The organism is Vibrio anguillarum, assembly GCF_003390515.1.
GTDB classification, from domain to species: Bacteria; Pseudomonadota; Gammaproteobacteria; order Enterobacterales; family Vibrionaceae; genus Vibrio; species Vibrio anguillarum.
This window is the reverse complement of sequence record NZ_CP031478.1, coordinates 793,262-908,604: the sequence shown is the minus strand read 5'-3', so window position 1 is coordinate 908,604 and position 115,343 is coordinate 793,262. Positions and strand designations below refer to the sequence as shown.

General features: G+C 44.6%; 101 protein-coding genes (1 of these 101 cut by a window edge). 41 read left to right on the top strand and 60 right to left on the bottom strand.

All coding sequences use genetic code 11. The annotated features are described in order from the left end of the window. Positions 1-2,054, top strand: partial view of a type I secretion system permease/ATPase gene (locus tag DD616_RS03800; RefSeq protein ID WP_013868207.1) — the 3' portion only. The gene continues 61 nt to the left of window position 1, outside the view; 2,054 of the gene's 2,115 nt are visible here — the last part of the coding sequence; its start codon lies off the left edge, out of view; its stop codon occupies positions 2,052-2,054. 81 nt (positions 2,055-2,135) lie between these two features. On the opposite strand, the gene DD616_RS03795 is transcribed toward DD616_RS03800, so the two are convergent. The 14 genes from DD616_RS03795 to DD616_RS03730 all read right to left on the bottom strand — a co-directional run bounded on the left by DD616_RS03795 (position 2,136) and on the right by DD616_RS03730 (position 18,064). Further along, positions 2,136-3,812: a flagellar assembly protein A gene (locus DD616_RS03795; protein ID WP_013868208.1), complete on the bottom strand. Its 1,677-nt coding sequence runs from the start codon at positions 3,810-3,812 to the stop codon at positions 2,136-2,138. 188 nt (positions 3,813-4,000) lie between these two features. Further along, positions 4,001-5,695 (bottom strand): ATP-binding SpoIIE family protein phosphatase, encoded by a 1,695-nt coding sequence (locus tag DD616_RS03790; protein ID WP_208871482.1) that lies wholly within the window; start codon positions 5,693-5,695, stop codon positions 4,001-4,003. A gap of 18 nt (positions 5,696-5,713) precedes the next feature. Then, a complete protein-coding gene (locus DD616_RS03785) occupies positions 5,714-6,013 on the bottom strand; it encodes an STAS domain-containing protein (RefSeq protein WP_094163515.1) in 300 nt (99 codons plus the stop codon). 11 nt (positions 6,014-6,024) lie between these two features. Next, positions 6,025-7,203, bottom strand: a complete 1,179-nt coding sequence (locus DD616_RS03780) for a methyl-accepting chemotaxis protein (protein WP_017044935.1) — start codon at positions 7,201-7,203, stop codon at positions 6,025-6,027. Between the two features lie 44 nt (positions 7,204-7,247). After that, complete coding sequence (locus tag DD616_RS03775; protein WP_094163513.1) at positions 7,248-8,291, bottom strand: protein-glutamate methylesterase/protein-glutamine glutaminase; 1,044 nt, start codon at positions 8,289-8,291, stop codon at positions 7,248-7,250. Beyond that, positions 8,288-8,929, bottom strand: a complete 642-nt coding sequence (locus tag DD616_RS03770) for a chemotaxis protein CheD (protein WP_013868213.1) — start codon at positions 8,927-8,929, stop codon at positions 8,288-8,290. The genes DD616_RS03775 and DD616_RS03770 overlap by 4 nt, the downstream gene beginning before the upstream one ends. Positions 8,930-8,939: 10 nt before the next feature. After that, entirely contained in the window at positions 8,940-9,800 is an 861-nt protein-coding gene (locus DD616_RS03765; protein ID WP_017044936.1) for a CheR family methyltransferase, read from the bottom strand. Next, entirely contained in the window at positions 9,785-11,803 is a 2,019-nt protein-coding gene (locus tag DD616_RS03760; protein ID WP_208871481.1) for a methyl-accepting chemotaxis protein, read from the bottom strand. Before DD616_RS03760 ends, DD616_RS03765 begins: the two co-directional genes overlap by 16 nt. A 10-nt stretch (positions 11,804-11,813) precedes the next feature. Beyond that, the gene (locus tag DD616_RS03755) at positions 11,814-12,278 is read right to left on the bottom strand and encodes a chemotaxis protein CheW (RefSeq protein ID WP_017042330.1); all 465 of its coding nucleotides are present in this window, start codon (positions 12,276-12,278) and stop codon (positions 11,814-11,816) included. Continuing rightward, positions 12,278-12,808 carry a chemotaxis protein CheW gene (locus DD616_RS03750; protein WP_017044938.1) on the bottom strand — a complete coding sequence of 177 codons (531 nt, stop codon included), beginning with the start codon at positions 12,806-12,808 and terminating at the stop codon, positions 12,278-12,280. Before DD616_RS03750 ends, DD616_RS03755 begins: the two co-directional genes overlap by 1 nt. Before the next feature lie 21 nt (positions 12,809-12,829). Next, on the bottom strand, positions 12,830-14,986 hold the full coding sequence (locus DD616_RS03745; protein WP_208871480.1) for a chemotaxis protein CheA: 2,157 nt from the start codon (positions 14,984-14,986) through the stop codon (positions 12,830-12,832). A gap of 59 nt (positions 14,987-15,045) precedes the next feature. Then, entirely contained in the window at positions 15,046-15,405 is a 360-nt protein-coding gene (locus tag DD616_RS03740) for a response regulator (RefSeq protein WP_010317272.1), read from the bottom strand. A gap of 23 nt (positions 15,406-15,428) precedes the next feature. Beyond that, the gene (locus DD616_RS03735; RefSeq protein ID WP_013868220.1) at positions 15,429-15,692 is read right to left on the bottom strand and encodes an STAS domain-containing protein; all 264 of its coding nucleotides are present in this window, start codon (positions 15,690-15,692) and stop codon (positions 15,429-15,431) included. A gap of 308 nt (positions 15,693-16,000) precedes the next feature. Next, positions 16,001-18,064 (bottom strand): tRNA(Met) cytidine acetyltransferase TmcA, encoded by a 2,064-nt coding sequence (locus DD616_RS03730; protein WP_208871479.1) that lies wholly within the window; start codon positions 18,062-18,064, stop codon positions 16,001-16,003. Between the two features lie 173 nt (positions 18,065-18,237). Between DD616_RS03730 and DD616_RS03725 the strand changes: the two genes are divergently transcribed. After that, positions 18,238-19,272 (top strand): ABC transporter substrate-binding protein, encoded by a 1,035-nt coding sequence (locus tag DD616_RS03725; RefSeq protein WP_017044942.1) that lies wholly within the window; start codon positions 18,238-18,240, stop codon positions 19,270-19,272. Positions 19,273-19,344: 72 nt separating this feature from the next. Here DD616_RS03725 and DD616_RS03720 read toward each other — a convergent pair whose 3' ends face one another. After that, positions 19,345-20,316, bottom strand: a complete 972-nt coding sequence (locus DD616_RS03720; RefSeq protein ID WP_208871478.1) for a ParB/RepB/Spo0J family partition protein — start codon at positions 20,314-20,316, stop codon at positions 19,345-19,347. A gap of 7 nt (positions 20,317-20,323) precedes the next feature. Continuing rightward, the gene (locus DD616_RS03715) at positions 20,324-21,541 is read right to left on the bottom strand and encodes a ParA family protein (protein ID WP_026027506.1); all 1,218 of its coding nucleotides are present in this window, start codon (positions 21,539-21,541) and stop codon (positions 20,324-20,326) included. Between the two features lie 1,229 nt (positions 21,542-22,770). On the opposite strand from DD616_RS03715, the gene DD616_RS03710 reads away from it, so the two are divergent. Beyond that, a complete protein-coding gene (locus DD616_RS03710; RefSeq protein WP_017043500.1) occupies positions 22,771-24,747 on the top strand; it encodes a replication initiator protein RctB domain-containing protein in 1,977 nt (658 codons plus the stop codon). A gap of 198 nt (positions 24,748-24,945) precedes the next feature. Here the strand turns inward: DD616_RS03710 and DD616_RS03705 are convergent, their stop codons facing one another. Then, positions 24,946-25,401 carry a transcriptional regulator gene (locus DD616_RS03705; RefSeq protein ID WP_094128629.1) on the bottom strand — a complete coding sequence of 152 codons (456 nt, stop codon included), beginning with the start codon at positions 25,399-25,401 and terminating at the stop codon, positions 24,946-24,948. A gap of 353 nt (positions 25,402-25,754) precedes the next feature. Here DD616_RS03705 and DD616_RS03700 point away from each other — a divergent pair, with 353 nt between their 5' ends. The 5 genes from DD616_RS03700 (at position 25,755) to DD616_RS03680 (ending at position 29,856) form a co-directional block, all read left to right on the top strand. Further along, entirely contained in the window at positions 25,755-25,952 is a 198-nt protein-coding gene (locus DD616_RS03700; RefSeq protein WP_017043498.1) for a PA3496 family putative envelope integrity protein, read from the top strand. Between the two features lie 159 nt (positions 25,953-26,111). After that, positions 26,112-26,321 carry a DUF3283 family protein gene (locus DD616_RS03695; RefSeq protein WP_017046863.1) on the top strand — a complete coding sequence of 70 codons (210 nt, stop codon included), beginning with the start codon at positions 26,112-26,114 and terminating at the stop codon, positions 26,319-26,321. Between the two features lie 89 nt (positions 26,322-26,410). Continuing rightward, entirely contained in the window at positions 26,411-27,127 is a 717-nt protein-coding gene (locus tag DD616_RS03690; protein ID WP_017044945.1) for a YebC/PmpR family DNA-binding transcriptional regulator, read from the top strand. Positions 27,128-27,294: 167 nt separating this feature from the next. Next, positions 27,295-28,158: an NAD(P)-dependent oxidoreductase gene (locus DD616_RS03685; protein ID WP_208871477.1), complete on the top strand. Its 864-nt coding sequence runs from the start codon at positions 27,295-27,297 to the stop codon at positions 28,156-28,158. A gap of 462 nt (positions 28,159-28,620) precedes the next feature. Further along, complete coding sequence (locus DD616_RS03680) at positions 28,621-29,856, top strand: aromatic amino acid transport family protein (RefSeq protein WP_237293019.1); 1,236 nt, start codon at positions 28,621-28,623, stop codon at positions 29,854-29,856. 35 nt (positions 29,857-29,891) lie between these two features. On the opposite strand, the gene makE is transcribed toward DD616_RS03680, so the two are convergent. The 6 genes from makE to DD616_RS03650 form a co-directional block, all read right to left on the bottom strand. Next, entirely contained in the window at positions 29,892-30,953 is a 1,062-nt protein-coding gene (gene makE / locus DD616_RS03675; RefSeq protein ID WP_001076381.1) for an alpha-pore-forming cytotoxin subunit MakE, read from the bottom strand. A gap of 50 nt (positions 30,954-31,003) precedes the next feature. Then, the gene (makA, locus tag DD616_RS03670; protein ID WP_017049338.1) at positions 31,004-32,113 is read right to left on the bottom strand and encodes a cytotoxin MakA; all 1,110 of its coding nucleotides are present in this window, start codon (positions 32,111-32,113) and stop codon (positions 31,004-31,006) included. 12 nt (positions 32,114-32,125) lie between these two features. Continuing rightward, complete coding sequence (gene makB / locus DD616_RS03665; RefSeq protein ID WP_017049337.1) at positions 32,126-33,190, bottom strand: alpha-pore-forming cytotoxin subunit MakB; 1,065 nt, start codon at positions 33,188-33,190, stop codon at positions 32,126-32,128. A gap of 11 nt (positions 33,191-33,201) precedes the next feature. Beyond that, positions 33,202-33,597, bottom strand: coding sequence for an alpha-pore-forming tripartite toxin MakABE regulator MakC (gene makC / locus DD616_RS03660; RefSeq protein ID WP_013868236.1), 396 nt, complete (start codon positions 33,595-33,597; stop codon positions 33,202-33,204). 24 nt (positions 33,598-33,621) lie between these two features. Next, positions 33,622-34,002 (bottom strand): alpha-pore-forming tripartite toxin MakABE regulator MakD, encoded by a 381-nt coding sequence (gene makD, locus DD616_RS03655; protein ID WP_208871475.1) that lies wholly within the window; start codon positions 34,000-34,002, stop codon positions 33,622-33,624. 624 nt (positions 34,003-34,626) lie between these two features. Further along, on the bottom strand, positions 34,627-35,514 hold the full coding sequence (locus tag DD616_RS03650) for a LysR family transcriptional regulator (protein ID WP_105976924.1): 888 nt from the start codon (positions 35,512-35,514) through the stop codon (positions 34,627-34,629). 125 nt (positions 35,515-35,639) lie between these two features. On the opposite strand from DD616_RS03650, the gene DD616_RS03645 reads away from it, so the two are divergent. The 3 genes from DD616_RS03645 to DD616_RS03635 all read left to right on the top strand — a co-directional run bounded on the left by DD616_RS03645 (position 35,640) and on the right by DD616_RS03635 (position 37,621). Next, positions 35,640-36,278 carry an NAD(P)-dependent oxidoreductase gene (locus DD616_RS03645; RefSeq protein WP_208871474.1) on the top strand — a complete coding sequence of 213 codons (639 nt, stop codon included), beginning with the start codon at positions 35,640-35,642 and terminating at the stop codon, positions 36,276-36,278. Positions 36,279-36,393: 115 nt separating this feature from the next. After that, positions 36,394-37,116 (top strand): sulfite exporter TauE/SafE family protein, encoded by a 723-nt coding sequence (locus DD616_RS03640; RefSeq protein ID WP_013868241.1) that lies wholly within the window; start codon positions 36,394-36,396, stop codon positions 37,114-37,116. A gap of 73 nt (positions 37,117-37,189) precedes the next feature. Beyond that, positions 37,190-37,621, top strand: coding sequence for a YccF domain-containing protein (locus DD616_RS03635; RefSeq protein WP_208871679.1), 432 nt, complete (start codon positions 37,190-37,192; stop codon positions 37,619-37,621). A gap of 79 nt (positions 37,622-37,700) precedes the next feature. Here the strand turns inward: DD616_RS03635 and DD616_RS03630 are convergent, their stop codons facing one another. The 5 genes from DD616_RS03630 to DD616_RS03610 form a co-directional block, all read right to left on the bottom strand. Next, complete coding sequence (locus DD616_RS03630) at positions 37,701-38,567, bottom strand: glycerol kinase (RefSeq protein WP_208871678.1); 867 nt, start codon at positions 38,565-38,567, stop codon at positions 37,701-37,703. Between the two features lie 184 nt (positions 38,568-38,751). Beyond that, positions 38,752-39,159, bottom strand: a complete 408-nt coding sequence (locus DD616_RS03625; protein ID WP_208871473.1) for a hypothetical protein — start codon at positions 39,157-39,159, stop codon at positions 38,752-38,754. After that, on the bottom strand, positions 39,156-39,647 hold the full coding sequence (locus tag DD616_RS03620; RefSeq protein ID WP_208871472.1) for a methylated-DNA--[protein]-cysteine S-methyltransferase: 492 nt from the start codon (positions 39,645-39,647) through the stop codon (positions 39,156-39,158). Before DD616_RS03620 ends, DD616_RS03625 begins: the two co-directional genes overlap by 4 nt. 1 nt (position 39,648) lies before the next feature. Further along, positions 39,649-41,013, bottom strand: a complete 1,365-nt coding sequence (locus DD616_RS03615) for a DNA-3-methyladenine glycosylase 2 family protein (RefSeq protein ID WP_370685847.1) — start codon at positions 41,011-41,013, stop codon at positions 39,649-39,651. Between the two features lie 166 nt (positions 41,014-41,179). Further along, positions 41,180-42,070, bottom strand: coding sequence for a LysR family transcriptional regulator (locus DD616_RS03610; protein WP_013868248.1), 891 nt, complete (start codon positions 42,068-42,070; stop codon positions 41,180-41,182). A gap of 148 nt (positions 42,071-42,218) precedes the next feature. On the opposite strand from DD616_RS03610, the gene DD616_RS03605 reads away from it, so the two are divergent. Beyond that, complete coding sequence (locus tag DD616_RS03605) at positions 42,219-42,578, top strand: MaoP family protein (protein WP_013868249.1); 360 nt, start codon at positions 42,219-42,221, stop codon at positions 42,576-42,578. A 266-nt stretch (positions 42,579-42,844) separates the two neighbouring features. On the opposite strand, the gene DD616_RS03600 is transcribed toward DD616_RS03605, so the two are convergent. Continuing rightward, positions 42,845-43,096 carry a DUF3081 domain-containing protein gene (locus DD616_RS03600; RefSeq protein ID WP_017044957.1) on the bottom strand — a complete coding sequence of 84 codons (252 nt, stop codon included), beginning with the start codon at positions 43,094-43,096 and terminating at the stop codon, positions 42,845-42,847. A gap of 311 nt (positions 43,097-43,407) precedes the next feature. Between DD616_RS03600 and nagB the strand changes: the two genes are divergently transcribed. Beyond that, a complete protein-coding gene (gene nagB, locus DD616_RS03595; protein ID WP_064626540.1) occupies positions 43,408-44,208 on the top strand; it encodes a glucosamine-6-phosphate deaminase in 801 nt (266 codons plus the stop codon). 127 nt (positions 44,209-44,335) lie between these two features. On the opposite strand, the gene DD616_RS03590 is transcribed toward nagB, so the two are convergent. Both DD616_RS03590 and DD616_RS03585 read right to left on the bottom strand, forming a co-directional pair. After that, positions 44,336-44,632, bottom strand: coding sequence for a bactofilin family protein (locus DD616_RS03590; protein WP_305951630.1), 297 nt, complete (start codon positions 44,630-44,632; stop codon positions 44,336-44,338). Positions 44,633-44,640: 8 nt separating this feature from the next. Further along, positions 44,641-45,588: a M23 family metallopeptidase gene (locus DD616_RS03585; RefSeq protein ID WP_017044959.1), complete on the bottom strand. Its 948-nt coding sequence runs from the start codon at positions 45,586-45,588 to the stop codon at positions 44,641-44,643. Between the two features lie 639 nt (positions 45,589-46,227). Between DD616_RS03585 and DD616_RS03580 the strand changes: the two genes are divergently transcribed. The 4 genes from DD616_RS03580 (at position 46,228) to DD616_RS03565 (ending at position 51,069) form a co-directional block, all read left to right on the top strand. After that, entirely contained in the window at positions 46,228-48,177 is a 1,950-nt protein-coding gene (locus DD616_RS03580) for a PTS mannitol transporter subunit IICBA (RefSeq protein WP_208871471.1), read from the top strand. A 116-nt stretch (positions 48,178-48,293) separates the two neighbouring features. Next, positions 48,294-49,442, top strand: coding sequence for a mannitol-1-phosphate 5-dehydrogenase (locus DD616_RS03575; protein WP_208871470.1), 1,149 nt, complete (start codon positions 48,294-48,296; stop codon positions 49,440-49,442). A 61-nt stretch (positions 49,443-49,503) separates the two neighbouring features. Further along, the gene (locus DD616_RS03570) at positions 49,504-50,034 is read left to right on the top strand and encodes an MltR family transcriptional regulator (protein ID WP_010319258.1); all 531 of its coding nucleotides are present in this window, start codon (positions 49,504-49,506) and stop codon (positions 50,032-50,034) included. Positions 50,035-50,139: 105 nt separating this feature from the next. Beyond that, the gene (locus DD616_RS03565; RefSeq protein WP_208871676.1) at positions 50,140-51,069 is read left to right on the top strand and encodes a Gfo/Idh/MocA family protein; all 930 of its coding nucleotides are present in this window, start codon (positions 50,140-50,142) and stop codon (positions 51,067-51,069) included. Here the strand turns inward: DD616_RS03565 and nhaD are convergent. The 3 genes from nhaD to DD616_RS03550 all read right to left on the bottom strand — a co-directional run bounded on the left by nhaD (position 51,066) and on the right by DD616_RS03550 (position 54,914). Then, a complete protein-coding gene (nhaD, locus tag DD616_RS03560; protein WP_208871469.1) occupies positions 51,066-52,514 on the bottom strand; it encodes a sodium:proton antiporter NhaD in 1,449 nt (482 codons plus the stop codon). The genes DD616_RS03565 and nhaD overlap by 4 nt on opposite strands. 169 nt (positions 52,515-52,683) lie before the next feature. Then, on the bottom strand, positions 52,684-53,988 hold the full coding sequence (locus DD616_RS03555; protein WP_029189696.1) for a dicarboxylate/amino acid:cation symporter: 1,305 nt from the start codon (positions 53,986-53,988) through the stop codon (positions 52,684-52,686). Positions 53,989-54,470: 482 nt separating this feature from the next. After that, positions 54,471-54,914, bottom strand: a complete 444-nt coding sequence (locus tag DD616_RS03550; RefSeq protein ID WP_013868258.1) for a DoxX family protein — start codon at positions 54,912-54,914, stop codon at positions 54,471-54,473. 1,177 nt (positions 54,915-56,091) lie between these two features. Here DD616_RS03550 and DD616_RS03545 point away from each other — a divergent pair. After that, complete coding sequence (locus DD616_RS03545) at positions 56,092-56,748, top strand: protease inhibitor BamI-like protein (protein ID WP_208871468.1); 657 nt, start codon at positions 56,092-56,094, stop codon at positions 56,746-56,748. A 55-nt stretch (positions 56,749-56,803) separates the two neighbouring features. Then, positions 56,804-58,039, top strand: a complete 1,236-nt coding sequence (locus DD616_RS03540) for a zinc-dependent metalloprotease family protein (protein WP_013868260.1) — start codon at positions 56,804-56,806, stop codon at positions 58,037-58,039. Between the two features lie 46 nt (positions 58,040-58,085). On the opposite strand, the gene DD616_RS03535 is transcribed toward DD616_RS03540, so the two are convergent. Genes DD616_RS03535 through slyA form a run of 3 tightly spaced genes read right to left on the bottom strand, consistent with a single transcriptional unit; the run spans position 58,086 to position 60,677 of the window. Beyond that, on the bottom strand, positions 58,086-59,120 hold the full coding sequence (locus DD616_RS03535) for a DUF2955 domain-containing protein (RefSeq protein ID WP_208871467.1): 1,035 nt from the start codon (positions 59,118-59,120) through the stop codon (positions 58,086-58,088). A 12-nt stretch (positions 59,121-59,132) separates the two neighbouring features. Beyond that, a complete protein-coding gene (locus tag DD616_RS03530) occupies positions 59,133-60,188 on the bottom strand; it encodes an HlyD family secretion protein (protein ID WP_208871466.1) in 1,056 nt (351 codons plus the stop codon). A gap of 6 nt (positions 60,189-60,194) precedes the next feature. After that, positions 60,195-60,677 (bottom strand): transcriptional regulator SlyA, encoded by a 483-nt coding sequence (gene slyA / locus DD616_RS03525; RefSeq protein ID WP_019283056.1) that lies wholly within the window; start codon positions 60,675-60,677, stop codon positions 60,195-60,197. A 113-nt stretch (positions 60,678-60,790) separates the two neighbouring features. Between slyA and DD616_RS03520 the strand changes: the two genes are divergently transcribed. Beyond that, positions 60,791-61,819, top strand: a complete 1,029-nt coding sequence (locus DD616_RS03520) for a VirK/YbjX family protein (protein WP_115339980.1) — start codon at positions 60,791-60,793, stop codon at positions 61,817-61,819. Positions 61,820-61,852: 33 nt separating this feature from the next. Here DD616_RS03520 and DD616_RS03515 read toward each other — a convergent pair whose 3' ends face one another. The 12 genes from DD616_RS03515 to DD616_RS03460 form a co-directional block, all read right to left on the bottom strand. After that, the gene (locus DD616_RS03515; protein WP_208871465.1) at positions 61,853-62,611 is read right to left on the bottom strand and encodes an EAL domain-containing protein; all 759 of its coding nucleotides are present in this window, start codon (positions 62,609-62,611) and stop codon (positions 61,853-61,855) included. A 98-nt stretch (positions 62,612-62,709) separates the two neighbouring features. Further along, entirely contained in the window at positions 62,710-64,263 is a 1,554-nt protein-coding gene (locus DD616_RS03510; protein ID WP_208871464.1) for a cryptochrome/photolyase family protein, read from the bottom strand. Between the two features lie 154 nt (positions 64,264-64,417). After that, a complete protein-coding gene (locus DD616_RS03505) occupies positions 64,418-64,792 on the bottom strand; it encodes a rhodanese-like domain-containing protein (RefSeq protein WP_094128578.1) in 375 nt (124 codons plus the stop codon). A gap of 50 nt (positions 64,793-64,842) precedes the next feature. Continuing rightward, the gene (locus DD616_RS03500) at positions 64,843-65,940 is read right to left on the bottom strand and encodes an ABC transporter permease (protein ID WP_013868268.1); all 1,098 of its coding nucleotides are present in this window, start codon (positions 65,938-65,940) and stop codon (positions 64,843-64,845) included. Beyond that, positions 65,937-66,863, bottom strand: coding sequence for an ABC transporter ATP-binding protein (locus DD616_RS03495; RefSeq protein WP_017044975.1), 927 nt, complete (start codon positions 66,861-66,863; stop codon positions 65,937-65,939). Before DD616_RS03495 ends, DD616_RS03500 begins: the two co-directional genes overlap by 4 nt. Next, positions 66,863-67,825, bottom strand: coding sequence for an HlyD family secretion protein (locus DD616_RS03490; RefSeq protein ID WP_019283062.1), 963 nt, complete (start codon positions 67,823-67,825; stop codon positions 66,863-66,865). The genes DD616_RS03495 and DD616_RS03490 overlap by 1 nt, the downstream gene beginning before the upstream one ends. A gap of 91 nt (positions 67,826-67,916) precedes the next feature. Beyond that, positions 67,917-68,576 (bottom strand): HAD family hydrolase, encoded by a 660-nt coding sequence (locus DD616_RS03485; protein ID WP_096036820.1) that lies wholly within the window; start codon positions 68,574-68,576, stop codon positions 67,917-67,919. 4 nt (positions 68,577-68,580) lie between these two features. Next, complete coding sequence (locus DD616_RS03480; RefSeq protein WP_017046834.1) at positions 68,581-69,630, bottom strand: ABC transporter ATP-binding protein; 1,050 nt, start codon at positions 69,628-69,630, stop codon at positions 68,581-68,583. Next, positions 69,627-70,430 carry an ABC transporter permease gene (locus DD616_RS03475; protein ID WP_017049312.1) on the bottom strand — a complete coding sequence of 268 codons (804 nt, stop codon included), beginning with the start codon at positions 70,428-70,430 and terminating at the stop codon, positions 69,627-69,629. The genes DD616_RS03480 and DD616_RS03475 overlap by 4 nt, the downstream gene beginning before the upstream one ends. Beyond that, complete coding sequence (locus DD616_RS03470) at positions 70,417-71,316, bottom strand: ABC transporter permease (RefSeq protein ID WP_026027756.1); 900 nt, start codon at positions 71,314-71,316, stop codon at positions 70,417-70,419. The genes DD616_RS03475 and DD616_RS03470 overlap by 14 nt, the downstream gene beginning before the upstream one ends. Further along, positions 71,316-72,119: an alkaline phosphatase family protein gene (locus tag DD616_RS03465; protein WP_017044979.1), complete on the bottom strand. Its 804-nt coding sequence runs from the start codon at positions 72,117-72,119 to the stop codon at positions 71,316-71,318. The genes DD616_RS03470 and DD616_RS03465 overlap by 1 nt, the downstream gene beginning before the upstream one ends. Before the next feature lie 9 nt (positions 72,120-72,128). Further along, positions 72,129-73,190 carry an ABC transporter substrate-binding protein gene (locus DD616_RS03460; RefSeq protein ID WP_208871463.1) on the bottom strand — a complete coding sequence of 354 codons (1,062 nt, stop codon included), beginning with the start codon at positions 73,188-73,190 and terminating at the stop codon, positions 72,129-72,131. A 212-nt stretch (positions 73,191-73,402) separates the two neighbouring features. On the opposite strand from DD616_RS03460, the gene DD616_RS03455 reads away from it, so the two are divergent. From DD616_RS03455 to DD616_RS03445, 3 genes are all read left to right on the top strand, one after another. Continuing rightward, positions 73,403-74,155 (top strand): UTRA domain-containing protein, encoded by a 753-nt coding sequence (locus tag DD616_RS03455; RefSeq protein WP_017046832.1) that lies wholly within the window; start codon positions 73,403-73,405, stop codon positions 74,153-74,155. 45 nt (positions 74,156-74,200) lie between these two features. Next, complete coding sequence (locus DD616_RS03450) at positions 74,201-75,427, top strand: DEAD/DEAH box helicase (protein ID WP_208871462.1); 1,227 nt, start codon at positions 74,201-74,203, stop codon at positions 75,425-75,427. Between the two features lie 446 nt (positions 75,428-75,873). Further along, positions 75,874-77,109 (top strand): RidA family protein, encoded by a 1,236-nt coding sequence (locus DD616_RS03445; protein WP_208871461.1) that lies wholly within the window; start codon positions 75,874-75,876, stop codon positions 77,107-77,109. 129 nt (positions 77,110-77,238) lie between these two features. Here the strand turns inward: DD616_RS03445 and DD616_RS03440 are convergent, their stop codons facing one another. Further along, a complete protein-coding gene (locus DD616_RS03440) occupies positions 77,239-77,895 on the bottom strand; it encodes an HAD family hydrolase (RefSeq protein WP_208871460.1) in 657 nt (218 codons plus the stop codon). Between the two features lie 217 nt (positions 77,896-78,112). On the opposite strand from DD616_RS03440, the gene DD616_RS03435 reads away from it, so the two are divergent. Continuing rightward, positions 78,113-79,849, top strand: coding sequence for a SulP family inorganic anion transporter (locus DD616_RS03435; protein WP_050934249.1), 1,737 nt, complete (start codon positions 78,113-78,115; stop codon positions 79,847-79,849). A gap of 253 nt (positions 79,850-80,102) precedes the next feature. On the opposite strand, the gene DD616_RS03430 is transcribed toward DD616_RS03435, so the two are convergent. From DD616_RS03430 to DD616_RS03385, 10 genes are all read right to left on the bottom strand, one after another. After that, positions 80,103-80,984 carry a YjjW family glycine radical enzyme activase gene (locus DD616_RS03430; protein ID WP_208871459.1) on the bottom strand — a complete coding sequence of 294 codons (882 nt, stop codon included), beginning with the start codon at positions 80,982-80,984 and terminating at the stop codon, positions 80,103-80,105. 4 nt (positions 80,985-80,988) lie between these two features. Continuing rightward, positions 80,989-82,542, bottom strand: coding sequence for a YjjI family glycine radical enzyme (locus DD616_RS03425; protein ID WP_208871458.1), 1,554 nt, complete (start codon positions 82,540-82,542; stop codon positions 80,989-80,991). 145 nt (positions 82,543-82,687) lie between these two features. Further along, complete coding sequence (locus DD616_RS03420) at positions 82,688-83,302, bottom strand: glutathione S-transferase family protein (RefSeq protein ID WP_017043593.1); 615 nt, start codon at positions 83,300-83,302, stop codon at positions 82,688-82,690. A 13-nt stretch (positions 83,303-83,315) separates the two neighbouring features. Beyond that, entirely contained in the window at positions 83,316-84,347 is a 1,032-nt protein-coding gene (gene curA, locus DD616_RS03415; protein WP_208871457.1) for an NADPH-dependent curcumin/dihydrocurcumin reductase, read from the bottom strand. 83 nt (positions 84,348-84,430) lie between these two features. Continuing rightward, a complete protein-coding gene (locus DD616_RS03410) occupies positions 84,431-85,027 on the bottom strand; it encodes a TetR/AcrR family transcriptional regulator (protein WP_038148298.1) in 597 nt (198 codons plus the stop codon). A 173-nt stretch (positions 85,028-85,200) separates the two neighbouring features. After that, positions 85,201-87,498, bottom strand: coding sequence for a glycoside hydrolase (locus tag DD616_RS03405; RefSeq protein WP_208871456.1), 2,298 nt, complete (start codon positions 87,496-87,498; stop codon positions 85,201-85,203). 75 nt (positions 87,499-87,573) lie between these two features. Next, the gene (locus tag DD616_RS03400) at positions 87,574-88,401 is read right to left on the bottom strand and encodes a DUF2861 family protein (RefSeq protein WP_208871455.1); all 828 of its coding nucleotides are present in this window, start codon (positions 88,399-88,401) and stop codon (positions 87,574-87,576) included. Then, positions 88,394-89,047, bottom strand: a complete 654-nt coding sequence (locus DD616_RS03395) for a response regulator transcription factor (protein WP_013868288.1) — start codon at positions 89,045-89,047, stop codon at positions 88,394-88,396. The genes DD616_RS03400 and DD616_RS03395 overlap by 8 nt, the downstream gene beginning before the upstream one ends. Then, entirely contained in the window at positions 89,044-90,489 is a 1,446-nt protein-coding gene (locus tag DD616_RS03390) for an ATP-binding protein (protein WP_208871454.1), read from the bottom strand. The genes DD616_RS03395 and DD616_RS03390 overlap by 4 nt, the downstream gene beginning before the upstream one ends. A gap of 93 nt (positions 90,490-90,582) precedes the next feature. Beyond that, on the bottom strand, positions 90,583-92,283 hold the full coding sequence (locus tag DD616_RS03385; RefSeq protein ID WP_208871453.1) for an RluA family pseudouridine synthase: 1,701 nt from the start codon (positions 92,281-92,283) through the stop codon (positions 90,583-90,585). Positions 92,284-92,857: 574 nt separating this feature from the next. Here DD616_RS03385 and DD616_RS03380 point away from each other — a divergent pair. The 17 genes from DD616_RS03380 to DD616_RS17300 all read left to right on the top strand — a co-directional run. Then, positions 92,858-93,946 carry an SEL1-like repeat protein gene (locus tag DD616_RS03380; RefSeq protein ID WP_208871452.1) on the top strand — a complete coding sequence of 363 codons (1,089 nt, stop codon included), beginning with the start codon at positions 92,858-92,860 and terminating at the stop codon, positions 93,944-93,946. Between the two features lie 387 nt (positions 93,947-94,333). After that, a complete protein-coding gene (gene tssB, locus DD616_RS03375; protein WP_017043584.1) occupies positions 94,334-94,843 on the top strand; it encodes a type VI secretion system contractile sheath small subunit in 510 nt (169 codons plus the stop codon). Positions 94,844-94,892: 49 nt separating this feature from the next. Further along, positions 94,893-96,368 carry a type VI secretion system contractile sheath large subunit gene (gene tssC, locus DD616_RS03370; protein ID WP_026027753.1) on the top strand — a complete coding sequence of 492 codons (1,476 nt, stop codon included), beginning with the start codon at positions 94,893-94,895 and terminating at the stop codon, positions 96,366-96,368. A gap of 2 nt (positions 96,369-96,370) precedes the next feature. After that, positions 96,371-96,808, top strand: coding sequence for a type VI secretion system baseplate subunit TssE (gene tssE, locus DD616_RS03365; protein WP_013868295.1), 438 nt, complete (start codon positions 96,371-96,373; stop codon positions 96,806-96,808). 6 nt (positions 96,809-96,814) lie between these two features. Next, positions 96,815-98,584: a type VI secretion system baseplate subunit TssF gene (gene tssF, locus DD616_RS03360; RefSeq protein ID WP_208871451.1), complete on the top strand. Its 1,770-nt coding sequence runs from the start codon at positions 96,815-96,817 to the stop codon at positions 98,582-98,584. Beyond that, complete coding sequence (gene tssG, locus DD616_RS03355; protein ID WP_026028436.1) at positions 98,548-99,570, top strand: type VI secretion system baseplate subunit TssG; 1,023 nt, start codon at positions 98,548-98,550, stop codon at positions 99,568-99,570. The genes tssF and tssG overlap by 37 nt, the downstream gene beginning before the upstream one ends. A gap of 4 nt (positions 99,571-99,574) precedes the next feature. Then, positions 99,575-101,047, top strand: coding sequence for a type VI secretion system-associated FHA domain protein TagH (tagH, locus tag DD616_RS03350; protein ID WP_094125344.1), 1,473 nt, complete (start codon positions 99,575-99,577; stop codon positions 101,045-101,047). 2 nt (positions 101,048-101,049) lie between these two features. Then, positions 101,050-101,529: a type VI secretion system lipoprotein TssJ gene (tssJ, locus tag DD616_RS03345; protein WP_013868298.1), complete on the top strand. Its 480-nt coding sequence runs from the start codon at positions 101,050-101,052 to the stop codon at positions 101,527-101,529. 4 nt (positions 101,530-101,533) lie between these two features. Then, positions 101,534-102,868 carry a type VI secretion system baseplate subunit TssK gene (gene tssK, locus DD616_RS03340; protein WP_017044997.1) on the top strand — a complete coding sequence of 445 codons (1,335 nt, stop codon included), beginning with the start codon at positions 101,534-101,536 and terminating at the stop codon, positions 102,866-102,868. Between the two features lie 2 nt (positions 102,869-102,870). Beyond that, positions 102,871-103,644, top strand: a complete 774-nt coding sequence (icmH, locus tag DD616_RS03335) for a type IVB secretion system protein IcmH/DotU (protein ID WP_026028435.1) — start codon at positions 102,871-102,873, stop codon at positions 103,642-103,644. Positions 103,645-103,667: 23 nt separating this feature from the next. Next, the gene (gene tssH / locus DD616_RS03330) at positions 103,668-106,286 is read left to right on the top strand and encodes a type VI secretion system ATPase TssH (RefSeq protein ID WP_029189701.1); all 2,619 of its coding nucleotides are present in this window, start codon (positions 103,668-103,670) and stop codon (positions 106,284-106,286) included. Between the two features lie 2 nt (positions 106,287-106,288). Next, complete coding sequence (locus DD616_RS03325; protein ID WP_029189702.1) at positions 106,289-107,851, top strand: sigma-54 interaction domain-containing protein; 1,563 nt, start codon at positions 106,289-106,291, stop codon at positions 107,849-107,851. After that, positions 107,848-108,507 carry a type VI secretion system-associated protein VasI gene (vasI, locus tag DD616_RS03320; protein WP_013868303.1) on the top strand — a complete coding sequence of 220 codons (660 nt, stop codon included), beginning with the start codon at positions 107,848-107,850 and terminating at the stop codon, positions 108,505-108,507. The genes DD616_RS03325 and vasI overlap by 4 nt, the downstream gene beginning before the upstream one ends. 9 nt (positions 108,508-108,516) lie before the next feature. Next, positions 108,517-109,914, top strand: a complete 1,398-nt coding sequence (gene tssA / locus DD616_RS03315; RefSeq protein WP_017046812.1) for a type VI secretion system protein TssA — start codon at positions 108,517-108,519, stop codon at positions 109,912-109,914. Positions 109,915-109,931: 17 nt separating this feature from the next. Beyond that, entirely contained in the window at positions 109,932-113,477 is a 3,546-nt protein-coding gene (tssM, locus tag DD616_RS03310; RefSeq protein ID WP_231140437.1) for a type VI secretion system membrane subunit TssM, read from the top strand. A 57-nt stretch (positions 113,478-113,534) separates the two neighbouring features. Continuing rightward, positions 113,535-114,830 (top strand): type VI secretion system ImpA family N-terminal domain-containing protein, encoded by a 1,296-nt coding sequence (locus DD616_RS03305; RefSeq protein ID WP_017049290.1) that lies wholly within the window; start codon positions 113,535-113,537, stop codon positions 114,828-114,830. Between the two features lie 167 nt (positions 114,831-114,997). Beyond that, positions 114,998-115,343, top strand: a 346-nt coding sequence (locus DD616_RS17300) for a contractile injection system protein, VgrG/Pvc8 family (RefSeq protein ID WP_269148127.1), incomplete at its 3' end; no start/stop codon positions are given.

Sequence of the window (115,343 nt, the reverse complement as noted above, 5' to 3'; positions counted from 1 at the left end):
CCCCAGAAGCACTGATCAACGGCCTACCTTTATCAGATGGGAAACTGACGCCGTTTCTCTTTCCTCGAGCAGCCGAAAGAGCGGGGTTAATCGCCAAGGAAAATCGCTCAGCATTGGATCAAATCCCAAAATTGGTTTTCCCCGTTATCTTAATTTTAAAAGGCGGTGAAGCCTGTGTGCTCAGCAGCATCAACGAAGCGAATCAAGAAGCTGAGGTCGTCACTGCGGAGTCTGGTCTAATCCCCGTAGCTATTCCCTTAGAAGAACTGACTGAACGCTATATTGGCCGCTACTTCATGGTGAAAAAACAGTTTCGCTATGACGAGCGCTCACCAGAAATATTAAAGACCCGTGATGGCCACTGGTTTTGGGGTACGTTATGGCAGTCAAAGCACATTTATCGTGATGTGTTGATCGCTTCCATTTTAATCAATTTATTTGCCATTGCGGCACCAATGTTCAGCCGTTTAGTGTATGACAAAGTCGTGCCTAACCTTGCGTTTGAAACCTTGTGGGTATTAGCGAGCGGGATTTTTGTGATCTTCTTATTCGATCTGCTCCTCAAACTACTTCGCAGTTATTTTATTGATGTAGCGGGCAAAAAATCTGACATTCTGATCTCTTCCAAGCTCTTTAGTAAAGTGATGGGGATCAGAATGGAGTCTCGTCCTCCCTCTGTCGGTGCGTTTGCACGACATTTACAAGAGTTCGAATCCATACGCGAATTCTTTACCTCAGCAACCATCTCATCATTGATTGACCTGCCATTTGCACTGCTCTTTTTAGTGCTGATCTGGCTAATGGCGGGCAGCTTAGTGCTGGTACCTATCGCCGGTGTACTGATCATTGCTATCTATTCTCTGCTCATCCAAGCACCTCTACGACGGGCGATTGAAGAGGGCTCTCGACTGGCATCACAAAAATACGCCAACCTGATTGAAAGTTTAGCTGGACTTGAAACAGTGAAACTCTTTGGCGCTCAAAGTCAGTTTCAGTATCGCTGGGAAGAAGCGGTCGCGCACATGGCGAACTGGAACATTAAAAGCCGTCGAATTACTGATGGTATTCAAAATACTGCCGGTTTTGTTCAGCAAGCCGCGAACGTTGGCATGATCATCTTAGGCGTCTATCTGATATCCAACGGCGATTTAACCATGGGTGGGCTCATCGCGGCAACCATGCTCAGCGGCCGTGCGATTGGCCCAATGGTGCAACTATCATTACTTTCAACACGCTACAACCAAGCCAAATCGTCCTTAAAAATCATTGAGCAAGTGATGCAAATGCCCGATGAGCAAGAAGAAGGTAAACGCTATATTCATCGTCCGATTGTGCAAGGTAAAATTGAGCTAGACAAAATCACTTTTCACTACCCTAATGCGCCTGTTGCATCAATACGTGACTTAAGTATAACGATTCATCCGGGTGAAAAAGTAGCGATCATAGGCCGCATCGGCTCAGGGAAGACCACCTTAGAGCGCCTTATTATGGGGTTATATCAACCGACCGAGGGGAATGTTCGTATTGATGACACCGATATCGCGCAACTGCATCACATTGATGTGAGACGTAATATTGGTTGTGTACCTCAAGACAGCAACCTATTTTACGGTTCAATTCGCGATAACATTACGCTCGGGCGTCCCTTAGTTGATGATAGAGATGTGATGGATGCCGCCAACCGAGCGGGAGTTACCGCGTTCACACAGCAAGACCCCGCGGGGTTAGAACGACAAGTGGGTGAAGGCGGCTTGTTGTTGTCTGGTGGTCAGAGGCAAGCGGTAGCCATTGCTCGTGCATTGCTCGGACGCCCACCCGTTTTGCTACTTGATGAGCCCACCAGCGCCATGGACAATCGCTCTGAAATGCACATCAAACATCAACTGTCTCAATTGACACCAAGTGAGACGTTAATATTAATTACTCATAAAACGTCAATGCTCGATGTGGTTGATCGCGTCATTGTGATGGAGAAAGGCTGTGTCATTGCCGATGGTCCTAAATCGATGGTGTTAAACGATCTCAAACAGGGCAAAGTGAGATCAGTGCAATAGCCACCTTACTAGAAATAGCATAATCAGCAAAAAACGAGGCAAAATGCCTCGTTTTTTGCTTAGCACTCTGAGATAAGAATGTTAGATCCCTCCGACATCTTCATCTTCAAGCATCGAAGCACATTTAATCTCATACTGGTTAAATGAGAAGATACTAGCGCCATGAGCCCGCTTGGTGATGATCCGCTCATCATCAAATTGCACCGAAACATGGGTATAAACTTTATTTTTGACTTCGATCGTATTCATTTCGAGCAATTGCTCAAACTCCTCTCCCAGCATATCCAACGCCAATTTTGCTTTTTCTAAACGATCATTAGTCTGTTTCTTAAATTCATCAATTTTTAGCAGTTCCTCTTCCAAGCGTTCCGCTTTAGGCTTTTTCTTAAATTCAATCTCACGGCGGATCACTTCCATCGTCGCTTCTTGCGCTTGTTTATAATGTTCTTTGTGTTTCGCGACCCGTTCTTTATACACAGCATAACGAGCAAAAGCCTGCACAGCCGTGGCAGTATCGCCTTCAACGCCTAGATTGAAGCAAACGATCTTACCACCAACTTTCGCGTGACCACCACTGAGTGTGCCTTGCTTCTCTTTACTATCTAATACTTTTAGATCATTGCCACAGCGTAATTCATTGCTCATGCTGTGAACCGCTAAATTGATGTCATCTGCCGCTTGCAGTTCGCTAAATTGAGCATAGTTAGCCGTGATAGAGCCTCCTGATTTGATAATGCATGTTCTTGCTTCATCATCAAACACCGTATGGCCAATAATGCCTTTACCAACATCAATATTACCTTGGGCTTGAACATCAGCAGACTCAACAAACCCACCGATGGTGATTGAGCCCGTCGCTCTCACGATCATCCCAGGCTCGACATCGCCCGTGATGACAACACATCCTTTAAATTTCACGTGGCCAGTGGCTACACTGACGTTGTTTAAACATAAAGCGTTATCGACATCAACCGTTTTACTTTTCAGGATAGGCATGCCCGCTTGACTGGCCAGTAGCACATTCGGGTCATTGGGTGAGATGTAAGACCCCTTTCCTGCAACTAAGGCCGAGTCTTTACCTGGTTTAGGATCCAGCACTTTCCCCTGCACGGTATAGCCTGGCGTTCCTTTTGTTGCAGGAATTCGACGCATCACTTCATCATCTTGACCAACAGTGATGGTTTCACCTAAGTTGCGCATATCAATTTTGTTCTGTCCTTGCTTTTTGGTCGGTGCTAACACGCGCTTACTGACATCCTCAACCAAAGGAACAAATTGTGCGTCTTTACCTTGAATGGGTTCGCGCCCCTGCGCAACAGGTTGAGTGTATACTTCCCCTGGCTTCAAGGTATTACTTACCATTAACACTTTCTTTAAAGCCAGTTTGTTGATGCCTTTTGTCACGTGGGAATGAGCCAATGCATACACTAACTCACTACCGCGCAATGCTCTGCCACCATATGCACCCGTCACGACCATGCTGGCCAACATATCTCGATCACTAAATTCAATCTCAACCGAAGCGTTCTTTTTCTCTGCAATGGTGATTCCAGAGAATGCTTCACCCTTACCCTCTTTTGCACAGTTGATAAAGCGGGTAACTTCAGTTTCATTTAAGAAAAATGTCGATGCAGATAACTCAAACAATGCTTCTTTCAAGCCTGCTTGGTCAAAATTTTTGTCGATGGACTCCGTCCCAGGCAACTGGGCAATGACTTGTTTTTTGTCCTCTGAAAGCGAAATTAAGCGTTTCCACATACTACTTAACCCATATGGTTAGATTCCGTTCGTATGGCAGTGTATACAATTTACAGTATGGACTAAATCTTTAGGCAACCAAATTAAGGGCTACATCACTTAGTCACGACGAAACGAACTATATAACCTAAAAATAAACGAAAGAATGAGTTACGCAGAATTTTACAGTGTAAATAATCTGTTCAGTATTAAGACAATATCGGAAAATCATGTTTACTGTTAAAGGCGTAAGTCACCTTAACAGTGCAACCATCTTTTGAATATTCCAATGACTCACACAATTTAGAGACCAAAATAATCCCTCGACCGTGTGTACAGTTGCCGTCTGCAACCGTATGTTGGTAGTCAAAGCCTTCGCCATTATGCTCAAGTGAAAAGCTCAATTGTCCCACCGTTGGGTCATAATCAATGTCTAGTTTAATCCATAACGATTCATCTAACTCATCCATACACTCTTCACGTCGTTGGTAAAAAGTGAGAAATCCATCTGGGTCATCTTTTAGTGAAGAATTAAGTTTTAGTAACCCATGCTCAATGGCATTAGCAAACAGTTCTGACAATACAGAGCAAACGAGGTCAAGATGCTCGCCACCACTGATAAAACCGCGAACAATGTTACGCATCTCGACCATAATTGAAATTTTTTTAAGAATTGAAGCAGGAAAAAAGAGATGGCTTTGCATTGGTATATGGCTAAGAAACTGTTTTTTTTGCGACGCTAATATTTCATTATTATTGGTAATTGGAAATGTCATTGAAAGAATTGAGAGGTCATCACCATGACCACGATTGGAAAACTGGCATACTTCATCGTACAAATCTGAAATCTGAGTCTTACCGTTCCGTTGCAAAACTTGTTCGAGTCGCAACTGGCCAAATTGTTCCCCGTTTTCATTCATCGCTTCGGTAATACCGTCGGTATAACAGAGGATAGTTTGGTTAGGTTTTAATTTGAGATGAACTAAATTTACTTCAAATTCATCAGCATCCAGAACTCCCAGTGGCATATGTGTGGAAACGAGACGACGAACGATGTTGCTCTCTTCATCCAGTAAATAACCATCAGGCAAACCACCTCCCCACCACGAAACCTCGAAGCCGTTGGCTCGTATCTCAAATACACTGGCCGCAAGCATCATGCCAACAGGCAAAAACTTTACTAGCGCACTATTAAGTTCAGCGACCATTTCGCCAAGCGACATCCCTTTTTCAGCCATTGAAAAAAAAGTACGCGTAGCAGGGATCGTTGAAATCGCGGCAGGTAATCCATGCCCAGTAGCATCGGCGATCATGATGTAGACGCCACCATAGGGCCGGTTCGCCACAATGATGAGATCACCATTAAAAATGGTCGAAGGTGTGGAGATATAACTGATGCCATAGATATTGCTGACTTTTGCACTCATCTCCTCCATTAAGTTGGTGAAAATGGATTCGGCGATGGCATAGTCATATTGTACTTGTTCGTTGAAATAATTGAGTTTATCTCGCTGTTGAGTAACTTCATTATGCATTTTCACAATACGGTAATGAGCCTGCACTTTAGCGAGCAGTACGCTTCGCTCTACTGGTTTAAGAATAAAATCATCGCCCAGCGATAAGCAACGTTCAAACGAATCATGATCATCAAGCACGGTCAAAAATATAATGGGGATATGGTGATTTGGAAAAGAGTCGCGGATCTCTTTTGCGGTGGTGAAACCATCTTTAACTGGCATCATCACATCCAACAAAATAACGTCGGGTAAGACGTCCATGATGAGCATCGCCTCAACAGCATCAGCGCCATTTTCGAAGGTATCTATGTGCTCAACAATAGGCGATAAAATAAACCGACAGAGCTCTCTATTTGATTTATGGTCATCAACAATCGTTACGCGCATCGGCTCACTCCTTAAGCATTATTCGATACTAAATTTTTTATCAAATCGAGAAATCAGTAAGATTTTCCTTATTTGGGGTAAGGTATTGGTAATTCGGATCATGCCATCACTTTGCTCAAGATATTTCTGCATATTGAGCAGCATGCCAAGACCAGCACTGTCAATATAGTCCACCTTGCGTAAATCAATGGTGAATCTAAAACCTCGATAGGGTGAATAACTATTACGAAATTCTTTAACTAGGTTAAAGCCAAAAGCACCCTCAATCGCGATAGTAATGTGTTTAGCATTACTATCAATTTCAGTTTCTATACTCATCGTACTCCCTCCTAGAAAAGCTCGACTTCGCCTTCGTCCATATTAGTTTGGATTGCGGCGGGACCACTTCGATTGTGCAGGCGCTCTGTCAATTGGTGAAGTTGTTCTGCCCATGCTGCTTTAGTCATGCTTTGTGTTAGTAAAGCGTTCAATAGCTCATTTGCTTCTTGCAAATAATCAATAGACGCATGCGCATAATCACTTTGTTGAACCACAATGTCAGCAAATTGAAGGGCACGGACGCCATTACTCACTTGCTGGGTTAATTCTTGTCCTAATTCTTGAATTTTTTGCACTTCTTGCTCTATTTCTATATTCACTTGTTGGACACCACGCAGCATGTGGTCCACTTTCTCTTTCGACTCAATCACGTGAGTCATATCTATCGATGCCATTTCGCCAACGGTTTTGTTTGCTCTTTGTACTGTTTGTTGAGCAACATTAATTTCTGATTCAATTTGAGTATTCAGCGTTCTTGCTTTAACCGACAAGTCGCGCACCTCTTGAGCCACGACCGCGAAGCCTCGCCCTGCCTCGCCCGCTCGCGCCGCTTCAATCGCCGCATTCAGCGCCAATAAGTTGGTCTGTTCCGATAGGCTTCTCACTTGATTTAACAGTTTAAAAACCATATCCAATTTTTCTGACATGTCGTGAATGCTGTGTACCGCTGAAATACTTTTCTCCGAAATATCAATCAGAATTTGTACAAAGCCATCAATAATCGCCTCAGTCTTTGGTAGTACGGTGGTGAGATCATATTCGCTGCCTTGGTTTGCCAATAAGTTATTGACCAAGGTACTTGAGACGTGACTCTGTTTTTGGCTGATATCTTGTAAGCCAAAAAATGCGTTATTTAATGTCTCTACTGAACCTTCAATCACGGTGTGCTGCATGGTTAAAGGGCTACTCACTTTAGGTAGCGTCTCTTTGAACAGTTTTTCAATACTCTGTAGATGTTGCTGCGTTTCAAGAGTGGACTCTTCTTCAACCTTATTTTGGTTGGCTTTAGCTTTGTTTTGTTCACTAAAATTCATAGACAATACTAGCCAAGGTATTGCTGCCGCAAAAATCATTAGCCCCATGCTCCATAAATTAGGGGAGTGAAGCATGACGGCAAAAAGGGCCATTAGCTGCAAAACTAAAGCTAAAATATATTTTGCTTTTGGTGTCACTGTTTTATTTATCATCACCCATTCCTTGCTTATCTATGTTGAGCTTATTTAATGAGACAACACTAGCGATAGAGTTCATCACAAATCCATTGTGGTATGGCATTTAACGCTTTGATATTCTGTGTTGCGCCAATCTCTACTGCCGCTTTGGGCATTCCCCACACCACTGATGTTTTTTCGTCTTGAGCTAAAGTCAATGCGCCACACAACTTCATTTTGAGCATGCCTTGCGCTCCATCTTTACCCATCCCGGTTAAGAGGATACCGATGGCTTTGTCTCCCACATTTTCAGCAACCGTATCAAACATCACATCTACTGAGGGTTTATGACGATTGACCGCAGGTCTATCGTCAACTTGACAGTAAAGGTGAGTGCCTTTTTTTATCACCATCAGATGCTTATCTCCGGGAGCAACATAAGCGCATCCATTCACTAAAGGCGCTTGATTAGCGGACAACTCTCTCACCTCTACGGCGCTACAAAGATTCAAACGCTCTGCAAAGGGGCGAGTAAACATCGCACTGATATGTTGAGTGATCACGATCGGTGGCAACCCTGCTGGTAAAACAGAGAATATGCTTTTTAATGCTTCTGTTCCGCCCGTTGAGGCTCCAATCGCGATCAACTGATAACGCGCCTCTTGGTGGCTAGTCGCTATCAGTTCGACCTGATTAACCGCCGCAGAATGATGCGATTGAACGACATTTGCCCCTGCCGCCATTTTTATTTTGTCGTTCACCAGCTCCCTATAACTTGCCATTTCAGCCGTGTTTTCGACCGACGGTTTAGGGAAGTAATCCACTGCACCAAGCTCTAATGCTTCTAACGTGGCTTGAGCGCCATGCTGGGTCAAGGTTGAAATCATCACTACCGGCATAGGGCGTAACCGCATAATATTTTTTAAAAATTGCACGCCATTCATTTTTGGCATTTCAATATCTAGCGTTAGCACATCAGGATTGTGCTGCTTGATAAGCTCTCGGGCTTGGTAAGGATCTTGTGCCATTGCGACGACGTCTAACATAGGGTCAGCATTAATCAGCTCGCAGAGCAGTGCTCTAAAAACGGGAGAATCATCGACAATCAGCACTTTGATTTTTTTCATTTAAATAGCTCCACATCATCACTCTCTTTATGCGCTTTACGATCCAACTGTGTGGCATAAACCTTTTCTTGAAAACTTAACCGGCTCACTTCGGTCAATGGAATTCTTTTTAGCCACACTTTACCTGTCATGGGTTCGAAAATGACTTTTCTCGGTTCGTCCCCCCCCAAGTCACTGGCTTCGACAATAAGCCTTTCTTGCTCAACATAGTTTTTGATGAAATCTATGTTTTTCTGGCCAATCATGGCTTTAAAACCCAGCATTTGTGCTCCACCAAAGAGTTTTACTCGTAAGCGCTGACGCTCAGCCCCCATTTTGATCAACTGATTAATCAGTAGCTCCATCGCATAGCAACCATAACGAGAGGCGGTTGAGGCAATATCATCAGGATGCCAGTGATCAATTTGTGAATGCTGATCAAAAGGCAATAAAAAATGGTTCATCCCCCCAACTTTGGCCGCTTGGTCCCACATACAGGCGGTAACGCAAGAACCTAAACCGGTACAAATGACCTCTTGTCGCATCGTACAGTACAACCCACCGGGCAAAACCTTTACCCAATCCACTTTTTGTTGGGGATGATAAAATCGGCTGAAATTCCGATTGTCGGTTGCCAAATGCATCGCCAACGAGGTCATTAATTGTTCCTCATTTTTTCACGTAAATGGTGTGGCCGAGATGATGAAAAACATCAGCACAGCGCCCCACACTTTCTGAATGACCCAAAAATAAAATCCCATTCGGTTTCAACCATTCATAGAACCTTTCGATCAAAGCCTCCTGCGTGGGTTTATCAAAGTAGATCATCACGTTTCGGCACGAAATGAGGTCTAAATTCTTAGGTAGCGTCCAAGGAGATAATAAATTCAGTTGCTGAAAATGGACAAAACGTTGCAATTGACTGGCGATTTTAATTTTTCCCTGTTTGATTCCGCGCCCTTTTACAAAGCACTTTTTAAGATAGTGCTGTGGAATAGTAACCACAGCCTCATCGGTATAAATGCCCGCTTGCGCATGTGCCAAAACCTGTGTGTCTAAATCTGTTGCGTAGATATCAACATTGTCTGCGAAATCAAATAAACCGCTGCTGTATAACGACGCAATAAAGCTGTATGGCTCTTCACCACTAGAGCAGCCAGCAGACCAAATTTTAGGATGACGCACTCCCTGTGATCGCCACTCATCAAGCAGTACTTTTTCCAAAAACTCAAAGTGGTGATACTCGCGAAAAAACTGTGTTTTGTTAGTCGTTAACGCATTGATGAAGTGGATCCGCTCTTGCTCATTATGCTCAATAAGCTCCTTGTAATCACAGAAACGCTGAATCCCCCGTCGACGCATCTGACGGCTCAAACGGCCGTAAACCATCGCTCGCTTCGCATCCGACAAGTAAATACCAGCCGTTTTGTGCATAAACCACTGGATGAATTTGAAATCCTTTGCGGTGAGTTCAAATTCTTGGTCATTGTTCATCATGATTGGATGGCTATCTGTTAGAACTCTTCCCATTCATCTCCATCCTCATTGAGGTTGAGCCCAGAATTGACAACGTTATTGGTGGCTTTAATGTCTGCCACTTTCTTGACCTTGGGTTTGGGTTGATGGGCGGAGATGGGTGTTCTTTTGGGCTCGAACGTTTTGATGTTGTCATCGGTGGTGAAATAGCTCATCAAGCTAATCAGCTCTTTCCCTTCATCTTTCAACGATTGGCTGGCCGCAGAGGTTTGTTCAACAAGAGAGGCATTTTGCTGCGTCATCTCATCCATGGCTGTAATTGCACGATTGATTTCGTCAATGCCCGTCGATTGTTCAATACTGGATGATGCAATTTGGGCGATGAGATCAGATACTTTTGCTACAGCGTCCACAATCTCATTCAATGTTGCTCCTGACTCATCAACTAAACGCGATCCCTCTTCTACTTTCTCAACACTATCTTTAATCAGCCCTTTAATCTCTTTCGCCGCTGCTGCGCTGCGCTGCGCAAGGTTTCGAACCTCTCCAGCAACAACAGCAAATCCACGCCCTTGTTCTCCGGCTCTTGCCGCTTCTACCGCTGCGTTCAAAGCCAATAAATTGGTTTGAAAGGCTATCTCGTCTATCACTCCAATAATATCGGCAATCTTCTTACTCGAACGATTAATTTCCGACATGGCCGAGATCGCTTGCCCCACCACTTCACCACCTTTACTGGCTTTTTTGGCAGCATCACTCGCTAGATCGTTCGCACCTTTGGCGTTATCTGCATTTTGGCGCACGGTCGCTGTCATCTCTTCCATACTGGCGGCCGTTTCTTCTAAATTGGATGCTTGAGCTTCCACCCGTTGGCTCAAATCATTATTGCCTTGCGCGATTTCTGTTGACGCCGTAGCCACTCTGGCAGAAGAAATGGTGATCTTTTCAACCATATCGCGCAGGTTAGCAATCGAGGTATTGACCGCATTTTGCAGTTGACCAAACTCACCTTGGCTGCCCTCTTCCATCTTGGTATTCAAATCGCCATCCGCCACTTTGCTCATGACGTCAATACACTGAGCCAGCGGTGAAACTAAGGTATCAAGCAAGTTATTAATCCCCTCGCCCAACTCCCGCATAAATCCGCTGTACACGGTGGTATCAATTCGTTCATTCAACTGCCCTGCGATCGCTTTTTGAATGAGGCTCTCTACTTGGTATTGACCATCTTGTTGTTCGGTAATATCGATCCATTGCAATGCAGGGCCAATGTATTCCCCTTTGTGATTGTGCATCGCAATACAAGTTAAATTAAATTGCAGCGCCCCCACTTTGATGTTGGATGAAAATGGCAAACGATCAGGGTTGGCAATTATGCTACGTTGATGGCCCGGGTTTTTATGAAAGATATCGATATTTTGTCCGACCAGATTATTGACGTCAAAGCTTGTTAATACTGTCCTCAACTCACTTTCTCTTGTACGCATCAACTTGGTCAATGAAGGGTTTAAGTATTGAATAATACCCTCTTTATCGGCCATCATTAGGTTGGTTGTCATCCCCTCGACTGCCGAAGCTAAGCGGCCAATTTCTTGCTCTTTTGCAATCTCTTGAGTGACATCACGCCACTCTAATGTGTTCCCGATATAAATACCGTCTTCATCAATAATGGCGCCAACATTAAGCTCGATCTTCACTCCTTTAATAGTAATCATGGTAGTGAAAGGCAAGTTGGCTGGATTCGACAACATTTGGCGTTGATGCTGTGGATTGACGTGAAAACCATCGATGCAGTAGCCAATCAATGACGACTCTTCAGCTTTAAAATCAGGCCAGACACTTTGAAAAAGCACTTCATGCTGCTTGAGTAGAATCAATGACTGCTTATTGAGATAGGTGATTTGAAAATCTCGGTTAATCATCATCAATGCGGTTTTTGCTGCATTAAGAGCAGAAAGAAGCTGCTGATTGGAGAGCCCTTCATTCTCATCGACCAATGGATCTTCTATCTGCTCAACAAATTTTTTTGGTTCTGGTTTGCGGTTCCAAAATGCCATGAGTATTCCCTCACAAAATAGCGTCTTCTACGAATGTCTGATTTAACCCAGGTACATCAAAAAGGGTCTCGATATTAATTAGGATCAAATGACCGTTAGCCACACTAGCAATTCCCTTCATAAATTGTGGTTCAACCGTGGTGGATAAGGCTGGTACAGGTTTTATCTCTTCAGCGGCTAAGTCATACACTTCTGAAACACCATCGACAATAATGCCAAGCGGATTGCGTTGCGCGTCATTCAAAACGATAACAACTGTCGTGGCCCCAATCTGTGCAGGTGGCAGATGAAAACGAATTCGAAGATCAACAATCGGTACGTACTCACCACGGATATTGAGTAAGCCAACTAAGTAATCCGGTGCATTGGGTACAGAGCGCACATCACTCCAGCCGCGAACTTCTCGGACCTCAAGGATTGGCACAGCGTACTCATCATTATCTAGCACGAAACTAAGAAACTCTTGTTTAGACATCAGGGTTCCTCACTCAGTATTCGGTGCATATCAAGGAGCCCTTGGGTATCGAGCAGTGACATGACCTCTTCGCCAACATTGAGCAAACCGAGCGAATACGCAGCGGCAGGTGTTTCCCCCACGGCAGGAAACAGCACATTATCTCCCTGGCCAATCACATCACTCACTGCATCAACGACTAAGCCCATAATACGAGGCCGCTCTTGTTGCAGGCTACGAAGTACCAACACCACAGTCGTGGGAAAGTAGCCACAAGCCTCCATACCAAATCGAAGGCGCAGATCGATAATAGGCACAATCATGCCGCGTAAATTAATCACACCTTTCACAAAGCTAGGCGCTCGAGGAATAGGCGTAGGTGGCTCCCATACTCGAATCTCTTCAACATCTTGAATTGCTACCCCGTACAACTCATTCGCTAACCGGAAACTCAGAAAATCAGCCTCACAGCTTCTTTCTTCATAAACAGCATTCAAAACACTCTGTGTTTGATTCTCTTGTTGATGATTTGGTGAATAATCATATTCCATGGCTCTTCTCTGTCACCTTCACTAAGCGGCAATAATCTTGGGAGATAAACTTGAACGTCGATTCGAGTACGTGGAGATTAACCCTTGAATATCTAAAATGAGCGAAACGGAACCATCTCCCAAAATCGTAGCTCCTGATATGCCTGCCACTTTGCAGTAATTTGACTCCAAGCTCTTTATAACCACTTGCTGTTGGTCTAGTAGCTCATCAATCAATAAGCCAACGCGGCACCCAGCGGCTTCAACAAAGCAGAGTATTCTATCGGGCAAAGCACCACTTGATCCCATTTCCAGTTCATCTTGCAGACGTAAGATAGGAATGTTTTCGTCACGAAGCCGGTACAGCTCAACCCCACCGGCGGCATACTTCACATTAGCTAAGTTGATTTGGATAGATTCGATAATGGTGAGCAGTGGGATGATGTAAACTTCCCCGCCTACTTTGATCAATTGCCCATCGAGGATGGCTAAAGTGAGTGGTAAACAGATAGTGAAATGGCTGCCTTTACCTAACGTGGATTCGACATCAATATGCCCACCCAACTCTTCGATATTACGTTTTACAACATCCATACCGACGCCACGACCTGAAATATCAGACACTTGTTCTGCTGTTGAAAACCCTGCGGCAAAAATAAGGTTAAGGATCTGTTTGTCGGTGATCTCTTCACGCCGTGTATCTTTAGGTAATACACCTTTTTCTAGCGCCTTTTGAAATATTCTTTCGCAGTTTATCCCCGCGCCATCATCTTTCACTTCGATCACTATCGAGCCACCTTGATGATAAGCATGTAGTTCAATGGTGCCGATTTCTGGTTTGCCTTGTTCAAGGCGAATGTGTGGCTGCTCAATTCCGTGGTCAATACCATTTCTGACTAAATGAACCAATGGATCAACAATACGTTCAAGGACGGTTTTATCGAGCTCGGTGTGCTCGCCAATGATGTTCAGTTCTACTTTTTTTTCAAGTCGGCCGCACAAGTCTCGCACAAGGCGAGGAAAGCGGCTAAAAGCAAAGCTCATCGGCAGCATGCGAATATTGAGCACATTTTCTTGTAAATCTTTACTGTTTTGTAAAAGCTGAACTAGGCCTGCTTGCAACTTTTCTAATTTATCCATGGTGAAATCGTTGCCGATTTCGGTCAGCATTGATTGGGTGATAACAAGTTCCCCAACCAAATTAATCAGGCTGTCGACTTTCTCAATATCGACGCGAATAGAGCTTACGCTGGATTCTGCTTTCGCCACTTTGGGCGCAGCAGCGGGCGTAGACTCTATTGATTTTATGAGATCGATGGGTTTTATGAGATCTACTTGCTCTGCTGATTCGGTAGGGGGAACAGCGTTCGCATGAAACGTAGGTGGCGCCTCGGCCAAAGATTCCTTGCTCTCGATGATCATATCTTGGGTCGTCGATTCTGGTACTAAAGGTTCAACAATTAAGTCACATTCATCTTCAACCCATTCAAAGATTTCGCGAATATCACTCTCTTGCACTTGGCTACTGAGAAAAATCGTCCAGCTTAAATAACAAAGCTCAGCCTCTATTTCCGCCAATTCGGGAAGGTGTTCAAGCTGAGCTTCCGCCCTGCACTGATCATCCAGTTCATAAAGCTCTCGTAGCAACCGAAGTGGATCATTACCACTGAAATAAAGTTCTCTATGCGGAGTAAAAACAACTTTCCAACCTAAGCGGTTCTCGTTGTCATAAGCCTTTAAGAGCGATGACGTCTGTTCATCTTCGGCGTCAAGCGAGTGATGGTCTGCTAGTTCATGATCAATCGTTGAATTGTCGGCAAGTAAAGCATGCAGTGACTGGCTGACTCTCTGCTGAAGCTCACTATCAACCTCATCATGGCTCTCATGCCCCGCGAGCATATTGCGAATGCAATCACCGCTTTTCAGTAAAATGTCCACACTTTGAGCGGTGAGAGTTGATTTTTCGTTACGGACGAGGTCAAGATACGCTTCGACAGAGTGGGTAAATTCACTGATATCCAGTAAACTAAAGGTCGCCGCGCCACCTTTAATCGAATGGGCAGCCCGAAAAATGGTATTAATAGTCTCTTTCTCAACCTGATTAGGGTCAAGATTAAGCAGTACATTTTCAAGCACTTCAAGATTTTCACGACACTCTTCGTAAAACATCTTGCGCAACAGTTCCATGTCTAAAGCCATAGCTCTTCCTGCCAGTTAACGTCGTTTAACGAATGAAGCTTTTAATAAAATACGGTGTTCTATATGACCCGTTTTAGTGTTTTCAATAGCGTCTCAGGGTTGAACGGTTTAACCAACCATCCTGTAGCTCCAGCGAGTTTTCCTTCTTGTTTCTTTTCCATACTCGTTTCGGTGGTTAGCATCAAAATAGGAATAAACTTATATTGAGCATTACCACGTATCGCTTTAACTAACTCAAAACCACCCATCACTGGCATGTTGACGTCCGAAATAACAACATCAAATTTGGTTTGTTGTGCCTTACGTAATGCATCACTTCCATCAATAGCAGTTTCAACTTCATAGCCTGCATCTTTCAATGTATGGCTTAGCATTTGACGAATTGAAACCGAATCATCAACCGCGAGGATCTTTGTCATAGCCCCTTCCTTGCAAAATCTCATTACTCTGCGAACAAGCTTTCTAAAGCCAGTAGCGCAATACCTTCATTGAGCGTGTTTGTTGCGTTAACTAAAGTGATCTCAATTCCAGCTCGCTCTGCTGTCATAAACAAAGAAGCAAGTAGTTGTAGACCGGCAGCATCCACGCTATTGACTCGTGATGCATCTATTGTTAAAGGAGGAGTTAGGCTTAGCCATTGAAGATAATTTGCTTTGGAATCTAGTACCGTTGAAATTTCCAAAGACTCCGCCAACAAAAGATCCATATCTCATCCTTATGTACTATTTATATTCTATTTTTTAGGAGAACACCTGACTTTGAGTGTAGGAGGGAATACTCATTAAGCAAATGATTGAACACGTTAGGAACAAAAATAAAAACCTCACAATAAGGGGGACCGTATGGTTAACTCATTAATATAATTTGGATTTTTTATTCTGTGACTAGAACAAAAAAATCCTACTCTTAAGACGTAAGTAGTAGGACTTTTTTGTCATATGACAAGCACAGTACACCTGGAGAAAGTGTCTGCTCTTACATTATTCACGCTTTACAGTGTAAATTGGCTGCAGTTCATTGCGTTGAATGATCAACTTTACAGTGTAAATCATCTAATAGTCGATTAAGGTCATGACGGAGGGTAGCCTCAATCATTTTCCGTCCAGTGAAGTTTAATTGACTGGCACACTCTTGCCAGCTTTTCCTTTGCAATACTTTGACAATAAGTACATCAGATAACAGTGATAGAGCAGCTTTATCCAATGAAGTAATTAGCCGATGAATCCATACACTCACACTCTCATAATCCGCACCGCCTTGTGCGTAACAACGTAGCAATGAATAAGGTAGGAAATTAACTTCATTTGAATCCGCGCATGCGACACGATCTCGGACTAATGACAAGATGGTCCGAACCAAAGCCGGCTCTAAATTTTGCAAAGAATCAGATAGCGAGAAAATGAAATGCTGCTCGAAAATTTGTTCAGCCCGAGTTAACCAATCCAATTTTTTCGCTTGGACCATGATTAAGGAAAAACAGCCACTCGCGCTGTCTCTGTGGCTCCCTAGTTTTATCGGAACAAATTGGTTCTTAGCCCAAAAAGCCATTAAATCGCTCGTTACGCCAAAACTCGTCGCTAAATAGTCGGCATCATTTTCCAGCATGCACGCTTCAATCAAGCGGCTACCCAACCCTTGATTTTGTAATTCGGGATGAACTGCAATACGCATGATGCGCTGACAAACACTCTGCGCTGCCTGCGTAATACCGACTTGATTAGCTAAGCAAACCGGAACTAGATGACCTTTAGGACGCCGCTTTCCTCGTTGGATCTCTTCCACTAAAGCGCTACAAAGCCCACCTTCACGAACTGTCAGCAAACAACCGACACAAACCTCGTCTACCATTACAGCAACTAGCTGAACTTTATCGTCCGCTAAAAAATGAAATAGATCGTTCGGTGATGTCTGGTAATGAGCATTCACTAATAACGAAAAAATAGCGGCTAAGCGTGTCGGGTTGGCAATGAGTTGAGCCTTATCCAGATGCTCAATGTTAAGTGTCGCTAACTGTCCTGATGTCATCGTCGGCAATGTAGCTAAATCATAGCGAAGGAGGAAAGTATCGTAATGCCACGCTTCTAACGGATCACCCTGACGCCAACGGATCGGTTGATCTAAATGGAGAGTTCGAGTCCCAGCTCGATGGTGTGCTAACCAAGTTTGAAACTTAAGCGTGAACCCTCTCCCACACCCTTCGTAGCCATGAATGGTGGTAGAGAAGACCGCACGATGATAGTGTTCAACCCAGTTTTTTAACATTGATAAAGGCAGCGCGGCCGCTTCATCTACCAATAGGAGATCACACTGTGGCCGATGCAAAATCAGCTCATCCGGTGCCACAAACGTCAATGACGAGTTTTGCCAAGTAAGGGATTGTCTGGTGACGTGAGCGCCTGCTAAACCTTTAGCCGCATGTTCAAATATCGGCGCTACGGCATGGATTGAGGGTGCCGTGACCACAATATCTAATGAACGAAACGCCATCAATTTAGCCGCAGCAATACCAAGCGCACTGCTTTTCCCTCGTCCCCGATCGGCAGTGAGAACCAATGGTCGCTTGCGATGCCCATCCATCACACGAAGAATTGCTGAAACCGCATCAGCTTGCTGTTCATAAATCGGTGATTGAGAACTGACTCGTGGATAAACGGGTAAAGGAGGGCAAGGTTGATTCTGTTCTATAACAACAAGCTGTTCGAACGCTCGCGTTAACCAGCGCTCAGCAAAAGAGTCGTTACGCTGAGGGGCTTCAATGATCAACAGTAACCCACCACCGACCAGTGAACCCAGCGCAGCACTGAAACTGTTCGCATCAAAACCATGGTGATTGTCACAAATAAGTAAATGGCATTCTTGACCAAGAAACTGCTGCCCTTTATTAAAGGGGGCATAACGAACGCATGGTAACGGTTCTCCACCTAACTGAAATATGGCTTGCCCCTCATTTTTTGCGAGAAAATGCATAAGCACGTGTTGTTGCCATTGAGGCTCACCACGGATTAAGAGCCCCATACGCCATAGGCTATTCTCAGCCTGCACCATCAAATCATCTAAATAAGCCGCTATCATGTTCATATTTACGCCACCTCGCTGAAACGCAATGGTAGCACAGCCGCTATAATCACTGTGCGTCGTTAAAAATATTTTTCTTTACGACAAATTATATTTGCTTTAATCGTGACCATTTTTAACTAATTATTCACCTACACCCCAGTACACTTCTGGGCTATTTAAGGAATTCAAATGCAATGAAAACTTTCATCAAAGGATTGGTTTTGGCAGCAGCTCTAACTTCTTCACACGTAAGCGCAGACAACAAAACACTCAACGTTTATGCATGGGGAGGATATCTTCCAGAAAAATCCCTCAAGCAGTTTGAGCAGCAGGAAGGGGTAACGATTAACTATTCGACCTTTGAAAATAACGAGTCAATGTATACCAAGCTCAAGTTGCTCAAAGGTGGCGGTTATGATGTGGTTTTTGCCTCAGCGTATTTCATTGAAAAAATGGGACGTGAAGGGTTACTAACCGAGCTGGATCATGCACAAATCCCGAACATGAAAGATGCCATGCCTTCACTACTCGGCCAAGCACACGATCCCAAAAATAGTTATTCCCTGCCCTATATTTGGGGGATCACTGGCCTCAGCTATAACGAAGCATTAGTACCAGAAGGTGTCTCTCGCTGGGCTGATTTGTGGGATAAGAAATATAGCCAACAAGTGATGTTGATTGACGATATTCGCGATGTCTTTGGTATGGCGCTGATCTTAAATGGCTTCAGTATTAATACAAAAAATGAAAAAGAGATTGAAAAAGCCTACCAATCATTGGTCGCATTAAAAGATAATGTACTGTTGTATAACTCTGATGCGCCACATGTGCCTTATGTCTCAGGTGAAGCAGCGTTAGGGATGCAATGGAACGGGAATGCCTACCAAGGCCAAGTTGAGATGCCAGAGCTAAAATTTGTAATGCCGGAAGAAGGCGCAGTCTTGTGGATGGATAACTTTACTATTCCATCAGGCAGCAACAACAAAGCGTTGGCGCATAAATTCATCAACTTCATGTATCAAGCAGAGAACCAAGCTGAGATTGTGAATAGCTTAGGTTATGCATCGGCAACAAAAAGTGGCCGAGCGTTGCTTCCAGCAGAACTTCGCGACAATCCAACGATTTTTCCAGCCGATGAAGATATGGCTAAAGGGGAATTCATTAATGATGTTGGGCCTGAAGCGCTCGCTATCTACGAAAAATACTGGCAGCGTTTAAGAAATCAATAGATTCGAACTGAATAGACTTAGTTACTAAAAAACCCGCCGTGGCGGGTTTTTTATTCTTTACATGATGGATGCTTAATCAAGCTTAGATTGGATAAAATCTAATATTTCTTGCACCGTAGCATCATCCACCTTTTTCAAATTAAGCGCTAAATTACTGCCTTTACGACTGTAACTTGCGCGACCTTTGATCAGATCAATTTTTACATGCTCAGTGCGTTTAGGTGGCAACAACTCTTGTATCCAAGACTCAATTGTCTCTGTGACTTCTTTCGTCAATCGGGCAACACCTTGTACGCTACTACGCTGCCAAACAAATCCATCTTCAGATTGACACTTTTCCAACAAATTTGCTTGTTGCTTTGCATCGAGTTCATTAAATTGTTTATGCAATTTAACTATGGTTGGACGACCTAATTCAACCACATTTGGATAAGCTTGCAACAGCTCAAGTGGCAAAGCCGCTGCTTTTAGAGCACCACTTACTAGGGCCTCACTGCACTGAAATATCTTGGCTAAAGCTTTTTGGTCTTCCGCTTCACCGTTATCCAGCTTCGCTTGCATCTCTTTACCCTTCTCATAAAGAGAAAGCGGCTTGTGCGCGTTTGCCACATCCGAAAGAAACTTCGCATGTTCCGAGTTTATGTCTTCAGCGACATAAACCAAAAATTCTTTACCCGCCAAGATACAAGACATTCGACGACGGCTGCCATCAAGGACTTCAATTTTTCCCCCAGCGGTTTTACGACCAACCGCAGGATATTGCTGACCACGCTCGCGTAATGTACTCAATACATCAGATAGAGCATGCTCATTCAGAAAAGCTTGTTCACGCGCATTCTGCGTAAAAACAATCGTCTTTTCCGCTACTTGATCTGCGGGAATCCTGACCAGTTCGAAAGTGACTAACTCTTCTCCCGCAACCGCCAATTCGATGATTTGCGCTTGTTCTTTCGCTGCCGTTTGGGCTTCTTGCGGGGTGGTTGCACGTCGCTTATTCGCTTTACCAAACAGTTTCGCATTTAGTTCAGACGTTTTAATTGCCATGTTTTACTTACCCCTGATTTAGTGATGACCAATGACTGTGAAGCACTCTCTCAAGCTCCAGTGCACTTTTTTGCACAGCGTCTTGCGCAGTCGCTAGCGTCTTTTTACCACCTTCAAAATCGCTGGTGGTGAGATCAAAAACAGTGCTGTAGGTGTCAGCACAGGTTTCAAATGCTCGGCTACGCGGAATCGTCGCCATCATGACTTGATCACCCAACAGGTAATTCATTTCCGTTAATACCGAGACTTGCTTTTTATTATCATCTTCAAACATCGTCGGCATCAAACGTACAAATTCTAACCCTTTCCAATCTTCTGGAAACATTTCATAAACCGTAGGAAGGTGTTGAAAGAAATTGACGGTTGACGCCCAATCTAATCGCTTAGCTGCGCACGGGATCAGTAATGCATTGGAAGCGTACATTGCATTCCATACCAATGGATCAACGTGTGGGCCAGTATCAATCATAATGATGTCAAAATCATCGCCAATCTTATCGATAAGTTTCTCTTTCAGCAGTCGAACAATATCAAGCGATTGGTTTTGCGAAAGATACTGCCACGCTTCTGCGTTAAACATTGCATCTTCAGGAAATGCAGAGATGGTTTTTAAATTGGGATATTGGGTTGGCAACATCACGTTCTTATGTAAGAACGCCTTGTCCACTTCAGTGTCTTCAGGCACGTTGTCTAACATAATATCAACGGCAGAATAGATATTACTGTGCTCTGATAAACTTATTTGCGGGTTGAGAAATAACCGTAATGAACCTTGCGGATCTAAGTCAATCAAGCAGATACGGTAACGCTGATCCAAATTCAGGGCGAGGCACGCGGCTAGATGGACAGCCGTCATTGATTTACCTGTCCCCCCCTTTTGGTTCTGAACATTGATGACCCAAGGCTTATGATCACCATGCTTTTTCCTTTGGTGGAACTTAGGCACACCAGCGGCATCCATGAGCATGTGGGCTTCCGCTAAAGAAATTGAATAGTGATTTGCATTGTTTTTAGTAAATTGATGGCCAGCTTGTTCCATTTTGGAAATGGCATCATCTAGCTTACGGCGTGTTAAGCCTGAACGAGTTTCCATTAGCGCTTTTGACATCGCTGGGAAATGGTCATCACTACGTTCTTCTAAAACAATTTCAATTCGGTCAGCTTGCACCTGTTGAGTTTGCTCGGCGAGCTGGTAGAGATTCGCTATGGTTTGTTCTCTTTTCATTGCCAAATTCCATAATAAGTACCTAACGCAGATTGTACAGCAAACAATTTAATACTCAACAAAAAGGTGAACATTCACTTTTAGATTAATATCACAATAAATAGAAAAATATATCGGAATTTAATGAATTGACCTCATTATGGTCATCATTTTTCCTTAAATAATGGGCAACTTAGTCCATTATTTATTTGAACATTAAAAATATTACAACGTAACTTATTTACATTGTAAATGAGCTTAAAATACCCGGAACGATTAGAGAAGCAGCATAATTTACGGTATGTGTCATTTGGAATGATGTTCCCCCTGCAGATCAATTAAATAATCGCAGAACATGAATAATAATAACTAGAGCGACAGGGCAGGGGAAACTTATCCTTTTCGTCAGGGTACCAGGACGCATGATCAAGGCTAACATGATGATCATGCGTCCGAAGAGATCCCTCGCCACAGGAACAATGATCAAGAGGAATTAGCGCCTTCCTTATCAGCAAATAATCAGAAAACAAATGGATCTTCATCGGATCAATGATCAAGTGTGATTTAAGCTCGGAAGCATGTAAAAATAGCGCATAATTACGGGTGATTGCAGATGGAGTAGGGGCTGAGCAAGATACCTAGTACATAACAAGTAAAATTTAAAACACACCAAATAACAAAACCTTCTTCAATACGCTCTTGATCATGCTTTCGACACACTCTCACTCCTTATAATAGAAGCCGTTAGAAGAGTTATTTGTCATTTCAATTCGTGTTTATGCCAAAATCGACTTTGAAAGAACATTTAATGCACTTCCTTGATCATCTTTCCAAAGAAAAACCAAGCCCATATTCTTCATCTAGCTCAAATAAAATAATCACTTCAACTCATCATGTGGATAAGTTGTGCATGAGCCATGATCATGCTTTAAGAAAGTGTTTGATCATTGATTCAGTCGTCTGATGATCATCGTTCGGAATGTGATTGATCATGCTTTCTTCTCTACAATGATCATGTTTTCAGTTTTCTATGATCATGCTTCTGAAGGGGATTTTTTTTTATCCCTATAAAACAATCAATTAGGCTGCTCATTAAGGCCTGATCATTAGATCATATAAGCAATATAGATCAGAATAATCAAAAAGATCAGTTATTTAAAAGCAATAAGTTTTTCTTTATTTATGATCTCTTTTTCTTTATTCTATTGGAACTATAGCGATATTACGGCTAGTGTGATACGGATCTAATAATGAACGCAGACGAAAAAATATTGATCAAAGCACCAAGGAGCCACAAAGATGGGCATCTTTTTGAAGTTTCAGAAACTGCTGTTGATTGGGTTGATCAATACCAACATTTTAAAGGTGTTACCAAAAGTATCGTTGAACTTCTTAACCTGATCTCATTAAGAGGTTTCCGCAGCCAAGATGGGTTAGTCTCAACAACAGAGTTAATTGAAGCAACCGATGGCCAATTGACCAGAGCGGCTATTCAGCAACGGCTGCGTGCTGCAGTAAGTATTGGTTTATTTAAACAGATCCCGGTGAGATTTGAAGAAGGTTTAGCTGGCAAGACAATGCTGCATAAATTTGTTAACCCAAATAAGCTCATCTCTGTGCTTGGTTCAACCAGTCTGGTAACTGAATCAGTAAAACAGACAGAAAAACGCAAGCGTTCAAAAGCGCTGGCTCAAACTCAGGTCAATAAGCGTTTGTTGACAGAACATGGGCTAAATATTCCACCAGCGATGAAAGACGAAGCGGATCAGTTTGTGGTTTCACCCACCAATTGGGCTGGGATCATTGATCAAGCATTAGCTCCACCGAGAACTCGTAAAAGCTACCAGAAATCAATGGTATCGATTTCTGGTACCCGTGCGATCATTGAAACTCGTTCTTCCAAAAATATCATGACAGTGGATGATCTAATGACCCTGTTTGCACTGTTCACCTTAACGGTGCAATACCACGATCATCACCAAGAAGATTACCAACTTAATACCAAACACACACCGAATAAAACCCCATTGTACATTACTGACATTTTGTCGCTTCGCGGTAAAAAAGATAGTGGCCCAGCAAGAGATTCTATTCGCGATAGTATTGATCGGATTGAATTTACAGACTTCCAACTGCATGAGTTAACCGGCCGTTGGCTGAGTGAAAATATGCCAGAAGGATTTAAGAGTGATCGTTTTCGGTTCCTAGCAAGAACGATCACCGCTTCTGAAGAAGCGCCAACGGAAGGGGCTGATGGTGAAATTAGGATCAAACCTAATTTGTACATTTTGGTGTGGGAGCCTTCATTCTACGAAGAGTTACTCACTCGCGATTACTTTTTCTTGTTTCCACCAGAGATCCTAAAGCAGCATACGTTGGTCTTCCAACTCTACTCCTATTTTCGCAGTCGCATGTCGCGTCGCCATACCGACAGCATGCTACTGAGTGAATTGAACCAAAAGTTGGCCCGTAATATCGAATGGCGTCGTTTTTCGATGGATCTTGTCCGTGAGCTAAAACGATTATCGGAAGGAAAGGGCAGCGATTCGTTATTTGTCGTGAATCTTTGGGGCTATCATTTGACGGTCACCACACTGGTGGATAAAGAAAAAGTGATGGATTACCAAGTCGACATTAAGTGCGATGTGGAAGAAGTCCTGCGCTACTCGCGCGCTCGTACCACCAATGCAGGTAAACGCAACATGGCTCCAACGTTGCCTAACCCACTGCGCAATGAGATGGTTTCTAAGCAAAAATTAGAAGAACTTTCTGAGATCATTGATGGTGAATTTGAACCGATTCAACGTAAAGCACCGTCTCCAAAGGGTAAGCTAGGACGAAGAGTCAAGCAGCGCAAACACCTAGTAGAGATCAATGCCGATGAAATTACGATTACCTTATCTAAATATACCTCTCCAGAGGCCCTAGAACGCAGTATAACGGCGTTATCAGCAATGACTGGACATCCACCATCCTCTATCAAGGAAGAGTGTACAGAGCTGATTGATAAGCTGGATTGGCTGAGGGTTGGAAATGAGGCGATCTCTTATGAGACGTTAAGTAAATTGATCGAGCTCTATAACACGAAAAACGAGAATAAACATTTATCGATCGAACGTTTGATCTCGGGTCTCGCGGTACGCCGCAAAGTGTGCAAGCAAGTGTACGAGGGGCATTTAGATGAATCCGTATTCCGGGCACTTGATGAAGTCGCTATTGGTATTTAAAAGGTATTTAAAACCAATTTACAACACAACCTTGACATGTAGCTGACATTTTGTTTTAGAAGGTTCGTTAGTATAGAAAACGAATAGACAACCTTTTGTCCTATCTGATGAATTAATAGATTGGCTCATATATGTTTTTAGCGAGTTATATAACTCGCTATTTTTTTATCTGTTGATCCCTGTGATCCCTGCAATCAATTAATACCCTCGCTTTATACCTTGATCATCGTTCCACGCGTAGTATGCAAGAAATCGAACATGAGCATCAATTAAACTTCGGGATAAGGCCTCATCAACGTGCTGTTGATTGAGATGCTCCAAACTCAGTACCATCAACTGCTGCATCCGTTTTATACACCAAGATTTTAACTCAATTTCACTACTCGGCTCCGAGACGCAACGCTGAAAACGAGCGTAAGCAAGCTGCAGATATTGGAAGGCAAGCTCACCGTCAATGAGCTTGTAGTACTCATATTGGCGCAGGCAAGCATCAAGCCAACAAGCAATTGCTTTACTTTGATCATCACTTAGATCCGGCCCCCAGATCTCTTGTGGAGCATTAAGGATCAGAGGTTGTAATTGAGCCACCTGATCATAGCGCTTGTTCAGATGCCATTGATGGATCTCGGTTAACCAGTCGTGAAGCTTACACATCCCGTCTTACCTACAACTTTAAATGCATTAACTACAGTCTGGTGCATTTAAAGCTTATTTGCCAAACAGAAATGGGGAACCATGTGCTAAAAATCAGCACATTGAAAGAGCGTGGGATAGGGGATTTCGATAGTATGCAACAGAATAAAATGAGCGCTAAAACGCTTGAATTCATGCATGCAATATTTAAATTTAGCCTCGTCTAGCAAGGTTGGCAAAGTAATATTAATAGTTTTAAAAATAAGGTTTCTAAACCATCGCCAAAATCACAATATGGACGAAATATGCTTAACAAATCAAATGTCGTTTGCTACAGATTACATGTCCCTTACGTGGTTTGTTCGGAGGTAACAATGTCCATAAATTCTATTGACCATGACGAAATGACTGATATTGCAAATAAGTGGGACTTCACGGAAGAAGTAGAAACTCAAAAACCAGTTAAAAACCTTAAATCAGCCGAAGCTCGCCGTCGTATTGAAGCATTAAGAGAGATTCGAGAAAGTGGTTTAACCATTGAAGAAGCGAAGGAGCTAGGCATACTTCACTGACGAGTTCTCACCATTAATCCCCTAAGGGTGGCGCATAGCCACCCTTTATATTTTCCAATTTTCTTGATTTCATACCGATAAATTGCACATTTATGCTCTTAATTTTCCTATGTCCTATGCTATATTTCGTGCCACGTATTTACCGATCTAGGCTAACTCATGTCCTTCAACCTATCTTTACTTGCCGCTGAAGAGAAAAACAAAGTAGAGCTCGATAAACAAGCTTCCTTTCTTGTTTGGAAACTCAAGCAAGGAAAAGCAGGGCCTGAAGCGATCACTCAGCAGCAGTCTAAAATTGCCAGTGAGGCCGAAAAAGAGTGGTTTTTACAATCGGTGAACAAATACAAAAGAGTGATGGGTGTTGCGTAGCATTCATGTCTTTGCTAAGTGGAAAATTGAAATGATCCCACTTTTTGCTAAAATCCCTCGCGTTAAATTGAATTAGAGAGATCATCCCTATGGGAAGAAGTTTTGAAGTGCGCAAAGCCTCAATGGCGAAAACTCAAGGCGCAAAAATTAAAGTCTATTCCAAATACGGTAAAGAAATTTACATGTGTGCGAAAAATGGTGGTTCGGACCCAGACATGAACTTGTCTTTGCGCCACCTGATCACAAAAGCGAAGAAAGACCAAGTTCCAGGCCACGTTATTGATAAAGCGCTAGATAAAGCCAGTGGTGGTGGTGGTGAAGACTACCAACCTGCTCGTTACGAAGGTTTTGGCCCTGGCGGCGCAAGTGTTATCGTTGACTGCTTAACAGATAACGGCAACCGTACGTTCCAAGATGTGCGTCAATGCTTTGTTAAAACGGGTGCGAAAATTGGTACTCCAGGTACCGTATCACACATGTTTGATCACCAAGCGGTATTTCAGTTCAAAGGGGATGATGAAGATTCTATCCTTGAAGCACTGATGATGGATGATGTCGATGTGACGGATGTTGAACTGGAAGATGGTGTGATCACTGTATTTGCACCTAACACTGAATTCTTCAAAGTGAAAACATCGCTAAATAATCAGTTCCCTGATTTGACTATCGATGTGGAAGAAATCACATTCGTTCCACAAACACACACACCGGTTACGGGCGAAGAGGCGGAGAAATTCCAGAAATTCCTCGACATGCTAGATGACTGTGATGATGTTCAGCAGGTTTACCATAACGCTGAGCTGTAATAGAGCGAATTAATGAGAAGCCGAGTGATTGACTCGGCTTTTTTTTATCTGTGCATTGCTAACCGTGGTCTTATTCATAGAGAATGACGCAAGGATACATACAGCCCACACTCAGTTACGTGTGTTCGTCCGTTTGGGCTGCTGGGTAATAATAAAAGGAGAAGTTAATGAAAGTCAGTTTTATTGGATTAGGGGTTATGGGATACCCTATGGCTGGACATCTAAAAAACGCAGGATTTGATGTTAGCGTCTACAACCGCACTCAAGCTAAAGCGCAGCAGTGGGCACAGCAGCATCATGGGCATGCAGCGCAAACAGTCGCAGAGTGCGTGCAAGATGCCGATGTGGTTTTAACCTGCGTTGGCAATGATGATGATGTCCGTAGCATGACGACCAGTGACGGCGGCGCGATAAGGGCGATGAAACGCGGCGCAATTTTGGTTGATCACACCACCACATCGGCACTGTTAGCCGAAGAGCTGGCGTCTGCGGCTCATAAAGCGGGCATTCGCTTTATGGATGCTCCTGTTTCTGGTGGCCAAGCAGGGGCTGAAAATGGTGTGCTAACCATTATGTGTGGTGGAGATGCCGAACTGTTTGAGCAGCTGCAACCCGTATTTCGTGCTTATGGCAAGTCATCGGTGCTGATGGGGAAAGCAGGGCAAGGACAACGCGCAAAAATGGTCAATCAAATTTGCATTGCTGGCGTATTAAATGGCCTGTCGGAAGGATTGATCTTAGCGGAAAAGTCAGGGTTAGATATTGGCGTTTTGGTTGATTGTTTGAAAAATGGAGCCGCAGGTTCATGGCAGATGGAAAACCGCGCTGTGAATATGTCAATAGGTAAGTTTGATTACGGCTTTGCCATTGATTGGATGATCAAAGACTTGGGCTTTTGTTTGGATGAAGCGCAACGAAACGATCTAAAATTGCCGATGACAGAAAAAACTTATCATGCTTACCAAGCCTTGTCTGAGCAAGGTGAGGGAAGAATGGATACTTCTATCCTTATCAAAGCCGTTAATTCATAAATATCACAGCTCAGAGATAGACTCAATTGGCCCTATTTAGGGCCATTTACACTGTAAACCTATAAATCGATTCCTATTTATCTTCTGGCCCCGCATACCTACAGTGTCTATCTGTGTGCCTCTTTTTGAAAAATAATTGTATAAAACCATGATCGCCTACCGATTAGGGAGGACAAATGTCCTTCATTTTTGTTTGCTGTGCGTGACAGTGCTGGATAAATCGTCAGCTAATTACATTTACTGAAAAATCTTAAAATTTGGTTTTTAGTTTCAATAAAATAACATAAAACCAGTTTAATATGCTGTTAATTTGGTGTTTCCATGGTTTTCAATCCAAGCCAAGCCCCTTGATTATAGTGATTATGACCAAGGTCTCAAAATGATCATAATGATTAATAGGAGTAGGATTCGCGACATTATTATTTTTATATAAGTGAAAAAGCAGTGAAAGACACTAAGGAAATGGCTCATTTTAGTCATGTTCAGATTTCCAATTGGACTAAACACGACACCTATTGGCTACTCAGTTTATTTGGTACGGCCGTTGGGGCTGGCATTCTATTTTTGCCAATCAACATTGGGTTAGGTGGTTTCTGGCCATTAGTGTTAATGGTCTTACTCGCTTTTCCGATGACTTATCTCTCTCATCGTGGTCTTGCTCGTTTTGTTCTCTCATCGCGCCGTCCTAATGCCGATTTTACCGACGTTGTTGAAGAACACTTTGGCCAAAGGGCTGGTCGCTTGATCTCTTTGCTGTATTTCCTCTCTATTTTCCCAATCTTACTGATTTACGGTGTCGGTCTAACTAACACGGTTGATAGCTTTTTGGTTAATCAAGCGCAGATGGTCGCTCCCCCTCGGGTGCTACTTTCTGGTGGCTTAGTCTTTGCGTTAATTGCCATTATGCTGGGTGGTGAGAAGATCATGTTGCGCGCTTTTGCTGTTATGGTTTATCCATTGGCGGCTATTTTATTATTTCTCTCGCTCTATTTGATCCCGTATTGGTCAGTGCCGTCATTAGTCTTGCCGCAAACGAGTGATTTCTTACACACAGTGTGGTTAGCCATTCCTGTCGTGGTGTTTTCTTTTAGCCACGCAGCGGCGATCTCAAGTTTTGCCAATGTTCAACGTCGTCATTATGGCGCGCTAGCGGATAAAAAATCAGAGCAGATTCTGCGTTACACCAGTCTTGTATTGATTCTGTTTGTCTTGTTGTTCGTGTTCTCTTGCGTATTGGCTTTATCACCAGAGGCATTGCAAGAAGCAAAAGTGCAAAATATTTCAGTGCTGACTTACCTTGCCAATGTCACAGATAATCCCTTCATCGCCACTCTAGGCCCTTTAGTGGCGTTTATTGCCATTACCTCTTCCTTTTTAGGGCATTTCCTTGGTGCGCGAGAAAGCCTGACAGGGCTGTTGTGTAAAAACTTTGGCCTGTCACTGCGTCTTGCTGGGCGACTCACCATTGCGATTTTGTTTGTCACTATTTGGATTGTCGCGATACTCAACCCCAGCATTCTGGGAATGATGGAAGCGTTTTCAGGCCCCGTGATCGCTATGATTCTGTTTATTATGCCGATGATTGCTGTATTCAAAGTGCCATCGCTGGCGAAGTATCAACAGCAGGTGAGTACACCCTTTGTCATGGCAATAGGGTTATTGGCGGTATCGGCATTGCTTTATAACTTGCTCAATTAAATCAGCCATTGGCTCCGTCACTGGAGCCAAATCAATTACTTGATTTGAGCTTTTGTTATTTGAGGTTGTGCATTATTGAGCGTTGATGCTACCTCCAGAATATCTTGCCACTCATTGTAAGCTGATTGGTACCAAACTTGCTCCAGAATGACCGCTTGTGAATCTTGTGCTTTGGTAAGGTTAGAAACGACGTTGTTGGTTTCATTGTATAAACTGAGCACTGTGGTTTGTAGTGTATCTAAGGATCGGCTGATCGCCGCACAATCGTTGTTAACTTGATCGACACTTAGCAATAGGGCATTGAGAGACGCGATTTGTTGTTGATCTTGAGAGAGCGTTTGTTGATCGTGGTTGATGGTATTTAAAGATGATTGGATATCGCTTTGCAGGCTAGATATTTCACTTTGTGCTTCTACAATAGAGCTAACACCAAACCCTGCCAATATCAAAGAACCTCCCAGTGTAAACGGAGCAAGCACCACGCCAAAAATCGTTTCAAATATCCCTTTCTTACGCTGCGATTGAGCATTCGCAATGGCGGTTTTAAATGCTGCTATCTGCTGTTTCATTAGATCAATTTGGGCGTTAGTGGCGATAATTTCTGCTTGGATGGAAACTTCTTCTTGCTGGATCTGTGCAATAGTTTGTTGCAATGTGTTATGAGCATCTTCCACTTGGCGAGCCCAAGCATTCAATCCCTCATCATAACGTTTTATATTTGATGTAAGACTTTGAATCGGATTTTGTAATGTTAAGATTAATGAAGTGAGCTGCTGTAGTTGGGCGGTATCAAAACGGGTTTCTAGTGCTTTGAATAACGTTAAAATTTGAACATTAGAATCTTTGAATGTATTCGCAATGGAAAGAACACTGTCCATAATGTCATTTGAAAAATATAAATTACCACTCAAACGCCATTGTCGTACCAGTTTTTGCACCGCATTTAAATTTTGTTCTACCTGAGCATACCAATGTTCTGCATTGCCTTGATCAATATAAGTTTCAACAACGCCTTGGCATGCAGAATTTAGTAACACCATAGCGCTAATAGATGCAGGAATGTCGGTTTGAAGTTGCTCGCTGGCTGATTGATTCATGATGGTCCTCGAAAAAGAATAAAAGGGGGCGTAACCCCCTTTAGTAATGTTTAAGCTGCTTGTTTTACTGCAGGTGCTAACTCTTTCGTTTCGATAGCTATTTTTGCGCTAGCTAGCTGTTTAGCAAGTTCAACCGCATCATCCCATTCGTTTTTCGCTGCGTCAGACATCACTTTTTCCATAATAATGCTCTGCATGGATGCACCATTATTAAGCTTGGTTACTACATCATCTAACTCGTTACCAAAGACAGTCCACGTCGTTTCAAAATCAGATAATACTGATGTCGATGTTTCAATCGCTGAAACGACGGCGCTACTGGCATTGGAAAGCCCCTGTAAAGCGATAATCTGTTGTTGATCTTCAGCTTTTTGCTTTTGTTCTTGCGCGATGCTGTCGTAGTCATCATCAATTTGATTTTGTAATACGCCCCACGTAACACCACCAGCAATAATCGATGCCGCGCCAACGGCTGCGATACCGCCGGAGACTACAGCTGCGGTACCAGCGGTTGCGATGGTAAGCGCAACGCCTGCGACGAGCATAAAGATGCCAACACCAACCGCAACTTGTGCATAGACTAGATCTTTATTCAGTTTCTCAATGGCTGCACGATTGTTGTCTATTGCGTTATTCATACTTTCAATATCTGTTTGTAAATCGATAATTGTTTTTTGAATATTGGTCGCACCATTGACTAAGTCATCATGTGCTGCTTGCATTTTCACCCCCCAATCAGAGAGTTCCTTATTCATCCCTTTGACTGTGGCTTCGATACCGCTGACTTGAGAAGATAGGGCGGTCATAATCTGTGAAGCTTGCTGAACCGTCGTATTGTCTTTGCCACTTGCTGTTGGATCCGCTTTATATAACTCATGAATGGCATCGATTGATGCTTGGAAAGTGGCGTCAAAATTAATTACGCTGGAGGGAATCGATGCTGATACTTGTGGTCCCAAATCGTCAATCCATTGCTTAGCAACCAATTTGGCTGAGTCTAATTTTTTACTCAGGTCATCAAACCAATCTGGTTTTACCGTAGGTGGCGTAAATTGTGTGTTTAAAATGGCATGGCACTGCGCTGTGATGACTGTGGTTGCCAAAAATGCAGATTGAGTGGTTTGCTGTGTTGGGTTCAACTGAGTAACTTGTTGTGACATTGCGTATCTCCTTTACTGTTCTTGAATGGTGTTATTTAGTGTGTTGACTAAAACGGGTTTTCCAACGTTTGGCGGTAAACTAATGAGTTGCACAAATTCTGAAATGGTTTTCCATGAGGCTGAAGCAATCTTGATGGTTTGCAAATCAGTCAATAGGGCTGGGTCTGAACCGCTTTGTAAGGCGTTGATCAGTTCGTTTACCTTGTCTAATTCGTCTTGCCATAACAATGAAAGTGCTGGCAAGTTATCATCAATCTTTAGGAATTCTTCGCTCATGTTGCTGAGGGTTTGAATAATGGCTTTAGTAATGGCAGCCGCTTGTGCTTCTTCACTGGCTAGTGTTTGTAATTGAGTGAGTTTGTCTAAATCTTGTTGTACCTCTTTCGCGCTCGATATTGTGCTGTATGCACTGTAACCAACCGTGAATAGCGCACCAGCAAAGGAAAGGAATGGTACAGACGTCGTTGCTCCCATTACGACACCGTAGGAAATAGTGACCATACTTTGTATGTAAGCTTTTCCTGCTCTTAATTGGGCCGCCGTGACATTGGCTCCTAAACTGGCAATGGATTGCGATAGAGAGCCTATCTCTGTTGCAATGCGTACCATTGCTTGTTCTTCGCTCGCAAGTTCATTCCAGCCATCTTGAATGCTGGATGCGAGCAGCTCCTCTGCATTTTTCGCTTGGCTGTAAGATTTCGTGAAAACTTGCTGAGCTTCATTTGTTAACGTGATATTTTGCTTTAACGTTTTTTGCAATAATTGTAAGCATTCAATCCATTGCTTCGTACTTGTTATCGCCTTACTGTTTTGTGCGCAGGCATCGAACGTGGTCTGATAATTAATAAACGATGTAATAATTTGCGCAAAAATTTTAGGCTTTTGTTGCATAAACTCATTCATTACCGCTCTTAAGATCTCAGTCCTGCTTCGAACTTCTACGAGCCAGTTTGGATCTTTTGCTACATGGCCAATAAAGAGAGAGTTGCACGTTGCATCGTAGTTACTAATACCTAAAAAATCAGTATATACGTCGGTCAGCATATTTAATGCGGTATCAACATTTGGGCTTAACATGAGTTCGCCCTCTACAGTGAAATAACGAGGAAAGGATCAAACGTTAATCTTGCACCATCAATAGACAAGGTCGCATTGTATTGTTGTGTGCTAGCTTGTCCTTGCGCTTCAACTCGGCCTTCCCAGAATTCATCACCGCTTAGTCCTTGTTTAGTGGGTATACAAACTCTGTCATTTATCATTTGCCCATTAAACTCGACAATATCAACTTCATTGTCTGGTGAAATAGCGACAACTCGCCAGCATAATAATTGACCGTCTTTACAGGCTGTTTTTAACTCAGCTTGGCCTTCATTACCCGAGCCCATATATTTATTTGTATCAATGAGATAAATGTTACTTTGCAGATCTCGACTTGCAAGCGCTGCTGCTGCATCTACGACCATGAGTATTTCTACTTTTTTCATACAATGTTCCTTATTTAGATGGAGTTATTGAACTTCGAGATAAGGTGAAAAATTCATTGTTATTCCGTTTATTGAAAGAGAAATGGTATATAGGTAACGCCCAGTATCCCCGCGAGTCTGAACTCTGCCTTCCCACGCGTCATTAACAGGGCTTGGTAAGCAAGCTTTTTGATCAATCATGTCACCAGAGAATCCCGTTATATTGACTTCGTCATCTGGCGAAATGGCGCAGCTACGCCAGCAAATAAACTGACCATCTTGAGATACCGTGTGGAGTTGGCACGTTCCTTCATCCCAAGAGCCAAGCCATTGGTTACTATCAATTAAGTAAACGTTATCCATTAAGCTCGTGGTTGCTAATGATCCGGCACAATCAACCACGATAAGTATTTCTATTTTTTTCATTCAATACCTACTGACGTTTATTTATGGATCCACAGAATATCACTGTACTGATTTAACCATTTCGAATGGTTTTTTGGTTATATTTATTAAATCTTATTGATATTAGTGTTGATATTTACATGTTTATAATCTTTATGTGGCTAAATATAGTTAGTGATTTCAGTTAATCAAGGTTGCATAACTAATATGTACATATCAGTATGTAAATAAAATGATTTTATAATGATATTCATAGATAGATCTTAAGTTTAATTTCATTTTTGTTATTTATTAAGCACTTAATTTGCTAGCTTAATCATGTTTTTGTGTGAGATATTGAAAGGGATAATAAACGCTCATTTACTTGATGAAATTTTTATTTCAGGGTTAAATGATGATTTCAACAATACTGGTTATTTTTACTAATAGTATTAAGTAACTTATCAACATTTATTGTTGATTGTTTTAGTGTAAGTAAAAATATATTTTTATTTTTACTTAACTTTTTAATAGGTAGATAGTATGTCTGTGAGATAAATGAGGTCATCTACAATATTAATTATAGATAATTTCATTTTTGGCATTAACGCTATGTTTAATCTAGCTAATAATATTGATTAAATTATTAGCTAGAATGACTTAACGCTAAGCGATGAGATCGTTTTTCCAGCTTTGAGCGATGAAATCAATGAATTGGCGAACCAATGGGGTTTGATAGCTACGAGAAAGATACACAGCCCATAGTGCGCTGCTTGGGCTGTGAAACTCTGGCAAAACGCGTACTAGTGTTCCTGAGGCGATAAAGACATTTGCAAGATCGCATGGTAGCCGTACGATGCCTTTGTGATGTAGGGCAGCACGGCATAAAATTTCCATATCATTAGCGCGGATGTTGCCATTCACGGTGACAGAGAGCTGTTCATTGTCTTTAACCACATCCCACTTGTTATTACTCATGTGCACAAAGCAGTTGTGCTGGGTTAAGTCATTGGGTGTATTGATAGGAGGGTGTTGGTTGAGATAGCTAGGGGAAGCGCATATGACGGTGCCGACGCTCATTAAACGGCGAGCGATGAGCGTATCATCCGGCTGTTGGGTAAAACGCAGGGCAATATCCACGCGTTCATCGACCAGTTGTGAAAGGCGATCTGAAGCGACAATGTCAATTAACACATTGGGGTGTCGTTGCGTGAAGTCTTCAACAACGGCCAATAACATGTTTTGAGCAAGGCCTATCGGCGCGGCAATGCGAATGGTACCGTTTAAGAGTTGTGACTGTTCCAACGCCTGTGTTTCGAGTTCGGCAGTTTGGTGCAAAATTTGTTCGCAACGGATTAAAGCCTCTTCACCGGCGGTGGTTAGGCTGACTTTGCGTGTCGTGCGGTGCAGTAACCTCTGCTTTAACCAATCCTCAACTTCTTGGACATGACGTGACACTTGTAATCGACTTAAGCTCAAGTTGTCTGCGGCTTTGGTAAAACTGGCAGTATTTGCCACTTCGATAAAACTGCGCATGGCGGTTAGTCTGTCCATGGTAGGCCTTTATTAGATACGAATATTGATACAATCTACATCATTTTTGGGTGTTTTTCCTCCTTCGTTTAACTACTAGACTACAATTGTTGTCGAGAAACAGAAACCGAATGAGGAAATAAATTATGAAAATTGCAGTATTAGGCGCATCAGGTTGGATTGGTAGTCACATTGTCAATGAAGCAAAAGCACGGGGCCACGAAGTGGTAGCGTTAGTGCGTGATCCAAGTAAAGTTGATGCTGAAGGCGTTAGCGTTCAGTCATTTGACTTACAACAGCCTTTGTCAAAAATTAGCGCTGCGTTAGCTGGTGTTGATGTCGTGATCGCTTCTATCGGCGGACGTGCAGCTGGCAACCACGATATTGTTGCAGCTACAGCGCAAAAACTGCTGTCGGATCTACCGCAAGTGGGTGTGGATCGCCTACTGTGGGTTGGTGGTGCGGGTTCATTGGAAGTCGCTCCCGGTATCAAATTGGTGACCGTAGAAGGTTTCCCTGAAGAGTACAAAGGGGAAGCATTAGCGCAAGGCGAAGCGTTGGATCTCTTCCGTGCGAGTACAAGCAAGGTTAATTGGACATTTGTTAGCCCGGCCGCTGAGATTTTTCCGGGTGAGAAACAAGGTGCTTACCGTGTGGGCGGTGACGCTCTATTGTCTGATGCTGAAGGTAACAGCAAAATCTCAGTCAGTGATTATGCCCTCGCGATGATCGATGAGTTAGAAAGTGCCGCTCACCCTCGTCAACGTATTGGTGTTGCTTACTGATACCAGACCGATAGATCCATTTGGCTATTCTCTTGATCGAAAATTGCTGATAACGTGAACGAAGTAATGCTCTCTATGGGCATTACTTTTCTTTGTTTCGCTTATAGGCATTTTAATGGAAATGTTCAGTAGTACGGCGCTTATCGCCATGTTTCTTATTTTCTTGGGTTCATTTGTGCAAACGGCGATTGGTTTTGGTTTGGCGATCGTCGCAGCGCCCTTGCTGTTCTTGATCTCCGCCGATTACGTTCCTGCCCCCATTTGTATCGTGGCGCTGTTTATTTCTATCTTGAACGCCTTAAAGCATCGCTCGAACATTGAGCTCGGCGGTTTAAAAATGGCGCTGATTGGTCGCGTTCCCGGTTCAATTGCGGGCGGTATCCTTCTGGTTTTAGTCTCGACGGATGTACTGGCGTTATGGCTTGGTTTATTGGTGTTATTTGCCGTGGCTGTTAGTTTATTGCCGTATCGCATCGAACCTACCCCGATAAAAATGGGTATTGCGGGTTTTTTCTCCGGCTTCTTTGGCACCAGTTCCGCGATTGGTGGGCCGCCGATGGCGTTGATCCTACAGCATCAAGAAGCGAATCAGTTGCGTGGTAATCTTTCGGCATTTTTTGTGTTTAGCTCGATCATCTCTTTGATCATTCAAATACCGGCAGGTTTTCTGACGTTGCATCATTTATGGATAACGATTCCGCTTATCCCCTCAGCTTGGTTGGGCTATAAGTTGGCGATGATGACCACGCAATCACTGCCCAAAGATAACATCCGTTTCGCTGCGTTGCTGCTTTGTACGATAAGCGGCGTTACGGCGGTATGGCATGGTTTAGCCTAGCGTTAATCTTCCGTTCAGGTCATGCAATGATACTGAAAGGGTTTATGGATCTATTTTGTACGGAGTAGTAGTGATGAGAACAATCGGCAATATTATTTGGTTTTTACTGGGCGGAGTGTTTATGGGGCTCGCTTGGTGGTTTTTTGGTCTCCTTGCCTTTATCAGCATTATTGGCATTCCATGGGGGCGTGTTTGCTTTGTTATCGGTAACTTTTCGTTTTTTCCTTTTGGACAAGAGGCGATTTCCCGTGATGAATTGACCAATCAGCAAGATATTGGTACCAGCCCATTTGGCTTAATCGGCAATGTGATTTGGTTTGTTTTCGCTGGTTTTTGGTTAGCCGTTGGTCATATTTTATCGGCGGTGGCGTGTTTTATTACCATCATTGGCATCCCTTTCGCACTACAGCATTTGAAACTCGCGGTTATTTCTTTGGCTCCGATTGGTAAAACCATCGTTCCGAAAGAAGAGGCGGCTAGAGCTCGCTATTCTTCTTATCGTTAATATAGGTTTTATTTTTTGCCCCTTTTCTCTCGTGTTGCTCTCTCAGTGACGAGAGGAAGGGGGCATCTTGCCAACGCGATTAATACGCTTTAATCCCAAACTCTCGCAGTTTTCTGGGCAGAATGTCATCTAACTGCGCAATGTCTTGCGGGTGAATATTAATCAGAGCAAAGCCGTGATCGTGGTAAATCGCTTGAGTTTGTAAGCGCGTTTTTTCGTCGGTTGCGCCACTATCTGAACCCCAATATTGTAAATAGACTTTCCCTGTTGGCAGATAAAAATCACACATCACATCAGCTTCTATCGGCAACTGACGCTCATAAGCGTGGACGACGCCCGCCAAATAGAGCCAATTATCGATCAATAATTCGCCGGTTGAGCGAACATAGTGGCCATCTAAGGTGCGATGTTTTGCCTCAAATTTTTGGCGAAAGTGGGACAATGATTTATCGGTCGATTGGCTGTGAGCCTCTTGCCCTAAAAATTCGACAATGGATTGTTTCAGACGTTTATGGCGAGTCACCGTATCATGCCAAACAACAAATAATTGCTCAGAAGCTTTGTCTTCACGTTGCTGGGCGCCAGCTCTGAGCCCAGCCTCCGTTACTTGCCAGCCTTTTTCTGTTTTAGATATCCAGCCTAACTCACTCAATAGTTGATTTATTTTTTTGGGGTTGAGCCTGAAATGATCGCCAAGCTGAGTGGCACTTAACGTCTTTCCGCTGGTGGCTTGTGTGTCGACGAGCAAGTTTTCCGGCCAGACAATAAATTGGCCATATTGCGTGTGCTGGGCGTATTCGCCGCCAAATTTTGCTCCCAGTTCTGTTAATACCCACTTGTTGTCGAAGCGGTTAATGTACCCTGCTTTTTGGAGGTTACTGAATAGTTGTTTAGCATCTGTATTACGCAATTTAGCCAGTGCTGAGGTTGACAGTTTTTCTGCCATCATTATCTCCTTATTTCACGAGATCCATTCAATTCAACAGTCTGATATCTCTACCTTACTTGAATTTTGGGTAAATGACAGAGCGAGTGTGTGCGATGGTTTTTAAAATAGATAAAAGCTTAATTTTTGAGCTTAGGCGCGGGTAAACATGAGTGAGTAGAACTGGTCATTGCGTTAACGCGAGTTATTGGCTCGCGTTTTCTACTCCAGACGGTTTGGCTTCAACATTGCCTGTTTTTACCCATACGTTACTCAATTTATACATGGCGCAGACACTGCATGTGAGCACTTCTCCTTTGCCATGGATCACAAGCACGATATCTTCTCGTTTTTCTTTCGAGTTATTGCGTAGCTGGATCGTCAGTTGATTACCATCTACGCTGTAAGCGCGAGACCAGTGCTGAGTTTCAGATTCAGCACGTACAACACCCTCTTCGAAAATCAATAAGTCATCATTGAACTGGTTGTCATAAGACCCTTTGAACTCATAAGTTTCACGGTTTAACCAACGTTCAAGGTCATCTTGAAAACAGCCTTGCAAAGTGGCTATAAGGACGAGAATACTGATTGATTTTGCCGTAGATCTTATCATGTTGCTGCAACCTCTGTTGTTGTTCGCTCAAGTTCTAATAAGCTCGCTTTACGGTTTAAGCCCCCCGCATAGCCAGTGAGTTTACCACTTTTTCCGATCACTCTATGGCAAGGAACGATGATCGAAATTGGATTTCTACCATTGGCCAAGCCGACAGCCCTTACGGCTTTGGGGTTACCGATCGCCTCTGCAATCTGTTGGTAGTTCCAAGTTTCGCCATAAGGTATCTTGCATAATGCTTGCCACACAGATTGTTGGAACTCGGTGCCTTTTGCCGCTAAAGGTAAAGTAAATATAGTCCGTTTCCCGGAAAAGTACTCATCTAACTGTTTGATAGTATTGATGAGTATAGTGCACTGTTCGGATTTTACCCCTAACTCTGTTGGCATGGTGGTTTCGGTTTCAAACCAAGCCCCCAATAAACCCTGCTCGCAGGCTTGCAATGTCATGATTCCTAAGGGGCTGTGATAGTGGGTGAAGCTATTCATATTAGTAATTCCAACAGTGAAAGGTGGCGTAACTTCCCCAAGGTGAAACCTTGTCTGCGTTCAGCTCAGGAAAATGGCTTAAGGCCTTCTTAACCACCAAATCAGTGTCTAGAAAGCAATCTGAATCGGACTGACCTCTTAACCTAGCGTAGTTTACGGTCCACGGCCCAATACCTTTTAGTGAAAGCCAAGCATCCACATCGGCTTCAGGGTGTTGGCACATGAATTGAGCAAAGCGTGTTAAGGTCTCTTTTCGGCTGTGTGGCATCTTTAAAAAGTGCAAGTCAAGCTGTGCGATTTGTTCCGGGCTTGGAAAGTAACTGCTCGTATTTTGAGCTGGGTTCACCGCATCGACTAACAGGTTGAGCTGGCTAATGGCTGCTTTTATCGAAACTTGTTGACCTAAAATAGCTCTGACTCCCGCTTCCCAACAATTCCAAACGCCGGGAATACGGATTCCTGAACGAGTGACTAAACCCGGAGCGCAGTCTTCCAAATAGGCCTCGATGTGGCTGATGTCGGCTTCGAGGTCAAATAGGCGGCGTAGTTTTGCCACCAAGTAACGCAGTTTGGTGATGTCTTGCAACTCGAATTCAACCTCTAAATGGGTCTCAGAGGTTAAGCTGGCACGAAACCAGCCAGTCGTATTGTGTATGTTGAAGGTGCGTTGATAATGATTGTTACTGACCTGTTCAATGGCGTTTACTGCACGTAATCGATAGAAATCTAGCATATGTTGCCAATCGAAAGGGCCGCGAAAAGAGAGTGTTAATAGGTTTTTTGTCATCAATGCAGTTTTAGATTGCCGCACTTGGCTGGGGGTCAGTTGCAACGTTTTGATAAACGCATCGTTAAAGCGGCGGGTACTGTTGAACCCACAAGCGAATCCTATATCGGTAATGGACAGAGCACTGGAATGCAACAACTGCTTAGCAAACATCAACTGATGGTACTGAGCATATTGTTTCGGTGACACTCCTAAATGAGTTTGAAACAGTTGTCGTAGGTAGCGGTCACTGATCCCCAAACGTTCGGCAAATTGAGCCAGATTGCTCGATTGTAATTCACCTTGCTCAATAAGCTTGATTGCACGCAAGAAGGTGGTTTCAACTCCTTTCCATGCCCAAGAATGAGGTGCACTGTCTGGGCGGCAACGCAGGCATGGCCGATAACCCGCTCGTAGAGCCAGTGCGGAGTTGGCGAAGTATTCAACATTCTTTTCTTTTGGCAGGGTTGCCGGACATATTGGGCGACAAAAGATGTTGGTTGTTTTGACGGCAACGAAAAATCGTCCATCAAATCGCGGATCACGGCTAGTGCGAGCTTGTTGGCATTGTTCTTTATCGAGTTCCATCCATAGTGCCATTTGGTATAACGAGCCTTATGCAGTTTTTATTAAGCTAAGTGTATGCATGAATTCTGTCGATACTAGCCATTTTCGGAACTGGATGGCTTTTTCTGCGGCTTCTCTTGAAAAAGGATATTCATAACGCTGTATTCAATACCCGCTACAGCGTTATGAATTTGTTGGGTCAGTCGAGAATGACCTCGCCCGCTTGTTGTAATGAGTAAGCACTACTAGGGTTGATGTTTTTGACTAACTTTTCCACTTGCATAATGGCTTCTATCGATGAGCTGTTTTTTCGGTAGCTGAGGAAGATGGGACGCTGCCAATCTTCCACATTGTCAATTCGATACAATTGGCCAGAGTGGATAAAAGGTTCAACAAGTGAAGTAGGAAGGTAAGCGCTTCCCCCTTTTTCTAAAATGAAATCAAGTGCGATACGAGCGGTCGAGGTGCGTAAATAGGGGGTTGGCGTCTTCGGATGTCGCTCAGCATGCTCGGAAGCGAAACGGCTTCCCCAATCGACGTACACGTATTTATTATCAAAGGCGGTTTCCAATGTGTCAGGACGCGTCGAAACCAACACAAGTACTAAATCTGCGACTTTTTTGCAGTTTAGCTCTTCGGCTTTAATTGGGTCAAAGGCAAACGCCATATCTAAGGTACGCTCCAGTAGGCTGCGGTTGAGCTGCTCGCGCCCCATAACTTCCGCCATAAAGCCATAACCGCTAAAAGCATCAGTCACAACGCTTAAACAGTTTTGTAGATGAGCATCCCAAACGTTGGGCGTTCCCCCTAATGTCAGCTGTAAAGCTCGGCCATTTTCCAAAGAGAGCTCAAACTTGGCTTGTTGCAAGGTTGCCACCATCACTTCGGCATAGCCAACGAGTCGTTCTCCTGCCGATGTGAGCTTTATGTTGTTGCGATCACGCGTAAACAGTTGAGCATCAAAATAATTTTCTAATTGCTTGATGCGTGCACTGACGGCGGCTTGGGTCAAATAAAGGTTTTCAGCTGCTCGCCCAAAATGACGTACTTTGGCGAGTTCGAGAAAAGTGCGAAAAACTTTTACATCCATATTAAATCCTCTGAAATTACCCCGTCAGATTAACAAGGAAGTGCAATTATGACGATAAAAAATTTTTGTTTTTCTTTTCGGAGATTTACGCCTAATTTTCGCGTGATCTATCGCTACATGGTAGTAGCGCCATTCACATGAGGTTGATATGTCTGAGACTGAATTCCGTCACGGAAAAAAACGTTTTTACGACAATACAAAGTTTCCACGAGGCTTTGCTAAGTCTGGTGATTTTACTCTTGCAGAAGAAGAACTTCTCGCCATTTATGGTGGTACCATGCTTGGTCTTGAATCTGGTGAACTCACGCCAGAGAATGCCGAAGAAGCTCATTTTGTTAAGGCGATTGAAAACCCAGGTAAAGCGAAATCTAAGTTAGAGCGTGTCTGGTTAAAATACACTCAACTTGCTCGTGGTCGTAAGCGTTTCCATACGTTGAACGGTCGCAATAAACCTGAAAGTGGTGATGACTATAATGATGAAGAAGTTAGCTTAACGGAAGAAGATTAATCTGTATCTCTAATGCAGGATCTTAAGCCGTAATTTGGTCAGCTTTCTCATTTATTTCTTCAGCCTTATTGTCTCAATAAGGCTGACAAACTTGCTCGCATCGCCTTTCATATAAGAGATCTCTGTGCAAAAGAGTGTGACTCAATCAAGATGAGAAAAGTGCTTTCGCTCAAAGCCCTAGTATTGATGACTCACTCGGGCTTTGCATTATCGCCACTCTGCTCATTTGGTCGCGCTTAGCCAATCCATGAGCTGGGTCAACACCGCTACTTAGCCAAAATGGCTACTTTTTTCAAAAAGCTGTCGCGTAGATGCTCTTGGTCATAATCGAGATGGTAGGTATTGTGGAAGCCAACTTTTAGCTCCACACCATTTCCTCGCATGTAAATGTTATAGCCGTCATAGTCTGAAAAAGCTTCGATACCTTCATAGATTTTCCCGAACTCAGTCGGTGTACCATGCGCCATTACTGTTTCATAAGCATGGAGAATTTTCGCGGGTTCAAGTTCGTTTTTCATGGCATTTGCTCCTTTCTTGCTTGTTACTCCAAGTATGGGTAATGAATGCACGCTTCGCCAGATAGTGGAGTGATAGCGACTCAAACTTTACTTAATTTTATAGATGAATTTTTATCTCATTTGGTTATAGCATGTGCCGTATTAGTTAAGCTTACCTGTAGAAATTGCTACAAATTTAAGCGCATTTCTGGTTGAGATTTGAAGAAAGAGCGAAAATTTGACCTAAAACAATGGCAGTTACCCAATACTTATTTTATAATGCGAATTAATGTTCTATTACACCATTATATTCCAATAACTAGGGGCCAATCATGAGACTTATCCCGTTAAAACAGGCTGCACAAGTCGGCAAGTGGGCAGCAGCACACATCGTAAAACGTATCAACGCATTCAACCCAACGGCAGACCGTCCTTTTGTATTGGGTTTACCTACTGGTGGTACACCATTGACGACTTATAATGCACTGATTGAAATGCATAAAGCAGGCGAGGTGAGCTTTAAGCATGTCGTGACATTTAATATGGATGAATACATTGGTATTCCTGAAAATCATCCGGAGTCATACCGCTCATTTATGTATAACAATTTCTTCAATCATATTGATATTCAAGAAGAAAATATCAACTTACTGAATGGCAACGCACCAGATGTTGATGCAGAATGTAAGCGCTATGAAGACAAAATTAAATCATACGGCCGCATTAATCTATTTATGGGCGGTGTGGGTAATGATGGGCACATCGCGTTTAACGAGCCTGCTTCTTCACTTTCGTCACGCACTCGCATTAAGACACTGACAGAAGATACACGCATTGCAAACTCTCGCTTCTTTGATGGTGATATCAACCAAGTTCCTAAATACGCGCTAACGATTGGTGTAGGCACACTGCTAGATTCAGAAGAGATCATGATTTTGGTGACAGGCCACAATAAGGCGCTGGCTTTGCAAGCGGCCGTGGAAGGAAGCGTCAACCATTTGTGGACAGTCTCCGCACTACAACTTCACGCGAAATCAGTGATTGTATGTGATGAACCATCGACTCAAGAACTAAAAGTGAAAACCGTAAAATACTTTGCGGAATTAGAAGCAAAAAATATCGAAGGTTTCTAAGTCTCTCCCTGTTGGGAAAGGACATTCATAAACAAAAGGCCTGCTAACATAAGCAGGCCTTTTTACACTTTGTAGCAAATGGGACTTTCTATCAAATGGGGAAGTGCGAACGAAATCGGTAGTTGAATTAACCTTCAGCAGCGATTTTCGCTTCTTTTAATTCAACTACTTGTTTCTCCGGGGCAGGGTAGGTTACTCCATTAAAGCGCCCACCTTGTTCAATGCTCAAGTCGTCGCTATAAATAGACCCTGTGACGCTCCCTTTGCTTAAAATTTCAATTTTAGTCGCGTGACATGTACCTTGGAACTCTCCATTAATGATGATGTGGCCTGCGTACAGCTCACCATTAACCGTGCCTGTTTCACTAATGACGATGGTTTTATCAACGTGCAATTGACCTTCTACCGACCCGTCAATTTGAATGTCGCTTTCTAACCTGAGTTCCCCACTAATGGAACAGCCTTTTGCGATGAGAGTTGTAGCTGAGTGCTGACTCTTAGCTCGACTTTGTTTACTAAAGATTCCCATCGGATACCTCTTACCTTACTAAATATCGTTTCAAAATCATTCACGCCCCAATCAACAAAAGGTCTTGGATCTAATGAACGGCCGACAAATCGAATTTCATAGTGCAAATGTGGGCCAGAAGATAACCCACTGTTTCCAGAATAAGCAATTAAGTCGCCCTTCTGTACAAAATCGCCCCCTTTCACGGCAAATTTTTGCAAATGAGAATAGGAGCTGGTAAATCCATAAGAGTGCTGTAAGCGTAAAAAATTGCCTGACCCTTTATCACTGGCGCGAGTGACTTCGGCAACGCCATCGGCTGGTGCATAAATTGGTGTGCCTATGTTAACCGCAAAATCTTGCCCGCGGTGAATTTTGACGTTGCCAGTGACAGGATGAATACGCTCACCGTATCCTGACGAAATTCTCGCATTATGCACAGGTGCACCGCTGGGTATTTGGGTCAGCATCACCATTCTAACTGAAGAAGTGATAGCGGCGGTGTCTAAACGTGATTCTAATTCCGCTCCGCTTTCATCCATCCCCAATACTTTTTCAAGATCGCCGAGCCTGTCTGAAACAACCTGCATCTTCTCTTCTCGTTCGAGCAGGTCATTCTCTAAGCTGTTTTTTAGCTCCTTTAAAGAGGTGACTTCTTCGGTCAGTGACATCGACTGGCTCTCTAACTCTTGTTGCTTAAGTTTAGCAAAATCAACTTCATCAAGAAGGTAATAGATAACGCCGCCAGTGGCGAGAATGCTGGCAACCAGCACATAGCCAAAACCTTTTAAAAAATGTCGGAACCATTTACCGAGATGAAAGTGCTTCGTCCCATGGATGGATGAAACGGAAACAACCACTCTTTCTTTCATGAATTCGTTCACAGCGTCTATGGTTAACAGTACAGCCGATTCTAACAGGGAATGCTCAGGGTCAAAACATTTTGCGTTGTAAGGCTATACTCGTCCCACCTCTTATTGTTCGGTTTGTGAATTGGAGCGTATCCTTGGCCTGCTTTTAGAGGAAGATCCGATGTTGTTAGTAAAAAAAGCCATATTAATGTATGAGCTAATATTAATATGGTTTTGTGTATATAAGTTACAAAATAGACAATATGGAAGTGGTGGCTTTATTTTGATTAGTGAAATAAAGATGCAATTGTGATGTTTATCACTTTCGGTTCTTTAATCTTTAATAATTAAAGTGAAAGTGTGACTTTAATCTCCTTTTTATTAAAAGTTAAAATTAAAAAAGTATGATGTTGGTCGTTTAAATCTTATTGACAAGTTGTATTTTTGTTTTTTGTTGTAAATTTACATGTCAATTTAATGACCATGATCACGAAGAAATGATTTGTAAGCTAGGATTTATGAGGGGCTGATCACGAAAAACCCGTCGTCAGTTCCAGAATGAAATTGTGTGGTAAATTGATTGTGTACTAAGCAATCAACGGTTTTTCGCAGAACCGCTACAACAACAATATTCATCAGAACATCGAACGGGGAATCCACATGATATCACCAGATGCAAAGATCAAGATACAAAATTTTGGTCGCTTCTTATCTAACATGGTTATGCCAAACATTGGCGCGTTTATCGCGTGGGGCTTTATAACCGCACTATTTATCCCAACAGGTTGGCTACCGAATGAAACGTTAGCATCTATGGTTGGGCCGATGATTACTTACTTATTACCACTGCTGATTGGTTACACGGGTGGTAAATTGGTTGGTGGAGAACGTGGCGCTGTTGTCGGTGCTATCACCACAATGGGTGTGATTGTCGGAACAGATATCCCCATGTTCATGGGAGCCATGATGGTTGGCCCTATGGGTGGTTGGGCGATCAAAACCTTTGACCAACGTGTTGAAGGTAAAGTAAAAAGCGGTTTTGAGATGTTGGTAAACAACTTCTCGGCAGGCATTATTGGTATGCTTGGCGCAATCTTGGCGTTTTACCTTATTGGGCCATTTGTCAAAGTGCTCTCTGGTGGTTTAGCGGCAGGAGTAAACTTCCTAGTTTCAGCACACCTTTTACCACTCACCTCTATTTTTGTTGAACCCGCGAAGATCTTGTTCCTTAACAACGCGATTAACCACGGTATTTTCTCACCGTTAGGTATTCAACAAGCCAGTGAAATGGGGCAGTCAATCTTCTTCTTAATTGAAGCAAACCCTGGCCCTGGTCTCGGTATTTTGTTGGCTTACATGGTGTTTGGTAAAGGTACAGCACGTCAAACAGCTGGTGGCGCTTCCATCATTCACTTCTTCGGCGGCATCCATGAGATTTATTTCCCATACATACTGATGAATCCACGTCTGATTCTTGCAGCGATTGCTGGTGGTATGACAGGGGTGTTCATTTTGACTCTCTTCAATGCAGGTATTGTTTCTCCAGCGTCTCCTGGCTCTATCTTTGCAGTGCTACTGATGACACAGAAAGGATCGATTGTTGGCGTATTATGCTCAATATTTGGTGCGGCAGGTGTGTCCTTTACCGTTGCGTCATTATTGATGAAAGCACAGAGCAGCACCGAGGAAGAAGGTGATGAAGCGGCGTTAGAAAAAGCCACATCACAAATGAAAGAGATGAAATCGAGCGCAAAGGGCAATATGACGACGGCTTCTCAAAAAAGCAATATTGATTTAGCCAACGTGAAAAGCATTATTGTTGCTTGCGATGCGGGTATGGGTTCAAGCGCAATGGGCGCAAGCATGCTGCGTAAAAAAATCAAAGATGCGGGCTTAGCGATTCATGTCACTAACCTTGCCATCAATAGTTTGCCGGAGAACGCAGAAATCGTGATTACTCATAAAGACCTGACTGGCCGCGCACGCACACATGCACCCAGTGCACAGCATATTTCACTGAGCAACTTTTTAGACAGTGAAATGTACAACCAGCTTGTGACTAAGCTTTTGGCAGCTCAACGCCCTAAGGCGGCGAATGATAGCGATGTGATTAAAGTATCCATCCTCGCTGCGAATGACGACAGCTTTGAAATTCAAAAACCGTCCGTTTTTCAAATCCAAAAAGAAAACATTCACTTAGGTTTGAATGCCGCTAATAAAGAAGAAGCCATTCGTTTCGCTGGCAATAAGTTAGTTGAGCTTGGCTATGCGGAGCCTGAGTATGTTGATGCCATGTTTGAACGTGAGAAAATGGTATCCACTTATCTTGGAGAATCGATTGCCGTTCCTCATGGCACCGTCGCCGCCAAAGACCGTGTGATTAAAACGGGTATTGTGATTTGCCAATATCCTGCTGGTGTGCAGTTTACGGACGACCAAGATGGCGTAGCGAAACTGGTTATCGGTATTGCCGCCAAAAATGATGAACATATTCAAGTTATTACCACCATTACCAACGCACTCGATGAGCCTGATGCTATCGAGAAGCTCACCTCAACCAGAGACGTGAGCGATATCTTGGCGATCCTATCGGGTAACCAAGCAGCGTAACGCTTTTGCTCCTGAGGCAAAACGAGGTCGGCTGTTCCCCTATACTGCTGACCTCACCTCAATTGAAGTATTAAGCGCTCTTTTCTCTTTTAGATAAGTTTTTGGTAGGTAAGATTATGAAAAATGCAGTACATTTTGGCGCGGGTAACATTGGTCGTGGTTTTATTGGTAAATTATTGGCCGATGCAGACATTGAAGTGACTTTTGCCGATGTAAATGAACCTTTGGTCGATCAATTGAGTCATCGTCAAGAATACAAAGTAAAGGTAGTGGGTTCTGAGTGCAAAATTGATACTGTCACTCATGTCACTGCGGTGAATTCAGCCAGTAATGATGTGATTGATCGCATTGTAAAAACGGATTTAGTCACTACAGCTGTCGGCCCTGCAGTGCTTGATATCATTGCGAAAACGATCGCCAAAGGCATCACCAAAAGATTTGAAGCGGGCAATGAACAGCCACTCAATGTGATCGCTTGTGAAAACATGGTTCGCGGTACAACACACCTGAAAGGCGAAGTGTATAAATATCTAGACCCATCGCTGCATGCTAAAACCGATGAGTTAATTGGTTTTGTCGATTCCGCGGTGGATCGCATTGTGCCACCTGTCGAAGCCGCGAACGATGACCCGTTGGCCGTGACGGTTGAAAGTTTCAGCGAATGGATTGTTGATGAACAGCAATTTAAAGGTGAGATCCCCAACATTGAAGGGATGGAAAAAACCAATAATCTGATGGCTTTTGTTGAGCGTAAACTCTTCACCCTAAATACTGGGCACTGCATTACCGCCTATTTGGGTTGTTTGAGTGGTCATAAGACGATTCGTGAAGCGATTGAAGATCCTGCAATTCGTCAGCAAGTGAAGCAAGCCATGTACGAAAGCGGTGAAGTACTCATTCGTCGTTACGGTTTTGACCGTGAATTGCACGCCACTTATATCGAAAAAATATTGAGCCGCTTTGCCAACCCATATTTGGTGGATGAAGTGGATCGCGTTGGTCGTCAGCCAATACGAAAATTAGGCCCCAATGATAGATTAATCAAGCCATTACTCGGTACAATCGAGTACGGTGTTGAAAACAAAACGCTATTGAAAGGGATTGCGGCGGCCCTTAAATATACCAACGACAGCGATCCTCAAGCAGTCGAGCTTCAAACATCATTGAACCAATATGGCGTATGTAAAACACTGGCCCATTACACAGGGTTAGATGAGCAGAGCGAGCAGGTTAAGCAAATTGAAGCGATCTACAAACAGCTTTAATCACATAAATACTTTGGAGGGCGCTAATGCCCTCCCTTTATAACAACAATTAGTACAGCGTATGGCAGATAGAATTAACGAAAGCGATATAATTGAACGACTGAATAGTGCCCATTCGGTGCGCGGATTCTTTATTACGACGGTTGAAGTGTTCAATGAGGCGATTGACGCATTAATGCAACGCATTTTTCGCAAAGATAACTTCGCTGTCCAATCAGTAGTTGGCCCTCTATTGCAAGATTCTGGACCACTCGGCAACTTGTCTGTCAGGCTAAAACTGCTGTTTGGCCTTGGGGTATTACCTGATGATGTTTACCACGATATTGAAGATATAATCAAACTGCGTAATCAACTCAACAGTGATGGTGCTGAATACGAGTTCACCGACCCGAAAATTTTGGTGCCGATAAAAAAGCTCCATTTGGTGGCCAAAATGGGCATGGTGCAGTTGGAAGTATTGGAGCCGGATGGCGACATTGAACTGGATTTTTACCAGCTTCAACTTCAGCGTCAGCAACAAATCATCAAATCCGGGCTCTCATTGGCGATTGTCGAAATTTGCAATGAGCTGAACAAAGAGAGCCCATTTTAGCCTCATCCCAGACAGGCAAGGATTGCCTTTTCACTGAGTTCTACACCTCCCTTTTTTATCTTCTTGTGTTAGCCTAACCTTCATCTAACGAAAAGAGATTTGATGATGAAAATTGGCATTATTGGTCTAGGTGATATCGCGAAAAAGGCGTATCTTCCGGTCATCACACAGCGCCCAGATTTAGAATTGGTATTTTGTACTCGTAATCCAGCTCTTGTTACGCAACTAGCGCAGCGTTACCGCATTTCAGAGAATTGCACGGATTATCGAGAGCTACTTGGCTATAACGTTGATGCGGTTATGATCCATGCGGCGACCTCGGCTCACCCTCAAATCGCCCAATTTTTCCTTGAACACGGAATTCCAACCTTTGTTGATAAGCCGCTAGCCGACAGCGCAAGCGCCTGTGAAATGTTGTATGAGCTTGCAGAAAAGCATCGTCAACCCTTGTATGTGGGGTTTAATCGCCGACATATTCCGCTCTATAACCAACACCTAAATGCAGTGCAAACTGGTAATAGAAACGACTTACGTTCGCTTCGTTGGGAAAAGCACCGCTATGATCTGCCCGGTGATGTGCGCACCTTTATCTTTGATGATTTTATCCATCCGCTAGACAGCGTAAACGTGAATGCTAAAGCCACATTGGATGATGCTTATATTACCTACCAGCAGCATCAAGGTCAGTTATCCCGCTTGGATGTTCAATGGCAACACGGCGAAAGTTTGCTGCATGCCTCAATGAATCGCCAGTTCGGCATAACCGCTGAGCGAGTCAGCGCGAGCTTTGTGAATGAAGGTTTTGAGTTTGACTCGTTTACACAAGGAAAACGTTGGCATCAAGGGCAAGAGCAAGCCCTTAGTTTAAAAGATTGGACGCCAATGCTGACCAGTAAAGGCTTTAGCGCCATGATTGACGATTGGATTGGCGTGATAAACAGCGGAAAGCTGGCTTCAGAAGTGGTGGCACGTAACTTGGCCTCGCACCAGCTGGCAGAGGCGCTGTGTCATTATATTGCGAAGCAAATTCGTTAAAACAAAGCGTGATTGAGTAGTAAGTGGACACCAATACTTGCGGCGTAGCCTGTTGCAATAATCGGTGTCCATTTTAGATGGCCTACAAAGGTGTATTTGCCGTGTGCAGCGCCCATCAGAGCCACTCCAGCGGCTGAGCCAATCGAGAGTAAACTGCCGCCGACGCCCGCTGTTAATGTGACGAGCAACCAGTTTCCGGTGGACATATCGGGTTCCATCGTCAGTACTGCAAACATGACGGGAATGTTATCGACAATCGCCGAAAGAAACCCAATCATCACGTTTGCCCATATGGGGTTCCATTGGCTATACATCACTTCCGAGATCAAGCCTAAATAACCCAGTAAGCTTAGCCCTCCTACGCACATGACCACCCCGTAGAAAAACAGTAGCGTATCCCATTCGGCGTGTGAAACTTGCTTAAAGACATCGAATGGCACCACAGAGCCAATACGTTTTAGGGCGGCCTCGTCATTATTTGCAATCGCAATTACGGTTTTTTTGGCCAGCGAAGTAGGTAAGGTTTTTCTGAGGAAGTAGCCAAAAAATTGTAAGTAAGCGAGCCCCATCATCATGCCTATCACGGGTGGAAAGCGCACCACAGCATGGAATGCTACGGCGGTAGCAATGGTTAACATGAAAAGTACGACAATACGGCGGGCTCCGCGTTTAAGCTCGACATGTTCATGCAGGGTGGTTGGCTTTTCCTTGGGCAGAAAAAATGACATCAGCAATGCAGGAACAAGGTAGTTGATCACAGAAGGGAGAAACAGAGAAAGGAACTGTGAAAATGGCACATGGCCCGCTTGCCAAACCATTAAGGTGGTGATGTCTCCAAAAGGGCTAAAAGCGCCTCCGGCGTTAGCCGCTACGACGATATTAATACAAGCAATGTTGATAAAACGTGGGTTGTTTCCTGCCACTTTTAGTACGACAGCGCACATCAACAGCGCGGTGGTTAGGTTATCGGCAATTGGCGAGATGAAAAATGCAAGTAGCCCCGTGATCCAAAAAAGAGCACGAAAATCAAAACCTTTTCCCACCATCCACGCTTGTAATGCATCAAATAATCGCCGCTCTTCCATTGCACTGATGTAGGTCATCGCGACTAACAGAAACAGCAATAATTCGGCGTATTCCAGCAAATTATGCTCTAGCGCGTTTTTGGCAATCTCGGTTAATTCATACTGCTGATAAACATAACCAATCATGGCCCAAATTAAACCAGCTGCAAGTAACACAGGTTTAGACTTTCGTAGCTTAAGGTACTCCTCCATCATGACCAAAGTGTATGCCAGAGTAAAAATGACTAAAGAGGCATAACCAATCGTTGAGTGTGTTAGATCTAACGAATCGATATCGTTAGAGGAAGCAAGAGCGACTGAAGGAAAGAGTAAAGTGCAGAACAAAAGAAGCCATGTGCGTCGAGGTATCATTGTGTTCACTCCTAGAAAGTTAGGCAGATAAAATTCTAGATCTATTGAAGATAGTTCGGTGTGAGATAGCTCTGATCTACTTGATTTTTAATCTTATTCTTGACCTGTAAAGCGAATAAAGAAAAACCCTGTAGCAATAGCGACAGGGTTTGATTTTGATGAGTGGAAGTGAAGAAAGTTAGGCTTGAGCTTTTGCTAAATGGACTTCTTCTTCTTTCACGCCAGCTTGTGGATCATTAAAGCGAGCTTCGTCTAACGCGCCTTCTGTTTTCGCCACAATAAGAGTCACACAGCTATCACCAGTAATATTGACTGCGGTGCGGATCATATCTAATAAGCGGTCAACACCCATAATCAAAGCAATACCTTCTAGTGGCAAGCCGACTTGGTTTAGCACCATCGCTAGCATGACAAGACCAACACCCGGAACGCCTGCTGTACCAACAGAGGCTAGTGTTGCCGTGAGGATGACCATCACGTAGTCACCCATGGTTAGGTCGATATTGAACGCTTGGGCAATAAATGCTGTCGCAACGCCTTGCATGATCGCTGTGCCATCCATGTTAACGGTCGCACCTAGCGGAATGGTGAAAGAAGCTATCTTGTTATCAACCCCTAAGCGGTTTTTAGCCGTTTCCATGGTGACGGGTATAGTCGCATTGGAAGAGGCTGTAGAGAAAGCGAACATAATGGCATCTTCCATTTTACGGAAGAAGGTGATTGGACTTAAACCAGTAAAGCCTTTCAACATCAAACTATAGGTGACAAAACCGTGTAGCAGCAAGGTAACCGTCAGTACTACGAAGTATTCTGCGAGGTTCAAAATGGCACTTAAACCAAGGCTGGTGAACAATTTCGCCATCAGGAAAAATACGCCGTATGGAGCAAGGTTCATCAACAAGGCGACTAGTTTCATAATAACTTCGTTCAAGTCATTAAAAACGCCCGCAATACGCTCGCCCGGTTTACCCGCGGCACTGATGGCTATGCCAAATAGTACTGCAAAGACGATGACCTGCAGTGTTTTACCTTCTGCCATCGCGCTGATTGGGTTGGTCGGGAACATATCAATAAACACTTGGCCCAAAGAAGGGGCTTGCGCAGATTGGAATGAGCTTGCTGCGGTTAAATCGGCTCCGGACCCCGGTTGAAACACAGTGCCCATTGTCAGTGCCAGTGTGATGGCAATCGCAGTGGTTGCGATGTAAAAGGCTAGGGTTTTACCGCCCATGCGGCCAAGTGTGGTGAGATCTTTCAGTGAGCTCGTACCACAAACGAGAGAAACAAACACGAGGGGTACAACTAACATTTTTAAGCTGGCGATAAAGATTTTTCCGCCAACATCGAATAAGCCGTTAACGATATACGCGTCAACAAATCCGTTTTCAGCAAATAGGGCTCGAATGGCAAAGCCAGTCAAAATACCCGCTACCATACCTAAAATAACACGGCCGGTAAGCGACATCGGTTTTTTGGTATTCATTGTGAACACTCCTTTATTTTATGCACTTCGACATCATTTCAAAGCGTGCCGCAGGTTAGCAGGGCTGAGTGCAAATCAAAAAGTAAAATAATGTTAACGGTTAATTGCTGTGATCTTTATCACTTAAAACTGCCCATCTTTTACGTTTTAATAACCTATTTTTGGGTTTAAATTTTTATTTTTTATCATTTGGCAACACATGAGTCTTTTGCGTTAACAAATATCACTATTCTCATCTAATGGTAATTTGCTAGTTTTCATTCAATTTTAAGCTCGTTTGGTTGCATATTTACCCATTAAGGTTGCTTTATATGAATAGGGTCTCAACGGAACTTTTATGTAGCATAAAAAGAAGGGTATGCAACACAAGTAGAGAAAGGAAGGAAAGTGATACTAAGTTGAATGTTATCGACTGAAAATCTTAACGTTTGAAGGAGGCTTGGCCTCCTTCAATGAAACGGTATGCTGGCCTTAGGCATAGATTATGCGAGCTTTTTATTTAACCAGTTATCAAGTGCCAATTTGCCAGCACCAGAGAAAACCAACGATACACTGGCTGCAAGCAGCGCAAGGCCAAACTCATAACCGTTATTAGCCATGAATAAGCCGTTACCTAAGTGTACAGAAGCGATTGCGACGATCATCGTAATAGAAAGAAGCAAGGCAGCAGGGCGAGTTAGTAAGCCAAGCAAAATGAATAGGCCCCCAAAGAATTCACCACTACCCGCTAAAAATGCCATCAGCACACCTGGATTTAAGCCAATTGAAGCCATCCATTGACCTGTGCCTTCTAATCCATATCCTCCAAACCAGCCAAAGAGTTTCTGCGCACCGTGCGCCATAAAAATGATGCCAATTGGGAAACGAAGCGCAAGCGCAGAAAATCCAGAAGTTGATGTGGTTAGTTGTTTCAATAGTGCTTTCATTAAAGTGTCCTCAGATTCATTAAAAGGTAGTAGGTGCTCAGCGGCTCCCTAGCTGTTGGAGCCAGTGTAGAGTGATTCGTAACCTGAGATAACTCACTCCGTTTGATGATTAAGTTCGAAAAAATTGAACAAGATTTATATAGTACTTTTCTTAGCGCGGGGAATGTTGTGACCTTCTATCTATGATGAATCATGCCGATTGATCGTCTGATATCCCCTTCCTACTTGAAGCTGCAGCGGTGTTGGTTACGTTCGCTCACTTCATCAAATCGTTTATCTATACTCATGGGGGAAACTTACTTTCCAACCTACCTGCCACTTCAAGTTGTTTAGTTATACACAATATTATCATTTATACGGACACTAATAGCATTCGGATTGACCTGTATTTCATAGTAGTGTCTTTTCAAAGGAGCAGATAATGAATTAAAAAACGAAGAAGGTTACTAAAATAAACGGGCTACCTTTGGGTCGTTAGCTATATCTTTCTTTACAATGTCATCCATCATCTGTTTTCTCTTTCCCATGGTTTATAAAAAGTGCAAATATTAAAATAATGGAATAAGTGTCAAGAAATAATCAGATTTATGTCCGAGTAGATAAATATCTTATTTTTTGGTCATGAGGATAAATAGTGAATTACGTTTTGATAAAATACCAAATTAGTTGGTTTACAGTTCCAGAAAAGTGCTCAGCCATAGATTAAAGAGCTTCGAGAATGAAGGCTTTTTCCTTCCCATTGAAAGCTGTAGCGATGTTGGCTACATTTTTAGCTATTGCTATGGGGTGCTCACTTAGTATATCGACCTTCAACTTCAAGTTGTTTAGTCATAGACAGCCTAAACTGTATTTTTGCGCTTTTAAGTGCCTTTTTCATAAGACTCGTCGTTATCAAAAGTACCATCTTCTTTAATTTTCTCTGTTTATTGCCATCAAACAATAATAACTAATTTATTAATTACGGATTATTGTTTTTTTTTGGCTTGATATTTTATTTAGCGCATTGCATTCATTTTTTTGAAAATTAGATCATCATTCAAATCTATAAAGTTTGATTATATTTAACCTTAACTTTATTGACTTAAGATCACGTTATTTAATTGTATTCATACATCTTATGTATCTATATATATGCCACGTCTAATTGTCGGAGATATAAAGTTTGAAAGTTAAGATAATGACCATTTTGTTATTAGTAATATTCGGTCTCATTGTTGGTAAATATTACATTAGCCATAGTTCATTAACATTAGTGCCTGCTCCAAAAGCACTGAATAATAACGAGGATACTGATTTTAAAGCCGCAACAGTTGCTGATGAGCGTCAGCTGATGAAGCCACCACGAGAAGATGCATCGAGCGCTGGAGATGCTCGTTCTGCTCTGAATTCAGAGCCTATCACTGAAGAGCGCATGCTTGCGGCACAAACCGTTGATGAAGTATGGCACGACATCAACCCAAGCCCAGCGTTGCAAGCCATTAGGCCAAAAAGTGATGCAGTGACGGAAATCAAAGCGATCGAAATCGAAAATATTGAACAATTCCGAGTTCTGGCAACGGGCGATGCTGTCACGGTCACTATGCCTGATAACCAGCCAGTCAATATCCAAGTCACTTCATCAGAAATTCAGAATGAAGGCGTCCGGACTTGGTCTGGGCAGTTTGAACTCGACGGGGAAGTTTACCCGGCCACATTCACTTTCGGCAAAACGGCAATACTTGGTTTTATTGGTCATCCCAGTGGTCAAGTGAAGCTTGAAGGCAACGGCAGTGAAGCATGGGTTTACCGAGTACCACCGAATCATGGCTATGACGAAACCTCGACCAGCCATTGATACCTAAAACACACGGCTTTGTGTGTTAATAAAATAAATAATGTAGGAGTTTTCTATGAAAATAGCGTCATTGGCATTAGCCGTGGTGTTAGCAACACATGCGTTACCGAGTAGTGCAACCACTGAAATTGATATTCTAGGTGTTTATACACCCGGCACGGCTGAGTGGTTTCAGCAAGATCACGTGGCTCAAATCCAGCACCGATTCAACGTGGGAAATGAAATTCTGCGTCAAAGTGGTCTGGACATCAAAGTCAACTTAATTGGCACGAAAGAAGTAAAATACGATACGCAAAGAGGGCTGAAAAAATCGCAAGAGCAGGCGCTTGATGCGATTACTCCCGGCAATAAACAAGATCCGGCGTTTGCCGATATTGAGCAATATCGTAAGCAGGTTGGCGCGGATATGGTGGCGCTGTTTCGTAATCTAGATATTAAAAATTCTCCTGATTATGAAGATAAAGGCAATGGTACTTACATGCTGAGCTGTGGTCTAGCATGGATAATCCCTGCCGCGTATTGGAACAATAGTGCGCGTTATGCGCAATCTAGAATGTACAGTCATAGCTATTTGAATGAGTGTGGCGATGATACGTTTATTCACGAATTAGGCCACAATTTGGGTTTGAACCATGCTCATGAACAGTACAATGGCGAACCCCATCTTTCAAATGGTACAGAGCAAGATGCGTATGGTTATGGGGTTCAAGGCCAATTTGCGACGACCATGGCCTATGGTTTCTTATTTGGTATTCATAGCCGTTCTTACACATTCTCTAACCCAAGCAAAGTGTGTAAAGGTCAAGCATGTGGTGTCACTGACTACGCGAACTCGGTGCGAGCGATTGGCCTGAGCGCACCACACATTGCGGCGATTTATGCACGTCCAGATGGGAGTAATGACGGAGGAACGTCACCCACCGAACCGACTTCGCCCCAACAAGCCATCTATGATTTACAAGGGCCTTTTGCCATTCCCGATCATGCACAAGGAGAGTTAGCACTTCCGATTAATGTGACTTATCAAGGAAATGCGGAAACGGCCACTATTCAACTTGATATTGAACACCCATTTGTGGGTGATGTTTCAGTCAAGTTGTATGCACCTGATGGTGGCTATTGGAACTTAAAATCGTATAACCAGTATGATCGCAACACGGCTTATCGTGTTCGCTTTACACTCAGCGGAATGCAACAAATGAACGTGCAAGGCCAGTGGCGTTTAGTCGTGGCGGATCACTATCAAGGTTTAACGGGTGTATTAAATTCGGCACGCTTATCCTTTGAATAAAGGTTTGCTGTGATGTTGACCCTGCACCTATGTGCAGGGTTTTTAATTACTGGCCAAATTGGGTGGCTTTGAATTGATTCAGCAATCGATGGATCACATAGGTTGTAAGTAATGTGGCGACAATAGCAAACAAAATACTGCCGACTCGGTACAGGGCACTGAAAATTAAATCATTGCCCGGCGTCAAATATTGACCAAACAAGATCCCCAAGGTAGTCAATGAGCCAAAGCCGACCCCTGAACCGCTGGATTCTTTTACATGCCAGTAGCTAAAGAGCATCGCACCTATCCATAGCAGCGGAATAACAAATAAAAGCTGACCTGACCAATCGTAGAGCAGCAGTTGGACCGCAATACCGAAAGTGACACCAAGCAGAGTACCCATCGCGCGTTTGCGTGCGTAGCCTAGCGCTCCGTTCCAATGCATCGGGAAAAGTAGCAACAAGGTTGTGGCTTGCGCGGACATTGAATCTTGCAGATCGAATATTTGAAACACAACGAAAGAGAGTGTGGCAATGGTTGCGCCCATGAGCGCTTCATGGCGCATACGATGTGACTCTTTGGCCACGCTTGCATGAGCGGGAGGTTGCCTTTTCTGTGCGTCGGGAATACAGAATGTCACCAGATAAGCGACCATTACCGAAAGCAAATTCGCGATAAAGTTGCTAGTAATCAGATCGTTAAGATCAGTTGTGGGGTAGCTTGCAAAGTGCAGCATGATGCTCAAGCTCAATACGCTGTTCGCTCCAAATAAGAATAAGCTGCCTTTCGACATACAAGCAAATTTGCAGAGAAACAGTACAAAAGCGATCATTGTCATCAAGGCTGGATGACCTCCAAATAGTCCCCCGAGAATGGCTACTTCTAAGCCACAAACGACGGCGGAAGCGAGCAGTTGCTTTGCGGCGTGCGCATTCATGACGGGTACCATGCCCAGTAACAGCATCGGTGTTACGGTAAAAAATACCCCGTAGTTCCAACCCAGTAGTTTACAAAAGGTAAAACCAAGCGTCGCACCTGTTGCAATTCTGACGCATTGGCGAAAATCATTTTCAGATAATGGATGATCCCAAAGTCGCATTTTTTACTCCGCTTAATAGACGTAGTGCAGAGTGCTCAGAAACTGAATTTGCATTTTTGCCAGCCAAGTAAACGGGCCACTTTCTGGTAGCAACTGTACCGTCGCACGAGCACCGGAAGGCAATGTTGACATCGTTTCATCGAGCGAAAGGTGCACACGCATGCGTTGTGCATCACGCACCCAGCGATTAGATTCTGTTGGAGTGGCTAAACGCCCATTCGCATCAAACTGACCAGTGCTTACCCCTGCATCCAGGCTACGAATACGCGCGGTAAAGACTTCGCCGGGTTTGCTATCAAAAGCAACTAGGGCGCGGCTATTGTCTGGGAAATGGCGTAAGCTTTTTTCTCTAAAATCAGCAATCACGTCTACATCCGTCGCCACCAATGCAACTAACGGCATACCTGCTGCGGCGTAGGTGCCCGTTTCAAGCTGTAAGTTGGTAATGACACCATCTTGCTCTGCTAGCGTTTGTGTGTAGGCAAGGTTTAGTTTGGCCTGCGCCAATTGGTTCAAAGCGGCGCGGATGCTGACGTTACTTTCGTCACTATTACCTCGACTAACGTGCAATTCTTGCAGGTGAGCTTGCGCTGCAACCAAATTGGCTTTCGCGGCGGTAGCGCCACTTTGTGCATCGTCTTTAAGTTGCTGAGAAGTCCCATTGCGTGCAAACAGAGTGTTTAATCGGTTAGCTTCGCGCAACTTTTGATCGGCAACGATACGGCTTGCCGTGACATTAGCTTCTGCGGCTGCAATCGATGCATCCAATTGAGCATTACCTTGTACCGCACGTTCATAATTGAGTTGGGCCTGCTCTACCGCCAGTTGATAGGGTTGTGGGTCGATGGTGAAAAGTACTTCACCCTTGTGTACGGTTTGATTATTAGTGACAAAAACATCACTGATTTGACCATTAACTCGGGGAGATATTTTGGTCACAGTCCGCGTTGCCATGGCTTGCGGTGTTAAAGGCATAGCCAAATCGGCCACCAAAAAATAGGCAAAGAGCGCCACAAAAGCAACGATGGAATATTTGATCCAAAGTGCAAATTTTTGATCAGGTGTCATAAGTAATTATTGTTCCTTTGAAGGTGTTGCTATCGGTTTGCTGAGCGTATCTAGAGCGTTGTGTGAGATTTGTTCGAGCGTAAGAGTCAGTTGGTGCAATTGTTGATCGTCAATATTACCCAGTAAGTTTTGGCGAACTTGCAAAATACGGGTTTCCATCTGCTTGATAAGAGCACGCCCGTTACTCGTCAAACTGACGATTCGAGCGCGCTTATCGTTGTGACAGCAGTGACGTTCGATCAGCGATTGTTCTTCGAGCTGCTTTAAAGTTCGCATTAAAGAAGCCAGTTCTATTTCTAACGCTTCGGCTAAGGTTTTTTGACTGACGTTGTCACCGAGACGCTGTAATTTCCACAATGCGGTCCAACGAGGATGGGTAAGGCCCAAGGGTGAGAGTTCTCGGTCCGCCACCATTTTCCATAAGCGTGAGAGACGAGCAAACTGCTCAGCGAGTGATAATTCTTTCAGGGTGTGCGTGTTTTCAATCATAACGAGTCACATATTACTTAGCGTGCTAAGTAATATAATTTAGTTAGCGCGCTAAGTAAATAGCTAATGACGAAGGCTGACATTTTCATACAAACTCAGGACAGCACCCCTCAATGAAACACTGTACATTATTTTCAATGAGCGACTCCCCAATGTTTGAGGTTGTCCTAGCTGCTGAAATTCTGGTCCATACTATGATAATTGAAAATAAACTCGACTACCTGTTTAGCCTGTCTGAACTCTCCGAAACGATTTACCCCAATACCAAAGGCTGGTCTAAAATCAGGAAGAATATCCGTTTTTGTTTATGGGGCGTGACCAATGCCTATGCTCTAAAAAGTATGCTGAGGCTGTTTTCGTGCTCCGAGTTAGCGGAGGTATTGAAGCAATGCCCACAGTTTTTGGAAAAACCATTAAAACCTTATCTCTGCGTCAATTGGTCTGCCAAAGAGCGTACATGGCACATTAATCAACATTTTATCTACTTAGTTGAACAGTTTGGCTTTAATGCTGCGAAGTTTTTCTCAGAATCAGGCTTCTCTATTTTTGATTTTTACGACAAAAATGGGGCGAGTTATTCATTAAGCCTGTGCAGTGGAGAGATAAGAGAAGGCTCGTTGGGGCTGCAACTGACGGATGAAAAAGGGCAGAAAATTTACTCGATCAGTTTCAATGTTTCTGATCAAGGGCGCAGTATTTACATTGGTTCACTACAAGGTCCAAGCAGTGGTGTGACCGATCGTAATCAAATCATTAAAGATTTGACGCGCACGACTCACGGCTTAAGAACTAAAGCACTGATGGTTGAAATGATCATGACGCTAGCGCGTATTTTAGGGGTTGAAAACCTGTATGCGATTTCTAACCGCGGCCATATGTATCAAGCGTTGCGTTATATTGGCTCAAAGCGCAAATCAGTAAGCTTTGATTACGATGAACTGTGGACAGAGTACGAAGCAGAGAAAATGAGCAAATATTTGTACCGTTTGCCAACCACGCCAAACCGCAAAGGTGTTGAGACGCTAAATCGCAATAAACGCCGTCTATATACTAAACGTTATGAGTGGTTAGCCGAGGTGGAAACAGCCATGTCGGGCCGTATTGAACAGTTGAAACTTATGCCCAAGCATTTCGTGGTTTGATGGATCCACAAAATTAGAGGCTGATGTTATGGTTCAAAACGTCACTGTAGGCAACGCTTCAAACTCAGGTTTCGCAAAATAGTAGCCTTGCATGAGTTCAATGCCGAGTCGTTTTAGCCATAACATTTCTTGTTGAGTTTCAATACCTTCAGCGAGTGGACAAATCCCTAGCTCAATGAGCATTGCGACAGTATGACGGACGATTGCTTGCTTCGTGATGTCTTGATCGATATTACGCAGCAGTGACATATCTAATTTTACTATTTTAGTTTGGAAGTTAACCAATAGCCCAAGCCCGGCGTAGCCTGCACCGAAATCATCAATCGCGGTAGTAAATCCTAGGTTGGAGTAATAAGCGACGATCCGTTTTATGTGCGCTGTGTCTACGATTTTTTCCACCTCAGTAAATTCAAACATGATCCGTTCTGTCGGGAAACCGAACTGCTTTGCTGCCTCTAATGTGGTGCGGATACAGCGCTCTGGTTGGTAAACGGCATTAGGTAAAAAATTAATGCTCAAAATACCTGACAGTTTTAGTTTAGCCGCGAGTTTAATCGCTTTGATTCGACAAAGTTGGTCAAAGCGGTATCGGTTGTCATCACTGACTTGTTCAATGATGGAGTAAGCCGATTCATTATTCAGACCTCGTACGAGTGCTTCGTAGCCAAAGATGGTGTTATCTGCAACGTTAACTATGGGTTGGAAAGCCATGGTGAAGTCAAAAGACAAGCTTTGTTTTTCTGAGCATTGCTGGCAAATACGTTGGTCCATATGGACTTGCTGTTGTTGCATAATCACTCACTGATATTTAATCGAATAGCATGATTATAGTTACTTGCAGCGTGCTCACCAAATTGCATAAATCAAAACGTGACCAGTAAGCCGACGAGCTACAGCTCTTCAATATGGTGTAGATAGTATTGAGCTTGATCTAAGATTGCTTGTTGAGTAGCGTTTTCAGTGTTATCCCAATTTTTATAAATCATGCCTATCCTTGGATTTTTGGCTAACCGTTCACGATGAGTGAGCATGAACTGCCAATATAAACTATTGAATGGACATGAATTTAGACCACTACGGCTCTTTACTTGGTAGTGACAATCTTTGCAGTAATCACTCATTTTATTGATGTAAGAGCCGCTTGCGGCATAAGGCTTGGTGGCAACAATTCCCCCATCAGCAAACAGAGCCATACCTCGGGTATTGGGCATTTCTACCCATTGCAATGCATCAATATAAATACCTAAGTACCAGTCATCCACCTCATCCGGCTCGCAACCTGATAGGAGTGCAAAATTACCCGTGATCATCAAACGTTGGATATGATGTGCGTAGGAAAACTCCAATGATTGAGTTACGGCTTGTTTAACACAATGCATACGAGTATCCCCTGTCCAATAATAGTGAGGAAGAGGTTGTTGAGCATCAAGGGCGTTGTGCTTGGCGTATTGGGGCATGTTCGCCCAATAAATGCCTCGAATGTACTCACGCCAGCCCAAAATTTGCCTAATGAATCCTTCGATTTGTGCTAAATCCATCGTATTGTCATTCTCAAATCGCATGAGTGCACTTTGAATGACTTCTGTAGGCGATAGCAGTTTGCAGTTGAGTGCAAAAGAGAGCCGGCTATGGTATAGGCTCCAACGATGTGGGCTTTTTGCCGTCATTGCATCTTGAAAGCGACCAAACAGCGGCAAGCCGTACTGACAAAAGTGGGCCAATAATGACAGTGCTTGTGAGCGGTTAATCGGCCATAACAATGAAGGAGTATACAGGCCGAAAACGTGAATATTATGATGCTGTAAACGGTTATAAATTGCACTGACATCGTTTTGAAAGCTAAGTGGTTTGGGTAGGTTTTCTATGTCTTGCACGCTGAGCTTATTGCGATTTTGGTGATCAAAATTCCAACGCCCACCCAAAGGCGTTTGATGATCATCTTGCAGAAGAATACCGAATCGCTTACGCATTTTGCGATAAAACGGCTCCATAATAGTGGTTTTGTCGGTGTTAAAATGCTGAGTGATCTCGTCAAAAGGCAATAAAAAGTGTTCAGTATCAAAACAAGTCACTTGTGTATGAGAGAGGTTTAACTCCTGCAATTGTTGCCAAACTCGGTATTCATCAGGTCGCTGATAGTGAAAGTATTCTGCGTTGATCTGATGACACAGATCACTAATCAATGGTGGTAGCTGCAAATAATCGGCAGTTTCATCAAGGGTCAAGTAGAGAACCTGATGTCCCTCACTTTGCAATAATTCGGCAAAAGCTTCCATCGCGGCAAAAAAGGCGCAGATTTTTTGAATGTGATGTTTTACATAGCCTGTTTCTTGTTTAAGTTCAGCTATCACGTACAGTACGGAATCATCTGTTTTGTTAAACCAAGAGTGCTTGATGTTGAGCTGATCGCCTAGGATCAAGCGTAAGGTTTTGTACGTTCGCATGCTGTATACCGTTGAGATTGGTTATCGAACATCTTCTACGTTCCAATCAAAAAATCGATCATTGTTGCCGAATAACAAGCGCTGTCTTTCTGTTGCGCTTTGAGAGCCAATTAAGAACAAACAGAGCGATAACGTGAATGTGAGTAGGCTAACATCAATTGAGCGGCTTTATTGCCGAAGGATGAATGATCATTTCCTCTAAACCGCCGCCGTTATGTACTTGAGTAAACCCTTGCTTGAGTAAATAGGCCATGGCTTGGCCCGATCGATTGCCGCTGCGGCAGTAAACCACAATCGGTTGTTGTTTATCGATGTGAGAAAAAGCACTGCTAACAGTATCAAGTGGGTAGTTTAGCGCACCTTCAATATGGCCAGCTGCAAATTCTGCTGCGGTTCGAACATCGACTAAAAGCGCGCCATTTTCAATCCATTGCCATGCTATCGTTGAGCGCTCTGATGCCAATGCATCTGAGGTATTGGAGATCAGGCCTACACACAATAACGCTTTGGTCATCAGTGACTTTAACATGTTAGTTTCCTTCTTTTGGCTTAAAAATTAGCCTTCAAATGTGAATGGCGTTAATCAAGGGATTTCTTAAATCTCAACGACGCGACGATAATCCCACCGACGGTAAAGCTTAACATCCATAATGCATCTCGCCATAGATCCATGAGGTTAGCACCGCGCAACACAATCCCACGGATCATGCGCATAAAGTGGGTCGCAGGCAACGCTTCAGAAATCCACTGCGCTGCTACTGGCATGCCTTCGTAGGGAAACATAAATCCAGAAAGTAAAATTGAAGGCAGTAAAATAAAAACAGTCATTTGCATGGCTTGCAGTTGAGTGGAAGCAATGGTTGAAATCACCAAACCTAAGGTCAAACTGGCGGCGATAAACAGCAGTGTACCGAAGAGAATTTGGCTGATCGCACCATTAATGGGCACGTCAAAAATAAAATGCCCTAAGCCCAAGATGATGAAGACCTGAATTAATCCGACAAAAATATAGGGCACAATTTTGGCGACCATAAGCTCAATAGAGTGAATTGGCGTTGTGATCAGCAGTTCTAAATTGCCGCGCTCTTTTTCTCGCACAATCGCGGCACTGGTGAAGAGGATCATCGTCATGGTTAAAATGACCCCCAGTAAACCGGGTACGATATTAACCGCAGAGCGGCGAGTGGGGTTATAAAACAGAGTGACTTCAAAGGTTTTGACGGTAGCTGGACGAATGTCAAAGTCAAAATCGGTCAGCGGCATGGATTGCAGACCTAAAATGGAGGCACTGATCATCGTATCGGAGCCATCAACAATCCACTGACCTAACACGCGTTTTTGCACCGCGCGCTGGGTGAGATCTTTTGGCAGGATCAGCGCTGCTCTCACGTTACCTTGTTCAATCGCATGTTCAGCTTGCTCTGCTGTGGCAAAAGTGTGTTTGACGCTCACAACCTGTGTGGCTTTGACTGACTCTACAATTAACCGTCCGAGGGTACTTTCACTTTGATCAACGATGGCGATCGGAATATTGCGTACGTCAGTATTGATGGCAAAGCCAAATAGCAACAACTGGATCAGTGGGATCATCACTACCATGCCAAACGTAATTCTGTCTCGCGAGAGTTGGCGTATCTCTTTCACCATCACCGCTTTCATTCGAAACAGTGCTTTCATTGACGCCCCTTGCCAGTCACAGTGACAAAGACATCTTCCAAACTTGGGCGAGCTAGATTCATCTCAGCTTCAGCCAGTTCAGGGAAGGTTGTTTTTAGCCACGCGATAGGTTGTGTGACTTGTTGATGAATAAGGATCCGCAAGCGGATGCCAAGTTGCGCAGCAGAGCGAACCTCCGCCCGAGCCATGACTTTTTCTTTTAATTGGCGCAAATTATGGGCTCGGACTTCGACAATGTTGACGCCCATCGTGTTCATTAAGGTTTCTGGCTCACCATCTGCACGGATTAAACCCGATTCCATGATGGCTAAACGGTGGCAGCGTTCCGCTTCATCCATGTAGTGAGTGGTGATCAAAATGGTGGTGCCTTGGTCTGAAAGATCGAACAATTGTTCCCAAAATTCCCGTCTATTTTCAGGATCGACCGCCGACGTTGGTTCATCCAAAAACAGCAGTTCAGGTTTATGCATCGTGGCTGCTGCTAGTGACAAGCGCTGCTTTTGGCCGCCACTCATCCCACTTACGCGTTGTTTTCGGCGCTGATCAAGCCCATAAGTGCACAACTGTTCATTGAGTCGTTGTGCCAATGCTTTGCGCGGCATACCAAAAATTTGTCCAATAAATTGTAGGTTTTCCTCGACGGTTAAATCATCGTATAACGAAAATTTTTGTGTCATATAACCAATTTTTAGGCGCAATTGCTCGGATTGTTTTGGGATCGCTAACCCCAGCACATCAACACTGCCAGAGGTAGGGCTTAATAAACCCGTGAGTACGCGAATTGTGGTCGATTTGCCACAACCATTTGGGCCGAGAAAACCGTAAATGGTTCCTTTGGGGACACTCAGATTGATGCCTTCAATCGCAGTGAAATCCCCAAATTTTTTGACCACATTACGGGCGTGAATGGCGAGTTCAGTCACTATTTTTGCCTCGCTAAATCGACTTGCGCCGGAATGCCAGAAGGGAGCGATTGCGCGGATTCGGGCAGATCCACTTCGGCTAGATACATTAAGCGGGCGCGTTCATTTTCGGTCAGTGCGTAGTAAGGCGTGAAAGAGGGTTCCGTTGCCACCCAACGCACAGTGCCTTGCAGCGGCTCTTTTATACCGTCGATATGCACTGGAAACTGTGCGCCCGGCACGACCGCTAAACGATGTGGTGCGGGAACGTAGACACGAGCATAAGGGATGCGGCTTGCTTGGATGATAGCGACAATGCCGTTGTTTGGGACGCGCTCACCCAAGTTGTATGGGAGGTTATCCAAAATTCCATCGCGGGTGGCGACAATGGTTAACTCGTCGAGCTTTTGCTGTTGCAGTGAGACGTCGGCTTTGGCGGCGGTCAGCGCCGCTTGGGCTTGTTCAATATCTTCAGGGCGAGTGCCAGCGGTGAGCTTAGCAAACTCTTCTTTTGCAGAATCGAGTTCGGCGCGAGCGGCATCACGCGTGGCGGTGGCGCTATCTTTTTCTGATTGGCTGAGGAGCTTTTTACCGACCAGTTCTTCCACACGTTTGAAGTTTTGCAACGCCTCTGTCAGTTTGGCTTGCGCGCGATTGACTTTGGCTTGCGCGGCTGCCGTGTCTTCTTGGCGTTCACCATTACTCAGTTTGAGCAAATACGCTTGCGCTTTGGCCGCCTCTGCGAGTGCATGGGCCAGCACCGCCTGCTGATTTCTGGTATCCAGTCGAACCAATACTTCGCCAGCATGCACTGCGCTGCCTTCCGCGACAGGAAGCGCGCGAATGATCTCATTGGCGGTGGTGGAAAAAGTGATGCGGTCTCGCTCTAAAGTGCCCAATGCTTGCGCGCTATTTTCCGGCGAGCAAGCATTGAGAGTTGACAGTAAAAGAGAGATAAAGGCAATGCGGTGTTTCATGCTCATGGCGAGAGGCTCGGTTAACTTATTGTCTTCATACTAGAAGTTTACCGCCAGCGCCTCAAGCTACATGGTTCATCAAAAGTAGAGGATGTGATTAGCCCCACTTTAATATCGGCCATTGTTGGGGCTGAGCGTATTGGATGAGACGCGTGCATGGGTTGACCAAATAGGTGAAATCGGCGTGTAGACACAAAGGTAAATCATTGATCGAGTCAGTGAAAAAATGCACTTGACCCACGTATTGTGGGCGCTTAGCTAGCCATTCATTTAAGCGAGTGACTTTACCGTCTCGGTAGGTGGGTGTTCCCAAAATATGCGTGGTGTAATGGTTGTTCTCTATGACCATATCGATACCCATCGCCTCTGCAACGCCTATTTTACGAGCGACGGCTTTAACCAAAAAACTGACCGACGCCGAAATAATTAGCATTTGAATACGCTCGTCCGTTAACTGTTTAATGAGTGCTTTGGCTTGAGGAAATAGCCTAGGTACGATGCGTGTAGCGACACAATCGTCCGCTAAGCGCTGGACTTGCTCTGTGGTCAGGGTGAGCAAAGGTTGCATCGCAAAATCGAGGTAATCTTCCATGTCCATTTCACCGCTGGCATAGCGTGACATGATCAGCCTATCCTGCGCGACAAAATCAGGGTCGCTCGCTATGCCCTTATCGGCCAAATATTCGCTCCAAATCATTGCGCAGTCGCCGTCAATCAATGTGTCGTCCATATCAAAAACGTATAGAGGTGTCGGCATCTATTTAGGCTCTCACAGGTTGTATTTCGTTAAGGTTAAACAGTAATTCTAGCTGACTGCCAGTGGCAAATAATCGCTCTGACGAACGATTGAGTAAATCGACCGTGAGCTCGCAGCCTCGCACATCCACATGGTAGCGAATGACATTACCCAGTAATTGGTGATGCTTGATGGTGCCATGTTGCGGCGCAGAAACATGGGCACCATAGCTCCGCCCAGCTTCCTTGACGTAGATGGATTCGGGGCGAATAGCCACTTTCCAAGCCGTGTCTATGTTAAACAACTGCTTGGCGGTGGCCGCCTCTACTAAATTGTAATGGCCCATAAAACCGGCCACAAACTCATTGGCTGGCTGAGTATAAATGCTTTCTGGGGAGCCTTGCTGAACGATTTCACCTTGGTGCATTAAAAAAATACGATCAGAGAGAATCATCGCCTCTTCTTGATCATGGGTTACAAATACGGTGGTGAGATTGAGCTCTTTTTGAATATCACGGATCTGCTGGCGCAAGTGTTTGCGAATTTTGGCATCCAGTGCTGAAAGGGGTTCATCAAGTAGCAAAATACGCGGCTTGACCACTAAGGCGCGAGCTAAAGCGACGCGTTGGCGCTGCCCACCCGAGAGCTGGTTGGGATAGTGTTTTTCTTTCCCTATCAGCGAAACCAGTTCGACCACTTTTTGTACTTCGCGCGCGATGTAAGCTCTGTCTTGCCCTTGCATTTTGAGGCCAAAGGCGATGTTTTCAGCCACCGTCATATTCGGAAACAGAGCGTAGGATTGAAACACCATGCCAATGCCGCGTTGCTGTGGTGTTTGGTTAGTGATGTTTTCACCGTTGACCCAAATTTCGCCGTCATCGACGGGATTTAAGCCAGCCAAACTGCGTAATAGAGTCGATTTCCCGCAGCCGCTCGGACCAAGTAGCGTGACAAATTCCCCTTGCTCAATGGAAAATTCAATCCCTTCAAAAACGGTATTGTTGCCAAAACGTTTGGTGAGGTTGGCGACGTGGACGTAATCAGAGCGAGAGGTTGTGTGGGTCGTGGAATTCATTGAGTGGATCCTCGGCTAAAACGACTGGCGAGCCAAGTCAGTAAAAAGATAAATAGGAAGTAAGTCATCACTAACGCGGAGGTGAAGTGACCACTAGTCTGACGCATGTTGTAGAGATAAATCTGCAAGGTTTCATAGCGCGTGCCGACCAGAATGTTCGCAAATACAAACTCGCCAAGTAGAAAAGAGAAGGATAGAAACAGCGAAGCCATCAACCCTTTTCTAATGTTTGGCAGTACGATCAGTAAAAAAGCACGGCTGGTGCTTGCGCCGAGCAGGTGCGCGGCATCCATGAGATCGTGTAGATGGATCGCCTCAAAACTGTTGGCAATTGCACGGTACATAAACGGCAGCGCAATGGTGAAATAAGTGCCAATCAAAATCCAAGGTGTACCCACAATTGGAAATTGGCTATCGGCGTACAGTTGCAGTAATCCAACTGAAGAGACCACAGGCGGTACCGCAAAAGGAATTAAAATCAGCAAGTTCATTACTTTATCGAGATGAGGGAAATAGTAAAACACCACGAAGATCGCCGGAATAATCAAAACCGCGCTGAGTGTCAGAGAAGCGATGCCAATCAGCAATGAGCGGCCAAATGCATCGAGAAAGCGAGGGTCGGTCAGCAGTTTGAGGTACCAGTCAAAGGTGAAGCCATCGGGTAAAATCGTTGCGCCCCAGCGTGAAGAAAAGGAATAAACCAAGGTGGCCAAAATGGGCAGCAACATCACTCCCACGATGGAATAGACCACACTTTTATGAAAGGTGATTTTATCAAGGGTAGGATTAGCGTTTTGCATGGGTGTTCCTTGCGCTATAGCTTTTCGCAATTAGCCACTGATTGATCACAGTAATGAAGGCTAAAATTAGCATCAATACTACGGAAATGGCGGCGGCTAAATTGGGCTCTAAGAACAGATCTCCCGCCACTAAACTGGCAATGCGTACCGTAATGACGTTGTAGTTGCCGGATGTGAGTGCGTAGACGCTGGCATACGCGCCCATCGCATTGGCGATTAGGATAATCAAGGTGCCGAGTAGGGCTGGTGAAAGCACAGGCAAGGCGATTTTCTGCCAATATTGCCATCCATTGGCGCCCAGAGTAGATGCCGCCGCTTGCCAGTCATCACTGAGCGCATCAAATGCAGGATAGAGCAGCAGCACGCCAAGAGGGATCTGAAAGTAGATATACATCGCCAGCAGCCCCCATTTGCCATATAGGTTGAACTCTTCAATCAAACCGTATTGCTTTAGCAGCAAAGTCAGTGCGCCGTTGACCCCAAGAATAATAATGAAAGCGAATGCCAAAGGGACGCCCGCAAAATTACTGCTCATATTGGTAAAGGCGATCACACCATCGCGCAGCTTGCCATCGACTCGGCGTAAGGAGGCGACCAACATTGCCGCAATCGCAAGGCCCGCGACGCTGGACCATATGGCGAGCCACAAACTGTTGCCCAACCCTTGCAAAATAAAGGATGAGCTGAAGATTTCGCGATAATGGTCTAGTGACCATTGATCGTCAGAGATAAAGCTGTTGAACAAAACCCACAGCATGGGGGCGAGCTGAAATAAGTAGAAAAACAGCGCAAAAGGAGTAAGCCATAACGCAGGTTTGAGTTTGCGTGCCCAGTGTGTTGATTGGCTCAGCACGGCGCTAGGCTTGCTAATAACTTGGCTACTGATCATGCTAAGCACTCCGCAGAAAAGGGCTTATTGTGATCAAGATTAAGCAGTTGGCAGCACAGGCCGCAGAGCTCAGTTTGTTTGATCTCACAAGCTTGGTGCGAAAATTGATCGCCCAATACAAACAGCGGGACGTTGCGCTCTTCGGTTAATATTCCGCCGTGTGACTTGTCATTGTTCATGCCGTGATCGCTGGTCACCATCACTTGGTAGCCATCGTTTAGCCAGCTTTCTAAAAAGTGAGATAACAGCGCATCGGCCATGCGTGCACTATTACGATACTGTCCTGAATCAAGGCCAAACTTATGTCCAGCATCATCGATATTCATTGGATGGATCAGTAAAAAATCAGGCTGATGAGTACGACGTAAGTATTCGGCGTCTAAAAACAGTGCTTCATCGGGATAGTGATCCCAGTGATAAAAACAGCCATGCTGAATATTGAGTGTTTTATCACAGGTAAAACGATCGCGCGTTGCATCAAAAGGCGCGCGGTTATAGAGCTCGCTGACCCAATGATACGCCGCTGCGGCTGTTGTCAGCCCTTGCTCTTTTGCCAAACTGAAGATGGATTGATGATGTGAAAGGCGCACAATGTGGTTATGAACAATGCCGCTTTCGACAGGCTTTACGCCAGTGAGTAGACATTCATACAAAGGACGCGATAACGAAGGCAATTCACATTGTAGGGAGTATAAGGTTGCTCTTTGCTGCTCAATTAAGCCGTTTAAGTAGCCCATGCAATCACGGGCTACGGAATAATTGAGTCCATCAAGAACAACAAGGATCACCTTATTGTTCATGGTTACCTCTTACTGCTGGTGGATAATGACATTTTCTTGCCATTGACGTGGCAATTGGCGAGCTGATTTTTCCCAAGCATTAAAGTCGCTAATTGGACTCACGTTCTGGTATTGATCGTTAGCAATCAATTTGCTTTGTACCGCAGCAGGCAGTGCAACGTTGCTGCGGATCGGGCGAGCATAGCCTTGTGCAAGGTTGATTTGGCCTTGATCGCTAAAGATGTATTCACGTGCTAGCTTGGCCGCATTTGGGTTTTTGGCGTATTTATTGATGATGGTGGTGTAGCCGGAAATCACAGAACCATCTTGCGGAATGTTAACGGTAAAGCGGTTACGGTCAATTTGGTCACGGTAACTTAGGGCGTTGAAATCCCACAATACGGCCACTTCAACTTCACCTTTTTCGAGGTTAGCGATACTTGGGTCTGTAAATGATAAGCGCCCTTGCTTGGCGAGTTTGGCAAAAAATTCGATTGCCGGATCGAGGTTCTTTTCACTGCCGCCATGAGCAAAAGCAGCGGCTAGTACGGCATTATTTGCTTGCGCGGCAACACCGACATTACCAATACTGATTTTGTAATCGCCTTTGAGCAAATCGTTCCACGTTTTTGGCGCATTCTTGACTAGATTATTGTTCGAGATAAATGAAATGGTGCCCGTATAAGCCAGAGCCCAGTGGCCATCTTTATCTTTGGCCCAGTCCGGGATCTCATTCCAAGTGCTCGGTTTGTACGCTTGAGTTACGCCTTTTTTCACCGCCACGCGAGCAAATGCAAAGCCAACATCACCGATATCGGCGGTCGCATTTTTCTTTTCGGCTTCAAACTTGGCAATTTCTTGCGCTGAGCTCATATCCGTATCTTGGTGTTTTAGGCCATAAATCTTACCTAAATCGCTCCACGTATCTTGCCAGTTAGCCCAACTGCCGGGCATACCAATGCTGTACACTTGGCCTTCTTGTTTCGCTGCGTTGATCAAAGATTGTAAATCAGCCTCTTTAGCAAAAGCCGAAGTTGAAAGAGTCAGCGCAAGTGCTGTTGCAGCCGCTGCGCGGGTAAATAAGGTTTTCATTGTCGCTATCCTTCTGGACTAGGTCAGTAAGTTCGATTTTTATCCTAGGGAAGAACTGTGACGTTTTCGGTGTAGTTATTTGACATTTTTGATGATTTTCTATTGCACTTTTATTTCAAATTCAATCAATTAGCCTGTCATAAATCTGTTATCTGCCTTAAGTAGTCTAAAAGACGTTTATTCACTCTGTATAATATTGGACTAGGTCACGCATGAGATTTCGCAGCCCTTTGCCAGTGGCAAATGCTCCTTTAGAAAAGACCCAACTTGGTAATATTAAAGGCACCCTTCGTGAGCAAATTTGCAGTGGGATGCTGAGCGACAGACAAAAACTGCCATCTGAACGTGAATTGAGTGAATTGTTTAATACAACGCGCATTACAATTAAAGACGCTTTGGTTTCACTGGAAACCGAAGGGTTGATTTACCGAGAAGAGCGGCGTGGCTGGTTTGTCTCTCCGGCGCGAATTCATTATAACCCGCTATCGCGTTGCCACTTCCACCAGATGATCCGCGAGCAGCACCGAATCGCAGAAACTAAGCTAGTTGCGGTACGCAGCGTGATGGCTTCTCGTGAGTATGCAAGAGCGATGGATATTGACCGAATTACGCCCATTCATATTATTGAACGGTTGCGCTCGATTGACGGGCGAGCGGTACTGTTTGTCGAAAACTGCCTGATTGCGCAGTGGTTTCCAAAGATATTAGAGGAAAATTTAACCGCTTCGTTAACGCATCTCTATCAGCAAAAATACGGTTACATCACCACGCGTTCTCGTTTTGAGGTGATCCCTACGGCTGCGCCTCTTCATGTGGCAAAAGCCCTTAACTTGGCTGCTGGCCAATCTGTAATGAAAATTTGTCGAGTTAATTACAAACAAGATGGCGAGATCATGGACTGCGAATTTGAGTACTGGCGGCCAGATTCAGTCCTGATCCGTATCGACAGTTGTGATGGAGAATGAATAGCTTTAGACTCGGCGCAACCTTTTTCACCCTGCTAGTCGTTTATGAATTTTTCTAAGCTTAACTTAAGCGCCCCTTTGATGGCTGCGCTGCCTGCGTCGCGACACACGGCGACCAAAATCCAACAATTGGCTATTCCAGCCGTACTTTCTGGGCAAGATGTGCTTGCCTTCGCGCAGACGGGCAGTGGTAAAACGTTAGCTTATGGTTTGCCTTTACTGCAACGGATTGAAGTTAATACTCTTGAAATTCAATCCGTTGTCATTGTTCCTACCCGTGAACTAGCACAACAAGTCAGCCAAGAGCTGAGTACCGTGGCAAGCAAAATGGGCATTAGCTTATGCACTTTATGCGGGGGAGTGGCCCAAGAAGAGCAGCTTGCGCAGTTGGCCAAATTACCGCATTTAATCGTCGCGACACCGGGCCGCTTGCTTGATTTACTCACACAGCAACTGATCTCATTGGAGTCGATGCACTGTGTGGTGTTAGATGAAGCTGACAGACTGTTAGAGATGGGGTTTTGGCCGGATGTACAACGCCTGCTCAGTTTTATGCCCCAAACCAAACAAACGTTGTTGTTTTCCGCCACACTCGCCGCCGATCTCGAACAGGTGGCATTGGCCGTGTTAAATAACCCGGTAAAGATAGAGGCGAATCAAGCCAATCAAGTGGTGGAAGAAATTGAAGAGCAGCTCTACCTTGTGAATAAGGGCAGTAAAGCACAAGCATTAATTGCTCTGATTAAGCGGCGTGCTGGGCAGCAAGTATTAGTGTTCATTAGCGCTCGTGATAGTGCTGACGCGGTCGCGAAAAAATTACTCAAAGCGGGTATTCGTGCGGCGGCTTTGCATGGTGAAAAAGATCAAGTTATTCGCGAGAAAACGTTAGCTGATTTCAAAGCGAATCAAGTGGATGTACTGGTGGCCACCGATTTACTGGCGCGTGGTATTCACATTGACGCGCTGCCAGTGGTGATCAATTTTGATTTACCGCCTAGTGCGCCAGTTTATATTCACCGCGTGGGCCGCACAGCGCGTGCTGGTCAAGGTGGTGTGGCAATTTCACTGGTCTGCCATGGTGAAAGCCAAGCGCTGGAGGCAATCCGCAGCTTAACGCAGCGCGCTTTACCGCTGCAGGCGTTGACCGATTTTCCAGTGACAGACCAACCGACCAGCGGTGAACCGAAGCGCAAACCGCGTGATAAGCAAGCCAACCGCCGCAGTGCTCAAAAGCGCAGCGTGAAGCAGTTTCAGCAGAAAACAAGCCATTAAGTAGCTCAATATACGCATGCTATTGTGCGTTTTGATGGAGTAAGGAAACTAAGTGACTCAGGAAATTTATGCATTTATTACGATTGAAATGGCATATTAATCGAGTTTATGTGTAAATTTTCAGCAGCTTATTGTGAACAACCTATCATTATTGGACTAAATCAAGAAAATGCAGTATTCAGTTTCATGAGATTATATTCACAATTTTAGAATCATTTCTAGGATAAATATTCTTTAATCCACGTTATTAACACGATTGTGGATAATTAGTCGTTAATCAATCATTATCAATATAAGCGATGACTTTCTAGTCAAATAATATTTTAATGTATGTCACATTTACTGAAAATTTTTTAACTTACCATTTCGCCACTTTGATTGTTTTATCAAAAAACACTTATTAAATATAAATTCGTATTTCTACTAATAATAGGATAAATTTCGATATGGCTGCCGATATTGTAAAGGTTTCAAGAAACACAGAAAATGCACCTATATGTGCTGTCTCTACACAAACTGTCGCTTTTTCTCATTATAATAATATTTCAGCACAACTACCGATAGATCCTAAAACAGGTGAAATTGTTATTGGTTGTATAAATGACCAAACAAAGCAATGTCTGAATAATATACAGTCTATCGTAGAAAGTATTGGTCACGTTATGGATGATGTGGTCAAAATGAATATTTTTGTAAAGAATATTTCAGATATTGATGCCATCAAAAAAGTATACCCCACTTTTTTTCAGGGGCCGCTTCCTACAGTGACCATAGCGGCGGTTGCGGCTTTACCTGTCAGTGATGCTTTAGTGCAAATTGATGCTCTTATTTCAAACGGTGAAGGCACTGCTCCACAAGCGCCTTGTGAGCTCATCAAAGTGTCAAGGAATACTGAGCATGCACCTCAAGGTCTACACTCTCAAACCGCGGCCTTCTCTCATTATAATAACCTCTCGGCTCAATTGCCGATTGAACCTAAAACGGGAGAAATAGTACAAGGCGGTATTAAAGAACAGAGTCAACAGTGTTTGAATAATATTAATGCTATCTTAGAAAGTATTGGTCATACGATGGCTGATATCGTTAAAACAACGATATTTCTTAAAAATATATCTGATGCAGAAGCCATCAATGAAGTCTGTGGACAATTTTTCCCAAGTTATGTGCCTGCGCGAAGCCTAGTTAGTGTTGCTGACTTGCCTATGAATGCATTGGTGCAAATTGATGTTGTTGTGTCACATGGTGATGGTACACCGCCACAGCTTCCTGAAGATACTCGCTTACTTGTGATTGAAGCAAATAATACCGTGAATGCACCTGAAGTCGACTATTCTCACTCTGTTGCTTTTTCTCATTATAATCATATTTCAGGTCAGTTACCTTTATCTCAAAAAAATAATGAAGTTGTTGCTGGTGGAATAAAAGAACAAGTTAAGCAGTGTTTAGAAAATATAAAGAATATTGTAGAAAGTGTTGAGCATGTTATGGATGATATTGTTAAAGTCAATATTCAAATAAAAAATATGGATGACATTAATATTGTCAATGAAGTTTACACAACCTTCTTTAACCATGAGCTACCTGCGAGAACCGTGATTGGTGTTTCAGAACTGCCTATGGATGCGTTAATACAAATTGACGCGGTGGTTTCTAATTGTGAAGGTACGCCACCTAAACATTAACGAATCTTTATTATTGATTAAAGAAGGGGGTATCAACGATATCCCCTTTTTACTTGTTAGCTACCTGTAATTGCAATACCACGCTGCCTGGCTGTGGTAATCAAAATCAGCCGACGCCTGAAAAACCGCTCAATTACTGTTTTTCAGGGCCGTTAAAACGTGATGTAGTGAGGGGACCACATGGTGTCCAAGCGCCAAAACTTCTTCACTGGGTTCGACGAGATCAGGAATTTGGTAGGTGATCATATTCGCACTCACGGCGGATCGCACGCCGTTATTAGAATCTTCAAAGGCTAAGCATTGGGTCGGTTCAGCGCCAAGACGTTGCGCAGCGAGTAGATAAATCTCAGGATCGGGTTTGCCATGTGTCACTTCACAACCGGTTGTGAACGAGTCAAAGTATTGCTCAAGGCCTGAAAGGCGCAGCTTAATTTGTGCCACGTCTTTTTGGGTTGATGTTGCGACGGCAGTAGGAACACGATTCGCTTTTAACCATTGTAATAACTCGATAACCCCTTCTTTCACTGGGATCGCCTGGTGTTTCACCACGGCATCGTAACGTTTACGCCACTCCGTATGTAATACCGGATAGTTTAATTCTGGCCCGTAGCCTGCGCGCAGTGCTTGTTCAATGCCTGCCGCATTGCGACCAATAGCCGAGAGATAAACCTCTTTTAAAAATGGGACGCCAACTGCGTGGCAAGCTTGTTCGAATATTGTAAGGCAGACACGTTCCGTGTCGAGTAACAGTCCATCCATATCAAAAATGGCAGCTTGAAATTTCATAAGTACAACTTTAGGCGAGTGAAATGGAGTGGGCTATTTTCACATAAGTCGACCTATGGAGGCGATCTTTTTCCTGCACTTTTTCTTTTTCTCATACTTCAATAAAATCAGCCAATTATAAGCGCTAGTTTGTTAGCAATGAGTTATGCTTAATGTGAAAACCTTGTTGCGAGAAGAGGGGGGAAGCAATTTGAATAGTGCATTTGTACAACAGTGGATGCCGGGTTTACACCAACTGAAAGACTATGAAACTCGCTGGTTGATGGATGACGTACGTGCGGCGCTTTCTGTGGTTGCGGTTGCACTGCCTGTCGCGATAGCGTACGCGCAGCTCACTGGAGTAAGCGCGATTGTCGGCTTATATTCCTGCGTATTGCCGATGTTGGTTTACGCGATTTTTGGCACGTCTAGGCAGTTGATCTTAGGCCCAGACGCGGCAACTTGCGCAGTGATTGCGGCGGTAGTGACACCGCTGGCGATGGGCGATCCTCTCAAACACTGGCAGTTGGTCATGACAATGACGGCAATGACTGGTGTATGGTGTTTGCTGGCCAGTCGTTTCAAACTCGGTATTTTAGCCGATTTTCTCTCTCGCCCTATTCTACTTGGGTTGTTAAACGGTGTTGCTCTGACCATTATCGTGGGTCAATTTGCTAAAGTATTTGGGCTGAAATATGAGCAGCAATATCTACTAGAGCGTATCGTGGAAGCGCCATCCTTACTGATTGATTTGCATTGGCAAACCTTATTGATAAGTGCGCTGACAGTGGTGGTTTATTTTCTGTGTAAGCGTGTCAGGCCCAATTGGCCAGCTGCGATGTTGGCTATCATCGCTGCTGCATTTTGGGTGTGGTTTTTTGGCGCTGAACATCTTGGCGTTAAAGTCGTTGGTTTAATCCAAGGTGGATTACCGATATTCCAAACCCCTCTATTTGATCTAGGGGTGAGCCGTGAATTAGTCATGCCCGCTTTGAACTTAGCGATGGTGAGCTTTGTCAGTATGATGCTCACTGCGCGCAGTTTTGCGGCAAAAAATGGTTACGATATTGACGCCGACAAAGAGTTTCGCGCGCTTGGCTTAGCTAATATTGCTTCTGCATTTTCACAAGGTTTTGCCATCAGTGGGGCGGATTCACGTACGGCGGTGAATGACGCTAATGGTGGTAAATCGCAATTAGTTTCGATTATTGCAGCGATTGTGATTGGATTTGTCGCGATTGTGGCGTATCAGCCACTACAATACATTCCGATTGCTGCATTGGGGGTGGTGTTGATTATCGCGTCTATCTCGTTGCTGGATCTGAAAGGGATTTGGAGTTTACACAAGCGTGATAAAGACGCCTTCTATTTGGCAAGCTTAACCTTCATCGCTGTATTGGTCATTGGCGTTATCCCCGGCATCACTCTTGCGGTATTACTGGGTCTGTTCCAGTTCTTACGCACCGTGATGCGGCCAAGTGATCAAACATTGGGTTTGGATGATAAAGGCACGATTCGCACGATTGATACGTCAGCGAAGGCGAAACCAATACCGGGTTTGGTGATTTATCGTTTCAACTCTCCGCTGACTTATTTCAATGCACCTTACTTTAAACGTCGTATTTTATTTCACACTGAATCGGCGGGCATGAGTGTGGGGTGTGTGATTATTGATGCGGTGTCGAGTTTTACTCATTTAGATTTAAGCGTCATGGCGATGTTATCGGACGTGCAAAGCATTCTGAAAAAGCGAGGTATTCGTTTAGTGCTAGCGGGGCGTAAACGCAGTTTGAGAAAATGGTGTGAGATCGCTGGAATTTCAACGGGTGATGGCGGCGTGGTGATTCGTGCGGACATGTATTTAGCCATTAAGCTAAGTGGATGTTACCAACACGCTGTAGAAGAAGGGCAAGTTCCGCCAGTACAAAAAGAGCCGCAAAAGGATATTGAAGGTGAAATTGCGGCTGCTATTTAAAATGAGGTTGGCTCTCGTTAATAATATTGGTTCTCGTTAATAAAAGATAAAGAGCTCTTGAGTATCGAAAAGATGTAAGAAATCCCATTCAATCATGATGCTTTCCTTTTTATGTGATGAGAGCGAGTGCTCGGTCTTTTGTTAAACGGTTGGTGCCTGTTTGGATAAGCATAGGTGAGCGTTATGCATTAGGCAAAATGGTACGGGTTATTAATCTAATATAGGTAGCCTATGGATATGGTGGTTTTCGACGCTAGGCGTAGCGTGTCGGCAGGTAAACAGTTCGCTGTACTTGAGCGGCCAGTTTTCGATGAAACTGTAGCATTGCACCTTCACTGCATGGTTGCCAAGTTAAGGCTTTGCCGACCACACCGTGATGCTGGAAGGCGTTGAGCCGAATGCTGACGTTCGCAGGCAACTGGTTAATCAGATGCGCCACTTCGGTAATTTCAGTCTCTAAATCACTTTTGTCCGGTATATGCAGCAGTCGCACTTCGTGCAGTTTATTCAGTGTAGCGAGGTGGAAAATAGTGCGTATCACTCTATGGTTACTGCGTCCGGTTAGCCACCGATGGGTTTCCTCTTGCCAAGCTTTTAAATCGATCATTGCGCCATCCAAATAGGACGAGATTTTGTCCCATCCCGATTCTGATAGTGAGCCATTACTATCAATAAAACAGCTGAGATGTTTCAATTCTTCATCGTGTTTGATGGCTTTGAAAAGAGCGATGATAAACGGAAGTTGTAGGGTTGCTTCCCCTCCTGAAATGGTAATACCGGCTAAGAAATAATGATTTCGGCGGATAAGTTCCACGAGTTGTTCAACGCTGTAGTGATGAATTTTTGGGTTTGATTGGTGCACGCAGTGCTCAATGCAGCGATCGCAGTGAGTGCATTTATCTGCTAGCCATTCGACTTGCTGGTCAGCATTGAGGCGCAGTGCTTGCGATGGGCAGGTTGGCACACAATCACCGCAATGGTGACAGTGACGAATCGTATGTGGGTTATGGCAAGACAAGCAATTGAAGTTGCAACCTTGCATAAAAATGACCAGTCGGTTGCCCGGGCCATCAACGCAGGAGAAAGTCAGCACTCGGCTGACTTTTGCTCGGAGCGGCTGTTTTCCACTCACCATTAGTTTAGCTGACAGAGTTTGGTTGATAAGCCGGTTGCATTTCATGGCTAACCACGCGTGCTTTTCGCTTGAGCACGGCCGTGTTTTTGGCCGCTTCTGCCCCAAGAAATGTGGTGTTGGTGCGTGATCCGCGCTGCTCAAATTGCGCTATTTCAGACAGTTTCACCATGTAACCCGTAATGCGAACTAAATCGTTCGAAGCCACGTTGGCCGTAAATTCGCGATAGCCCGAGTGGAGGGCTCCTTTACATAGGTTGAACATCGCCTCTGGGTTGGCCTTTATGGTTTCATCCAGAGTTAAAATATCGCTGATACCAGAGGTATAATATTGATGATGTCCAGCCGTTGCTTGCACATATTCAATCGGGTTGGGTTCGGTACCATAAGGGATGCGCACGCCCGGAGTGACATCAAGATCAAGGCTGATACCACCTTGTGCGTGCAGCAAAGCACGGCCGTTGAAGCCATATTTGACTGGCGAGTTTTGTACAATGTCGGCCAGCTTGGCGGAAATGGCGATGCCTAATTGGTTGGCGATATCATCATGGCCATAACGAGCGTTACTCTGCTCCTTTTCCAGTAATAGATTAACGGCTTCAGCCATGCCATAAATGCCAAACATCGGTGCGAAACGAGATTCTTCAATCAACCCTTCTTGAGTCAGAAAACCTTCAAAAAAATGAGATTGTTGGTGCAGATGAGCAGCTCGAACATCCATCAGCTCAATCATATATTGGCTGTAAGTGGGTAGAATCTGATCTAAAAATGTTTGGCGGTCACTGGCTTTTTTCGCGGCCTCTTTTAAATTCATTCTGACTAAAGTATTGCAGCCTCCCGCTAAAGGAAGTGAGTTGTAGCAACTGACGATACCAAAACCTTGCTCGCCATAGGCGGTGGCATGAATCGGATAGTTGGCGATGTGCGGTTTACTGCATTGACAGATATTATCGGTCGCTTGTCGCAGTAAATCGTCAGGAGTGATAGAAGGGTCATACATGAAGGTAAGGTTGGGAGCGATCTGTTTCAGTTCAGCATCGACACGTAAAATAGTACGACAAATAATATTGTCGCTCGGGCCGATGTTGGCGTGCATGAAAGCATCGGGCAGAGTGCGATCAAGCATGATCCAAAACAGCTTCAATTTTTGATAAATCGACGCTTCGCTTAGTTCGCCCACATAGGGCAATAACACGCTATCCAATTGCCCCAAATAGACAGGAATAGAGGTCACTGAAGGCACGTGATGGTACAAAATGGTCAGCATATTGAGTGCTTCATCAAAATTACTGGCAGGCGAAAGCTCTAAATACTCACTGCCTTGTGCTAAAAATTTTGCGTAGTCAGGCAACACGTAACGTGGTTTAAAAGGGGCATGGCCTTCAAACATATCGCAGATAATGCCTTGTTCCATTGCTCGAGCCAACTCAGGAGAGAGTTTCAGATAGGGCAAGCTTGCTTCGGCCTCTAGCGCAAGGAAGTGTGACTTTTGTTTGGGCGAGAGGTGTGCGTCAGTGACGATGGCTTGGAAGCGTTGCTGTGTATCGAGTGAATGGCCCATGAATTAAACCCTTATATTGTTGTGGTTTAATCCTAATGTGCTTGGTTACTTTTCACTATTGATAATACATCAAGTAGTCATTTCCATAATGGAAATGAAAACGCCACTTCGTTATCGTCGAAGTGGCGTCATCAGGAACCTAAGGTTAGGCGTATTGCGCTTCGATTTGGTTCGATTTTAGATAAGCAGGGTGAGTGGCGAGCTGCTCTAAGTAACGTTCAATATTCGGGAAGTGAGTAATCGCTCCGTTGGTCAGCAATATTTCAGCAATGAATGACATCATGAAATCAGCGCCAGTGAGTTGGTCGGCCACTAAGTAGCGTTTACCCGCTAAACACTGGTCAAAATAACTCATCACTTTGGCTGTTTCGCTTTCTGCATAGCCACCAAGGAAATTAGTTTGGCAGCCATCTTTGGCAACAAACATCTTTAATAGCAGCGGCAATATGGCAGAGCTTTCCGCAAAGTGGAGCCATTGCTGGTATTGCACATATTCCACGCTGCCACGCTGAGGCGCAAAGTGTTGGCCGTATTTTTCTATCAAGTAATCGGTAATGGCGCCAGATTCAGTAATCACCAAACCATTGTCTTCAATCACAGGTGACTTACCTAACGGATGCACGCTTTTTAGCTCCGGCGGTGCCAGAAAGGTCACGCTATCACGTTGATATGGAACCACTTGATACTCAACCCCGAGCTCTTCAAGTAACCAGATAATGCGCTTAGAGCGTGATTTATTTAGATGGTGAAGTTTGATCATTATGCGGTCCTTATTAAAGTGGTTGGTTGATTTGGATAACCAGTTTGCCAAAGTTTTTGCCTTCCAATAGACCAATAAAGGCTTGTGGTGCGTTTTCTAAACCGTCAATCAGTTGCTCGCGGTATTTCACTTTCCCTTCGCTTAGCCATTGAGTCATATCAGTAGCAAATTCGTTATAGCGATGGCCGTAGTCATCAAAAATAATGAAACCTTGCATGCGGATTCGTTTGGTAAGCAAGGTGCCCATCAGCATAGAGAGGCGATCAGGTCCTTCAGGCAGCGACGTTGCATTGTATTGAGAAATCAAACCACACAGCGGAACTCGCGCTGCTGTGTTAAGCAGAGGTAAAACCGCATCAAAGACTTTGCCACCGACATTTTCGTAGTAAACGTCAATCCCTTGAGCACATGTTTTAGCCAATTGCTCTGCAAAATCGTCAGCTTTGTGATCAATACATTCATCAAAACCTAATACTTCTTTAGCGTAACGACATTTTTCCTCACCGCCAGCAATGCCCACCACATGGCAGCCTTTGATTTTAGCAATTTGACCAACCGTTGCCCCTACTGGGCCAGTAGCTGCGGCGACTACCACAGTTTCACCTTGCCTCGGCTGGCCGATGTCTAGCAAACCCATATAAGCGGTAAAACCGGGCATTCCCATGATGCCTAGTGCGTATGAGGGTGAGGTTGGATTTTTACCGAGTTTGAGTAAACCTTCGCCGTTAGAAATAGCGTAATCCTGCCATCCGGTATAAGCGAGTACCCACTCACCTTGCTCAAATTTTGGGTGGTTTGATACTTCCACTTGACACACGGTCCCGCCTACCATGACATCATCAATCGCGACAGGATCGGCGTACGATTTAGCGTCACTCATGCGGCCGCGCATGTAGGGGTCAAGTGAAAGATAAACACTACGCAGCAGCACTTCACCAGCGGCAGGTGTTGGTTTAGGCGCATGTTCTAAGCGAAAGTTAGCAGGCGTTGGTGCACCGACAGGGCGTGAAGCGAGTACAATGCGGCGGTTAGTTTGTTCAGTCATTGGAGAGTCCTTTATTATTTTAAATTAGACCAGTCGTCTAGTTTGGGTTTCAAAAAAACCGCTATCGAAATAGCGGGTGAATCTTAACTAGGGCACTGGCCTTGCAAAATGTGTTCGGTGCTCGTAAGCGCTTGTGCAAGCCCTTGGTTATCTTGACGCAGTTTACTGAGCAAACTTGCGCCGAGCCAAAGGTTATAAAGCAATTCTGCGGTTTGCTGGCTGTGTTGTACGTGAATGGAGCCGTCGTCGATCCCTTGCTGGATACATTTTCCGACCGCCTCAATAATGCTATCTGCACCTTTAAGTAAAGCAATACGCATCGCATCAGACAAGTCTGAAACTTCAGCGCTTAATTTCACCACCAAGCAGCGCTGTGCGTTACATAAGCCATTGCTCTGCTCATACCAACATTGCCAATAATGCATCAAGTGTTGATAGGCATTGCCTTCTTCTTGGTCAAAAAGGGCATTAATCCGTACTAAATAGTGCTGAAAATAGTCCGTAATCAGTGCCTCGCCAAATTGCTCTTTTGACTTAAAGTAGTGATAGAAAGAGCCTTTGGGCACATCAGCGGTTTTTAATAATTCAGACAAGCCTACGCTGGTGAAGCCTTTGGTTACGACAAGTTGGTAACCGACCTCAAGGATGTGTTGGCGAGTATCATGGGTTTTTGTATTCATGGACGGCACTATAATTCAAATTAGACCAGTCGTCTAGTTTTGTTTGTTCATATTGTATTTGTGCTACTGGCTATGGTTGCTGAATGATAGAAATGGACACTTCCTCCTTGAAGTGTCGCACTATTATTTATCTTTTAATGAGTTATTTATCTTTTAATGAGTGAGAGATGAGACTATTTTTCTGTCTTTAGCGTATCCGATGCCCAAATGAGGTTTTGCCCATTGCTGAGCTCAGCTTGAATACTCAAGGCTGGAACTATTTCCTTATCCTCTTTTTTATATGGCTGCGTAGAGAAATTGGCGGTAATTTTACTGCCATCACCAAAGGTTGTTTGTTGTACCATCCCTTGTTCATCAAGCCATTTAAAATCGACTAAAGGTTGGTTCCACACGACTTCATGGATTGGTGCAAACCCTTGCTGATAACGGCGCAATGCGTTGACTCGAGCACTGTTAGGCGTCGCTTCATCACGGCTAAGGTGAATCATCGCTGGGGTGTTATACAGCATGGCGATTAAATCTCGCTCCGCTTGCACGTTGGAAAACTTCATGCTGTCGCTGTGCCAGTGGTGACTGTTGATCACCTCATCATGGAACACGGTCTGATAGAGAGGGATACGGTATTGCGGTGCAAATAACAGTGTTTTGTACGGCTCTTTGACTTGCGCGGGTTTAAAGAAAAAATCTGGACTCGTTGTTGGGAACCATGCTCCAAGAAAGTAAGGCGATTGGCGGTTAGTTTTCATATCAGGATCTGTCCAGCCAAATCCTACCGTTTCTAAACCATGAGCAAAAGAGAGCCCTTGTGTCGTCAGGCTGTTACCATCTTCAGAGCCGAGAACCACATTCTGTTCATTAGCTATCCAGCGCATGCGTTGATTGAATGCCTCCAGCATTGCGCTTTCTTTCATTCCTTGTCCCTGTTTATATGAGTAATCTTCACGGGCCATTCCGGTCCCATCCACATCAAGAAACAGGCTGTTAAAACGGCCATATTTTAAAATCGCCTCAATGCGTTGCTGCACAAAGCCTAATTGGCAGGCTGGGTTAAGGTAAAAGCCGTTGCCACGAAACCCTTTTTGTTTTTTGCCGTCGGCGTTTTCTATCGCACATTGCTTGCGCATTGCATCCGGTAGCTGCGCGGTAAGCCAACCATCGTTGATGCCTTTTGCAATGGCGGTATTGTAGGAGTCGTACACCCCAACTAAGTAGCCAGCCTGTTTCGCTTGATCAACCACTTGTGGCTGGTAAAAGGCGGGCATCCAATTATCTAAACCTAGCCAGAGGTGCTGCAAACCTGCTGAGCTGAGTGCGTCAATCATGGATGTCGATAGCCCCTGTCCCCAAGTGCTGGCATCACGTAGAAACGGTAGTTTCTGCTCTGCGAGCCATGCTTTTCGTGCCTGAGCGGCTTGGTATTGGCTAGCTATCCCTGCTTCTTGGGTTGAAGGTTGCTCTTTTATCCAAGCATTGAGCGAGCGGTTCACTTCGTCAATCAACAACCGTTTGTTGTAGTTGTTGAAAAAATCTTTTCCTTTAACGAGTGGCTTAAGCTCTTTGAGCGCTTCGTTTGATGCTACCCACTGGGGCTGCTTAAAATACCATTCTTTAAGTGCCCAGAAATCAGTCACATCTTGTTTGGACACTAAGTCTTGGCCAAACAAGTAGACATGGCTTGCGCCGATAAGCTGTTTTATGGCTGGGTTTTGCTGCGCTTTTTGTTCGAGCGTTTGTGATAACCCATTCTCTTTTCGCCACTGACGGTAGCGTTTGGCACCATCTAGTGGTGAGTTGCCAAGGGAGATTTCCACCTCAAAAGGCTCATCTTTATTGAGCACAGTGAAAGCGTGCGTGGCTTGCATGTCCAGCTTGTTTTGCTTGGCGCTAAAATTGAGTTTGTTGTTGGTGGCGGTATTGAGTTGATAGCTCACATACTGCTCATTGCCAGCTTCTACACTCCAAAATGGCATTTTGAGATCTTGGGTGGTATTGCTGGTAGAGCGTTCCGCTATGAGGTAGTTCACCCACTGTGGGTTATCAGTTGGAATCCGCATTCCTTCACTAAAAGGAAGAATGAGCGTTTTGCTTTGCTGCTCAGGCAGTTCAAACCACTGCACGGTTAACGGTTTAGCACGAGAGATCTTACTCTCAGCGCTCGCGGTAATCGACAGCTTCAATGTTTGTTGTAAATTGGCCTCAACCTTTAACTGGCTAGGAACAAGCAGCCAAGAGGCGTGATGTTGATTATCTTGTTGCAGTTGGCTGACCTGCTGTGGCTGGCCGTTAACGGTTAGCTGGCCTTGGTTAATGGTTAGCTGGGCATTTTGCTGCCAATCAATAGCAAAATTTTGTGGCTCTATTTGCACGGTTTGGTTTTGATTATGCAGTGTAATTGACGCTGGTTGTGATTGGCTAGCCAACGCCAAAAGTGGCGTACAGGTGATCAATAAAGAACAAAGTGGTTTATACATGGTTTGTCATTTCCAGTGTGTCTCGGTGTGTTGATTACATAAGAAATCGACAACTCAATTGTCACCCTGATGTCTTCATTGAGCCTGATTTGGCAGAGTCAAACGTTGTACATATTCCACTTTGATTGCTCCTTGATACTCGATAGTTTTGATCAGAGTACTGAGCCATTTAGCCGAGCTGGGGGATGAGCTTGGTTTGTCCAATAATTGCTGAGTATTACTTATTGCTACCATATCTTGCTGCTTGATTAACTGAAATTGGTCGTCAAACCATTGCCAAGCAAGGCTTGTTGGGGGGCAGTTTGTCAATGCTATGGGGGACTCAAGTGCTAGTGGGTAACCACCGTTGGGAGAGGCGGATTGCAACCATGTGGAGCCAAAAGGCATGGTAAGAACTAACCAATAGTGCTGTTTGTCGAGTGTCAGTCGATAAACGCCATCTTGCGGAGCAAAGAGCAGTTCTGGGCTTTCTAATTCTATATAAGGGGCTGATGACGTTACTTGGCTCTGTGAGATGAGCAAGCTATTGTCAGGGCCAAGAAGTTCAACCTGACTAGGCAGCTCTGCTCCTTCCATTGATAATTTGAACTGGTAACCTTGCTGCATCACGTTGGTTTTTTTTTGTATCGAGACTTTGATCAGCGCCGCATTTGGTACCACATCGCTTAAGAGCTGTTGGCCACATTGGGTTTGTTCAATAATGGCATGCTTGACGCTTGCCCAGTGTTGCGTGGCAATGGTTTGGTTATTGAGTGCGAGGATCAACTCTTGCCAGGCAAGCTGTGGTTGATGGTTCACTAAAGCGCGATAGGTTGATTGCAGTGGTGTTGCCATAAACCAATCATCACTCACGGCGTGGCTTGGACTAACGACGAACAGTACAAACAGCCAAAGGTTACGCATTGGACACCTCGACTAAACGATACCCAACGCCACGAACGGTTTCGATATTGAGTGAGGGTAACTGCTGCCTCAGCTGTAAAACATGATTATCGACGGTTCGAGTTGAGGGAAAGGCTTGGTAGCCCCACACTTTATTGAGTAGTTCATCACGGTGAAAAACACGTCCTTGGTTTTGAACCAGCAGCAGTAATAGCTGAAACTGTTTCGGTTTTAGCGTCATCAACTGCTCACCTAAGGTAACGCTGCGCTTTGAGAGATCAATGGCAATGTCAGCGTAGGAAAGCAAGCTTTCTCCTAATGGTCGCAGTTGCGCTTGAATTCGCGCCAGTAATTCTTGTTGCGAAAATGGCTTGGTGACGTAGTCTTTTGCCCCCGCCATCAGACCTGCTATTTTTTGCTCAACCTCGATTTTGGCCGTCAGGATGATCACTGGCACGGCTTTGGCCATTAGCCATTGAGGTAGATGATCCAAGCTGTCTCCTTGAGCCAGTTGTCTATCTAAAATCACCAAATCGGCGCGAAACCATGCTTTTTTGACTTGTGAGAGCTGCTGTACCCACAAACAATCAAAACCTTGCTGTAGCAAGTAATCATGCAAACCTTGCCCGAGTAGGGGATCATCTTCGACCAATAACAGTGTGTTCATAATGGTAATTCCAATTGGCAGCGAGTGGGGTGGGCTTTACACGTCAGTTTGCCGCCCATTTTAAGCATCAAATGGCTCACAAGACGGAGCCCAATCCCCATATTGGAAGCCGTGCGAGAACGGGAAAATAGCCGTTTTAGACGAGAGGGAAACTCGCCTTCATCGCTAACGCAAAGCCGCAGTTGAGTGTCAGTCACGCTGGCCGTTATTGAGATTGTCCCTTGACCATGTTGCTTGGCATTACGGATCAAGTTATCCAAACAGATCCCAAGCCAGTAATACGGCAGTGTGAGCTCGATATCTTGTGTCAGTTCATAGCTGAGTTCGTGTTTCGCTACGCAGTGATCTAACCAATCTGAGAGATAAGCGGTTTGACATTGAAACGGCTCATTTGGGTCGCTACTCAAAAATCCTTTACTGGTCTGAGCAAGCTGAGCTAAACGTTGGTGATCGGCCAGTAAGCGGCCGAATGTATCTTGGGCTGGCTCTGGCAGAGTATCAAATTGCTGGCGAAACTGCTCAACGGTCAAGCCAAGACTGGTGATAGGGGTGCGTAGTTCATGTGTTAGCAACTGTAAAATAAAGCGTTTTTCTTTGGCTTGTTGGCGGCGTAACCAGAGCGTCCTACTCAGCGTTGCCGCGAGCAACAGCAGTAATATGACCGATAACCACAGTGAGATATTGGGTTTTTCTTGGCTAGAGACACACAGATTACTGTAGCGTAATTGGCAACTTTGAGTAGCCGCTGTGATGGCCGACAATACCAATTGCTGATCGAGCGCGACTTTTTTCCATTGCAATGCGCTTAGTACGCGAATACCGAAATCGCCACTGATCCATAGCCGTTGTTGACGGTCAATATAAGCGCGATAACCGCTGACCAAGGCATCTCGCCCTGCCGTTTCTAAATCGGTAAAAAAGGTGTACAGCGGATGCTGAGGGTCAGAGAGAGTCGTGTAGGGCTGTAGCTCGGCGTTTTGCTCGGCCGTTATGTTATGAGTAGAAAAAGCTAAGTATCGCTCTGCGTAGCTCCCGCCTGCAGGATGCAGAAACGGAGCAGTCTTAAACCAACGGATGGGCAATTCATCGCCTTGGCATAAAGCGAGTTCAAACGACGCTGCTTTTTGCAATTCAGGGCGTGATGCCAAGGTTTTTGATAAACCGGGCGACAGTGCGCACTGTGAGGCTATCGCTTTGAGCTCAGTTATGGTTTGCCATGAATAACGGGAAAAATCAGGATAGGCGCTGGCGCTGAGCAGAAGATCGATAGGGTATGAGTTAATGCTTTGCAATGGCAAGGCTCGCGCAGCCGATAGCGATTCGGCTTGGCGTAGAAAATGCTGCCAACGATCTTGCAGCGTTTGCTCTTGCCCGTGTGCTAGGTTTGATTGCCCTAGCACTGCGGTGAGTGTGATCAAAAGGTACAGCAGCCGTGTTCTCAACGTTAAGCACTTAGAAAAAGGTTCGCATTCGCGAAATTATAGCTGTGCTAAGTCAGGATTTGTCACCTCAATGTCACTAAAGCGGAATGTCGATCAAAACTCGGCATCCACCGTGAATGTCATCCTTTGCTTGGTATAAGGATGATCAAAGCTCAGTGACTCAGCATGTAGATGTAAACGCGCTCCTTTCGTGCCATAAAGATCGTCGCCAACGATGGGCAGGTTGAGTCCTTCCACATGAGCGCAATGCACGCGCAATTGGTGGGTTCGTCCTGTTTTGGGGTAGAGGTAGACTTTACTGAATCCATCCCGGCATTCAATTAATTGCCAGTGAGTGTCAGCGGGTTTGCCATGTTCAAAACAGACCAATTGACGCGGCCTGTCATCTAAATCGCCCCGCAGCGGTAAGCGAATGTCACCATGCGATTGCTGTAATTCACCAGCGAGTAAGGCAAGATAGCGTTTTTCAACGCCGCGAGTAATAAATTGCTTCTGCAGGCTTTTATTGGCTCGGCGGGTGAGAGCAAACACCAATAAACCTGAAGTAGACATATCGAGGCGGTGGATCACAAAAAGCCCTTCATCTGAGCTAAACATTTGTTGCAGACGAGTATAAACCGAGTCCTGAATGTTGACTCCGGGAACGGATAGAAACTCGGCAGGTTTGTTGACGACAATAATGGCTTCATCCTGATAGATGATGTCGATCTCTTTGCCTTGCGCTGGGTTATTATGCAATAGCGGGTTATCATCGAGCTTCAGCCCATCAAGCATGTGAGCCAAAATCGGTTGGCACTTGTTTTGACAAGCAGGATAGAATTTCTTGTGTTGACGAATTTCAGATTTTGGTGACGCTCCCCACCAGAATTCGGCAAGTGAAATCGGTGTCATCTGATGTTGAAACGCGTAGTGCAGCAATTTTGGTGCGGCGCATTCTCCAGATCCTGCTGGTGGAACAGGGTTAGCCGTAAGACGGAAAATCTCCCCCAGAGATTTTTCAGTGCCGTATTGATTGAGAAATCGATAGTGAGAAAAAAGTCGTTGCTGCAACGCATTAGAGAGATTTTTACGCTGCTCTTTTAACGCATCAATCTGTTCTTGAAATGCGTCTATTTGCGCTTGTAGTTCGTTGAGGTTGACGTCCCATTTTCGTTTTAATTGCTTGAGGAACGTTTTTTCAGCCACACTTTGTTTGGCGAGATAATCCAAGGTTTCACGCAATTGTTGGGCATCATTTGATTGTTCGGCAAGGATGCGTTGCTGTTTACGCTGTTCACGACCTTGAATCATCAGTTGGCGATGCGCTTCTAATTCATCTTGCGCCTGCTGTTGGGCCGTGGTCCATTGCTGCTGAAGTAGCGCACGCTGTGGATCGCACTCCAATTGTTCAACTTGCTGATTAATTTGATTGATTGGCACGCTGCCTTCCAAGAAAAAACCATCGTTAGTGAGCATGTCAAATATAGGCGGCACAAAATGCGGCAGCAGGTTTTGCTCAGCTAACTTCCCCGAGAATGCAGACAGGTACCCTAGCTCTCCACTTTGTTTACGCACCACTAAAACGCCAAACATTTTCCCGATAGCTTCCGGATGCTGGTTTAGCACGCCGTGATTATCGAGCCCAAAATTATGTTGCCAATTCTGCTGGTTCAGCAGGTGTTGTTGCAGCTGGCTTGCCGCTAATTCGCTTAGCGGATGCGGCTCGTAACAAAATGGGAAAGTAAAGCGCTCAGGCAGAGAGTAGCCTTCAATAGGTTTTTTAAAGGCAGTAAAACAGGGCGCTGGTGTTGGCATTTTCTCTGGCTCGCAGTGGATGGTGGTGGAGAACGCAGAATTGTACTGATTTGACCTAGAAATGCCAGTTTCTGGTTGAACGGCGATGATGATACGATTAATTAATGTAACTAGCTTATTAATATCATTAATATAGCTTAGTGAATCCCAAAGAAATAAGTTAACAGTGTCGATTTAACCTGATGCTATGCGTTTATTTAAAACATATAGAATGATTGGAGGATTAATTCATTTTATTTCTATGCAAAACAATGTCAGCTTTATGTTAGTTTTTTGTCATTAATTCTATTTGTAGTGATTGGTTCCTGATTCTATTTAATTTAATGAGTGTATTGTTTTTAATTTTGATGGGTAAAGGCTGAGTATTGATTATCATATAGGCAATATTATGCCCGCTCGGGCAATTTGTTGCTCGGTTGGGCAATTTTTTGCCCGCTCGGGCTGTGGGGCTTTATTCTTAAGTAAGCGTAATTGAAGGGAATGATTTTTGCTTACGTGTTTATGGATAAATGGTTAGTCAGTTAAGGAAATATAATGAGTCAGAGTATTGTAGTGGGTAATATGGAAACGGTTCATGATGGATTTCTGCCAACGTCTATCATTGTGTGTTCCGCAAGCGTCAAGTTTGGAAGTCGCGTCAATGTGGATTAATAAAACATATGCCATTTTAGCGCTCTCCTTATTTCCTTCGATGGCGTTACATGCTGAGCAAGAAACGTCTGCAGCAGAAGTGTATGAAGTAGGAAATATGTCTCCAGAAAAAGCGTTTGCTACCGGACGACTGCTTCGAGCGCAATACAAAAATATGGAATCGCGACCATACCTCCAGTACGCGGCAGACAACGACAATTCGGATGCCGCCTTTCTCTACGCGATGGAGCTTTCGAACTACAAAACGACCATTAGAACGCCTCCTGAAGCGCGTGAATATCTGCTTAAAGCCGCAGAATTAGGCAATCGTCGCGCCATGAAACATCTTTATACTGATGCCAAGTGGTTAAGAGATCGCGATGTGCAGTATTGGAAAAGCCAGTATTACGATAGTTTGATTCGTTTAGGACGAGATGATCCTGCACAAGCCACTTACGAGCTTGCCCAGTTTTACAAAGGTATAGATAACGAGATGTATAGCTACTATCTCGATAAAGCGGTCAGTTTTAATCATCCACGAGCATTGATGGATAAAGCAAAGCAAGTTCAAGCGGGTGGAGGCCTGTTTTTAATGCCTGGAGAAAGGGAGACCAAGGTGAGAGAGCTCTATCTCGCGGCTGCGAAGACAAACTATATCCCTGCGATGAGACGCTACATCGGTATTTTAGAGAGCAAAGGCCGTTTTGAAGATGCCTATCAATGGCGACTGATGGCGTTAGAGCAAGGTGATATTACCTCTTTGGCAACGGTAGTTAAGATTCTGCTCGGCGATAGAGCATCCTATCATTTTGTGACTCCCGATAGGATCAAAGCGCAAGCCTATTTAGATTTATATCTCTCTGCTGCTGGTACTGAACGTATGCAGTCGCTCTACTCAATATTGGAATTAGAGGAAGAAAGCCTTGCTGGTAAGATGAGTGAGGAAGAAAAAGTACAAGCTAATGACATATTTGTTAACTATAAGAGTAATCTGAATTTTTATTATCATGATGTCTTTTGGGATATTAATTAGGTAAGTTATACAGTATTAGAAACGGCATATTTTTTTGGGTGAAGATCATGTTTTTGTGATTTTTTATATTTAAAATGCTCCTATATGAATAGAATGTGCCGAGAATTTTAAATCCCCACGAAAATATCGATAAATCTAATGGGGTAATTTAGGAAAGAATTTAATAGCTAATGCTAATTAATAGGTTTTATTGTTTAAATGCTCATTAAAATCTACCAGATAATAAATATTAAGAGACTTGAGTTCTATTAGAACTTAAGTCCAATAGATTTAACTTTAATTTTTACAACGTTATGTAACCTTCGGCTTGAGTAAGTGGTAACTAAGTTTAGCTACGCTCTTGTCCGTAATTTTGACAATGATTGGCATAGGTATTGGAGACGTAATATGTCTAAAGAAGGAAGTGTAGCTCCTAAAGAGCGGATTAATATTAAGTATATTCCAGCAACGGGAGATGCACAGGCTGAAGTTGAGTTACCGCTAAAAACTCTGGTGGTGGGTGATTTTAAAGGCCATACCGAAGAGACCCCACTTGAAGAGAGACAAACCGTTTCAGTGGACAAGAACAACTTTGAAGCGGTTATGCGTGAAAGCGATTTGAAACTGACCACTACAGTGCGCAATAAACTGAGTGGCGATGAAAATGCTGAGCTTCCTGTTGAGCTTAGTTTCAAATCTCTTGCTGACTTCGAACCGGATTCAGTGGCAGCACAAGTTCCAGAATTAAATAAATTGGTTGAGCTACGCCAAGCTCTTGTGGCCTTAAAAGGTCCTTTGGGCAATATTCCCGCGTTTAGAGAGCGTCTACAAGAGCTACTAAATTCGGAAGAATCGCGTGAAAAACTTCTATCTGAGCTAAGCCTAGTGAGCGGCAAAGAAGAAGAGCCTCAAGCATAAGGCTTGATCAACCCAACTTTTTATTTAATCAAATTTAGGAACGAAATTGATGTCTACTACTGAAGCCGTCTTAGAGAGACAAAGTGCCACCCAAGGCAGTTTACTTGATGAAATCATGGCACAAACGCGCATTGCACCGACTGAAGAAGGGTATGATGTTGCGAAGAAAGGGGTTGCTGCGTTTATTGAGAATCTCATCGGTTCGAATCAAACGGAAGAGCCAGTTAACAAATCACTCGTTGATCAAATGCTGGTTGAGCTTGATAAGAAAATCAGTGCTCAAATGGATGAGATTTTGCACGAAGAGCGTTTCCAGCAGATGGAATCGTCATGGCGTGGTTTGAAACTGTTTATTGACCGTACCGATTTTCGTGAAAACAACAAGGTCGATTTGTTGCATGTAACGAAAGGCGAGTTGCTTGAAGACTTTGAATTTGCACCAGAAACGACGCAATCCGGTCTTTATAAGCACGTTTATTCTTCTGGTTATGGCCAATTTGGTGGTGAGCCGACTGGCGCTATCATCGGTAACTTTGCTTTCACGCCATCAACCCCTGACATGAAGCTACTGCAATACATGGGTGCACTTGGTGCGATGGCTCATGCTCCATTCATTTCTAGTGTAGGCCCTGAGTTTTTTGGTATCGATTCTTTTGAAGAGCTACCAAATATCAAGGATCTTAAGTCAACATTTGAAAGCCCTAAATACACTAAATGGCGTTCTCTACGTGAATCAGAAGATGCGCGTTACCTTGGCTTGACTGCGCCTCGTTTCTTATTGCGCGTACCTTATGATCCAACAGAAAACCCAATTAAATCATTTAATTATGTGGAAAGTGTCAGCGCTTCACACGAACACTATCTATGGGGTAACACCGCGTTTGCTTTCGCTACTCGTTTAACCGATAGCTTTGCCAAGTACCGTTGGTGTCCAAACATCATTGGCCCACAAAGTGGCGGTGCGGTTGAAGATCTGCCAGTGCACGTGTTTGAATCGATGGGTGCACTGCAAAGTAAGATCCCAACTGAAGTGTTGGTGACTGACCGTAAAGAGTTTGAATTAGCAGAAGAAGGTTTCATTGCTTTAACCATGCGTAAAGGCAGTGATAACGCCGCATTCTTCTCTGCAAACTCGATCCAAAAGCCAAAAATATTCCCGAATACCAAAGAAGGCAAAGAAGCGGAAACCAACTACAAGTTGGGTACGCAACTGCCATATATGATGATCATCAATCGCCTTGCACACTACGTCAAAGTGCTACAGCGTGAGCAAATTGGTGCTTGGAAAGAGCGTCAAGATCTTGAACGTGAGCTTAATGGTTGGATCAAACAGTACGTGGCTGACCAAGAAAATCCACCAGCAGACGTACGTAGCCGTCGTCCTCTTCGTGCTGCAAAAATCGAAGTCATGGATGTTGAAGGTGAACCAGGTTGGTATCAGGTCTCTCTCTCTGTTCGTCCTCACTTTAAGTACATGGGCGCGAACTTTGAATTGTCATTGGTTGGTCGATTAGATCAAGCATAACCATGACTTATATTGCACCTGAAGAGAGTGCATTTGGTGTCGGCTTCTTTGAACGTTTAGAAGCTGGCACCAAGCCTATGTCTTTGACCCAAGGGCCAAATGCATGGGATGTGCTCCAATCAATCAAACGCAATGTTTCCAATATTTTGAATACTCGCATGGGTGAGGCACAAAGTGCTCCAACGTTAGGTTTAGTGGATTTTAACGATGCAACGTTAGAAACCTTAGACTTATCGCTGCGGATTAAGCTTGCGATACAAAGCTGCTTAGATGTGTATGAGCCCCGTTTACGAAATATTGTGATTCGATCCGAGTCGGACGTGTTTAGCCCTTTGATGCTGCGCTTCCATATTGTGGCCGAAATAAACAGTGATGCGTTACATGAGAAAGTGCAGTTCAACCTGCTACTGGATCAAAACCGAAAGTACCGAGTGTATTAGAAAATTATGGCTCAAGATAAGTACTTCAGAGAAGAGCTTGCTTTCCTTAAAGAACAAGGAAAGCATTTCACTGAAATTCATCCTCAACTCTCTCGCTTTTTACACGGTAAAACGACGGATCCTGATGTCGAGCGTTTATTGGAAGGATTCGCCTTTCTCACCGCTCGCTTGCGCGAAAAAGTTGAAGATGAATTTCCTGAGCTAACGCACTCCATCATCAACATGCTATGGCCAAACTACTTACGTCCTGTGCCAAGCATGAGTATTGTCTCGTTCACACCGGATAAAAGTGTCAGTGATAAGCAGCAAATCGTTCGTGGCACTCAGCTCGATAGCAAGCCTGTTTTCGGCACCAAATGTCACTTTAGAACCTGTCGTGACGTGCAGATTTACCCACTGAAATGTACTGACGTCACTGCGCAACATACTAGAGAAGCGACCATCATCGAAGTGTCGCTTAATATGTTGGGTGAGATAAGCGTCGGTGATGCGCATCTTGATGATCTGCGCTTTTACTTAGGTGGTGATAAATACAGCTCACAAATGCTCTATTTATGGCTCAACCACTACCTCGATAAGATTTCTGTTGAAGTCGCGGGGGTAGAATTTACGCTGCCGCGCAATAGCTTCCAAACGGTCGGGTTTGATAGCGAGCAGTCGCTTTTGCCCTATCCTTCCAATGTGTATGAAGGTTATCGCGTTTTGCAGGAATACTTGTCGTTTCCTGAAGCATTTCATTTTGTTGACATTACCCGTCTGGCTAGCGTAGTGCCGAAATCAGTGCATGGTGCGTTCAAACTGAAAATCAGTTTTTCGAAAACCCTGCCAGCGGACGTTCGAGTGCGTCAGGATAATTTCCAGTTGTACTGCACCCCTGTCATTAATTTGTTTGAACATGATGCCGATCCGATCGATTTAACGGGCAAGCGTTCAGAGTATCGCATTATCCCCTCTAGTCGTTATCCTTCTCACTATGAAGTGTTCAGCGTTGACGGCGTGTTCGGTTGGCAAGACAAAACTCAAGCCAGTCAACGAATTCGGGGTGAAAAACGTGTCTATTCAGCATTTGAAAGTTTTCAGCATGAAGTGGAGCGGGTTCGAAATCGTGAAGCGCTCTACTACCGTACACGAGTGAGAGACAGTATCCGTGGTGATGGATTTGATAATTTCATCTCTTTCATTCGCGGAGATGAAACGCAATCCATGCATGTCGATGAAGCCATCTCGCTCAAGCTCACCTGCACCAATCGCTTATTACCGCTCGAACTCGGTGTCGGTGACATTTGTGAGCCGACAGACAGCTCGCCCCCCTTTGCCACTTTCAGCAATATTACCGTGCCTTCACAATCTCTGCGCCCAGTACTGGATGGCAGTCTATTGTGGGTATTGATTTCTAACTTATCGCTGAATTATTTATCGCTGCTGTCCAAAGATGCCTTAAGCAGTGTGTTGCGAGCTTACGATTTCAGAGCCTTGGTGGATCGCCAAGCGGAACGTGTTGCGCGTTTGCGTCTTGAAGGGATCCAAAAAATTGAGTCGCAACCCGTGGATAAAATATTGCGCGGTTTGCCAGTGCGAGGGCTGCAATCGACGATTCATATTGATCAAAACTGTTTTGGTTCAGAAGGGGAGCTTTACCTCTTTGGCACAGTGCTTAGCCACTTTTTTGCCCTATATGCCAGCATCAATTCGTTTCATGAGCTGATCGTTATTAACGCGTCCAATCAAGAGAAGTACACATGGGGAACACAGACAGGAATGCAGCCATTGATCTAGAGATGGCTGCGGCGGCTGTGCCGGAGCCTCTACTGGGTTTACCAAGCGATGTACGAACGTACAACTTCTACCAGTTGGTGGAACTGCTGCAAAAACTTAATGCGTTTAATCCTGAATCAGAAGATTGGGAGCGGACATGCCAGTTGGTATTCAGTGCCAACCCCAGTTTAGGCTTTGCACCAGCAGACGTAACGGATTTACGTGAGTTCGCGGATGAGCGCCTGATCTTACAAACCAATTTTTTTGGATTAACTGGGGCACAGTCACCGTTGCCTGGTTTTATTTTGCAGCAATTGGTCGAAGAAGATCCCGGTGGTTTCAAGCGGCCCTTTTTAGATTTTTTCAATAACCGGTTGATTAACCTTGTGTATCGCGTATGGCGAAAGTATCGCTATTACGTCCGTTTTCAAGCGGGTGCGCAGGATCAATTTTCATCACAGCTGTTCGCTTTAGTCGGTTTGGGTGATGCGGACTTGCGCGGCGAAACACCGATAAATTGGTGCAAGATGCTGGCTTATGCGGGCACTTTGGCTGGCCGAAGTCGTTCACCGCAAGTGGTGTCTGGCATCATCGCGCACTGCTTTGATCTACAAGAAGTCAGTATCCGCCAGTGGGTTCGACGCAAAGTCCGGATAGAGCCTTATCAGCAGTTTTGCTTAGGTAAGCAGAATGGTGAGCTTGGGATCAACAGCATGTTGGGTGAGTCAGTGATGGACTGTAACGGTAAGTTTGTTATCTGTATCAAAAACTTAACTCGAGAACGATTTGCCGATTTTTTGCCATCAGGCAAAGAACATCAACCGCTGTGTAAGTTGGTGGAGTTTATTTTACGAGAGCAGATGGCTTACGACCTTGAGCTGACCATGCACGAGAGCGAGGCTCCGGTGATGAGTTTATGTCATGACAGTGGTGTGGCTTTGGGTTGGTCATCATTTTTAGGGCGCGATTTGGCGGACAAAAGCGTTCTTATACAAGTAAGGCAATAGCGATATGCAGAAGAAGCAAACGCTTTCAATGGTAGTGACGAATGTGCAACTACTGGAATCAGGATTATCCGCACAAGCGATGTTTAATGTGCAAGGCGGTGTGATTGGCTCTGCAAGTGATGCGCATTGGCAGCTTCGTGACGGTAAAGGGAAAATTCAAAATCATCACTGTGCCATCCGTGTGATTGATGGTGCGTTTTGCATTCAAGATCTGGTTGGTAATACCTATGTTAATGGTTCCCATAAGCCGTTAGGGCAAGGTGCTTCGGCTAAGTTGGAGCATAAAGATGAAGTGGCCATTGGACCTTACCAAATTCGTGTCATTTTTGGTCAAGTGGGTGAAGACGATTCTCTGATTAATGGTTCTTTGGATCAGCTGTTTGCTAAAGAGGGGCTCGATCTACTCAAAGATGGTCCATTGGATGATATCAGCCGCGACGAGGATGAACCAGAGCCGAGTTCAATGGACCCTATCGCCGCTTTAGATGATTTATTGCAAGGCATTAAACAAGAAGAGTCGTTGCTTGAAGAGACGGAAAAACCACTCGCGCAAGCACAACATTCATTAGTGCCAGAATACGATAGCCAGCAGTCGCAACTGCAGTTTACGCCTCAAGCTGACAGCGAGTATGAGATGACGTCATCGATTCGATTAAAGAAAATTCTCGGTTTTGGCAAAACCTCCACCGATTTACCACCTATTCCGGCTGTTGAGCACCATGAGACTGCGCAACCACCGACTCATTTGAACATTAATAACAGCATTTACAACGTACCTGAGGGCTTAGCGATGGACGATAAAGTATTAGATCTACTTGAGGAAGAAGTGGCGAGAAGCTACCACCCTCACTCCGAGCAACACAACAGCTCGTCAAATAATGCATCACACTTATTGACCGGCCCCATGCTCACCGGGCTAGGTGTTGACGTTGGCAATAGCCACGATATGGCGAAAATGCACATGCTTTCAGAAGAGCTTGGGCAATCGTTGCAAGCTTGTGTGCAAGGTTTGCTTGAGCTTCACCAGCAAGTGAGTGAAGGGCGTTTTGGTATGATGAATCGTAACTTGCAACCGATTGAAGATAACCCACTTCGCTTGGGGCTATCATACGAAGAAACCATTCGTACTCTGTATGATGCTGATAAAAGTGTGGTGCACTTGTCTGCCCCAGCGGCGATTGCCGAAAGCCTAAAAAATGTGCGCGACCATAACGAAGCAATGCAGCACGCCACTAGCGAAGCCCTAAATCAGATTCTTAATGCCTTTTCTCCTCAAGTGCTACTGCGCCGTTTCCAACATTACAAGCGCAATAGTGATGCACAGAATCACTCTTCAGATGCTTGGGCGTGGGAGATGTATTGCCACTACTACCAAGAGCTCACTTCTAATCGCCAAAAAGGATTTGAGAAACTGTTTTGGGAAATTTTCGAGCAGTCTTACGACAAGAAAATTCGTGAAAAACAGCTGGAGCTATAACGGTGAACAAGCGGTCTTTTGTCCTGCTGATGCTACTGACGGTATTAACCGCCTGTAGCTCATCAGAAAAGTATGAGCCAGCCACACAGCCGACCAAGGTAACGTTCAGTCTCGTTAGTGATGAAGGTACTAACCCCAATATTTGGGGTGAAGCGTCGCCGATAGAGGTTCAAGTGTTTGAGCTCAAAGATGATTCGATGTTTATGTCTGCTGATTATGACCAAGTAAAAGCAGACTACAAAAAAGCGTTACGCAGCAATTTTATCGCCAATTACGATTATGTAATGACACCAGGCCAGTTTAAGTTTGTGAACGCGTTCGAGATTGATGAAGGCACGAACTACATTGGGGTCATGGCGCATTTTGCTGAACCTGAGCTGAGTGAATGGAAAAAGGCCGTCAAAGTGCTTAACAAAGGTAGGGAATATCATCTTTTGATGTATTTCAAAGACTACGATGTAAAACTGGAAAGGGTGGAATAACAAGATGTTTGCGCGTAATCGTGTCATTTGGAATGAAGGTCTATTCATTAAACCGCAGCATTTCCAGCAGCAGCAACGCTATTTTGAATATCATATTGATGAACGCATCTCATCAGTCAGTGGCTATCTTTACGGAGTATCAGAGTTATCACTTAACCCTGAATATCTCTCTTTTGGTCGTATCGCGATCGAACGTGCGGTCGGCATTATGCCTGATGGAACCGTTTTCCGTATTCCTCAGGAAGATGTGTTGCCAGATGCGCTCGAGATTGCCGATGCTTCGCTTGCAAACCAGTTGGTCTATTTAGCGGTGCCACTTCGCAGTGAATCGTTAATGGAGATTAACTGGCCTGAAGAGCGTGGAACCGGGCGTTATTTAAGCAATCGTCTAGAAGTGCGTGATGTGCATACCGTGCGCGGTGACACCACGACGCTAGATGTCTCACCTGTTCGTGTGCAGTTGATGCTTGAAAAAGAAGACAGAAGCTCTTACGCCTCAATCGCGATCGCTCGTATTTTAGAAAAACGTCCTGATGGCAGTGTCGTACTCGATCCGGACTTTATTCCGTGCCATCTTAATGTTGCGAGCAATGCGGCTTTGCACCGTTTTATTAACGAAATCTCTGGGTTAATGCGCGAACGTGCCAAAAACATTGCTCAGCGTATCAGTTCTCCCTCTCAAGGCGGGGTCGCGGATGTGTCTGATTTTATGTTGTTGCAAGCCCTGAATCGCTTACAACCCCAGATGCAACACTTGGCAGAGCTACGCAGTTTGCACCCGGAACGTTTATTTGAGTGCCTGTCATGCGTATGTGGAGAATTGGCTACATTTACCGATGAAAGTCGTTTACCACCGAGCATCCCGAGCTACAACCATGAAATGCCGACCCACTCTTTTGGGCCGCTGATCCGCAACTTAAGACAGAGCCTAAGTATCGTACTTGAGCCTAGAGCGGTCTCGATTCAGTTGGATAAACGTAAGTACGGCCTGATGGTTGCCCCAATCCACGACCCTCAACTGGTTGAAAGCGCAGAATTCATCATCGCGGTGAAAGCACGCATGCCATTAGATGAGCTGCGTCGTCTCTTTACTCAGCAGACCAAAGTATCGTCAGTGGAGAAAATCCGCGAGCTCATTTCACTGCAATTACCGGGCATTCCAATTACACCGTTACCAGTTGCACCAAGGCAGTTGCCTTACCACGCCGGTTATACCTATTACCAATTGGATAAAACCAGCTCAGCATGGTCGATGTTAGGTCGCTCAAGTGGTTTTGCTTTCCATGTCGCGGGTGCGTTTGAAGATCTTGACCTGCAATTCTGGGCGATTAGGAGCTGATGATGGCCATTGATAAAAAAAACACCCAATACAGCGGTCTGCTTTTTGACAGCGTCGAGCAGATCAACCACGACCAAGATTACTGGTTTCAACTGCGTGGTGATAACCCTAATGTTTTGATTGATGCTGCTACCCCTCTGTTTGGTTTGTCGCTGCGGGTACGCAGCTTGTCAGAGTGCGAAAACATTGAGCAGATCTACAAACAGACGGTGGAAGAGATTAAAGCGATTGAAATCGAGCTTGCCGAGCAAGGGTTTGAGCATGCGATTTTGATGGCTTATCGCTACATTCTGTGCGCGTTTTTGGATGAAGCCGTCATGGGAACCGAGTGGGGTGCATCTAGTGTGTGGGCTGAACATTCTATGCTGTCTCGTTTCCACAGTGAGACTTGGGGCGGCGAAAAAGTGTTTACCATCTTAAGTCGCTTGGAAGGTGAACCTAAACGTTATCGCGCGTTGCTAGAGTTTATCTATCAATGCCTAGTGTTAGGTTTTGAAGGTAAATACCGTGTGATGGAAAGCGGCCACAACGAGCGTGAAAAGGTGATCAGTCGTTTACATGACACCGTCAGTTCGTTGGATGAAAATGAGCCGAAAGAACTGACCTCCGCCACGGACCATGTGGTGAAATCAAAATATAAGTTAAGCAGGCAGTTACCGGTTTGGTCAGTACTGCTTGGTTTTGTCATTATTTGGGTCGGTGTGTTTTTAGGCTATTCCTATTTACTGCACAGCCAATCGGCAGACGTATTAAACCAATTGAACCAAATACTCTAATTATAAAAGGCTAGGTGATTGTAGTGATCCGTATTGAATTACCCACATTAATTTCAAAACTCAATGAACAGAGTAAGCTAGCCCTAGAGCAAGCCGCTTCATTATGTATTGAACGTCAGCACCCAGAAGTGACCTATGAGCACTTCTTACATGTGTTGCTAGAGAACCCACTTTCGGATGTGCGTGTGATAGCTAAGCACGCTAACTTAGATGTGGAAACCGTAAAACAAGCCATCAGTGCAAGTTACGCTCGTGAACAAGTGTTAGATACCTATCCAGCATTCTCGCCACTGTTGGTTGAGCTATTGCAGGAAGCTTGGTTGCTTTCTACCACTGAGCTGAATCAGAATCAGCTTCGTTCAGGTGTGGTGTTTTTAGCCGCGTTGATGCGCGCTGATCGTTACCTACCACTTAAACTAATCCGTCTTTTTGAACACATCAACAAAGAGAGCCTAAACAAAGGGTTTGATACGCTGTTGCAAGACTCTTCCGAGTCGGCGGTTGAAAAAAGCAAAGCGGGTTCTCAAGCTCCTGCCGCGCTGGATGCAGCGTCATCTTCGCCACTGCATAAATACTGCACCAATGTCACGGCGCAAGCGCGTAACGGCGAACTGGACCCAGTCTTGTGTCGTGAAAACGAACTCAATTTGATGATCGACATCTTGTGTCGTCGTCGTAAAAACAACCCCATCGTTGTGGGAGACGCTGGTGTCGGTAAAAGCGCCATGATTGAAGGGCTTGCATTGCGCGTCGTTGCGGGCAATGTGCCGACACAGTTGCAAAATGTAGAGTTGTGCTCACTCGATCTAGGCTTGTTGCAAGCGGGTGCTTCAGTCAAAGGTGAATTTGAAAAACGTCTTAAAGGCGTGATTGACGCGATCAAAACCTCGCCTAAACCGATCATTTTGTTTATCGATGAAGCGCACACTTTAATTGGTTCTGGCAACCAAGAGGGTGGTAGTGATGCGGCCAACTTGCTCAAGCCAGCTCTTGCGCGAGGCGAGCTCAGTACTGTCGCAGCCACCACATGGAAAGAGTACAAAAAGTATTTTGAAAAAGATCCTGCGCTGACTCGTCGTTTCCAATTGGTGAAATTAGAAGAGCCGAGCATCAGCCAAGCAGTAGATATTCTGCGCGGCTTGAATCGTGTTTACGAAAAAGCCCATAACGTATTGATTACTGATGATGCATTGAAAGCCGCCGCCGAGCTTTCAGCGCGTTACATTTCAGGCAGACAACTGCCGGATAAAGCGATTGATGTGTTGGATACTGCTTGCGCGCGTATTGCAATTAATATCACCACACCGCCGAAGCGCTTAGCGCAACTAGAGACCGCTTGCCATCAACGTCAACTTGAAATTGATATGCTTGAGCGTGCTCAATATTTAGGTCAAGTGGTTGATTCGCATCGCTTGGATGAGCTATGTAGCCAAGAAGTGGCCGATGAAGCTGAAAAAGCGACCTTGACTCAAAGCTGGCAAGAGCAAAAAGCGATCATTGAGCGCATTATTACCCTACGCGATCAGCTCTTAGATGGCGCTGAGGATCATGGTGAGCAGACCCAAGTTGAGCGCGATGAGTTACTTGTTCAATTGCAGGAGCAATATCGAGCTTTAGAAGAGATCCCTCATAATGATCGTCTCATGCATCCACAAGTCGATGCTCAGCAAATAGCGGAAGTGATTGCGGACTGGACGGGCGTGCCCGTTGACCAAATGAACAGCGATGAGCTGCATAAAATCACCCACCTAACGGCTATTTTAGGTGAGGCAATCAAAGGGCAAGATACTGCAATTGAGCGTGTTCACCGTAACTTATTAACGGCGCGCGCGGATTTGCGCCGTCCGGGGCGTCCAAAAGGTTCCTTCCTACTCGTGGGTCCAAGTGGCGTTGGTAAAACCGAAACGGTAGTCCAACTGGCGCAACAACTTTATGGTGGTAAACAATTTTTAACCACTATCAACATGTCGGAATATCAAGAAAAGCATACCGTTTCACGCCTGATTGGTTCGCCTCCGGGTTATGTTGGTTATGGTGAGGGTGGCATTCTTACCGAAGCGATTCGTAAAATGCCGTACTCTGTGGTGCTGTTAGACGAAGTTGAAAAAGCGCACCCAGAAGTGCTCAATATTTTCTACCAAGCCTTTGATAAAGGTGAGCTGGCCGATGGTGAAGGTCGAGTGATCGACTGCCAAAACATCGTCTTCTTCCTCACCTCGAATTTAGGTTACCAAACCATAGTCGATTACGCGCAGCAGCCTCAGTTGCTTGATGAGCAGCTTTACCCAGAACTTGCGGCTTTCTTCAAACCCGCCTTACTGGCTCGTATGGAGATTATTCCGTATCTACCGCTCAGCAAAGAAGTGCTAGAGCAGATTGTGCGTGGCAAGTTAACCCGCCTTGAGCAGCTCTTTAAACAGCGTTATGCCGCTGACGTGGTGATTGAAGATAGCTTGATCGAAGAGATCTTAAGCCGTGCCACGCGCTCTGAAAATGGGGCTCGTATGCTGGAAGCGATCATCGAAGGTCAATTACTACCACCGATTTCATTAGCTTTGTTAAATAAATTGGCTGATAAACAACCAGTGCAACGCATCTATTTAGCGGCGGAAGAGGGTGAGTTTATTGGAGAGGTTGAGTGATCATGAGTCACTGGTTAGCTTACGCAACCGAGCTTGTTGTCGCGAGAAAGCCTAGCCAATTGGCCGCATTGTTTGTAGAAACGCTGCGCCGAGAGCTAAGGCTCGATACTTGCTTGTTACTGGTTCCCAGTTCAGACGGCCGTACCTTAGTGCCACAGGATAACCCGCTGAATTTAAGCTGGTCGGTCACCGATTTTGATTGTCCGTTTGCCCATGTATTGCAATCGGCCAAATCGATGCACTTAACCGCTGATGAATTGGTTTTTTGGCAATCTAATCGCCTGTTTAGTCAACTCACTAGCCGGGTCGGCATGCTAGATAGCGTGGTTGTACACCCGTTACCGAATGGGGATACACAAGTTCAGTCTATTTTGCTGTTGATTGGTGAAACCCATACCTTGGAAGGCCTATTTGAGCAGCCAGATTTTATCAAGTATGTGGATGTGTTTTGCCATCAGTGGTCGTTGCTTAATGAGATGCAACGGGAAGAACAAAATCGACAAAGCTTATCGGAATCCTTGTCTGACGTTCAGCGTGACAATGCTCGTCGCTCATTAATTGCGAGCCTCTCTGAAACCTTAATCGGTAACAGTTTGGCGATGAAAAAATTAAGAGAGCAGATCATCAACGCCGCGCCATCACAGCTTTCAGTGATGGTGCAAGGTGAAACTGGGACAGGTAAAGAGTTGGTCGCGCAAGCGGTGCACCAACTCTCGCCCCGTAAACAAGCGCCATTTGTTGCTATTAACTGCGCGGCTATCCCTGAAAACTTATTGGAAAGTGAACTGTTCGGCTACTGCAAAGGGGCGTTTTCCGGCGCGGATAGCGATAAACAAGGGTTGATTGCGCAAGCCGATGGCGGAACCCTGTTTTTGGATGAAATCGGTGATATGCCCTTGAGCCTGCAAGCCAAATTACTGCGGGTGTTGGAATCTCGATCTTTTCGGCCGATTGGCGGTAAAAACGAACAATCTTCTGATTTTCGTTTGGTTTCAGCAACGCATGTCAATCTCCTCGAACAAGTGCGTAATAAATCGTTTCGTCAGGATCTTTATTACCGCTTATTTCAGTACCCGATCACTTTGCCACGCCTTGCGGCAAGGATGGATGACATTGAACGGCTTAGCCAACATTTTGTGCGCAGCTTTAATCAGCAGCATGCAACCAACATTCGGGGTGTGCACTATAAAGCGATCGATTGCCTAAAACGTTATGACTTTCCCGGTAACGTGCGTGAACTCAAGCACCTTATTGAATTTGGTTGTGCGCAAACACTGGATGGCACACAGGTGGAGGAGTCCTGCTTTACACAACGTTTAGCATACACTAAAGCCGATCAGCAGCCAGAGACTGAACGACATGGGCATAAGGTCGCTAAAGCTGAGCCCGGTGTCAGCCGAGTGGTGGATGATTTAAAACAAGCGGTGAATGAATTTGAGTCTCGTATTATCCGTGAGCGCCTCCAATACTTTGCTGGTGATAGGGCCAAAGCGGCCCAAAGCCTCGGTATTCCCAAGCGGACCTTGGCCTATAAATGCCAAAAATTGGAGATTAAAACACCATGAATAAACGGTTGTTTAGGCTCACAGTTTGCCTCTCTATGACGCTGTATTTCCCCATGGCGAATGCGGAAAATGACGCTATAGCACAAGCAGAGCAATGCACTACGATCACATCTCGGTTAGAGCGATTGAGCTGTTTTGACCACCTGTTTAAAACGCCTTCTGACGTGGTGATGCCCCAAGCGGCAACGCCCAATGCGCCGCTATCTTGGCAACGTGCCTTTGATAGCATCAGCCAGTATCAAGACGGGGAAGCAAGTCACTTAACCGTTGAGGGCGACGATGATAAAGGGAATGCGTGGATTACTTTGGTTGCGTTAAATCAAAATACAAAGTTTGACGATAACGCTAAACCTGTGCTGCTGATGAGCTGTATCGACAATTTGAGTCGAGTGGAATTGGCGTTTCCTAGCGCGATTGATGACCCTCGCATCCAAGTGTCGATTGCTAATATGCAGGCACAATCTTGGCGTAGTGACGATTTAGGTTTGCTCTTTTCCTCAGGCAGAGGCATGCCAGCGATTGAGATGATGAAAGCGATGGCGCGAGAAAATCGCCTTGTGTTGCGTTCAAACTCTCCTTTTGTTGATGGGTTGCAGTTTGATGCGAGCGAGCTTTCGCAATCATTAACGGCACTAAAAACACGCTGTGGTTGGTAAGGAGTTCCAATGGAGTTAACCGATTATCGCCGCTGTATTACTCAGCCTATTCAAGCCGATAACCCTGTGGGTGAGCGCCTGATTGATGATCCACTGTTTGATTTTGTTGAAGATCAAATGATGAAAGTGGGGTCACTCTCCCACGCTAGCGTGCAATGGGATGAAGTCGAACACAGTACGCTCAAACTGCTCAGCGAAAAAAGTAAAGATCTCAAATTATTGATCTACTTGTTGCAGTGTTTGCATAACCAAGTCACACCGCTACGTTTCACCACGTCGCTGCAGCTGCTGAGCGATTTCATGTCCCTTTACTGGGAAGATTGCTTCCCTGCGCCAGGCAAAAGAGGCAGTTTGCCACGTCGCAAATTCTTCAGCCAGATTGTGCAGCGGTTAGCCTTAGTCATCGACAAGTTAGATTTCGCACAATTTGATGGACCAGATCGTGATGAGTTAAACACCGCGATCGACGCGCTACAGCAAGCGACTACTCAAGCCGGACTGATGTCTGAAAGCGTTGAAAGTCTAGTGGCTAAAGTTCAAGCCCAACTGCGCCGTGCAACAGAACGTGAGCAAGCGACTCAACATGTGCAAGAGACTCCGGCGGTTGAACGTAAAACCACCACCCAGAGCGCCATCTCAGTCGACAGTTCAAGTGACAAAGCTACTAAGCAGACCTTACTAAAGGTAGCTGAGTTTTTGTCTGAACAAGAGTTCGGCATTGCCTTGGCAATACGAGTCAGGCGTTTTGCCGTGTGGTCAAGTATTACCTCATTACCTGAGCACGACGTCAGCGGTGAAACACTGTTACGGGCGATGGCGCAAGAACGAATCAAAGAGTATCACGACCAAATGCGTAGCCCAGATTTAGCCTTATGGCGCAAGGTAGAGCAGAGTTTGACCATGGCACCTTACTGGTTTGAAGGGCAGATGATGAGCTATCAAATCGCGCAAAGCTTAGGCCAAAAGGCGTGGAGTGAAGCCATTTTGAGTGAAAGCCAGCAGTTTGTGGCACGTCTACCTGCGCTGCTCGAGTTGAAATTCAAAGGAGGCGAGCCTTTTGTCAATGCGAGCGTAAAAGAGTGGCTACTCAGCCAGCAGCAAAGTAGCGCCCAAGGCCAAGTAGCAGGTGATTGGCAAGACAAACGCAAAGAGGCGTTTAGCTTAGCGAAAGAGGGAGGCATTGCGGTGGCGCTCTCTATGCTCAACGATGGTCTGGTCAGCGCCAGTGAGCCAAGGGATAAATTCTATTGGCGGTTATTATCGGCTGATTTGTTAAATAGCAATAATTTAGATGCGATGGCGAAAGAACAGTACCAAACGTTACATGCTCAGGTTAGCACCATGAGCGTTACCGATTGGGAACCCTCATTAGTTGAGCAATTAGAACAATACACAACGTCAGAGTAAACGAAGGACACAAACCCATGTGGAAATTTATTGTTGGGATCGCAAGAAAGTTAACACCGGGCATTGCCGCGGCGATGCCTATTTTGCTATTTAGCACATTCATTCTATTGAATGTTGCGATTTGGTGGGCAGGCCCTTGGCTAGAGATCGCGGGTAATAAGCCACTTGAATCGATAACCGCTCGCGCAGTGGCAAGTAGCTTGTTCACTTTAGGTGCATTGGCCGTTTGGGGTGTTTGGCAGTGGCGAAAATTGCAAGGTTTTAAAGCCGAGCAAAAGCGTGAAGATCAGCTTCGCCAAGATCCAATTAAAGCCTATGAAGAGCGCCAAGAGGTTGAGCTGAACCAAGTGATGGTCAGCATGAAAGAGAACCTCAATAAACGTAATTATCTTTATGCGTTGCCATGGTATTTAGTGCTCGGTTTGGAAAATGCCGGTAAAACCAGCCTCATCAACCGCTCTGGGCAAAACTTTGTTTTTTCTTCGGTAATGCGAGCCTCGGGTCAAAAAAGTGAAAACCCGTATTCGTTTGATTGGTGGATTGGCGATGAATCGGTATTGATTGATCCAGATGGAGAGCTACTGACACAAGGTAACCATAGCAATGATAACGATGGTGCGATGGAGCGCCGTTTGTGGCTTCATTTTGTTAATTGGTTGGAGAGAACGCGTAGCCGTCGTCCACTCAACGGTATTGTTTTAGCGTTAGACGTTTCTCACTTAGCAACCGCAACTGCAACCGAGCGTAAAGCTTACGCCAATTTATTACGTGCTCGCTTACGTGAACTGATGGAGACGTTATCCACGCGTCTACCTGTCTATATTGCATTGACGAAATTGGATTTATTACACGGTTTTGAACCTTTCTTTAAACATTACTCGCGCAGTCAGCGTGAAGATGTGCTGGGCTTTACCTTTTCGCTCGACTCTATTGATGACTTGGATAACTGGCTCAACGAGTTTTCAAAAGACTACAGTCAGTTTGTTGAGCGCATTAATGATGTACTGCCGCATGCGGTTTCTGTACCTATGGATCTCGAAGAGCGCAATGCTATTTATAGCTTCACGCGTCAAATTTCTGGTTTAAAAGAGATCTTATTACAATTTTTCAACGATGCATTGGCCAGTGATCAGTTCTCTACGTCGGCTTTGGTGCGTGGTGCGTATTTCACTTCTGTGTATCAACAGGGCGTACCCACAAACGCATTTGATGATGCCGCTTCACGTCGTTATGGGCTAGATCATGCCATCAACAAAGCGCAGCAAGCCAAAAACTCAACGGTTTATTTCACACAAAAGCTGTTTAATAACATCATCTATCCTGAAGCTGGGCTTGCCTCAGATAATTTTCGTGTTGCGAAGCAAAAACGGCGCTTGATTGGTTTGTCAGTAGTGGCCGGCTCTATTGCAACTGTGTTATTAGTTGGCACTTGGCATCGTTATTACCTTAGTAACGTGAAGCACTCTGATGCTGTGTTAGCGAAAGTAAACGAGTACAAAAACGAGTTCCCCTCTAATCTTTATTTAGCCTCTCAGCAAGATGTTCTCGTGCCGCTCAATAAAATTCGAGAGGCGACATTGGAGTTTGGCTTCTTCCGTGATAAACCACAGTACATTTCCGATTTTGGTTTGTACCAAGGCCACACGATTGGTCCAATGGTTGAAGCGACCTATTTGAATCTATTGGAAAACCGCTTTTTACCTCTGCTAATGGCTGATGTCGTTGTGCAGCTTAACCAAGCCAAAACAGATGAAGAGAAACTGGCCGTGCTGCGTGTTTATCGCATGATGGTAGATAAAAGCGGCCGCTATAAGGATTATGTACTCGATTATTTCTCCAAATACTGGCAGCAAGAGTTCGCTGGGCAACGCGTGATCCAAGAAGAACTACTGGGGCATTTAGACTACGCCATGTTACACACGGATTTAGCGGGTGATCGCGCTCGCGGTGATCGCAATGCAGAGTCGGTGATGAAGCCTTATGATCAGGTGGTGGCGAAAGTGCAGTCTGATCTTGGTTCTATGCCTAACGATCAACGTGTTTACCGTAATTTGAAGTTGAATGCACAAACGGTTCTTGGCCCCTCGATCAATTTACGCAACTTGATTGGCCCCGTCTTTGATGTGGTTTTTGAAGAGCGAGTGGTCAACAGCAGCTCGCTGTATATTCCGCAAATGCTTACCAAAAAAGGGTTTGAAGATTACTTCATGCCGCAATCAGAATCCGTTTCTGAGCTGGCCTTGATCGACAGTTGGGTACTGGGGCAATCCAAATCGGCTCAATTTAGCGAAGCGGATAAGCACGACCTTCGTAACAAAATCCGCAGCTTGTATGTGGCGGACTACACCAATACCTGGCGTGCGGCTCTTAATGAAATCAGCGTTAAGTATTTTAGCGACATCAATGACGCGGTGTCAGTATTAGAAAACTTTACTGGCAACATTGAACCGATGCAACGTTTGCTTCGCACTTTAGAAAGCAATACTCAAATGTATGCCAGTGTGCCTAAAGATGGAGCCGCGCAAAAAGAGCTGTTAAAAAATCCAAAATACAAAGTTGCTTCGCAGATTGATGCCCCCTTTGCTGAACTAAACGCTATGCTCAAGCCAGTCGGTGATAAGCCAGCGTACATCAATGAAGTGTTAGTGGCGGTGGAAGAGTTACAAAATTACCTCAAATCTATTCAAGAAGCGCCAGATGTTGGTATGGCTGCGCTTGATGCCACTAAAGCACGCGTAAAATTAGTGAACGCTGATCCAATTTACACGGTGAAACGTATTGCATCAGGTTTGCCTAAACCGCTCGATACTATGGTGTCTAAACTGGCGGATGAGAGTTGGTATGTTGTCAAACAAGAAGCGATCAAGCACCTTGAAGTTCGTTGGCATGATGATGTTTACAAAACCTTTGAAGAGAAATTAGCTGGGCGCTATCCATTTAATGAGTCATCCAACAAAGACAGTTCTCTTTCTGACTTTGAAGCGTTTTTTGCGCCCAACGGCACATTAGACAACTTCTACAACAACCAGCTAAGAATGTTTGTGGAAGAAAATATTGCGGTCAATGATGACGATAACGCGCAGTCGATTATTCGCAAAGACGTTCTAGAACAGCTCAAGCAGGCGAAGAAAATTCAGCAAGCTTTCTTTAACCGCAAAGGGGTCTTAGACGTTAGTTTCTCGGTTGAACCGTTACGCTTGAGTAACAACAAACGCCGCAGTGTGCTGAATGTTGATGGTCAATATCTCGCTTACAGTCACGGCCCAAGAGACAGTGTCGAGTTGATTTGGCCAAATACGCTGCGTGATTCTGCGATCTCTAAAGTAACGTTAGTGCCGACTAAAAATAATATGTCGCCACGAAGTATTAATATCCAAGGTCCGTGGGCATTTTTCCGCTTGCTTGAACAAGGTGATGTGGTGGGTGCTAGTTCCACGTCGGTTGACTTTAAGTTTGCAGTTGACGGTGGTGAGATGATTTATCGACTCAATTCAGAGGCAGATATTAACCCATTCACCGAGCGGTTATTTAAGTCATTCAAACTCTCGAAAACCCTTTACTAAAATAATAGTGAGGAGCGATTGGTCATCGCTCCTCAACTCACTTAGGACGCTGTAGTCATGTCCAATATTGTATTTATCGACCACGCCCGTTTTCATTTGATAGATGATGCTGCCGCTGTTCGTCACATTGATGCCTACCAAAAGGTGAGAGATGAGATCAATCGTCGTAACAACCCATTATCAGGTGGTCCAGACTGGGCTGTGGTGAAAGTTGCTTGTGAAACATTAGCAAAAGGCCCGGGGATTGACCTTTTGCTGTGCGGTTATTACACCGTAGCCTGTTTAAAAATGCAGGGCTTAGCGGGATACGCCAATGGTGTTGAACTGTTGTGCTGCTGCTTAAGTAATTTGCCAAAACCGGACGTAAAATCGGCGAAAATGCGCAAGGAAGTGCTCGATTGGGTTAATGCTCGTGTAGTGCGGGAGTTAAAAGATCTGCGTCCGAATCATGAAGCACTGCGTGATTTATACCGTTGTGAGCGCTTTTGTGAGCGCATGCATGCCATTTTAGAGCTGCAACAGCCGGACTATTTGGTTGATTTCGAAGGAGTAGGTTTTGCTATTTTTGAACATATTGATCGTTTAGAAACGCAATATCATTCGCTGCTAAAGCGTCATACCCAAACGGAACAGGTTGAGCAGGTTCGTAATCAAAAGCGCTCACGTGTTACGCATGTGGCCGCTTTTATATCCGGTGTTCTTGGTGTTGTGATGGTGTATGGAGCCGTCACTTATTTGCCGTTTTTCAACTCAATATCTTATGCAACCAACCTAAGGTTACCTGCTTTACATACGCCAGAGCAGGTCAATGCGTTTCAACAGGCCAACTCGCCAGCCAAGCTTGAACAGTTGTCAAATGAGATTGTGCCATTGTACCGAGAGGCGATTGAGCAAAAAATGGCGCTCTCTTTTGAATCGGCTCGTGTTGAAGCCCAGCAAGTGTTGGATGCGTTATTGCAACTTTATCCCCAAACCGAATCAGTGCTGGAGGTTGATCAAGCGTTTGCCGATGCTCAGCGTGAAGCTCTGCAACAAACTGAGCGCTTTATGGAGCGTTTTAGTGAAACGCGAACCAAGATGGCCAACATCGCGCTGCTCGCGCAAAAAGGAAAATTAACCGAACTGCAAAGACAAACCAAATCGTTGGAGGAGTTCGCTATTAGTTTGTCACCTATTTACGGGAGAGCTGCATATGTCGAAGAGTTGCTCAAAAAAGGTGATGTTGTACAGGCTGAACAGGAGTTTATGATTCTGAAGCAGCGGCTTAATAATTTGAGCTGGAAAATGGCCGAGCTCGACAAGCAGTTTGAGCATTTGACTGTGACACATAATCAGGAAGCTCATGCTCAATAAGCTGAGCAACAATTGGTTATTGAAGGGCAACTTTTTGCTCATATCAGGCAGTTTGTTGCCTTTGTCAATCGGGCTGTTTATAACCTCATGAATATAAAAGAAAAATATCTGGCACTGCACTTGCTGTACTAGTGTCATTTTGCGATAAAAGAGTGGAAGGGAAAAAGATGGCAAGGTTAAGTTTTAGGCTCACCGTGGAGGGTTTGGCAGACGACACGTTAGTGGTGCGTGAATACCAAGGTGTGGAATCGCTGTCTGATAGCGCGCAAGCGGGCCTGCGTTGCTACGGTTTTCGCTATGAGATAAAACTGGCCAGTCGCCAATCTGGCTTAACGGCGCTGGAGCTGGTGGACAAAACCGCTCAGCTTGAGATGCTGCGTGATGACCTTGTCGTGCAGCGCGTGCACGGCATTGTGCGCCAGTTCAGTAAAGGCGATATTGGCCATCATCACACCTTTTACTCACTGACCTTAGTCCCGGCATTAGAGCGGCTATCACTGCGCCAAAACAGCC

Coding starts and splice junctions, on each gene's coding strand:
- tagH (WP_094125344.1), top strand. CDS start 99,575: ATGCAGAAGAAGCAAACGCTTTCAATGGTAGTGACGAATGTGCAACTA.
- makC (WP_013868236.1), bottom strand. CDS start 33,597: ATGAAAAAAGTAGAAATACTCATGGTCGTAGATGCAGCAGCAGCGCTT.
- DD616_RS03530 (WP_208871466.1), bottom strand. CDS start 60,188: ATGACACCTGATCAAAAATTTGCACTTTGGATCAAATATTCCATCGTT.
- DD616_RS03490 (WP_019283062.1), bottom strand. CDS start 67,825: ATGAGCATGAAACACCGCATTGCCTTTATCTCTCTTTTACTGTCAACT.
- tssE (WP_013868295.1), top strand. CDS start 96,371: ATGACTTATATTGCACCTGAAGAGAGTGCATTTGGTGTCGGCTTCTTT.
- DD616_RS03520 (WP_115339980.1), top strand. CDS start 60,791: ATGAAACACTGTACATTATTTTCAATGAGCGACTCCCCAATGTTTGAG.
- DD616_RS03570 (WP_010319258.1), top strand. CDS start 49,504: ATGGCAGATAGAATTAACGAAAGCGATATAATTGAACGACTGAATAGT.
- DD616_RS03510 (WP_208871464.1), bottom strand. CDS start 64,263: ATGCGAACGTACAAAACCTTACGCTTGATCCTAGGCGATCAGCTCAAC.
- DD616_RS03410 (WP_038148298.1), bottom strand. CDS start 85,027: ATGAATACAAAAACCCATGATACTCGCCAACACATCCTTGAGGTCGGT.
- DD616_RS03480 (WP_017046834.1), bottom strand. CDS start 69,630: ATGAATTCCACGACCCACACAACCTCTCGCTCTGATTACGTCCACGTC.
- tssK (WP_017044997.1), top strand. CDS start 101,534: ATGTTTGCGCGTAATCGTGTCATTTGGAATGAAGGTCTATTCATTAAA.
- DD616_RS03500 (WP_013868268.1), bottom strand. CDS start 65,940: ATGAAAGCACTGTTTCGAATGAAAGCGGTGATGGTGAAAGAGATACGC.
- DD616_RS03725 (WP_017044942.1), top strand. CDS start 18,238: ATGAAAACTTTCATCAAAGGATTGGTTTTGGCAGCAGCTCTAACTTCT.
- vasI (WP_013868303.1), top strand. CDS start 107,848: ATGAATAAACGGTTGTTTAGGCTCACAGTTTGCCTCTCTATGACGCTG.
- DD616_RS03685 (WP_208871477.1), top strand. CDS start 27,295: ATGAAAGTCAGTTTTATTGGATTAGGGGTTATGGGATACCCTATGGCT.
- DD616_RS03380 (WP_208871452.1), top strand. CDS start 92,858: ATGATGGATTTCTGCCAACGTCTATCATTGTGTGTTCCGCAAGCGTCA.
- makB (WP_017049337.1), bottom strand. CDS start 33,190: ATGTTAAGCCCAAATGTTGATACCGCATTAAATATGCTGACCGACGTA.
- DD616_RS03610 (WP_013868248.1), bottom strand. CDS start 42,070: ATGGATGTAAAAGTTTTTCGCACTTTTCTCGAACTCGCCAAAGTACGT.
- DD616_RS03585 (WP_017044959.1), bottom strand. CDS start 45,588: ATGAAAGAAAGAGTGGTTGTTTCCGTTTCATCCATCCATGGGACGAAG.
- DD616_RS03625 (WP_208871473.1), bottom strand. CDS start 39,159: ATGATAAGATCTACGGCAAAATCAATCAGTATTCTCGTCCTTATAGCC.
- DD616_RS03730 (WP_208871479.1), bottom strand. CDS start 18,064: ATGAACATGATAGCGGCTTATTTAGATGATTTGATGGTGCAGGCTGAG.
- curA (WP_208871457.1), bottom strand. CDS start 84,347: ATGACTGAACAAACTAACCGCCGCATTGTACTCGCTTCACGCCCTGTC.
- nagB (WP_064626540.1), top strand. CDS start 43,408: ATGAGACTTATCCCGTTAAAACAGGCTGCACAAGTCGGCAAGTGGGCA.
- DD616_RS03420 (WP_017043593.1), bottom strand. CDS start 83,302: ATGATCAAACTTCACCATCTAAATAAATCACGCTCTAAGCGCATTATC.
- DD616_RS03715 (WP_026027506.1), bottom strand. CDS start 21,541: ATGAAAAGAGAACAAACCATAGCGAATCTCTACCAGCTCGCCGAGCAA.
- DD616_RS03690 (WP_017044945.1), top strand. CDS start 26,411: ATGGGAAGAAGTTTTGAAGTGCGCAAAGCCTCAATGGCGAAAACTCAA.
- DD616_RS03450 (WP_208871462.1), top strand. CDS start 74,201: ATGAATTTTTCTAAGCTTAACTTAAGCGCCCCTTTGATGGCTGCGCTG.
- DD616_RS03600 (WP_017044957.1), bottom strand. CDS start 43,096: ATGAAAAACGAACTTGAACCCGCGAAAATTCTCCATGCTTATGAAACA.
- DD616_RS03790 (WP_208871482.1), bottom strand. CDS start 5,695: ATGCGCGTAACGATTGTTGATGACCATAAATCAAATAGAGAGCTCTGT.
- DD616_RS03395 (WP_013868288.1), bottom strand. CDS start 89,047: ATGAACACACTGTTATTGGTCGAAGATGATCCCCTACTCGGGCAAGGT.
- DD616_RS03405 (WP_208871456.1), bottom strand. CDS start 87,498: ATGTATAAACCACTTTGTTCTTTATTGATCACCTGTACGCCACTTTTG.
- DD616_RS03680 (WP_237293019.1), top strand. CDS start 28,621: ATGGCTCATTTTAGTCATGTTCAGATTTCCAATTGGACTAAACACGAC.
- makE (WP_001076381.1), bottom strand. CDS start 30,953: ATGAATCAATCAGCCAGCGAGCAACTTCAAACCGACATTCCTGCATCT.
- DD616_RS03785 (WP_094163515.1), bottom strand. CDS start 6,013: ATGAGTATAGAAACTGAAATTGATAGTAATGCTAAACACATTACTATC.
- DD616_RS03740 (WP_010317272.1), bottom strand. CDS start 15,405: ATGACAAAGATCCTCGCGGTTGATGATTCGGTTTCAATTCGTCAAATG.
- DD616_RS03755 (WP_017042330.1), bottom strand. CDS start 12,278: ATGTCTAAACAAGAGTTTCTTAGTTTCGTGCTAGATAATGATGAGTAC.
- tssF (WP_208871451.1), top strand. CDS start 96,815: ATGGCTCAAGATAAGTACTTCAGAGAAGAGCTTGCTTTCCTTAAAGAA.
- tssA (WP_017046812.1), top strand. CDS start 108,517: ATGGAGTTAACCGATTATCGCCGCTGTATTACTCAGCCTATTCAAGCC.
- DD616_RS03445 (WP_208871461.1), top strand. CDS start 75,874: ATGGCTGCCGATATTGTAAAGGTTTCAAGAAACACAGAAAATGCACCT.
- DD616_RS03440 (WP_208871460.1), bottom strand. CDS start 77,895: ATGAAATTTCAAGCTGCCATTTTTGATATGGATGGACTGTTACTCGAC.
- DD616_RS03620 (WP_208871472.1), bottom strand. CDS start 39,647: ATGAATAGCTTCACCCACTATCACAGCCCCTTAGGAATCATGACATTG.
- icmH (WP_026028435.1), top strand. CDS start 102,871: ATGGCCATTGATAAAAAAAACACCCAATACAGCGGTCTGCTTTTTGAC.
- DD616_RS03325 (WP_029189702.1), top strand. CDS start 106,289: ATGAGTCACTGGTTAGCTTACGCAACCGAGCTTGTTGTCGCGAGAAAG.
- DD616_RS03460 (WP_208871463.1), bottom strand. CDS start 73,190: ATGAAAACCTTATTTACCCGCGCAGCGGCTGCAACAGCACTTGCGCTG.
- DD616_RS03435 (WP_050934249.1), top strand. CDS start 78,113: ATGCCGGGTTTACACCAACTGAAAGACTATGAAACTCGCTGGTTGATG.
- makD (WP_208871475.1), bottom strand. CDS start 34,002: ATGAAAAAAATAGAAATACTTATCGTGGTTGATTGTGCCGGATCATTA.
- DD616_RS03580 (WP_208871471.1), top strand. CDS start 46,228: ATGATATCACCAGATGCAAAGATCAAGATACAAAATTTTGGTCGCTTC.
- DD616_RS03635 (WP_208871679.1), top strand. CDS start 37,190: ATGAGAACAATCGGCAATATTATTTGGTTTTTACTGGGCGGAGTGTTT.
- makA (WP_017049338.1), bottom strand. CDS start 32,113: ATGTCACAACAAGTTACTCAGTTGAACCCAACACAGCAAACCACTCAA.
- DD616_RS03640 (WP_013868241.1), top strand. CDS start 36,394: ATGGAAATGTTCAGTAGTACGGCGCTTATCGCCATGTTTCTTATTTTC.
- DD616_RS03555 (WP_029189696.1), bottom strand. CDS start 53,988: ATGAATACCAAAAAACCGATGTCGCTTACCGGCCGTGTTATTTTAGGT.
- DD616_RS03720 (WP_208871478.1), bottom strand. CDS start 20,316: ATGGCAATTAAAACGTCTGAACTAAATGCGAAACTGTTTGGTAAAGCG.
- DD616_RS03565 (WP_208871676.1), top strand. CDS start 50,140: ATGAAAATTGGCATTATTGGTCTAGGTGATATCGCGAAAAAGGCGTAT.
- DD616_RS03455 (WP_017046832.1), top strand. CDS start 73,403: ATGAGATTTCGCAGCCCTTTGCCAGTGGCAAATGCTCCTTTAGAAAAG.
- DD616_RS03550 (WP_013868258.1), bottom strand. CDS start 54,914: ATGAAAGCACTATTGAAACAACTAACCACATCAACTTCTGGATTTTCT.
- DD616_RS03775 (WP_094163513.1), bottom strand. CDS start 8,291: ATGAAAAAAATCAAAGTGCTGATTGTCGATGATTCTCCCGTTTTTAGA.
- DD616_RS03505 (WP_094128578.1), bottom strand. CDS start 64,792: ATGTTAAAGTCACTGATGACCAAAGCGTTATTGTGTGTAGGCCTGATC.
- DD616_RS03575 (WP_208871470.1), top strand. CDS start 48,294: ATGAAAAATGCAGTACATTTTGGCGCGGGTAACATTGGTCGTGGTTTT.
- DD616_RS03615 (WP_370685847.1), bottom strand. CDS start 41,013: ATGGCACTATGGATGGAACTCGATAAAGAACAATGCCAACAAGCTCGC.
- DD616_RS03535 (WP_208871467.1), bottom strand. CDS start 59,120: ATGCGACTTTGGGATCATCCATTATCTGAAAATGATTTTCGCCAATGC.
- DD616_RS03475 (WP_017049312.1), bottom strand. CDS start 70,430: ATGCAAAACGCTAATCCTACCCTTGATAAAATCACCTTTCATAAAAGT.
- DD616_RS03710 (WP_017043500.1), top strand. CDS start 22,771: ATGAACGCAGACGAAAAAATATTGATCAAAGCACCAAGGAGCCACAAA.
- DD616_RS03760 (WP_208871481.1), bottom strand. CDS start 11,803: ATGGCATTTTGGAACCGCAAACCAGAACCAAAAAAATTTGTTGAGCAG.
- tssC (WP_026027753.1), top strand. CDS start 94,893: ATGTCTACTACTGAAGCCGTCTTAGAGAGACAAAGTGCCACCCAAGGC.
- DD616_RS03750 (WP_017044938.1), bottom strand. CDS start 12,808: ATGGAATATGATTATTCACCAAATCATCAACAAGAGAATCAAACACAG.
- slyA (WP_019283056.1), bottom strand. CDS start 60,677: ATGATTGAAAACACGCACACCCTGAAAGAATTATCACTCGCTGAGCAG.
- DD616_RS03425 (WP_208871458.1), bottom strand. CDS start 82,542: ATGGGCCATTCACTCGATACACAGCAACGCTTCCAAGCCATCGTCACT.
- tssB (WP_017043584.1), top strand. CDS start 94,334: ATGTCTAAAGAAGGAAGTGTAGCTCCTAAAGAGCGGATTAATATTAAG.
- DD616_RS03765 (WP_017044936.1), bottom strand. CDS start 9,800: ATGGGAAGAGTTCTAACAGATAGCCATCCAATCATGATGAACAATGAC.
- DD616_RS03430 (WP_208871459.1), bottom strand. CDS start 80,984: ATGGTGAGTGGAAAACAGCCGCTCCGAGCAAAAGTCAGCCGAGTGCTG.
- DD616_RS03695 (WP_017046863.1), top strand. CDS start 26,112: ATGTCCTTCAACCTATCTTTACTTGCCGCTGAAGAGAAAAACAAAGTA.
- DD616_RS03630 (WP_208871678.1), bottom strand. CDS start 38,567: ATGGCAGAAAAACTGTCAACCTCAGCACTGGCTAAATTGCGTAATACA.
- DD616_RS03465 (WP_017044979.1), bottom strand. CDS start 72,119: ATGAACAATAAGGTGATCCTTGTTGTTCTTGATGGACTCAATTATTCC.
- DD616_RS03540 (WP_013868260.1), top strand. CDS start 56,804: ATGAAAATAGCGTCATTGGCATTAGCCGTGGTGTTAGCAACACATGCG.
- DD616_RS03745 (WP_208871480.1), bottom strand. CDS start 14,986: ATGGCTTTAGACATGGAACTGTTGCGCAAGATGTTTTACGAAGAGTGT.
- DD616_RS03735 (WP_013868220.1), bottom strand. CDS start 15,692: ATGGATCTTTTGTTGGCGGAGTCTTTGGAAATTTCAACGGTACTAGAT.
- DD616_RS03385 (WP_208871453.1), bottom strand. CDS start 92,283: ATGCCAACACCAGCGCCCTGTTTTACTGCCTTTAAAAAACCTATTGAA.
- tssG (WP_026028436.1), top strand. CDS start 98,548: ATGGGGAACACAGACAGGAATGCAGCCATTGATCTAGAGATGGCTGCG.
- DD616_RS03795 (WP_013868208.1), bottom strand. CDS start 3,812: ATGTGGAAACGCTTAATTTCGCTTTCAGAGGACAAAAAACAAGTCATT.
- DD616_RS03645 (WP_208871474.1), top strand. CDS start 35,640: ATGAAAATTGCAGTATTAGGCGCATCAGGTTGGATTGGTAGTCACATT.
- DD616_RS03705 (WP_094128629.1), bottom strand. CDS start 25,401: ATGTGTAAGCTTCACGACTGGTTAACCGAGATCCATCAATGGCATCTG.
- DD616_RS03400 (WP_208871455.1), bottom strand. CDS start 88,401: ATGCGTAACCTTTGGCTGTTTGTACTGTTCGTCGTTAGTCCAAGCCAC.
- DD616_RS03485 (WP_096036820.1), bottom strand. CDS start 68,576: ATGCCGACACCTCTATACGTTTTTGATATGGACGACACATTGATTGAC.
- DD616_RS03545 (WP_208871468.1), top strand. CDS start 56,092: ATGACCATTTTGTTATTAGTAATATTCGGTCTCATTGTTGGTAAATAT.
- DD616_RS03305 (WP_017049290.1), top strand. CDS start 113,535: ATGTCCAATATTGTATTTATCGACCACGCCCGTTTTCATTTGATAGAT.
- tssM (WP_231140437.1), top strand. CDS start 109,932: ATGTGGAAATTTATTGTTGGGATCGCAAGAAAGTTAACACCGGGCATT.
- DD616_RS03700 (WP_017043498.1), top strand. CDS start 25,755: ATGTCCATAAATTCTATTGACCATGACGAAATGACTGATATTGCAAAT.
- DD616_RS03515 (WP_208871465.1), bottom strand. CDS start 62,611: ATGCAACAACAGCAAGTCCATATGGACCAACGTATTTGCCAGCAATGC.
- DD616_RS03650 (WP_105976924.1), bottom strand. CDS start 35,514: ATGGACAGACTAACCGCCATGCGCAGTTTTATCGAAGTGGCAAATACT.
- DD616_RS03605 (WP_013868249.1), top strand. CDS start 42,219: ATGTCTGAGACTGAATTCCGTCACGGAAAAAAACGTTTTTACGACAAT.
- DD616_RS03770 (WP_013868213.1), bottom strand. CDS start 8,929: ATGACCTCGTTGGCGATGCATTTGGCAACCGACAATCGGAATTTCAGC.